The sequence below is a fragment of the Bacillus sp. AP8 genome (genome assembly GCF_000321185.1).
Taxonomy (GTDB): Bacteria; Bacillota; Bacilli; order Bacillales; family DSM-1321; genus Bacillus_AD; species Bacillus_AD massilioanorexius.
On the sequence record NZ_CAPG01000027.1, the window covers coordinates 346,029 to 439,719 of the forward strand.

Genomic DNA, 93,691 nt, shown 5'->3' on the forward strand with positions numbered 1-93,691 from the left:
GTAAGGCAGCATCTACTTCTTTTTTCATCTCAATTCGTTTACCACGGCGATAATAGCCATCCGCTGTAAGTAAGTACTTTGAGCTAGATGCGTTCAATCGAGTTGCAATGGCATCCGCACCGTAGCCGGAAAACACAGGAGAAAAAATGACGCCAATTTTCGCTAGAGCTAACATGGAAATGACTGTTTCAGGTATCATGGGCATGTATATAGTAGCAACATCACCTTGTTTCATTCCATTTTTTAGAAATCCTACTGCGGCAGCATGAACTTCTTTTTGTAGAGATAGATACGTATAGGTTTTGCTCTTTCCATTATCACTCTCCCATATTAATGCGTTATTATTTTGTGTATGTATATCTGTAGCCCATTTTTCTAATGCATTTTCAACTACGTTCATCTTCCCATTTAAAAACCATTTAGGGTATTTCCAGTCTTCTGAAGTTTGTAATACTTCGTCATATGGATGTAGCCATTTGATATCTATAGATTTAACTGCGTTATCCCAAAACCAGGCAACATCCTCGATCGATTTTTGATAAAAGGTATCATAGTCTTTATAACCAAGATTCATCATCATTTTATATAACCTTGTATTTTTGGATTCTTCCTCATTTGGAAACCAAACTGGCTTATTCTTCATTGAAATCTCCTTTCTATTAAATGCTCTATTAATATTGTAATTATAGCATAAAATATGGATAAATTTTGAAGTTTTATGGTAATGTATAAGTAGATTCATTTTGGCAAAAAAGAAAAGGTTATGTAAAATTAACTAAAAAATCTGAAAAATGTAACTAATTGCTCATGACAATCCATAAACACAATCATGTATTCTATAATAATGAATCTAATGAGTATGTGAGGGGAAGAGTATATTTGGAAAAACAACAATTAGGTAAAATAATTAAAGAATTAAGGCAACAGCTTGGACTGTCACAAGCTGAATTGGCAGAAGGGATTTGCTCCCAAGCCCAAATTAGCAAGCTTGAAACAGGTGATGAATATCCATATAGCAATACGCTATATGAAATATCAAAGAAACTAGGCGTAGATATGAATTATTTCTTTCATAAAATGGATTCACCTAATTTAGATTATGTTGAAGAAGTAAAGAATATCATTAGAAAATTCATACGCAATAGGGATTATGTTTCCATCTCCTACATTATAAAAAAAGAAAAAAGCAGTCAGCTTTTTCAAACGACGTTAAATAAACAGTTTCTTCTATGGCATGAAGCAATTTGTATTTATTATTTAGAAAATAATAAAGATTTAGCTATCCAGCTATTAAAAGAAGCTTTAGAATTAACCAAAATGAAGGACCAATTTTTGAAAGAAAATGAGATTGAAATTTATTTAAGTATGGCCGTTATTCACGATGATGAAAATAAGCTAGACAATGCATTAGACATCTATTATGAGGCTTTGAATAAGATCAATCAGCTCCCTCAAAGAAAAAATTATAAGTTGAAACTTCGTGTGTTTTATGGATTATCAAGAGTGTTAGTACAAATGGAACGTTTTGAAGAAGGTTTGGAGTACGCTAGAAAAGGTGTTAGCTTATGCTTGAATAAGGAAACGCTTTATTTATTAGGAGAGCATTTATTTATGGTCGGTTATTGTTTATCGAAGTTAGACAAAAAACAAGATTCTACACCATACTTCAAAGACTCTATACATATTTTTAATTTGGAGAAAAAAATCCAAATGTCTGACTTAGTAAAAGAAGAAATGAAAGAGCAACAAGTTAAAATATAACTATCATTATATGATTATATGCAAAACGAAGAATACGAGAGAATATCGTATTAAAATATCGAAATTTGCTCGTTTTTGAAGAAAATATGATATTTTGTTTTATTGTATGATATAGAAAATGGAAAGGAGAGATGAAGAATGAAGAAAGTTATTGCCCAAGTATGTGTTGCAGCTGCATTATTTGGTTTTGCGTTTGCAGGAGGAGTAGTTCCTCAAGGCGGCGGAAGTCCAATTATGCCAACTGACTTATTACCGACACAACATTAATCTAAACCAAACTACATAAGAAAACTACTTCAAGAGTAATCATTTTTCCATTCATTATACATGTTCTACCTTAATCTACCATCTTTTAAACCAAAGAGTTTAATCTTTGGTTTTTTTTTAGCTCTTATTAACTGAATTCCGTGAATTTTGAAATTAGTTCCGAAACGACTGTAAAATCTACGCTAATCTAGCGAAAAGTGAGATTCTGAGCGTTAATTAATAAAATACTATTTTGTATAAAAGTTTTTTGAGTATTACTAGATTTGTAAAAATATTAATAAATTAGGTTTAACAAGGTAATCACTTGGGTAAATGAAATATGTGTTCAATAAGGAGGACAAGAAGATGAGAAATAATCCATATTTATTAACGTATTCAAAAGATGGTGTTTCATATTTCAAATGGTTTGCAACAGAAATGGAAATGGATCAGTTTATCGATAACAATGAAGGAATCGAAGTTAATGAGGGCATACATATAAAGGATTCTGAAACAATAAGAGGTTTTAGAAGAAAGGCGTAACATATAGGTTTCCAAAAAGCAGTGCTTATTTTTCGTGAAGCACTGCTTTTTACTGTCTGATTATGATTAAGACATAAAGTATTGTTGAAATTTATGAGATGATATTCAACTTTCGAGGAATGTGGTTCAACTTTCTGGATATATCGTTCAATTTTCAATCAAATTGATTCAACTTTAGGTAGTTTTGGTTCAACTTCCTAACTTAAAGCGTTTTAGACCAGGAATAGAATAGTCGTAAACGAACAAGCAAAGCCTAATTTAGGATCTGTTTGTTTTAGGTAATAATAAGTTCCTATAGTAGTAATTTATGAGGTTCAATTTTCTAGTAAAACAGTTTAACTTCCACCCAATTTGATTCATCTTTTACTAGTTTTGCTTCAACTTTTTGATTTTCAGACATTTAGCCATGTCTATATATCGCTATAAACAAAAAAACGACAAAATATGAATAGGTATTGTGTAAGAAAGAATAGAGTTGGCTAGGCTTCATGTACGATAATCAATGATTTGTCGAATTTTATAGAAAAATACCACAAACACAAGTTATAGTATTATAATCTTGATTATTGATACTATATGTAGTAGTATTTTGATTTGAAGAGAATTATTCAAGTTTTCGATAATACATATATCATAATGCTAGATACCTAGGAAGTAAAGCTTAGATGATTCTGAATACATATTTTATTATGAGATTTTGCTATAATGGAAAATGTGTGTCGAATTGAATTTGAAGTTGAGGTGTGAATGGAAATACTATGTTAATTGTATATGATAGTTTAACAGGTAATGTAAAACGTTTTATTCAAAAAGTAGAATCCAAAGCTCAAAAAATTACGGAGGGCCTGATTGTGAAGGAGCCTTTTATTCTTGTTACGTATACAGTAGGATTTGGTGAAGTTCCAAAGAGTACGATCGATTTTTTATCGAATAATTACCCTTTCCTACAAGGGGTTGCGACAAGTGGTAATAGAGTATGGGGAGCCAATTTTGGTAAAGCGGGTGAGCGAATTTCCAATAAATATCTAGTGCCTCTTCTTTTAAAATTCGAATTAAGTGGAACAAAACAAGATATTGAGGTTTTTAAACAGGGGGTTGCACAGTTAGATGAAAGAACAAATTCCGAAATGGTTAAAGCTTAACAACGAAATAATGATTAAAAAAGATGGTGTTTTTCAATTTGAGAAAGACAGAGAAGCTGCTCACAGTTATTTTGTAGATAACATTAATCAAAACACGGTCTTTTTTCATGATTTAAAAGAAAAATTAGACTATCTAATTAAGAATGATTACTATGAGGAAGAGTTTCTAAATAAATACTCTTATGAGCAAATAAAAGAAATATATGATATCGCTTATGAAAGAAAATTTCGTTTTTCTTCATATATGTCAGCTTTCAAGTTTTATAATGACTATGCTTTAAAAACAAATGATAAAGCGAAAATTCTTGAGAGATACGAAGATCGTATTGCGATTGTGGCTTTATATCTAGCTGATGGCGATTTTGAAAAAGCAAAAAAATTAACAAAGATGTTAATTAACCAAGAGTTTCAGCCTGCTACCCCTACATTCCTTAATGCAGGGCGTAAAAGAAGAGGTGAGCTTGTAAGCTGCTTCCTTTTAGAGATGAATGATTCTTTGAATGATATTTCTATGGGTGAGAACATTGCAATGCAATTGTCAAAAGTAGGTGGAGGCGTTTCAACGAATTTATCAAAAATTCGTGCGAAGGGTGAGCCTATTAAAGATATTGAAAATGCAACAAAAGGTGTAGTTGGCGTTATGAAGCTGTTAGACCATGCATTCCGATATGCTGATCAAATGGGTCAACGTCAAGGCTCTGGAGCAGTTTATCTCAATATTTTTCATAAGGATATTAACGATTTTCTTGAAACGAAAAAGATATCTGCTGATGAAGATGTTCGTGTGAAAACTTTATCAATTGGAGTGGTTATACCGGATAAATTTATCGAGTTAGCAAGAGAAGATAAAGATATGTATGTGTTCTATCCTTATTCGGTTTATAAAGAATATGGACAGCATTTAGATGAATTAAATATAGATGACATGTACGATGAACTAGTGGATAATCCGAATGTTCGTAAGGATAAATTAAATCCAAGAAGATTATTGGAGAAAATTGCCGCGCTTCGATTTGAGTCTGGTTATCCGTACATTATGTTTAAAGATAATGTTAATCATGTTCATACAAATAACCATATTTCAGAAGTGAAATTTAGCAACTTATGTTCAGAAGTGTTACAGGCTTCTATTCCATCTAATTATACGGACTATGGTGAGGAAGATGATATTGGCTTAGATATTTCTTGTAATTTAGCATCTCTTAATATCGTAAATGTGATGGATAATAAAAGTATTAAAGAAACCGTTAAATTAAGTATTGATGCATTAACAATTGTATCGGAAAAAACGAGTATTAAAAATGCTCCAGCTGTACAAAAAGGGAATAAATTAATGAGAAGTGTTGGGCTAGGTGCTATGAATTTGCATGGATACTTAGCTAAAAATAAAATCAATTATGAAAGTGAGGAAGCAAGAGATTTTGCTAACACATTTTTCATGATGATGAATTATTATTCGATCGAGCGATCTATGGAAATTGCGAAAGAAACTGGTATCAAATATTATCGATTTGAAGAGTCAACATATGCAACGGGCGAGTACTTTAATCAATACTTGCGGGAAGATTTTTCACCAAAATCCGATAAAGTGAAATCTTTGTTTGAAGGAATGGATATACCAACTATTGAAGATTGGTGTAAGCTAAAGGACAATGTTATGAAATACGGCTTAACGAATAGTTACCGTCTCTGCATTGCACCTACTGGCTCTATTTCGTATGTTCAATCAGCTACAGCATCCGTTATGCCAATTATGGAACGTATTGAAGAGAGAACGTACGGTAACTCTAAGACCTATTATCCAATGCCGTATTTAAGCAGAGAAAACTGGTTCTTTTTCAAAGAGGCATATGATATGGATATGTTTAGAGTAGTTGATATGATTGCTACTATTCAGCGCCACGTCGATCAAGGAATTTCTTTCACTCTTTTCTTAAAAGATACGATGACAACAAGAGATTTAAATAAGATTGACCTATATGCTCACCATAAAGGAATTAAAACATTATATTACGCTAGAACGAAGGATACAGGTCAAGAAGGATGTCTGTCTTGTACGATTTAAGGAAGGGGAAACTGGATAATGAGCAAAGTTTTTGATGCAGCCAATTGGTCAAAGCATGATGATAATTTTACACAAATGTTTTACAATCAAAATACGAAACAGTTTTGGCTACCAGAGGAGATCAGTTTAAATGGAGATTTACTTACTTGGAAATTTTTAAATGATCAAGAAAAAGATACGTATAAAAAAGTGTTAGCGGGGTTAACACTTTTAGACACTGAGCAAGGTAATACTGGAATGCCAAGAATTGCAGAGAGAGTAGAAGGTCATCAACGAAAAGCAGTTCTCAATTTTATGGCTATGATGGAAAACGCCGTACACGCGAAATCATATTCAAATATATTTCTAACTCTTGCTTCTACAGAGGAAATTAATGATGTGTTTGAATGGGTAAAAGAAAATAAATATTTACAAAATAAAGCAAAGATGATTGTCGGTATTTACGATCAAATTAAAGAAGATGATTCAATAAGCTTATATAAAGCTATGGTTGCTTCCGTTTATTTAGAAAGCTTTCTTTTTTATAGTGGTTTTTATTATCCTTTATATTTTTATGGTCAAGGGAAGCTTATGCAAGCTGGAGAAATCATCAACTTAATCATTCGTGATGAAGCCATTCATGGTGTATACATTGGTTTATTAGCACAAGAAATTTATAATAATCAAGATGAACAAACAAAGGTAGAATTGAAGAAATTTGCTCTTGATTTACTTCATCAATTGTATGAGAATGAAATGCTGTACACAGCTGATGTTTACGACCAGGTTAACTTAACATCAGATGTTAAGAAATTTGTTCGCTACAATGCAAATAAGGCACTTCAAAATTTAGGATTTGAGCCGGAATTTGAAGAGGAAGATGTAAATCCAATTGTGTTAAATGGTCTTGATACGAAAACGAAATCACACGATTTCTTCTCCATGAAAGGTAATGGTTATAAAAAAGCTTTAGTTGAGCATGTGAAGGACGAAGATTTCTATTTTGATAAGTAAAATAGTTAGGAGCAAAGAAGAACGTGACAAAACAAATTAAAGTAAAGTATTTCGACAAAGAAATAGAAAAAATCAATAAAATTGCCATTGGAGATTGGATTGATTTACGTGCTGCTGCTACTGTGGAATTAAAGCAATTCGATTTTCATTTAATTCCTCTTGGTGTTGGAATGAAGTTACCTGCTGGATATGAGGCAAATGTTGTACCTCGTTCTAGCACATTTAAGAATTTTGGGATTTTACAAACGAACTCATATGCAGTCATTGATGAATCATACTGTGGCAATGACGATCAATGGTTCTTCCCTGCATTAGCCATGCGAGATACAGTAATACAAAAAGGTGATCGTATTTGCCAATTCCGAATTAATAAAAAAATGGAAACAGTAGAAATACTAGAAGTGGAAGAATTAGATCGTGTAAGCAGAGGCGGATTAGGTTCAACAGGAACAAAATAAATGATGAATCAAAGAGGGTGTCCAAAAGTAATAGGCGGTGGACACCCTCTTACATTTTACATTCCATGAAAGAAAGCAAAGCACAGGAATTTCTGTTTTTGGTAGAAAGTAAGAAAATATCTACATAAAAGGTTGTTTCAAAAGTGATAAAACTCACATTTGAAACAACCTTTTATATTTTTAAAAAAACAAGATAAATATTTTGAATTTTTTGTTAACGGGGAGTATAATAAAAAACAATACATTTTACACTATATTTGTTAAAATTAAACAATTTTAAAGTGATGAAATGTAAAATGAATCTATGAGGTGATATGTATGAACGTAATACTTTCTCCGTCTGTTGATCTCATTGTAGTTGGTCTGATGTCAGTCATTTTTCTATTGGCATTAATAAAGGATCAACGAATCCTTTCAATTATCATTTCAAGATTATTTCTGGTAGTAGGTTGTGTAATATTTGTGGAATATTTTTTTGTTGGTAGCTGGAGTAATATAAATGTTCTCGAATCGGGAAGTCTATTTTTTGAATGTGGTTTACTATCATTCATCATTAGTAGTTTTGTTATTTATAAACGACAAGCAAGACACTTATTTCATTCCGAAAATCACTAATTGAGTGAACATCAGGGGTATCTAAAATTTTTAGGTGCCCTTTTTATATGTGATTTTAGAAGTGAAACGAATTAACATGTAAATCGTATAACATATAGAATGCAAAACGCTAGTGGAGGGATAAATGTGAAAAAGCTTGTTTGTGGTACTTTATTATTCTTACTACTTGCTGCTGGCTGTAGTTCAAATAATGATAATAAAAAGCTTACGTTTTCCGAGGTTAAATTAGAAGATACTGATGAAGATATTCAGTCATTTGTAAATGCTTCTACAGATAAAAATGGTATCTATTTGTATCAAGATAAAGGAAAAAGACTTTTTGTTTTCTTTAACGGAAAGAACCAGGAAGTAGAGAATGAGGCTGTTTTCTATAAGAATTTCGATGTGAAAAGTGAAAAACAAACGATAAAATTATTTATTGAACAAGCTGCTACAACTAGTGATGAACAAAAGAATCTACAAAAACAGATGCTATATGAAGTGAAATTTAATAAAAAATACGATACCATTCTGCTTTTTAATAATGGTAAAAATGACTCGTTTACCACTGTGTCAGGTAGGTAATAGCAGGAATTAAGTTTTATTCAGCATAGAGTATAGAAATAACATAGCGATAAGTTTATAATTTATTTGGTATCAAAGTTTTTTATTAGACTATGAAACTATAAAAAAGGGTAGATAAAGAATAGTGTTATTACATATCGAGTATATGTAGAAGGAGGTATTATTATGATGATTGCATTAGTAGCAGTAGTACTGATTTTTTCCATCCCAATTATTGCGATTATAACTAGTCATTCTGAAAAACAAACCAAGCTTAAGCGTGATATATTAAAAGATGAATTAGAATTAGAAAGATTGAAACAAGAAAATTTCTTAATTGAAACAGAAAAGTTAAAATTAGAAATACAAAAAATGGAGACAGATTTAACGAAGGATAATCATAAAATCTTATAAAAGTGTGTGAATTTGCCATTAGGATTTTATTAATAAAAGAACACAACGATTTTGAAAAAAATCGTTGTGTTATCAAAAAGTTTCTGAAAGAATATCATGTATATTTTTTACACAAGCTCGTCTTTATTACATTTATAAGCATCCCACGCAAACATAATACTTAAAACCAATGAAAGAAAGGCAACAAATAAGGATTCTTTAATAGGTAAACCATATCTTATAACAAGAAACGAGATAAAACCAGTAATGCATAAGATTCCTAATACTAAGAAAAAGTTTTCTAAAGCCTTTGTTTTCTTCAAAAAACATCCCCCATTTATAAAAATTTCTTAACGACAGTTACGAGCAGAGTTTACAACTGAAGTTATCCCCGTAGAAATTTATTTTACTATAATATCACAAATTTAATATTTTTACTTGTCTGAAGTTTTAGATGAAAAAACGGTGTTTTATTATTAATAAAATATTCAAAATCTGATGAATGGTGATAGTTGTTTAGGTAACAAACTCTATATCTAAGCTTGAACTCACGCATGTTTCGTTTGTCCTTTTTATATCTATTCATGAGATGATACTTTTTTATTTTTGCAAACTAGTAATGGAGGAAGAAACGATGATTAGTGAAATTGATAGAGCTCTGCAACTAGCATTAGAGAATCATTTAGGGCAAAAAGACAAAGGAGGATCTCCAAATATTTTACATCCCATACGCATTATGCATAATGTTAATAGTAATGAAGAAAAAATTGTCGCTTTGCTGCATGATATTGTTGAGGACACAAATGTAACATTGGAGGATTTACATAATGAAGGATTTTCTAATTATGTTGTTCAAGCTGTTGATTGTTTAACAAAAAGAAAAGGAGAGAAGTATCAACTATACTTGCAAAGAGTTGCCAATAATCCAATTGCCCGAACTGTTAAGATGGAAGATATAAAAGATAATAGTAATTTATCAAGGATTCAAAATCCATCTGAGAAAGATTATGCAAAATTGGAAAAATATAAAAAGAGTTTAGCTTTTCTGCAAAAAAATAAATCTAGTTCACCTCCGATCGTAAAATGAGAATGTAAGAATATACAAATAGAATGCTGAGTAGATAAATTGACCCAAATTAGAATACATTTTATAATTTCATTACATGATCGTATTATGAAGAAATATCAAGTAAACATTGAATTTCATTACACTTATAGCAGATAAAGGCAAATTCATTGAAAGATGAAGACGCAAAACTATAGGGACTAAAGTCATTTGACAATGTCAGCCAGTTACCGAAGTTTATTTCGATTATAGACTAATTGGCAATGAATTAGTCTATTTTTTTATCATTTTTAACAACTAGAATTACTGAAATAAAGATAGGGGATATTAAATGTCATTTATACAAGTATTAATGATCCTATTTGTGATTATAATACTCATTCAAGTTTACAGTAACTATGTCAAATGGCAGCGAAGAAATATTTTTGGAGAAAACATATCACTTATGCAGTTTGCAAAAGATTCAAAAGATGTTATCTATTATTATGAAATAAAACCGAAACCAAGTTTTCGTTATATTAGTCCATCTTTAGAGAATTATTTGGGTAGCGGTGTGATTGAGGAAGCTTATAAAGAGCCCAAGTCCATATATAAGAGAATACATCCGGAGGATTATGATTGTCTTTGCAAAAAAGAAAATAGCAATTTTGATTTTAATCAATTATTAATTCAGCGTTGGAAAGATAATAATGGAGATTATCGTTGGTTTGAAGAACAAGCAACTCCAATCTATAAAAATAATGAATTAATCGCTGTAAAAGGGATTATGCGAAACATCGATGAAAAAATCATCATTCAACAAGAATTAGAATATAAAATTCATCATGATACATTAACGGATTTGTATAATAGAGAATTCTTTAATAGAACTTTTGAAAAGTATAATACAGACATCGATACCTCTATAGGTATTATTTTATGTGATCTGGATGAATTAAAAAACACAAATGACCATTACGGTCATGACCAAGGAGATGTCTTGATAAAGGAAGCGGCCAAGATTTTAAAAAGTTTTTCATCAGATGGTATTATACCAGCAAGATTAGGTGGAGATGAATTTATATTGTTGGTTACTGCTTCGAGTAGTGAAATGATTGCTGAATTGGCCAATCGGATCACTGAGAAACTAGAGATGTATAATGAAAATACTTGTTTATATAAGTTAAAGATGTCAATTGGATATGCATTTATTCCACATTCAAAGGGAAATATGTCGGAACTGTTTACTCAAGCCGATCAGAATATGTACAGAGATAAAATGAGCAATAAGCAGATGAAAGAATCTCATATTAAGAGCCTAATGTAACACTTTTTCCTTAAAACTGTGAAAAAAATGTAGGAATCGTGAGAGAATTATCAAAGGATATGAAATCATTTTGTAGTAATTCGGCCATTTCTTTTACATGTTTTTGAAATGATTGATAGTTGAAACATTATCAAATATACTATCGATACATCATTAGTAATCGAGAGGTGGATGGTTATGAGGATACTACAACAAGAAGTTAGCCATTATTATATGGATAAAAAATCGTATCCAAAGAAAATTAGTATAAATCCCGATTTGCTTTTACAATACAGAAAAAAAGGTTATATTAGTTTATCTCCATTAAACTCCAAATTAGTGATATTAGATATAGAAATTGAAGTGAACGACAAAATAGAAACATTTAAGTTAATTTAAGTGAAACTTTATAGATAACATCTCTTTTAGAGGTGTTTTTTATTAGATTTTTTAAGAGGATGATAAATGACTAATGATACATTTCATGTTGAAATAGCTAAGGTACCTGAAAAATGGGGTTAAATAGAGAAAGTGGGGTATTAATACTATCAAATATGTTTAAGAAGTGTTAAGAAATTAAGCTTTATGAAATACTTTTGAAAATCTTTTAGCATTTTCGGTACATGAAGGAATGAAGAATTGATTGTCGAGTTTTTTCCTTTTATACTAACGGTATTAACGATATTATAGGTGGTTAGTAATGAAAAGTATTGAAAAAGAAGTGTACAACTTTTTTGTAGATAACAAAACATATCCAACAAAAATCTATATTCATCCAGACTATTTAAATAAATTAGAAGATGACGGAGAGATTCATCTATCATCTAACAACACAAATCAAATGCTCTTAGGGATTGAAGTATATGCCAATAAAAACGTACATTCATTCAAGTTAAGTTAAAAGCACCTTTATGAGGTGCTTTTTATGTGATAAAAAAGTTAGTCTTTTAAATAATGATTATGAAACATCTTATCAATATTTATTACTTGAGTCATTAAGATGCGATTGATGCTCTTTCTTAATTCTGGATATACTTGTCCAACATAATCATTAGGTGTATGACAATAATACTTTTCTTCTAAATTCAATTTATAAGAGCATACCAACTCAATAGCAGGACGATTATTCGAGTCTACGACATTTTTTGAGCTCGTGACTATGACGAGCAAGTTTTTGTTATGAATGTAGATATCATTTGGATGATAGTCTCGTTCGTCATTAACCAAAAATACGACATTACCTTCTGCTCGAATCATTTCATTCACCTCGATATCACATTATATCAAGGATTATTAATTTTTGTATATGAAACTTGTAAACTCTTCTTTATTTGGATGTAATCAATCACATTATAAATAAAAACCACCATTTCGAAAGTGCACTACAATATCTAGTACTTACGAGATGGTGATTATGTATGTTTATTCTTAAAAGGTAGATTAATTACGAAAACTGATTATAAAAGGATTATTATTCATTTCATCTTTGATAGATGTAAGAGGTCCGTGACCTGGGAAAACTACCGTATCTACTGGAAGCGTTAATAGCTTATCTTGAATACTTTTTCGTAAATCAATCATATTTCCACCGACAAAGTCTGTACGACCAATGCCTCTTTTAAATAAAACATCTCCTGAAAATACATATCCTTCATCGCGTAAATAAAAAGAAACGCTACCAGGGGAATGTCCAGGTGTTTCAAGAACTTCAAAAGTAAAATCTCCAATTGTAATGGTTGACTCTTCTGTTATAATTTTCTCAGCTTTTCTCTGCACGAATGGTTCTTCCATATCTGAACCGTTTAAAGATGGGGTATACAACCATTCTTCTTCATTTTTATGTACATAGGCAGGAATATGAAAAGCGTCTCGAACGTCATCAGCCGCTCCAATGTGATCGGAATGAGCATGAGTTAACAAAATAGCTAATGGCTGTAATTTCTCATTCTTAATAAATTGAACTAATTTTCTTCCTTCATCGCCTGGATCAATGATAATGCATTGATTCTCTTCATTTTTTAATATGTAACAGTTTGCTGCATAGGATCCTAATGGTAATTGATAATATTTCATTGAAAAAAACCTACTTTCTATGTATTAATCCTAAAAACACCTTACAGAATAATCGAATTTAACCTCGATAAAGATGTATCTTCTTATCTTCCGTACAAATATCAGAAAAAATTTAATAGAGTTACAAAAGATATTCTACTATATTGTATTAGAAGGATAGATAGTGGTAAAGCGAATTGTTTTTGAACATGTATTGAATAGTTTGATTCCAAAGTCTATCTTAGAAACTGCAGCATTTCTAGAAAGCGATGAATTTTATATTAACTCAAACAAGAATGAAATTATTCTTAAATAAGGGAAGAAGCCACTTACGTTGGAAGAAGTTTTTGAAGGTTATGATGGCGACTATGAAGGGAAAGAATATGAGTGGAGTAAACATGTAGGTAAAGAAATTTTATAGATAACATAAGTGTAAAACCCACTAATATCATAGTTAGTGGGTTTTTCATTGTTTCAAGGGTGTGGTGTTTAGTTAGCTTACATTTTCCAATCCTTACTCCGCTGGATTCCTACCTTTAATTCGCTTAATGACAACATCCAACTCATCAGGCTTCAAAAACTCAATCGGACTAGCCGTTTTCTCGAAAATAATCGTATCAGATTCAATAATCGTTACATACTTGCCGTTCAACTTGGCTACGTGTACCGATTCTCCAAAATCCGATAACATGCCGTTTACACCAATATGGTCAAGTTTCATGCGTAGTTCTAAATCAGGTGTAATTTCAACTATAGAGGCAGTAGCTTCAACGATTTGATGAGTCTCTAATTGTTCTTTCAATTCTCGTTTATCACTAACACTCCAAATTTCCATCTCTTGCTCAAATTGCTTGAACTCTTCACTTTCATCTTCTAAGGATTCCATGATGGTTTCTGTCACCATTTCCATGACCTGAGCTTTCATAATTTCCGGCATTGGCTCATTATAATCCACATATTTCAAGAAATCCTCAAAATAACGAGCATGTGAGGATTGATGGATTTTTAGCTCGCCTTCCTCGACCATGCCTTCTTCGGGCATGTGCGTCACTATCCGTTCTAAACACGTTCATATCAACGATTTCTCTATACGAAAAAGTTAACGGTCACATATGCGGTCACAATTTGGCGCATAAAAATGCATTTACTCGAGTATCTCGTCGAGCTTGTCCGATACTGTTCGCTGCATATTAGGCAATACATGACTATACGTATTTAGCGTTGTTTGAATATCGTCGTGACCTAATCTCTCGGCGATCAATTTAACGTTCACGTTCTGTGCAATTAACATAGTTGCGTGTGTATGGCGCGTGTCATGAAATCTTATGCGCGGTAATCCTAATTGATCCGTTAAATTATAGAACTCTTTTCGAAAGTTGCGCGGAATAAGCGGCTGTCCGTCACGAGTAGGAACGACTAAGTCATTATCGTAATAAGTAGTGCGACATTTTGCTTTTTCATCTAGCAACTTTTCTCGATGTTCCAGCAACTCTATAACCAAACGTTCGGGCATCGAAACTGAGCGAATACTTCCTTCTGTCTTGGCGCCTTCTTTAATTTCGCCCTTTTGCGTAAGTGTCTGTTTAACGTAAATTATGCGCTTATCAAAATCGATATCTTGCCAACGCAGTCCAAGTATTTCTCCTTGTCGCAAGCCGGTCAATAGTCCAATTTGAAAGCCGATTAAACAACGCGTAACGCGAGGGATTTTAATAGATTCCCGCAAAAAATAATTTACTTGTTCTAGTGACCAAACTGTCATTTTCCGTTTTGTTCGTTTGGGTAGTGTAATATTTTCGCAAGGATTTTCTTTAATAAGTTTGTGAAAGACTGCATTCTTAAACGAGCTATAAACTATGCGGAAAATTAAGTGAATGGTATGAGACGAATAGGTAGTATCGTTAGCCAAAACGTTAACGAAATTTTGGATTTGGAAATGATTTATCTCACGTAATTTTAAACGACCTAGCGCAGGATTTATTATCGTGCGGAAGTACATAGTATGAATTTCATATGTTGACGCCTGTAATGCGATCTTACGTTCATTCCAATACTCGTTCATATAATTTTCATAGGTCGTATCGCTTAAGCTTAAATAGTTCCCGTCAATAACCTCAGCTTTAATTTTCGCATATGCATTAACTGCCTCGGCTCTAGTTGCAAAACCTCGTCTACGTATCTGTTTACGTCTTCCCGTTTGCGGATGAATGCCCGCATCAAATACGAATTCCCATTTTCCGGTTTGCTTATTATATTTTACTGCCACGTTAATTACCTCCTAAAAAGTAGGCATTGTAGCAGGCTTCCTTGATTTGTATTTTAGCATAGTTCGATAATGTTGCGTAATAGACGTATGTAATTGACACATTTTGCATGGGGTATTGCGCTGGGGGATTCGTACGGTAATGAGTAGGGTCTTGTATACGAAAATATAATGCTTATTAATTAAGGTTTTATTAGTGATTGATTTAATAAATAAAAAAGAGACTAGACGTTATTTGTCCAATCTCTTTTTATCTTCCATATCTTTTCTGATTAATAACTCAATGTAAACACTTGCTGACATTCCGAGTTTAGCGGCCTCTTCCTTAACGTAATCAATCGATTCTTGCTTTAAACCAATCGTCAATCTACTTTTATTTACTAGCGCCATATTAAAACCTCCAAAAAAAGATGATACATTTATGTTGAAAAGTGTCACATCTTTTGATACTATGAATGTGATTAGGGTACGTCACTTTGTGTCCACCTAATTATACCATATTTTAATATCATTTAGTAGAGGAGGTGTGTTAAATGGAAGTAATAAGTAAAGTAGACGAAATATTTGAACACTCAAACGCCCATATGCGAGACAAATTAAGGTATTTTGGCTGTCAATCTGCGAAAGTTATTAAATATATTTGCGCAAAGCTTAGAAAATATCGCGGTGAATTTTTCGAAAGTAATAAGACTATTGCTGAGGCTTGCGAAGTGTCTGTTCGAACTGTTCAAAATGCTATTAAACGCGCCGAAAAGCTTGAAATATTCGTAGTTTCTGAGAGAACTGAACTTACATTTAATGATAAAATGCGTCGTACTTCAAATTTAATACACCTACTACCTTATCAAGCGAAAGAGGTCGTTCGAAAGGTTGTTTCTGTTGCGCGTAAAGTAGGTAGCGTTCTGCGAAATAAGACTACTAAATCAGCAAATCGTCGTTTTGTCCGTACGGAGCCTGTACCGGATTGGTTAGGAAAGGAGCAATCGAATCCGAAGTTGAGTGAAGAAGATAAGGCGCAAATAGCGGATTTGAAAGCATTGTTGCGCGATAGGTACTCGGAGCAAAGTCCGCAGTCTGCTCGGAAGTGTGACCTTATTCGCACAAATCAGCCAAAAGTGTGACCTTATTCGCACAACCAAAAACACCGTTCCGCCTTACTCTCCCAACGGATACAGCGATTTCGGACATCAATTTATATCTTAGTCTTGTAAACAAGATTAGCGCTAAATTAAATAATGTGAAAACATGCGGCTGCGGCTTGCACCTTGCCGAACTATCTAATTAATACCTTTATCGCAAATTATTTAAAAGCCTAGCGATAAAATGATAAGTGCCGCCGAGCTAGTGTTTTTCTAGCGAAGGCGGAATGTTTAAAGTAATTGTGCGACGTAATAACAAGCATAAGATAAGAGGAGCTACCTTTCGAAAAACGCCATTTTCACGTATAAACACCGCATTATCAACGTTTTCCTTCGTTTTACTCCCGTTTTCACCTATGCAATATTTGACCCATTTTTGCGTTTGTTATGCAATATCTGACCCGGTATTTTTTCATATATCGAAAATGTCCGAGCTTTTCATATCCGGATCAATTTCCCGCAACACTTCGATTATTTTCTTCATCGTCACAACTGACGGATTATACTCGTTTTTCCCATTAGCCAGCCTACTGATTGTATTTCGACTTACGCCCGATTTATTGACAAGCCATTCCTGGCTAATGCCTCGTTCATCTAAAAACTCACCTAAGCGAGTCCTATTCGGCTTACCTAGTCCCATTTCAGAACCTCCACTTGCGAAAATTTTTATCATTACTTGCGAATAATGTACGAGCAGCGACTCATAAAGTAGTTCCATAAGTAATTCCATTCGACATGCTACTAGAAATTCCTTCCTAGAATTGTGATTGGAAGAGGCAGATTGGCGCTATGTAAACGTTAAAGCCCGTTTAACTCCCTTCCAATTATGCGCAACTATACTTCGTATATAAAAGGTGGTGGTGTTACGTGTTAGTGGAGGTAGTTACGTCAGCTATTGCGGCTGGTATATCCGGTTGGGCCACGCTCAATGTTCGCGGCAGCACAAACGATTGTAAAAAGATCGCGCAGATATTGTACAACGCGGGGCTTGTCGATAAAGATAGCGGAAAAGCACGCCCGTTGCGACCTTTGCGAAAGTCAAAACGAAATTACGGAACAGAGTACGCGTATAAATTTCCGATGGGTTACTCGTTCAAGGAATTCGAAAAGAAACGCGACGCAATCCAAGACGGCTTAAATAGTCGCTCGTTTATCGACGCTAGGACGTTTCTGCGTGAGTTAGTGAAGCTTAGGCTTAACGGAAAATTCGTGGCTGATTTACGCCAATTATTGAAGCAAAAGGAGGGAGGGCGCAAGACGGTTGAGCTAGATTTTAATGGTGCGCTAGTGGTGCGCGTCTATGAGCAAGACATGCCGATTTTGCTTGAATTTAAGCGGGAGTTTTTCGATAGTTTGCGCGGTTGGGAGGTATTAGTAGGGGCTACGCACAAAAGTGTAATTAAGCACGATTTCGACGCGAATACACACCTTATAGTTGCGGGTACTTCGGGCGGAGGTAAGAGTGTATTTTTAAAGAGTGTTATTACGACGCTTGTTACAAGGAAGCCTAGCGATGCAAACCTTTATTTAATCGACCTCAAAGGCGGTTTAGCATTTAATAGATTTCGTAAGTTGCCAAATGTGCGCGGACTTGCCAAGAATCCGACAGAAGCACTCGAACAACTGGCGATAGTGCAAGCGAAAATGAATGAAAGAATTGATTATTTGCTCGCGCATGGATACGAGGACGTGAAAGAAGCTGGCTTTAGTGAACGTTACTTTGTCATTATCGATGAAGCAGCAGATATTGCGCCATGCGACGAATGTACTTCAATTATTGAGGATATAGCGCGAAGGGGGAGAGCGGCAGGATTTACGCTTATTTATTGCACGCAATACGCAACCAACGCGGTCCTCAGCAGTCAGGTGCGCCAAAATGTATCTGCGCAATTGTGCTTCCGCCTACGTACTGAAATTGCAAGCCGTGCGGTTATTGACGAAGGAGGCGCGGAAAAGCTTCCGTTAGTAAAAGGGCGTGCGATTTATCGGAATGATTTAAAGACAATCGTGCAAACGCCGTATATGAGCAACAAGTTTATTGACGAAACTATTGCGCCATTAATTAATATACGAGCGCGTAAGGAGGAGAAATCGAGTGAAACTAACGAAACAACAACGAGAAGAACAGATTCTCTTATCATTACGGAAACTAGGCTATCTTAGTCGCAGTCAATTGAGCGCTTTACATCGGCTCGGAGGTGTCCGCAATACGAATCGCGTCCTAAAGAATATGGCGCAATACTTAAACGTTATGAGGCTACACGAGAATATTTATTATTTAAACGCAGAAGGACGTTCAATGATCGGGTGTGAGCGCGTATTTAAAAAGACCTTGCAAGTCGAGCACTATTTGCGTCGCAATGCTTTATTCATCGCATATAATCAACCTTCAAGTTGGCGAAATGAAATGAAGCTCGAAGTACCTGGCGAAGTATCAATTGTAGCTGACGCAATATTCAATAAGGACGGCGTAATGTGTATCGTTGAAATAGATCGTACTCAAATGATGACAGAGAATCGAGATAAGATTAAGCGTTATAAACGATTATTAGAGCTTGGCGTATTTAAACAGCCGCCAGCGTTCTTGTGGGTTACTGAGACACATTATCGTAAGCAACAATTAGAAAAGTTGTGCGATGGGATGCAGGCTCGTGTATTTTTATCGAAAGATTTTATCATCTAAGGGGGCGGTCGCATGTTTGGGAGGTATAAAACAGAGGTTATCGATTTTAAGGAGTTTATGGGGCGGAAAGAAGGTAAGGAAAATTTTCCACACCCTTCGACGAAATGTCTTAATGTAACAACGTCGTCGCATTTCCAACTATCGCGAAAACAAGCGACAAAACTAATCATAGTTACTGGCGCAATACTTCTATCAATAGGCTTTGGCGATCCAACTTTCGCAGCAGCTGGCGCAGTTAATGGTGCGATAACTCAAAAGGTTGTAAACGCATTTGATCCGTTAATACAACTTGTGCAAAGTCTCAGCTATCCGATAGGTCTTACGATGATGTTAGGCGGTGGGCTATACGTTATGATTGGGAACAGCGATCGCGGATTAGGAATGATTCAGAAGGCGGGCGTAGGGTATATACTCATACAGATGCTACCTATATTGATGGATTTGCTCGTTGAGATTGCGAAAGCTTTATAATCGTGTGTAACACTACTCGGTTGGGTAGTGTTTATTTTTTTTCTGTAAAAAAGTTTCGCATAAAGTGCGCGACATTATTGTACTAGGCTTATTATCTAGTGTAAGGCGAAAAAAATTTACGAAAAGTTGTGCGAAATTAAAAGCTGGCGCGACGTATATAGTGAGAGGCAACAAAACGCTAAAAATTTTACGCAGAAATCTACACAAACGGATATATTACTTACAGAAATTTAAGGAGAGGTGAACGGATTGGAATTGGTAGAAATGAAGCGAGGTGATTTCGCTCAAGTAATCGAAGTGGCAACAAGTCAATTAACTGTACACAGTAAACAGACGGACTTTTCGCCAATGATGTCTAAGAAGAAATGGTCGGTATTTGTAGCTGGTATAGCAAAAGAAGGTATCTTGCAACCGTTAGTAGTTACGAAAGGTTTTCGAGTTATTGACGGAAAACATCGTCTCAAAGCAGCGAAAGAATTAGGAATTGAAGGTATTCGCGTAATTGTTGAGGATATAGCGGAAGATGAAATTCCAAACTATATTGCAGAAACGAAACTTAGTAGAGATGATTTATCGAAAGGTCAGCGCGCATGTATCGTTCTTAACTTATATGAAGAATGTGAAGCTGCGCAAGCGAAATCGAGGATGTTGCTAGGAAAGACCCTAACACCAAATGGTGATAGGGTTGAGAAAGGTAGTAAGCAGAACATTTTAGCTAAGAAAGCGGGCATCGGCGGAGGTTCTATGGCGCGACTTATGGAAGTAAGACGTAAAAGACCTGATTTATACAGACTTGTTTTTGATGGGGCATATTCCATAGGAAAATCACATGCACAAATGAAAGCAGATGAATCCCCCGAAGAACTTCCATCTGAGCCGGCCGAATCCACAATCGAAAAAGTAAAAGAGGTAATAGAGGAATCTGATCGAGTTGCTAGTCTTATTCCACAAAGTGATGAAGATGAAAAGGGTGTATCTAATGTATACACCGTTGGTGGACTACGGAAAGTAACAATCATCAATGAAGCAGGTCTTTATTCCGCAATCTTACGAAGTCAAAACAAAAAGGCGCCGTATTATTGGTCGCCTTCTTTCTTAATTTCTAACAAATCTTCGATTTTACAATCTAACGCAGTGCATATTTTTTCTAAAGTATCGAACTTTATTCCGTCTGTTTCTTCTTTATATAACTTCGTTATTCCATTTCTATGCAACCCGGTAAGATTAGCAACATCGCTAATTTTAAGCTTTCTTTCGCCCATTATGCGAGATAAATGTACTTTAATCATTGGAATACCTCCTAATAATTTAATTATATGTTTTAATGTAAAAAATATCAACATTAGTGTTGACTTTGCACACTGCAGTGTGTATTATGTAATTAACACCACAGTACATAAAAAGCACACTATAGTATATATTAACGAGGAGGAATTAAAAATGATAATCGAACGTAAAAAGGTTCAGCGCAAAATGGTAACTGTAATTTTCCGATATGAAGGGGTAACATATCCGAGCGACATTGTTGATGGTGTACTTTTAGAAAACGGTAAGGTGTTAGTGTCTCACGAAGGTATTAGCATCTATGACGCGGAGATATTACCGGTCGATGGTTTTGTTCTAGTTGACCTGGATGTAAATAGTAGAGATTACGCCGATGGTGATAGTAAATTGATTTTAGAAATGGTAGCGGGAGGTGGTTTAACATGTTAATTTGGTTTAATGCAAATGGAAGCAAGGTGGATGTACAAGTCAAGGTAACTCGCACAATTGTAGGATGGTTTAATATTCGTATCGCAGGGGGCGACGATAACCATTTCGTTAATGTTTCGCCCGATCGTTTAAAGGAGCTATTTCCAGGTATCAATACTCGTCTGACTGTGGCGTGCCGCGAGCTCAAGGCGGAAGTTGCTGAGCAATTATTCGATAACGTTAAGGCGGTGGCGAGCGCATGAGTCTAGCGCAAGGTTATTTTCAGCGATATAACGAATTGTTCGAGGAAATCAAAACGGCATATGACCGACTTAGCAGTTTACAGTCCGTTTATGATAAAAAGATAAGCGTAATTTACCACGACGTAGAGAAAGCGGAATTGAATGAAGTTGTAGGCTTGGAATTAGCGCAAAGGTTAAAACGCACATTGCAGGAGCGCCGGATCATAAAAGATGAATTTGTGAAGGTGCAAGCGATTTACAATTTATTAAAGCAAGAAACGCCCAAAATAAAAGAGCACTACAACCGCGCTGAGCATAAAGGGTACGAGTTGCGCCAACAACTCAATACGACTCTAACAGCGGAAGAAGTGCTCGCTAGTCTAATAGATAATTAGATAAATATGAAGGTGAAGTAGCGCCAACTGCTTCGCCTTTTGTGTAACTCAACTATAGCATTAGGAACGTGCGTTCGCAACTAATTTATGATAAAATTAGAATTATTAGATAAGTTTTACTATATTTGGGGAGGGGTACTGCTTTTGGATGGGACAAAACCATTACCAAACGATAAATCGGCACTATTAGCCACGAAAAACTATGAAATGTTCAACCTCGACCTTATGCGCAAGGTATTTCCACGGATAATTGCCGAACATGACGCGCAATTTCAACGTAAGCAACGCCGTCCGCAGATTCGTGATATTATCGCACTATACTTTTACATATTATCGTATGTAGACGGCACTCACACGCGTAAAGACGGGACGCCTAACGAGCGTTTTGGCGCCAGCTTCCCATCGGTTGAGAAGATTAGCAGCGATTTAGGTGTTGCGGAAAAAAGGATTAAACATTTGGCGAAAATATTAGAGGCTAACGGATTGATCCGTCAAAAGAGAACATGGAATGGGAAGCGGTATTATCCGTCATTTTGTCCAAAGGTAACGGATGATGGGTATTTAGTAAGTGAGGACGGGGAGAAAGTTGTGCCTGATGTTTCTGTTTATAGCGCGTAAAAGGCATTAGAGGTCGGTTAGCAAACGGGCATTAGAGGCAGGTTAGCTAACAGCCATTAGATGCCGTTCTAAACATACCAAGTTAAACATACCAACGTAAAGATACCAACAAAAGATTACGAGAGTACAAGGTCAAAACCTTCCAACTTCGCACATTCGTGCTTGTTGGTATCTCTATAATACTTGGCGCAAATGTCTTTATATAAAAGATATAGCGATAATATAGACAAGGATAAGGTGGTTGTGGACGCCGGAGACAGTCGATACAAAATCCTTAATTTTTGCAAGGTTTTAGGCGTCCTGGCTGATTCGATTATAAAGTATAGGCAACGCTGTTTAGGAGGCTATTCGTGCGAGATTCTGACGTAATTTGCTAGGTTCATAGCGAACCTTACCTATAGTAGATGTAGAGCGTCGTGGACAAGCTGAAACTGATCCGATTAAGAAAGCAAGGATAGCGCAATTTCTAAAGGAATATTGGGGTGTTAAACAAGGAAATGGAAGTAATCAACATGACCAAAAAGGACAAAATGGAACTAATGCAAAATCTGTTTCCGACATTGCAGAAACAATTAGAGAAACTGAAAAGAGTTAGGACAAAATGGCATAACTGAATTAGCTGAAACTACATTGCAGAAACAAAACTTAGTCGCGACGATTTAAAACCGGGACAGAAAGCGGCGATTGTCATTCGATTGTATTACGAGGAAGAAAAGCGTATGGCTAGACAGCGTATGGTAGATGGAGGTAAGGGCGGTATTGAAAAAGGGGTTCCAGATTTGGAACACCTTAGAGATAGAGGAAGAATACATGAAATCCTCGCGAAACAAGCTGGAATAGGTACAGTCGATATTAAGGTACATCACGGGCTTACCGAAGAAGAAAAGCTAGAATTTGCACATAAGAATAACGTGATAACTCGTGAGATTAGTCGCGAAGAAAAGATCGCTAAGGCGATTGAATTGCGGAAGGAAGGGCGCTCACAAAGGCAAATTTCCGATTGGTTAGGGGTAAGTCACATGACTGTCAAGAGGTGGTGTGAGGAATATTCAACCGTAACAAATGTTACGGTTGAAAAAATTGAAGGGGACGACGGTAAAGAGTATTCTTCGAAGCAACCCTCATCCGCCGAAGTTGCTAAGCGCCGTGAACAAGTAAAAGAGTTACGTGAGAAGGGCGTCAAGCCTGCGGACATTGCTCTTGCGGATTCCGCAAGACCGCAACCGATTTTGTAGCGATTGGATTGCCTAATTAAACGGAGAGGTGAACGAAATGGAAATCGAAGCAAAGCGAGGTGGTGTTCTATCATCGGATTTAAATGTACTAACAGCGGAAATTAACGCTTATCAACGAGTAGCAGGCGAAGCAATTTTTGAGATAGGTCGTAGATTGAAACACGTAAAGGAAAACGACTTGGCGCACGGTGAGTGGTCGAAGTGGTGTGAGAGTATTGGGATGACCCAGGATTATGCTAGAAGATACGTCCGAGTTTTTGAAGAATTCGGAACAAAACGCGTCTCGGGACGTGATTTAGGACTGAAAGCATTGTATGAGATTGCACAACTACCGCCCGAGCAACGCGAGCAACCGCACACAATTCCGTCAACTGGCGCAACAAAGACGGTCGATGAAATGACAGTTAGGGAGAGCTTGGAGAAAAACGGACGATGTCGTCCGAAGAACTCGGTGCCTCGGGGCATCGGAAGCTCGGAATAAAAGCACTCTACCAAATCGCAACCATGTCCGAAGCTGTACTAATGATTATTTTTATTTGACTGGTACAGTAAGCTTCCGCAACGCTGGATTTGAACCGCGGTCTAACCCCTTGAAATAGCCGCCACGTAAATTCTTGTAAAATCACGGGGATTTAGGCGTTTTAATCGTTTGGGCGGTGTTACCATTCGAAGTGGTTTATCGTCGCTGATTTTACGTAATTTTACGCTTAAAACGTATCTATATACGTAGATCGTCCATACGAGCATTACTGAGTTAAATATGCGTCTTACAAAACCCCATCAAAATTCCATAGTTTTAGACGTTTTAAGTGCTTTCGGCGGTCTTTACCCTCGGAAGGACTTAAAAACGCTAAAATCAAGCGAAATCCAAGGAAAAACCATACGAGATATCCTCCGGTTGGTGGCGGAGTGTGTAAAAGCGTTAAGGTCTTGTTATAAAGTGCTCGGTTAGGGGTTGTTCTCTACGGCTTACGCCTACGTTCCAAGCCCCTTTATTAAAGTGCAAAGGCTTTTCCGCATACGTTCGCACCTTTTTTGTTCCCCAGCTTAAGGTGAGGAAACGAAAAAAGCTACTCCCGTACGCGGAAAAGCTTTGCGTTATCCAGATTTAACCCTGTAAGAGTAGTTTAAAACGGTTGGAAAGGCATTTTGACGCTTATAAAGTCCCCCTAAAATAAAAATATTTTTAAATGACAAAATAGTTCTTGACATAGTTTGTTAGTTCTGTTATTTTTAAAGATTTTAAGTTCTTTAAAAGATTTAAGATCTTAAGTACTTAAAAGATTACGTGAAAATCTTAAATTCAAGACATTCCAACTTCGGGAAAATCACCCTTGTTGGTACTATTTTAAATAAAATAACTTAATATCTTTTAAAAGCATTGCGATAATAGGGGATTAAATATAGGCTGTAAGATTTTAATAGTTTATTGGCGCAAGAAGTGGTTTGAATATATTTGTGTAATATTTAAGAGATACCGACACGATAGGAGTCGGAATGTGTTGTTATATTGTATTTTGATTTATTTAGAATCAGAGTAATACAGATTGTTTAAAAGTACTAATACAGTTTTAATTGAGGGTTAACCATACCTTTTTTTTGCTTTTACACACACAAGAACTGAGAAAGACGTATTATGCCTGAGTTAAGCTTACTTTCAGTAGTTAGTACGGCTTACTTTATATACGGCAGTCGCGTATAAAGTAGGGAGAAGGCTTGTTATTTTACGCTTAGTACGGTTTATATAATGAGGAAATAATTTAATTTGGTGGGCGTTTTATCTGCGAAATTATAATAGGAAGGTTAAGAAATAGTTGCTTACTTTTGCGCGAAACGTTACGTATTAACTTATGGAAGGGGCTTATTTTCGTAAATTTTAATTTATAGTGGTACAAAATGCCGAAATGTCCGCCTTATATATGTAGAGTATTTTTTCAGAGTTTCCGATTATACGGGAGCTCTTTTTTTATTGCCTAAATTTAATTGAAATGGAGCGATGTAAATGAACGAAATCACTGCGTTATTAACCGAGGTACTATTCGAAAATCAAAACGGCAACTATATTCCGAAGCATCCGAAAATCAAGCGCACGGTACTCGGACTTGTTTCTTCACTTGCGCAATACGATTCATTCGACGAAGGTGAGCTAATTGGCTCGTCTTTTTCTATTTCGTGGGAAGCGCTAAACAGCTTTAAATTGGCGGAAGGTGCTACATGGTCCGAAGTTATCGACGGCACTGACACGCTCAACCTAAATCGCGCAGTCTTAACGATATGTAAGCGCCTGGAACACGAACTACCAGCGTTAGCTAATCCGTACACTAAACGCCTCTATGATCCGGCAACCGGCGGCAAAACGCTAGTAACAATTAACTTCGAGTCTATCGACCGTCCAATCTACGACGAAAATGGCGAAATTAGTGGCACGATAGGCGACGATGCAACCGAGTCATTTTTCGCAAGCAAGTCAGGCTATGAGCCGACGCCGTTTCTCGCCTGGTTTCGCGCTGAGAGGCATAATTTTCTGACCGCGCGCCAAAACGAGTTCCTCGACGATATGACGAGCGTGTTGTTCGCAAAGGATAGCGATTATGTAGAAGAGCGCGACTTCGCTGAAATAGTCGGAATGCAGCCACGCGACCTTGACCGCATGAAGAAGCGAATCAAAGAGCGCACATTGAAAGCGTGGGGAGAGCGTCCAGAGTCGAAGTTGAGCAGACGTACCTTCACGTTGAAGGAGAGTTTAACTAGTTTACGAGAGTTTGTGGCTATCGCAGAATCAGACGAAAACCTGGCGGAACAGAACGCGCAATTATCGGAATGGATTCGTAGGCAGGAACGCTGGCATGGCGAAGATATTACCGACCGTATCTATGACGTTTTTGCCGGTGATTCGAAGGCTACGAGAGGTTTTAGTGCGTTCCTCGGCGGTAAGGTTGCGGTACTAGAATCGAGCGTATTATATAAGGTTTACGACGTGATTTTGACGGAGATTGAGCGAATAGAGGATGAGATTGAGCGCGATAGAAAAACCGAGCCAAAGTCGTTACGTTCAACGGAGATGACGCCGGAGTTAATGGCGCGAATGGAAGCGCACAAGGAGTTTAAGAGAACGCAGCCTTGCCTAGTTTATGGCGTGAAAGGAGAGGTTCAGCGTGAACTTCAGTATGAGCCGAAGGAATACAAGGTAATGTCGCTTAATGCTAACGGGATGGCGTATGATTTGCGAGAAAGTTAAAATGTAATTACTTCTAAAAGTTCGCGTTTTGTATCTATGTATTATGAAGGGGAATTTACACGAATATTTAACGAAAAGTTAGCGTTAATAGCCGAACTTTTGTGTGTTTAGTTACCTATATAGACGCCGAAAGAGGTAATTATATTTTATCTTATAGTGGATGGTCACAAATGAGCGTTTAGTCTGCTATATAGACGCCGAAAGAAGTTTTTTTATCACGTACTACCCAAAAGGCTAATTAGTCCGTTATATAAGCGCCGAGAATGCTTTTTTTATTTTTTTGTCCATCTGATTTTCGAGTACAAACTTATCCAATATCTAATATATCATACCGCAATTCAATAGTAAATACGCAGAGTCACGGAATTTTTTTTTCGTGGCTTTTTTTGCGTTGTCCAAAATTTAGGAGGTAATTTAAATGAATCTAATTCAAAGTAGAGACGGTAACTGGTACGACGAAATGGGAACGGAGCTTATTCACATTCCAAAAACGCGTAAATGTGAGCACTTATTGGACGAGGCTGGCGAAGTTGTGGCGAAACGTTGCGGAGGGCTGTGCGGTGAAATGTTGCCGATAGATAGTTTTAATAGATGTTCGAAGGGGTTCGCAAAGAAACGATCATACTGCAAGGCATGTGAGCGCAACAGAAAGGCAGCTAATAGTAGGGGCGAGAATGTGTACGGCGAACAAAAACGTCCAATCAAACCGAAAGCTGAGCGTGAGTACGATGAGCACGGCGTTTGCATACGGAAGGTCTGTCCAAGCTGCGAACAATGGCGCGATCGTGCTGATTATTACGAGCAATCCGGAGCTGCTGACGGTCTAGGAACGGAATGTCGTAGCTGTGTAAGAGTAACTATGCACATAGCTGTCGCAAAAGACCCGGAAAGGTATAAAACTTACGGTCACAATAGACGCGCAAAAGAGGCGGCTTTGCCTGGCGATTTATCGGACGAGCAGTGGAAGTCAGCGCTTGGTTACTTTGACGATGCTTGCGCGTTAACGGGTGAAACAGAGGACTTGCATCTGGAACATGCGATACCAATTGCGATAGGTCACGCAGGGACCGTGGAATGGAATTGTTATCCGATGGATGGATCGTTAAATTGCTCAAAATCAGCGTCAAACTTGTTCGAATGGGCGAAGGGACGCAAAGACATCGATAAGCCGAAGTTTAATAGATTAATAACGTTCTTGGCGGACCGATGCGGCTTAACAGTCGACGAATATCGAGCCTTCTACTACTGGTGCTTCGCCAACCCACGACTAACAGTTTCCGAAATTGAGGCGGACGGAGCAGACGATTCATTGACGATGTGGAAACGCAAAAATACCGAATGTATGGCATAAGAGGAAGTAAGGAAGCACGGCGCGTCAAACTACGCGATTTTAGGCGGTGTGTGTATGGCGCGCAGTTAATTTAAAACAAGGGAGCGACGCGGAATGAATGAATTTTATTATTGCTACTCTATTAAACTTCAAACCTTTATAAAAGCGAAGGGATTTCGATATATTTGCGCCGGACTTAACGAGAATACAATGCGCAAGTTTTGGCTGTACAAGCGAACTGATGAATTGCATGCGGTGTTAGATGAATGGGCAAAAAGTAAGCCCGATTAATTTAAGTAGATTGACGTTAATTTAAACCCTTATAAATGGAGGAATATGAATGAATAACGAAAGATACCCTTTTCAAATAACCGAATACTACTCGCCAGGACTAAACAGTCTTAAGCGTGTTTATACGCAACACCCGAAATTTAGTGGAAATGAACGCTTGATTTACGAGCTTCTATTCGACTACTGGAATCCGGATCAAGGCTACGCATTTCCAACGATTAGTCAACTTGCGATTGAGTCAGGACTCGGTGAGTCGACGGTTAAGAGAAGCATCGCGAAATTGAAGGAGCTGGACCTATTAGACGTGCGCGGGTCTGACGTAGCTAGTAACAATGTTTACATCGTAAAGAAGCCCGTAACAACAATCGAGGAGCTTGTCGCAAAGTTTCCTGAAGTAGTGGCGCATATGGAACAGCGTGTAGCTAGTATAAAAGGTCGTGAAGCTAGCGATAGGCAACGATTAAAGGACAGCGCCAAAAAGCCGAAAGAGGTTGCGCAAGTGGCCGTTGATGACTTCGATTGGTAGAGGTCAGTTCATTTTGATACGTAGGGTGAGGTCAAATTGATACGTAGGGGTAGGTCATTTTGATACGTTAAATAAATATACGTAAATAAACTTACTTAAATAAATATACAATTACAACTTCGCTCGTAAACTCGCTCGTTGTATCTATGTTATATTATCGCAAATGATTATGAGATAAAAGATATGAAATATACACCTACGGGTCATTTTGATACGTAGGGTTAGGAGGAATGAACGATGGCACTTAAAACACTTGGCACCGAACATTGGATCGCTATTAAATACTTAGCGCAACCTAAGAAAGGCGGTCTTACGTTTAAGCAAATCGCAGACGAATGCGGCGTCCACGTTAATACTATTGATAATTGGCGCAAAGACCCATTGTTCGAACGAGAGCTGAAGCGTGAAATCATGCGTAAAACAGTCGATAGGTTGCCGGAGATAATGGAATCAATTCCGAATCACATTATCAAGGACGGTAACGCAGCGCTATTTAAAACGTTGTTGCAGGCTAACGACATGCTGACGGATAGAGTCGAGGTTAGCAGCGGGAATAGTGACGGACAGTCGATCGAGGATATTAAGGCGAAGATTGCACGTTATAAGGGCGATTCCACAAGCGAGTAAAGTTGCGCACATATAATATGAAGGAAATAGGTGCAGCGGAATGTGAAACGTTGTGAATGACGACTATTACATCGGTTGCGCCTGCCTGGCGCGTGACCCCTCGAACTTTTCAGACGGGTAGTTATCGTTATGCATTATCTTATACATTATCGCTAATCATTGGCGGACATGCAAACGTTGATATGACGGCATCTATAACGATGTATAATTGCGCTAGTCATTCGATAATATGCCGAGGTAGCTTGAGCGTTGTAACAGCGCTGTTCGTGGCGAATGGTGAACTTAACACAATGTGATACTGTTAAATTCGTTATGCAGTCGATAGAATAGCGTATACATCGCGAACCCCGGCAAAGGGGGGCGCCCCATCAAAAACGCTACATCTAGTGCGTTTTAAATCCGCGAATCAAATTTAACTTTCGAAAAGGGAGCGATATTGATGATTGGTATAATTATAGCAGTAATCTTAACGTTTATTTTATATTTAGCAATTTACGAAGGTATTGCGTTAGGTATCGTTTGGGTCATAAATACGGTAGCCGACACGTCAATTAGTTACGGAATTGTGGGAGGTATTATATTCGCTCTATGGTTCGCGGTACTCCTAATTAATGCACTCGCTACTTACGGAGCTTATTCGCAAACTAAACGTAGGTTTTAGGCGGGAAATTAAAGGCTGAGAGACGTTTTAATCAACTCCGAGTGTATTCGTATTAGCAACGCCAATAAGCGCTATTTCAACGCAAAAAATAAGCGCCACATAAAGGGCGCCTTAAAGGTTAATATTCGCATATACTTCGTCGATACTATCTTGGTTAATACCGATGTATTTAAGCGTAATAGATTGCGCAGAATGGTTGAAAATCGACTGCAGCAGCGCAATATCAACGCCTTTTTTATACGCGTGATAGCCGAATGTTTTGCGGAGCGTATGAGTACCAATTGCGCCAATTTTGTCGGCAATGCCAGCGCGTTCGGCTGCGGCGTTAAGTACTTGGTAGGCTGCGACACGGCTGATCGGCTTGTTGTTGCCTTTACGCGACTTAAATACGTACTCATCGTCGCTAGCAGTTGCCGGTATTAAATCCGCAACGGCTTTTTTAATAGTGTCGTTGAATATAAAGCGTTTAGGCTTGCGAGTTTTTGTTTCTTGTACGACGATTGAGTCTTTGTTGCGAATGTCGCCGACTTTTAACGTCAGGATATCGCTAATACGCAAGCCGGAATTAATTCCGTAAGTGAAAAGCAGTAAATCGCGCCCGTGAAGGGCTTTTTTCATTGCGCTAATATGACGTGTGTCGCGGATTGGTTCAACGGTATTCATACGAACAACTCCTATAACGAATTTATCTTAATTTTCAATATGTTAAATTAATAATAACGCTATTGGAAACGATTGTCAAACGTAAAATACATAAAATTGGAAAGGGGGAGGTCACTATCGCATGGGTTAACAGTAGATGGCTCGGACGAGCAGAGCGTGGCGAGCTTATTGACACACTTACGGAATTAGTTGACGAGATGGTAAAACAAGAACAAGCCGGATCATTGGCGCCCGAAGAGTACGAAGAACTTGCGCTAAATATCGACGAGCTCGAACGCTTAAGACGAATTCACCGCGCGGAAGTTGACCTACTCTATTTCTCGCATGAATATTTTTCAGAAGTAAGAAACGAAGGCAACGCAGGAAATTGGGACGGTTTCGACTTAGCAGATGTAAGCGACGCAGCACAGTTCCACCGAGAGATATGTTCAGATATTGACGAAGTATCAAACGTAAATACTAACGAAAAACTAGTTGAAGCTGCGCCACGTTCACACGGAAAAAGTTCGTATCTAAGTAAAGCAACTCCACTGCGTGAGGTAGTTTATCGCAAACGTAAATACATTATCATCATATCTGAAACGCCCTCAGTTTCGGTACCAAACTTGGAATGGATTGCGGGGCAGTTGAAGACGAACACGAAGCTCCGAGAAGATTTCGGGCCATTACTTTCGCCAAAACAACAGATTAATCCGAAAGATAATAGCTCCGAGTTTATCGCCTGGGAAGATCAGGGCGCCGACTTACCGCCGAAGCTGTTAACACTCGTTCAAGCGGCATCGACAGGTCAAGCGCTACGTGGTCGAAATTGGAACGGTACGCGACCGGACTTAATTATCGGTGATGACTTAGAGGATATAAAAACGAACGCAGCTACGAAAGAGTTGCGAGAGAAATTGCGCGATTGGTTCAGTCAAACAGTAATGCCACTCGGCGACCCAAAAGGTAAACGTACGGCATTTATCATAATGGGAACGGTAGTGCATGAAGATAGTTTACTAAACGATTTGCTTCATAATCGTGCGGACTTTAAGTCGAAGAAATATCGAGCTATCATCGAAGACCCTTTACGCATGGACTTATGGGACGAATGTAAGTCGATTTACCAAAGCGACCAAATAGCTGTCAACGAGCGCGAAGCCAAAGCGCGTGAATTTTACGAAGCGAATCGCGAGCTTATGGACGAAGGTGCAATCGTACTATGGGAAGAGGTGCAGCCAATTTGGCGCTTAATGACTTGGAAGTGGGCCAACGGTTCGAAGGCGTTTAACACCGAGTACCAAAACGAGCCGAGAGACGAAGAGTCGCAAATATTCAATCCTAATACATTTCAATACTTCAGCGAATCTGATTTGTTGGATGAGTACGGTCGACAAATGCCATTGGATTTTTACGCGTTTTGGGACGTAGCAATGGGCAAAAGTTCGCGCTCAGATTATAACGCTATAGTAACTATCGCTAGAAACCGAATGACTGGCGTAATTTATATTATAGACGCATGGGCGAAGAAATGTCCGGCACACGAAGCGCTTAATGTCGCAGTAGATAAAATTAAAGAGTATGAGCATAAAATTTTCGCTGTTGAAACGATTGGCGCAGGTCATGACTTCTACAGACAATTGCGCGACAGATTAGCTAAAGAAAAAGTTTATAGTACGAAATTAAAGCCGATTGCACATCACGGAGCAAATAAAGAAAAGCGTATTGAAGCGCTAGAGCCGATGTGTGAAAACGGCTTTTTGCGTTTCCAAAAACGACAAGGTTTATTAATCGAACAGCTCGAACAATTTCCTGGCGGAAGGCATGACGATTTAGCTGACGCAACTGCCGGAGTTGTCAGCGTTATTGGTGGCGGAGGTAGACCACGTAAAACATTTAGATATAAGCCACGCGGCTTGTAATAACGGAGGTGTAGCACTTGAGTTTATTTAACGTAGGCGATTATTTTCCGCCTGAGGAACATCGTGAACGCGTTGAGAGATACAGAAAGAATAAACTTATCGCAATGGGGAAACATTGGACGGTTTTTCCTACAGATAATTTATCGGATCCACATAAAAAGATTGTATTAATAGCTTCGAACTTGCCCGGTATTATATGCAAAAAATCTGCGGACTTCTTATTTGGTGAGACACCCGTTTATAGCGCAGGTAAAGACGACGCTTCAACTGAACAAAAAGCGATAGAAAGACTAGTCGAAGAGAATGATTTACACATTACGAATTACGAATCGTCATTTTCAAACGCTTATAGGGGCGATTCTTTCTTTAAAATTCGGTGGGGGCAGAAATTCGGAGGATTAGAGCCTGAAGAAGTTGATCCGTACCGTGTTTTTATTGAGTCGCAAAAAGCAGAGTATGTTTTCCCGGAAACTTTACCGGGCGATAGTACTACAATTTATGCGTATCACATTGCTGTGCCGGTGGTTGTTGAAGGTACCGGCGATGAGAAATGGGTGTTAAATGTAGAATCGCATTATCCAGGACGCATTGAGTATTCAAGTTACGAGATAGAGCCGTTTCATCATTCATCATTTGAGAATGCAGTAACTGATTGGAAGATTATTAGAAAATTACAGACTGAGAAAGAAACAGTACTTACGGGAATAAACGAGCCATTAATTGTCCACGTTCCAAACTTTTCTACAGACGATGATTGGCAAGGAATTGATGATATTAGCGAGAATGAAACAATTTTCGCTGAGATAGATAACCGTTTAGCAAAAATAGCTGAGATTCTTGATAAACATAGTGACCCAGCGATGGCTGTACCTCAAGGCTCATTAATAGAGGACGAACGAGGCGAACCGATATTCCACGTTGGACGTGACAAGATATTTGAAGTAGAAAGTAAAAATGAAGTTATTCCTCAATACATTACATGGAACGGTCAGCTAGACGCGGCTTTCCGTGAATTAGACGTATTGCTCGATCATCTACTTATCGTGTCTGAGTTACCGCCAGTAGCTCTAGGTAAAACCGATAGTGGTACGTCCGGCTCATCAGGATTTGCTATTAAGTGGCGTATGAACTCGCTATTAGCAAAGATTAATAGAAAGCGTCAGTATTACGACAAAGCATTGAAATACGTATTAACCATTGCGCAAAAGTTAGAGCATGTGAATGCTGAAACAAAGCCTAACTATGAAGTAACAATTCCGAAAATCAAGTTCCAAGATGGTTTACCTAATGACGAGTTAGAAACTGCTAACATCACGTCTATTAGAACGGGCGGAAAGGCTACTCAATCACAGTTAAGCGCAATAATGGAAGTTCACGGCTATACAGAAGAGCAGGCGCGCATTGAATTGGCTCGTATTGAAGCAGAAGAAAAGGCGCAAGGATTCGTTGATTCTAACGTATTTAATACAGAAAACGGTGGCGATGATGAATGACGCAGCCACCTACACCAAACTATGACTATGACGTTGCTCAGCTTGTGAAATTGTACGAAAAAGCTATCGATAAAATAATGCGTGAACTAGAACGAGTTGACCTAGATAATTTCACACGCGCAAATCAATTAGCAACCTTAAAATCTATCGCTGAAATTCTAGAAGGTTTAGACTCTACCGCAAGTGTTTGGGCTTCCGAATGTATAGAAAAAGCCGTAAAGGACGGAATTATCAGCACCATTATTTCATTAGGTGTCGTTAAAACTGTCGCAGAAGCGGAGGACATCTTTAAGTTTAACCGCATTAATAAGGAGTTCGTGAAGGCAGCCGTTGCCGACACGCAGGCAGATTTATTAGCAGTTACACAAAACGTGGACAAGAAAGTCCGAGCCACAGTACGTAAAGTTAGCGCAGAGGTTTTACGTTCGAATTTAACGCAAGGCATAAACGGTACTCAGACGTTAAAGCGCGATATTACGGCGGAGTTAAGAAAACAACTAGGCGACTCACTGAATAGCGCAATTATTGACGCAGCGGGCAGAAGATGGCGACCTTCGAAATACGTAGAAGTATTAGTCAGAACGAAAATGATGGAAGCACATCGAGAATCGACTATTAACGAAGGAGTTTCACGCGGTGCACTTTACGGAGTTGTATCGAAACATGGCGCGAAGGATGCTTGCGGTAAATGGGAAGGTAAAGTATTGAAACTAACGCCCGACGCACCTGGCGACTATACGTATGTAGGCGACATACCACGCAATGAGTTATGGCACCCTTGTTGTAAACACCAACTTACAGCCGTGCGAAAGCCGGAAAGGTACGTGTAATCATTCGACCTGGCGAACGTCAATAAAAGTCGCAAAATTCGAGGCGTAGCTCGTAAAACACGAAGGAGGAACAATAGTGAATAAAAACAATCTATTAAAATTAAATTTACAATATTTTGCCGAAGGTGATGGCGCTGATAATTCGTCAGACGTGACGGAAAACACGGATAACGCGGCGCAAGGTGATAACGAGAACACACAATCGGAACATATGATTCCGAAAAGTAGATTCGACGAGATTAACACGCGATATAAAGAAGTGCAAGCGAAACTCGATGAATTTACGCAAGCTCAAAAGGCGGCAGAAACAAAAGCGCAAGAAGAAGCGGGTGAGTTTAAGGGGTTATATGAAACAATGAAACTAACTCATGATTCACTCGAATTACGCAATAAGGAGCTTGAGGCTGTTGTTGGTGATATGTTGTCAACGAAATTAGCGGGTATTCCGAAAGAACTTCATGAATTAATCCCTGACAATCTTTCAACTGAAGGTAAACTGAGTTGGATTACGAAAGCTGAAACAAAAGGATTATTTGGGAAGAAAGAACAAAAGCCCGTCGGTTCGCAGACTAATGGAAATCCAACTATAGGTATTACAAAAGAACAATTCCAAGCTATGACTTACCGAGAAAGAGATGAAATATTTAGAACTAACCTCGAACTATATAAAAGATTAAGCAAATAGGTATTGTCCTACTTGCTTTTTTTAATTTCTAAAACTATTAAAAACAAGGAGTGTTTATATTTATGGCACAAACAAAATTAGCGAACTTAGTAAACCCACAAGTAATGGCGGACATGATTTCTGCTGGATTACCAAGCAAGATTAAATTCTCACCTATCGCGCGTATCGATACTACTTTATCAGGTCAAGCGGGTGACACAATCACAATCCCTAAATATGCATACATTGGAGACGCTGAAGATTTAACAGAAGGTGTTGCTATGGGCACTGTTGTTCTATCTACTTCTACACAAACAGCTACAATCAAACAAGCTGGTAAAGCTGTTGAGGTTACAGATAAAGCGGCTTTAGCAGGGTATGGCGATCCTATCGGAGAAGCAAAACGTCAATTAGAAGATTCAATCGCGTCAAAAGTAGATGCGGATTGTGTAACAGCTTTAAAAGCAGCAACATTATCACATGATGCTTCAAGCGCTGTAATTTCGTATAACTCAATTGTCGACGCAGTTGATAAGTTTGAAGAAGAGGACGATGAGCAAAAAATCCTATTTATTCACCCACTACAAAAAGGCACACTTCGCAAAGATCCTAACTTTATCGATAATGTACCGAATGCGTATATGACGGGCGTTGTTGGTGAAATCGCTGGATGTCAGGTATTTGCTTCTAAAAAAGTACCTAAAGAGGATGTAGGAGGAACTTACACAAACTTTATTGTTAAACCTGGTGCTCTAGCAATCTATCTTAAACGTGATGTTGAGGTAGAATCTGACCGAGATATTCTAGCTAAATCAACTGTAATCTCAGCAGATGAGTTTTACGTTGCAGCGATCGAAGACGATTCAAAAGTAGTTAAATTTACTACTAAAGCCTAATATGTGAGGTGATAAATATGCTACTTAGACGACACAGAAAGCCTAATGAAAAAGTAGTTTCAGAGAAAGTTCAGAAAGCGGAGGTAAAGCCGAAAAGGGTGCCGGCTAAGAAAACCTCCACGAAATAAGGAGGAAATTTTATGGCGGTAACTATTTCGGATGCAGACGTATATATTGCGCAAAATGTCATTGATATTGACGATTGGGCGGACGCTGAAGAAGCGAAGAAGCAACGAATTTTAACAGCAGCAAGCACGACACTTTCACGCAAATATAAAGATTACGAGATACCGGACGCAGCCGTGTACGAGTTTGCGCCGGTGCTCGCTATTGTATTCAGCGATACTTATAAGATGCAACGTTATGGCGTTAATAGTTTTTCTGTTAAAGGGATTTCGTTCTCATTCGCAGGTGATAGCGCTGAATTAGAACAACTCATTCCGAAAACTGCCGTCGATTTAATCAGCGAGCTAAACGGAATAGACTTGACGCCTAAACGACGCGTCGGAAGGTCGGTGAGATAATGGCGCTCTTACCTTTAAAACAAACGATAACAATTAAGCGTGAAGGCGAGTTAGACGAGTGGGGCGAAAGTACAGGCAGCAGTACCTCTACGCTAAAATGTCGTGTCGACGAATCGTCTAAAGTCGTTCAAAATTCTCTCGGCAATGAGGTAGTTGCGGGCATGGAAATAACGCTTAATAAACTCGCTGACATTAAATACGGCGACCAAATCGAATATACAAACGAGCTCGGCGTCACTATTTTGCGCGAGCCTATTCGTATTGAAGTTGTTCGCATGATTAATGGTAAGCCCGTTTTGACGACGGTTTATGCGTGAGGGGGACTAAGCAGTGGCGAAATCATTCGAATTAGATATGAGTCGTTTTGAGTCAGCGTTAAGGCAAACGCCAGAAGCTATGTCAAAAGGCGTTAGGCAGGCGATGGACGACATTAAAGACGATTGGGTTAAAGAAGCACGCGATTTAGCTCCTTTGAAAAGTAGAAATTTACGCGACCAAATTAGCGGTGATGTAGAAGGCAATGGCTCAGAAACTAAGGTTATCGTGACAGCTAATGCAAGACAAGGCGGGTTTAACTACGGTTATTATATACATGAGTTAGACGCAGGCGGTAATCAGTTGCGGTTAAAAGGCGCAGAAAAGAAATTCTTAGATAAGGCGGCGGATAATTCCGAACAAAAGTGGCAGCAATGGTTGGATGAAGAAGTCGAAGAAGCGTTAAAGAAAGCGGGGTGGTAGTTTGGCGGATATTAAGAATGAAATTGAAAGCGTGCGTGAATTTCTTCACGCCATTTTTCCCACCGTTTCTTTCAAGCTTCAAAACATACCTGAGCAATACGCAAAGAACACGCTAACCATAGATTTTGTTACAAGTAAGAGCGCTACTGAAACAAACGCAAGTTATCGACTTGACCACACGATTCAACTCGTTTATTTCAGCGATAGTTCTCTCGATTGTATAACGAAGATGGCGCAAATAGAACACAAGATAAATGATGAGCAACTAATACAGATTAGAGGAACGAGTCGGTACTTACGTATCGGCTCTTTTTCATGGTCTAAACCATTCAAGACTGATACAACGGGCGTTTTCGCAGTCATCGGAATGTTAGAAGTCTCGTTACGTGAAATGCGGACACAAGAAGTTTACGAAAAAATACAAGCCGTTAATACGGATTTGAAATAGGAAGGGTGATGAATGAATGGCGATCAACCAATGGGACCCAACTAGCTTACCAGACCGACCGGGTTTATACACGAACTTTACTAGAGCAGCCATTACGCAGATTAGCGGCGGAGCTCGCGGTGTAGTTGCTATTCCGTTGAAAACATATACAAGCGGTACAGCAGAAGCTAAAAAGTTTTATACCGTTGAAAAGGAAGGCGAAGCTATAGAGCTTTTCGGCTCAGCTAATATTACATCAATTAAATTAGCGTTGGCAGGGGGCGCAAAAGAAGTGCTCGTTTATACGTTGCCTAGCACACCGGCGGTAGATGATTATGTGGAAATGCGCGAATCTTTTGAAACGCGCCCGTTCAACGTATTTGTCTACGACGGCGAAATTAGTACAACAGAGCAAGATAATACATTAACGTGGGTGACTAGCAATAGAGCTGAGAAAAAACATTTCTTATTTGTAACCGGCGGTTCTGCGGCAAATGATGCGGATGTTACAGCGGGTAATGCTCGTTCTACTTCGCTAAAGGACGATTACGTTGTAAATCTTATCGTCGGCGGAGAGCGTAATGGGGTTACGTATTCAAGCGGTCAGTATGCGGCATATATCGCAGGATTAATCGCAGCAACTCCTATTAATAAGTCCGTTACTTACACGTCGGTACAACTCGACGATGTGAATAAAAGACTTAGAAATAGTGAAGTTACTTCGGCGCTAAAAGCCGGATCATTAGTGCTTGTGAATGATGGCGAGAAAGTAATCATCGAGCAAGGATTGACAACATCGGGCGATAAGATTCGAAAAGTTCGCGCAAGACAAGCGGTTGCTACGGATATTGAAAAAACAGCACGCACACACTACATCGGCAAAATTGACAACAGTGAAGACGGACGAATTGCTCTAATGAGCGCAATCAAAGTGTACTTAGAGACACTCGAAGATAACAACGTGCTTACAGACATATTTGTTGCGCTCGATTCTGAAAATGCATCGACTGGCGATAAAGTATTTCTATCGATTGCGTATACCGAGATTGATAGTATGGAACGTATTTTCTTAACAATTTATGTTTAATAGGACGGTGAAATAAAGATGGCATTAGATGCAACTCGCGTTATTAATGGAACGTATGGGACAGTGTGGCATGAAGGAAATTGGATTATGAATGTTAAGTCAGCAGAGGCGATAGTCGAGATTAATAAAGAAGAAATACAACGCTCAGGCACACGTTGGGTAGGACATAAGGTTACTAGTCTAACCGGAACGGGTTCAATTTCGATGTATAAAGTTACTTCGGAATTTGTTCAGTTAATCGGCTCAATCGCTGACGATGACGGCAAGCCATATGTAACAGAGTTAATATTTAAACTCGCAGACCCCGAGTCGTTCGGAGCAGAGCGCATTCGTTTGAAGGGCGTACAATTTGATCAGATTCCGTTAGGGAAGTTCGAAATCAACTCTATTGTTGAAGACGAGCTTCCTTTTACATTTAGCGGATATGAATTACTAGACAAGATTGAACGAGCTTAATAATAGCGGGCGCCTTCGGGTTGCTCGCTTTTAAATTTGAAAATTAACCGAGAGGATGATTATAGATGGACGCATTACAAGCCTTTTTAACAGCAGAAATATCAGTTACGAAAGAGGTTCCAATTGATCGTTTAGGCGTTTCATTAGTTATTAAAGCGCTAGACGGTGAAGAGATTGAGCAGTTATCGAAACAAGCATCATTCGGTAACACGCTGGATGAGCATAAATTTAGCGCAATGGCTATCGCTAAAGCTTGCGAAAATCTTGATTTCAACAATCCGGAACTATTGAAAAAGCACGGAGTATCTACGGTTGAGGATTGCGTAAACAAAGCGTTGCTTGCCGGCGAGATAGCGCAATTACAAAAGACAATCATGGATATTAGCGGATTTAAAGACATTAACAAGCAAGTTCTAGAAGCAAAAAACTAATTAAGGCGGGCGGTGAAGCTTCGATATTACACGCAATATTTCAGCGCCACCACATACCGCCAGATGAGATATATCAAAAAGAACTACGACACCGTGCTTTTATGTACGCGTCAATGGAGTACCAAATGGAACTCGAAGAGAAAGAACGTAAAAAGCAAGAGAGGAGGTAGGTGTGATTGGCTTACAATTTAGCGGCAGAATTACGAATCAATACGAGCAACTTTGTTAAAGGTATGCGAAGCGCTGCGAATCAAACAAAGGCTATGACAGATGATATAAAAACCGCAGATAAACAAACGTCAAGTCTTGCATCTTCACTAAAAACACTTGGTGGCGCAGTTGTTGGTTATTTTACATTTGACGCAATTAAAAACTTAAGCGTCAGCATGGTAGAGTCTGCGGCAACAGCTCAAGCGGTAAGCGCGCAATTCAACCAGGTATTTGGTTCGATGGAAAGTGATGCGCAGAAACTCGTTGATTCACTCGGAAAAGATTTCGGAATGGTGCCAAATCGTATTAAACCTTCTGTTGCGCAAATGACATCCATGTTTAAAGGGCTCGGCATGGACACTAAGACCGCAATGTCGAAGGCGAAAGAAGCTGTTACTTTAACAGCAGACGCAGCGGCATTCTACGATAAAAGCTATGAAGATGCCAGCAGCTCCTTAAATTCCTTTATTAAAGGTAACTATGAAGGCGGCGAGTCAATCGGCTTATTCGCTAACGAAACACAATTAGCGTCCTGGGCTTCTAAAAACTTAGGCGCAGATTGGAAGAAGCTTGACGAGGCAGGCAAGCAAGTGGCTCGTTTAGAGTACGCTAAGGCTATGCAGAAAATGGCAGGAGCAACCGGGCAAGCAAAGCGAGAATCGAATTCGTACGAGAATCAACTCGGCAACTTAAAGCAATCTTGGACTGATTTAAAAGCAAAGTTAGCGACGCCTATTTTGACGCCGGTAATTAACGGTTTAAAATCGATGGCTGATTGGCTAAGTAAAATAGATACAGATGCGGTTATCGCTAAAGTATCAGCTTTTGGTTCGTACATGCGAGATACATTTGCGCCGGTATTCAACGATTCAAAAATCGCTGTTGAAGGTATTTGGACGGCATTCCAAAACGTCGGGGGAGTCGCGCTAGCTAAGGATCTATTTGACGGAGTGAAAACGGGATTAGCTTGGATTAAAGACAATTCTTCTCTTGTTGTCGCAGGTGTGGTAGGTATTACAGGAGCATTAGTGGCATTTAAGATAATTTCAAGCGTAAGTGCGGCGATAAGTTTCTTTAACGGTCTTATGGTTGCATACCGAACTGGAACATTATTAGCGAAGTTAGCTACTTATGGGTTAAACACGGCTTTGTTAGCTAATCCATTTACATGGGTTGCGGTGGCAATCGGATTACTAATTGCTGCAGGCGTTCTATTGTATAAGAATTGGGACAAAGTGAAAGTGAAAGCGGGCGAATTGTGGAGTAAGGTGAAAGAAGTATTCGGCGGTATATATGATTGGGCTGTACAGAAAATTCAACCCGTCACTGACTATTTTAAAGGATTGTACGATAAATTCGTAGCATTCAAAAACGCCATTACTAGCTTTAAGCCGCCTGCATGGGTATCTAAAATCGGGGGCGCTATTAGCGGTGCTGTTAGTAAAGTAAGCGGATTTATTGACGGATCACATGCTGGCGGACTGTCTCACGTTCCAAAGAACAATTACGTAGCTCGTTTGCATAAAGGTGAACGCGTACTTACACCCGAGGAAAACAAAGAATACCGCCAAGGAAACGCCGGAGGCAACTCGTATCAATTCGGCAATATTATCATTCAAGGCACCGGCTACACGGAACAAGACGCGGATAGATTACTAGATGCAATCGCAAGAAGAATCGAATTAGCCGGAGGTGCAGGCGCATAATGTCAACAGTCGAATATTGGCTTACTAGAGGCGATGAAAAATTGCGCTTGCCCGTTAATCCTGAGGCGAACGCATATGAGTCGCCTTTTTCTTATGAGGATTTTGAAGTCGAGGGCTTAGGCGAAGTAACGAATATTAAGCGACGAGGCTTGCGCGAGTTTACGATAGAATCTTTTTTCCCTGCGACATATAATCCGGTCTATTGCGAATATAGCGACTTTCCTAGTCCGCAAGAGTGCGTTGATTTGCTCGAAAGTTGGCGAGATCGTCGAGTACCTTTCCGTTACATCGTTACGGGAGCGGGCGGAGTTAATCTGCGTGTAACCATTCGCGATATCAGTATCGAAGCTGAAAAGTTCGGAGAGATAGGCGACATTTATTACACGTTGTCACTTAAAGAATATCGCGATGTTGAAATCAAAACGGTTCAGACGGGCGCAAAGCCCAATACTAGTGGCGCAAAACGACCTTTGGCAAGCACGGGCACTAGTTCGGCGCAAAAGTCGTCTACTTATACGGTTAAGAAAGGCGATAGTTTATGGCTTATTGCGAAGAGATTCTATAGTAACGGCAGTAGTTGGCGCAAGATTTACGACGCGAATAAAAAGGTTGTAGGTAGCAATCCGAACAAGATTTATCCGGGACAAAAGCTGGTGATACCGAAATGAGCCTTAAAATTACGTTACATGCCGGTAATAAGACAACCGATATAACGCCGATTACAAGTAGTGTTTTATGGCGCGGTAATGTCGCTGAGTGCGGTAGGACTTGCGAGATTAGTCTGAAAAATACAATCAATAGCGAAACAAAACTAGTTAGCGGAATTGAAAACGGGCTAGAAATTCGTTGCCACAAGAACAGCAAGGAGTTTTTTAGAGGCGTTATCTTTACTTACGACATCGCAAATGACGGCTCGATGAAACTGTCTGTCCGAGACTATAACGCTTATCTAACTAAGAATAGCGATTCGAAAGTATTTCGCAAAAAGAAAGCATCACAGATTGTGCAGGAATTATGTAAACAGTACGGAATTGCAGTCGGAAAAATTGACGATACGGGCTACGTTTTACCTAAGTTAATTTTACGTGACAAAACTCTATACGACATGATAACCATTGCGCTTACAGAGACTCGAAAGAAAACCGGCAAGATATTTCTATTAGACAACGAACTAGGCAAGCTAACTTTGCGAGAATATAAGAAACAAGCTGTCGAACTTATTATCGCTGATAAATACAACTTGCTTAGCGCCAATTATTCGGAGTCAATCGAAGATTTGCGAAATAGTATTCGAATCACGGGAAAAAGTGGAGAAGATGCGAAGGGTGTAACGGTATCTGATTCAGCAACAATTAAAAAATACGGACGTATGCAAGAAAAACAACATGAAAGCGAGAAGTCAGACGCAGAGCTAAAACCGATTGCACAAGCGCTGCTTAAAGAACTTAATAGCGTTAAAAAGGAATCGAATGTGGACGCGATTGGCGATACTTCGGTTCGCTCAGGTCGTGTAGTGAGAGTATACGAAGCTATGACGGGGCTTAAGGCGGGCTATTACGTGTCAGCTGACGATCATAGTTTTGAAGTTAATGGTACGCATAGAATGTCGCTTACATTGTCGCGTTCACTCGACGTTGCCGAAATGAAGTACGAAGAGCCTAGCGAAAATAGTTCCGGCAGTAATAGTAGTGGTAGTAAATCGGCATCCGGTAATAGTAAAGCGGACAAGGTAGTTAGCCTAGCACGTTCTTATAAAGGTAAGCTTACGTACAGCTTCGGCAACACGAACATTCCGAAAGGAGTGGGCGATTGCTCAGGCTTCACGAAATTTATCTATCAGCAAGCAGCCGGCATTAATATCGGAAGCGGAACTATATCGCAAGTAACAAAAGGAACGAAAGTGTCTACGGCTGATGCGCAAGCCGGCGACCTTGTACTTTTTCAAGGAACCTATCGTAAAGGTGTTTCGCATGTTGGCATAGTTACTCGTAAAGGCTACTGCGTAAGTCTAGCGAATAGTGGCTGTAAAGAGCACAGCTATACAAGCGGATATTGGGGCGGTCATTTTATGCAAGTAAGGAGGGTGTTATAACGTGCAAAAACGTTTAGAAATCGAAGGTTCCGGCGCTGCGAAAATGATTCAACTATTTCGTATTCACGGTCACAATCGCGACATAACTATCGAAACTGCAACCGTGGTAACGCCACTTCCTAAATTATCGCTGAGGTTGTCTGACGGAGTTGTATTAGAACGTGACGATCTTATTGTTGCCGAACGACTAACAAAAGATGTGACGCTAAAAGCTGGCGACAAAGTTATTCTAATTGGCAACGAAATTACTCAGTTCTATTACGCAATAGATAAGGCGGTGATTTAATGGCGCTAACGCCCGAGAATACTAGCTTAATAGACGAAGAGTCCGTTAACGCGGAAGATACAATTCAGCCGTCGAAAACGTGGTTGATTGATTTCGAAAATAAGCGCATTGGCAGTTTTATCGATAATGAGCGAGCCGTGCGTCAGTATATACAAAAGGCGCTATTAACGGCACGTAACAAGTTTGCAGTTTATACAGAAGATTACGGGAATGAATTGTACGATTTAATAGGCGCCGATGTGACGGACGCCTTTTTGAATGCAGAAATACCGCGAATGGTTTACGAAGCAATAGCGTATGACGACCGAATAGAAGACGCAAAAGTCACCTATGAACGCAAAAATGACAAGCTGTTCATTACGGTCAATGTAACGCTAGTGAGCGGAGGAACCTTAACGGAGGGGGTGGAGCTAAATGGCGTATGAATCTAAAACGCCGGACGCATTGCACGAAGATATGTTGGCGAGCATTAACGATACTATTGATAAGCGCGAAGGTTCGGTGGCGCATGACTTAACATACCCGACAGCAATCGAGCTCGGCAACGCATACGTTGAGTTAGACGTGGCGCTGAGTATGGGATTCGTCGATACGAGCGAGGGCGTGTATTTAGAGCGAATATGCTTACCGTTCGGTGTTACGCGCAAGCAAGCGCTAAAGGCAAAGGGTAACGTTACACTGACGGGACCAGCCGGAACAATTGTGCCGATTAATACGCGATTGCAAACGACAGCTAATGAGGCTGTCTTTTTTATTACGCCGGAAGCTGTCACTTTGACGGACGGCACGGCGACTGTTAGCGCGGAAGCTGAGCTAGGTGGCGCTCAAGGTAACGTCGGTATTGGCGAAATTAATGCACTAGCGCCAGGTGATTTATACGGAATTGTGTCCGTAACAAATGCGACTGCTTTCGATGGCGGTGTTGACGTCGAGGACGATGAATCTTTACGAAAACGGCTTATTGATCGCGCGCAAAATCCTGCTACTTCGGGCAACGCAAATCATTATCGCCAATGGGCGCTTGAGATTGCCGGAGTTGGCGACGCTAAGGTTAAGCCGATTTGGAACGGCGCTGGAACGGTTAAAGTAATTCTACTAGACACGGAAAAGACAGCGCCAACGCAACCGATTATTGACAGCGTTACGGCGCACATAACCGAGCAAAAGCCTATCGGCGCTAATGTTACAGTGGTTGGCGCAAGCGAGGTCGGTATTAACGTAACCGCAACACTTACGCTAGAAGAAGGAGCGCAAACGGAGTCAATTACTTCGGAGTTCAAAGTAGCGCTGACGGGCTATTTAAAGAATATAGCTTTCGCCGACTCTACCGTTCGGTATGCGAAAATTGCTAGTTTACTAATCGACGTTGCCGGGGTGCTTGATTACGCAAACTTAAAAGTAAATGGCGCTACAAATAACGTACCTATTACCGATGAGCAAGTGGCTATTGCCGGGACGGTGACATTTACATGAGCGAATATAAACGCGACATAAGAACATCTATGCGATATTATGTGCCTCGTTATTATGACGATGTGCGCGAAGTTGAAGGAATGTTTGACGCTGAGGCGAAGGCTATTAAGCAATTAAACGATGATATTGCGGATATGTTGGCGCAATACTCAATCGAAACGGCAACGTGGGGTTTGGCGTATTGGGAACGATTGGTTGGCATGCCGACTGACGTTAGTAAGCCGGTTGACCAACGTCGCTCGGTTGTTCGGTCAAAGCTACGCGGAGTTGGTACGGTAACAGTCGGGCTTATTAAAAACGTAGCTGAGTCGTATAACAATGGCGAAGTTGAGGTCATCGAGCAGAGCGCGGACTATACGATAATGATTAAATTCGTTAGTAATTACGGAGTACCTCCTAATTTAGCGGACATTCAGAACGCGTTGCGCGAGATTATACCGGCACACTTAGCGTTAAATTTCGAATTCAAGTTCGTTTTATACTCGAAAATAAAGCAAGATTACGCAAGCTATGGAGCGCTTAAAGCTACTAATAAAACTTATTCGCAAATACTTAACGAAGTGTAGGAGGCGAGAGAATGGCGACAACAAAACTAGGATTGCCGACAATTAGCGATAATATGAGCGCTGACGTTGTGCGTGACATGAATGCACTGGCTGAGGCGGTTGATAGTAAAGTAGCATCTAGCGCTGAGTTACAGTCGGCAGGCAATGCAATTCAAGGTCAAATCACTACATTATCGCAAGAAGTTACGACACATAAGGCTGATTATCTGTCGCACACAGGTTACGCAAATGTTACAGGTTCAGCAAACGCGTATATCGCTACATTATCACCAGCACTCTCAGCATATGCCGAAGGTGTTTCTTTACGTGTGAAAATAAACGTTGATAATACAGGAGCAGCAACCCTTAACGTTAATGGATTAGGTGTTAAAGCAATTAAGAAGGCGAATGGATCAGACGTCAATGCAGGACAGCTTAAAGCTAATGGAGTTTACACTCTTTCATACAACGGAACGGCTTTTATCTTACAGGGTGAAGGGAGTGAGTTAAGTGATGCGGAAATGACAAACATAATTAACGCAGTCAACGGCATTTTAGGAGCTTAGAAAGGACGGTGAAATAAATGCCTGTAATAAATGATGCAACAGTAATCAATAGCCCATATCAAACACTAGCGAGCGCTAGACCGCAACTATTGAGTAATGGATGGATAATCATACCCTTGATAGATACAGCAAATAACGCAATTAAAATTTATGTAACTAAGGATAATTTTGCTACAACACCGACATTATTAACACAGTATGCTGTTGGTTCTGGTGGTGTTTCTGGACTATCTGTAGCTAGTAAAGGAACAAAGGTATACCTTCTTTACGGATATGCAACAGCAAGTATTTACACTTCGTGGTTTGATGTGACAACGGTAGGTGCAACATTTGGGGTAAATAAGGACATGGAAGCGTCGGCTCAAATGGGATTAAGCGGAGTTTCCATAGCCATCAATGAAACTGGTACAGAATTACACGCAGCGTGGAGTAGTAAAAACAGCACATATCCAAACAGTTTCAATATTCGCTATGCTAAAGGAATAATTAATAGTGATGGTACGGTTGTTTGGGGTACTGTTGAACAAGTGACTAAGATAAATAACACAACTTTTCAATTCGTTAATCCATCTATTATTCTTGATAAGAATGGGATACCCGTCACTTTCTACGAGAGTCAAGGTGGAGGATTGTCTGGGACATCAACGAATGGATATTTAGGAATTTTCGCTATAAAACGAAACACTGAATTAACTAATGGTAATACAAATGTAGATGTGAATTGGTCATATAGTCGAGTATCGCCAGCCGACACATATGCTCAAAATTCACCTTCAGCAATATTCGTTCCAAAAAACATTAACGGGCTAGCTAATGGGCGAATTTGGGTGGCGTGGCATGGTTTTGATGCTGAAGCTCAAACAACCACGAATATTAGATATTCTTATTCAGATGATGGCGGTATGAGTTGGGTAACAGCGATAAAGATGACAACAGGTGTAACTCCTTATCATTCACAATTCGTGAGTATCACAGCTAATAAAAATAATAAAATATTCTTCGTGTTTAATTACGGTAATAACGTGATTACTTATGATGTTTGTATGATAACGATAGATGGAAGTACAACAAGTAGTATGTCCGTTTTAAAAGACACTACGTCAACATCTATCTTTACGTACCCTTCTACATTATTCGATTTATCCGTAAATTTCTCAAGTCCGTTATTTATCTACAAAGACACAGCAAAAGTCGGCTTCTACGGTTCGTGGACGGTAACGAATATTACACCAGCTCAAGGAGCAATTGGCGCGAAAACTGACCGTACTAATCTACTAAACTATGCGATTACGACGGATGGAACAATGTCGACGATTACTGAAAAAGTAAACGGTGTAGTAATCGGAACGAAAACTGCAACAAGTGGTCAGTCGTTAACATTATCGCTAACACAGGCACAATGGGACGTGGTTAAATACGGTAAATATGCTGATGCAGCAGGCGGATTGAATACGATTGAAATATCGATGGGTAGCGACAAATGGACGTATACCTTTGATAAGAGGCTGGCAAGTGACGCGAAGTTACCCGAAATTGTTAAGGCTGATGTAGATTCTAACGATACTTATTTACCTAGTGTTAAAAGCAAATTGATAACATCTGCAAATAGTAAAGGTGCTAATATTACTGCTGGATCGAGTTTCGATGCGATTGAACAAGGTATTAAAAATATTCCTTTAGGTAAGAAGTGGGCTAGTGGTAAATACAAACCGAATACAGGAGACCAATTCATAAGAGTAAGTGGTTTATCATTTAAACCAAGCGTAATAATTTGGTTTAATGGCACTTATGCCGGCATTTGGACAACATCAAGTAATTTTAATCAAAATAGATATTTAGCTTATGCTTACTATTCTGATCCTAACGGAAGCGTAAGTGGAGTAGGTACGTCTAAAAATAATGCTACTGTAACTAATGAAAATTTCACCGTTTATGTAGGTGTTACTGACGAATTAAATTGGATAGCTTATGAATAGGAGGAAAAATAATGACTAAAACATTGATTGTTCACGATAATGCAGGCTTTATTTTATCTGTACGCAGCGGAGAACCAGCACCAAAAGAACCGATTGGAGTACCTTTTTTATGGGCTGACATTCCAGAAGGCAAGCAATTGAAAATTACGGATGGTATTGGTGTAGATGTTTCGGTTACGCCACACCAAGCTATTTTAGAAGTTATACCACCTTCAGAAATCGAACAATTACGTTTAGATATAGCTCAATCTAATATAGAGTTATTTGAAATGATGGCGGCTATGAATGGAGGTGGTGTATAGTGTTCAATCAAGATAGTAGGCTTGTGCAAGATTACGTATTACTTATTCAAAAAGGGTTAAAAACAATCGATGATGTCCTTGATTTCAGCAATTTAAAGGAAGTTGTTTCTAGTGTTCTCACTAACTAAATTATTATTAATAATAACAAAGGAGATGTTTTTTATGACATTTACTACAAATTCAAAAATCGCTCAATCGTATGCAATTTTAATTCTAGCAGGACAAATAGAATTTGAAAGAGTTCCAGACGTAGGAAATTTACGTGAAATCGTACAACAACTTATTACGGCTTAGGATTAGTAAACGCCACCCACGGCGTATTTTTTATGTCTTAAAATCGGAGGCGAAAGATGAATGAGGAGTTAATTCGCGACATTTACGAGCGAATGGGGCGCATGGAAGCGAAGCTTGACGACGTTCGGCAGATACGTGTTACCGCCGACAATGCTCAACGACTAGCCGAGCGTGCCATTCAGCTCACGGAAACGAACGCGCGCGACATTGAGCGCTTAGTTGAGCTCGACAGCGAACGCCAATCGCAAGCGCAAACGCATAAGCGATGGCTAGTAGGACTCGCGGTTTCAAGCGCACTATCAGCGCTTGGCATCGCGCTAACAATCTATAAAATAATCGGAGGTTGATGCGGAATGAAAATTAACTGGAAAGTTCGCGCAAATAACGTGCAATTCTTGGCGCAAGTATTCCTAGCAATCGCAGTGCCAATCGGAGCTTACTTCGGCATTAGTGGCGCCGACATGACGACTTGGGGCACGCTGTACGGCGTTGTACTCAGCGCGCTAAAAAATCCTTACGTAGTTGCGATGATTGCAGTCAGCGTCTACAATGCGCTTATTGACCCGACGACTCCGGGCATTGGCGACAGTAAGAAGTCACTAAGTTACCGCAAGCCTGGCGGTGATGCCTAATGGCGCAACTTTGGGCTGACAAATATGTTCGAGTTAACAAGTATACGCGACCTGGCACTAAGCTAGGCGCGGTCAAGAAAATCGTCTTACATTGGACGGCTAATCCTGGCGCAAGTGCTTATAACCATTTTCGCTATTTTGACGGCACGGCAATCGAACAAAAACGCTCAGCCTCGGCGCACATCTTCGTTGATCGCGCGGAGGCTTACTGCATTGTGCCGTTAAATGAAGTAGCTTACCACGCCAACGACGGTTCATATCGCGGAGTGCCAGCGCTTAAGCCAAACGCTAACTTGTGCTCGCTTGGAGTGGAAATGTGCGTGGAAAAGGACGGCACCATTCACGTTGATACAATCGCACGTACAGCGAAAATAGTGGCGGAACTTTGCCGTAAATATAAGCTTGATGCCGACGACATTGTGCGCCATTACGACATAACGCATAAGTCGTGCCCGACGCCGTGGGTGCGCAAGCCTGCGGACTTTGAGGCGTTCAAAAAGCTAGTTGGCGCATTATTGAAGGGCGGAACTATTTCGTCTAAAGAAGAGGAGGAGAAAACACACATGTTCAATCCGAGTTCGAATACCTTAAAAAACGAAGTTGTTACTTTAATAGAAGAAGCGCATAAAAAAGGCATTATTTCCAGCAACGATTGGGTGTCGAAAGCTAAGAGCGGTAAGTTGCCGTTAGATGATGCGGTGGCACTCGTCGCTGCAGTTTATAATCGCAGTAAATAATTTTCACGAAGGGCGTGCAGAATTATGAAACCTTTTGCGCGTCCTTGCGTACATATAAACGAAACCTTATTGGAAATGATACGTATAAATGGTATAATTATCATAAAAAGGTCGGTGTTGTTTAGATGGGATTCTTTAAGAGTATTTTCGCCAAAGGTGAATGGACTAGAACTCGAATCAACGTAGAAGTAATCGCAGGACATCCGCAAGGGGCTCGCTATGTGAATATTTGCAACGGCGACAATAGTGGAGAGGTCTTGATTGAAGTTGCGCCTGGTAATAGATTAGCGTACATTCTTGACGATATCGAATGGGAAGAACAATCAACTCGTAGTGGTGGTAAAGCCGCAATAGGTGCTATTGCAGGAACCGTCGTTGCTGGTCCGTTAGGAACTATCGCAGGTGCTGCGGTTGGCGGACGGAAAAGAGATAAATCAAAGGCTTTTGTCTACTTAATCAATCCGGAAAATAATGAAGAGGTTACTTTACATATACGTTGCGATGAAACTACATATCGCCAAATAACCTTATTAAAGTAACTTTGGTATGCCGCGATCCTAACCGGTCGTGGCTTTTTTTTTGCGCAAAATAAAAAGCGGTCACGAAGACCGCAAGGAAGCCTACTATAATACCAATAATTCGTGCGGTCACGCGGTCACGTTCCGGTCACAAGCGGTCACATTCGCGGTCACAAAATCGTGTGACTTTCGCCGTTTTTGCCGTGACTACACCAAATTATTTTCGTAAATTGTTAGATATTTTTATTTTGTATTCTTTTAATTACTTCGTCCAACTCATCAGGCTTCAAAAACTCAATCGGACTAGCCGTTTTCTCAAACATAATCGTATCAGATTCAATAATCGTTACATACTTGCCGTTCAACTTGGCTACGTGTACCGATTCTCCAAAATCCGATAACATGCCGTTTACACCAATATGGTCAAGTTTCATGCGTAGTTCTAAATCAGGTGTAATTTCAACCATAGAGGCAGTAGCTTCAACGATTTGATGAGTCTCTAATTGTTCTTTCAATTCTCGTTTATCACTAACACTCCAAATTTCCATCTCTTGCTCAAATTGCTTGAACTCTTCACTTTCATCTTCTAAGGATTCCATGATGGTTTCTGTCACCATTTCCATGACCTGAGCTTTCATAATTTCCGGCATTGGCTCATTATAATCCACATATTTCAAGAAATCCTCAAAATAACGAGCATGTGAGGATTGATGGATTTTTAGCTCGCCTTCCTCGACCATGCCTTCTTCGGGCATGTGAGGGTACATGATTGATTTCATGTTTTTCGTTGTTATGGCCATTTCTACAGTACGAATCATTGTTTTTTCATCTGAAATGGAGGCAACTTTTGGTTCGAAATCACATTTCAAAATAAAAAGAAATGGTTCATCAAAGTATTTATTTAGTTTTGCTGATGCTACAATAAATACACCCCCGCGAACACTGCTCGTATCTGCGTACAATTGTACAAATTTTTCTGCGTGTTCATGGAAGTCTTCCTTTGTCTCAGAAAAACATGCTTTATTAAATAATACAAAGTTTGGATTAGAAGAAAGTTCATGACCTTCTTCAACTACGAAGTAGCCTAACTTAGTTGGCACGTTTTCTGCTTTAGGATGACGTTCAACATTTCTTTTAGCAATCTTTTTTAGTTCTCCCCCTAAGAAGTCATGTAACGTACTTTGTTCGAATTCTTCTTTATCTAATGTTTGATAATGTCTAATCATTTTGTTACCATCGTCACCCTCGACCTGGATCACGTAAAATGAAAGAAATAGTATTCCAAAATCCATCTGTATTCACCTATATTCTTTAATATCCTTATTGAAGTATAGTAAGAAAGCGAGATATTAGTCAATAAAGTGTTCATAAATAAGAAATATATTATAATTGAATAAGAAAGAAATATTTTAGAAAGTGGTGATTGTTATGAAAAAATATGATCAAGCACTTGCATTTGCAACGAAGGCTCATAATGGACAAACCCGAAAAAATTCTTCGCAACCATATATTGAACATCCCATTCGAGTAGCAGGGATCTTAAAGGATGCTCATTTTCGCGAAGAAGTGGTAATCGCTGCTCTTCTTCATGATGTGGTAGAGGATTGCCCAGTAACGATTGAAGAAATTAAAGAGACGTTTGGAAAAGATGTTGCAACCATTGTTGCATATCATACAGAAAATAAAGCCTTATCTTGGGAAGAACGTAAGCAACATACCATTGAAGTTGTTCAAACTGCTCCATTGGAAGTAAAAGCATTAATCGTTGCTGATAAATTAGATAATTTGCAATCTTTAATACAGCAATATGATAAGTTAGGAGAGAAGGTTTGGACTGCATTTAAACGTGGTAAAAAAGAACAAGCTTGGTATAATAAGTCTGTAGTTGAAGCGATAAAGGATATCGAAGATGCACCTGAATTTTTTAAGGTCTATCAAAAGCTAGTAGAACAATTTTTTAATTAGAAAAGGAATTGAATAAATGAAAAGTATTATTAAGTTTTCACAAAATGAACGTAATCAAATGCCAATGTTTTATGATTATGCTAGTGCAATTCATTCAGTAAAAAGTTATTTATCAGAGGAAACAGGAGAAGATTTTCGTATATATTCAGACTATGAAACAACCAATGAGATTTGGGAAGTGTTAGAAGAAGATTTGGAGTTTAAAAGTAAATCGGTTCAATTATTAACACCAATCTATGATTGCGTAGAAACCTCTCTTATTTCCTCAAATCATAATGATAAAATGCTAGAATTTATCATTAAACCAAGTATTTTAAATAATCTATTCTACTATCCAGAATTTAAAGTTGGATTGGCGAAAATGCCTATTTATAAAAGTCATGATGATTTGGATAAAGAATGTATTTTTGCGCCGAGCGATGAGCATATGGAATCTTTTTTGCAATATATTTTGAAAAGAAAAAGAGAATATATAAAAGATTATGTAACTGTTTTTGTTGATCAAGATGGTGACGTACAAACAGAAAAAGAAAAAATTACGAATCTAGTAAATCGTGAGGATGTTTTTTTAGAAGAAGATATGAAGAAGCAAATCTATCGCTCTATTGATGAGTTTTTTAATCATAATGGAAATTTCTTCAAAAAATATAATATTCCTTATAAGCGTGGAATTTTATTATATGGTGATCCTGGAAATGGAAAAACAACTTTGGTAAAATCTATTGCCAATAGTATTTCCGCACCTGTCGCTTATTGGCAAATTACAGAATATACATCTAGCTATTCTATTAATGAAGTTTTTTCTTCGGTAGCAAAGATGGCTCCTATGGTATTAATTATCGAGGATATTGATTCAATGCCTGAGGAAGTCCGATCCTTTTTCTTGAACACATTAGATGGTGCGACTTCTAAAGAAGGAATTTTCTTAATTGGAACAACCAATTACCCTGAAAGAATTGATCCAGCATTAATTAATCGATCAGGTCGTTTTGATCGTGCTTATGAAATACCAATGCCGACAAATGAAATGCGTTTCAATTATCTTGTTAGAAAAAAATTGGATGACATTCTTAATCTTGATGAGATTCAATTAGTTGCTAATCATACAGATGGCTTTTCATTTGCAGATTTAAATGAGGTATACAATTCTTTAGCTTTACAATGGCATTACGAGAAAGCCGTTGATGTTCAGAAAATTTGTAAGGAATTAAAAAGTGATAATGAAAAAGCAAACTCTCACTCTTGGAAATCAGAAAAAAAACGAATGGGTTTTAATTTTTAAGTAAAAGGCTGTTTTCATTTTAAAGCAGTTTTTTCTTTTGGCTCTATTTGCTTATAGGCTGAGTTGAGTACCGCTCCAGGATGCTCGCTTTCCGCGGGGCGGTCGGGTCTCCTCGGCACATAGTGCCTGTGGGGTCTCACCTGTACCGCTACTCCCGCAGGAGTCTCGCACCTTACGCTCCAATCGATCTTTTTATACGGATTTTATTTAGTGAAAGTATTACATAACAACAATCTTTTAGAAAATGTCCTTTCTTTTACTATAAATAGCAAGTTGAACGGAAAACGATAAAAGTTAAATCAATTCATAGAAAAGTTGAACGATAAATCACTAAACTTGAATCGATTATACATAAATTAGCAGAAATAAAGTTTTTTAGTAGAAAAATTGCGCTCATAATTGTTAAAATATTCAATAAAAAGGGGTTGTGGTGAAATGACGTTTAAAACGGCGGATTTATGTGATGATTATAGTAAGGATTTAAAGATATGCGAAATGATATTTCAATCATATGGTGGAAGAAGAAGCTTTTCTGGACCAATAGCAACAGTTCGGGTATTTGAAGATAATGTGCTCGTGAAAGAAGCCTTGCAAACTGTTCCAGAAGGAAGTGTCCTTGTAGTAGATGGCGCAGGTTCTAGAAAATGTGCGTTAATGGGAGATATGCTTGGAGAAATTGCCGTTGAACGAAAGCTCTCTGGAATAATTATTCATGGCTGTGTAAGGGATAGTGCAGAGCTATCCAAAATGAATATCGGGGTTTTAGCTATTGGAACGAATCCTTTAAAAAGTATAAAAAGGGGACAAGGGGATCGACACGTAGTCTTGACATTCGGTGGAATGGAATGGCGTCCTGGACATTTTGTCTATTGTGATGAAGATGGTGTCATTATATCTGAGAAGAGCCTGCTTTAGTTTTTTTAAGGCCGAATAAGAGGGTTATGCATTTGGGTTTTCTTGTGAATAATGAGTGTACACATTAAATGAATTCTAGCAAAGATTTTTCAAGGAGAATGAATATGCGAATTCCAGACTATTTAGCGGAAATAGGGAAAGAAAGAATGGAAGGATTCTCAGTAGAAGGCTTCGTTTTTGGTACAGGCCCAACATTTCCAAAGCTTATGTTAGTTGGAGAAGCTCCAGGAGAAACAGAAATTAATAATGGTATTCCATTTTCGGGCCGGGCTGGGAAAAAGCTAATGGAATTTCTAGAGAAAATAGGACTATCGAGAGAGGAAGTTTATATTACTAGCACAGTTCGAAGTCGTCCTTATATATGGAAAGAAAAAAAGGATAGACAAGGAAATGTTATTAGAAAAAAATATAATCGTCCACCAACAGTTGGTGAAATTATCGCACATGCTCCATTACTGGATTATGAATTACAGCATGTTCATGCACCTCTCATTGTTACATTAGGAAATGTTGGATTACGTAGAATCTTAGGAAGAAACATGAAAATAACAGAAGTTCATGGTCAATTGATCAACAGCCCGGTACTACACATCAATGAAGAAAATCATTTTATACAATCTAAGAAAGTATATACTGTTTTTCCAACCTTTCATCCAGCATCTGTTTTTTATAATCCGAAGCTTAGAGAAGCGATAGAGGAAGATCAAGAACGGTTACATAAATTCTTAAAACAAATAACAAATTAAAGTGTTTTCATTGCAAGCATTCGAAGTTTTGAGTCATTCACTAATTGGATAGACTAGCAATAGCTAAACTATAGCGGATGTTACCGTATTGAACTGGGTATATAAATGTAAAATAAAAAAAGGGTTCAACTATAAGTGTAGCTTAGTTGATACCCTTTTTTATAGGAATAAAAGTTTATTTATAGCTTAGAATTGCTCAGCAGCTAATTTAGCTTGAGAAATAGCTTCTGTAACAATTTCTTCTGCGCGGTCTGGATATTGATTGTGACCTTCTGCGATTACCATGATTTGATCAGTTATCCCAAATGAAAGCATTGTTTTTGAAACAAAATTTACTGCCATTTCTTCGCTAGCCATTTCATCAGTAGAGAAATCTCCACCTCTTGCATTTAAAATAGCTACTTTTTTACCTACTGCCAGACCAACAGGACCCTCTGCTGTATATTTGAAAGTTTTACCAGCTACATTTAAATAATCAAAATAAGTGTGTAATGGAGCAGGGACCGTTTTGTTCCATAATGGGAATCCAAATACGATTTTATCTGCTTCTAAAAACTGATCTAAATATTTATGTTGATTGTCATATGCTTGTTGTTCATCTTTTGTTAATTCCATTTTATTATTGTGTTTGAAATTACCCATGATGTTATTGTTATCATAGTATGGTAATGCTTCAGCATATAAATCTAGTTCTATGATTTCGTCGCTTGGATGGGTCTCTTTATAACGATCAATGAAAGCGTGATATAATTTAACGCTTACGGATTGTTCAATTGGACGATTGTTTGCTTTGATGAATAGTGTTTTTGCCATTAGTGCAAATCTCCTTTGTTGTATATATATTTTAATGTTAAAAGTTGTAATAGCAACAAAAAAATTATTGTCATTAATAGATAATGAATCCATACAAAATATTATTGTTGTTAATGCAACAAAATTAATCTTAATCTGAAAAGAATATAATTTCAAGAAATATGATTTATCCAATTTTATTGTGATAAATGCAAAAGATTGGTACGCTTATAAAAAGACTACAATGATATGACATTAAATCTCGATAGAAGGTGTAATTTTGCAACAGTGTAATGAGGAATCAATTGGACGATGGATTTCATTACTAAATAGATATAGTCATGTATATATGACTGAACAGTTAAAGCAATATGATATTGGGGCCGGCCAATATCAGTTTTTGATGGTGCTATTTAATAATGAAGGAGTATCACAAGATGATTTGTCTTGTCTTTTGAAAATGGACAAAGGAACAACTGCTAGAGCTATATCAAAACTAGAGGAAAACGGTTATATCGAAAGAAAAACTTTTAGTGTGAACAAACGCGTTAAGAAAATTTATTTAACGGAGAAAGCACATGCTTTTGAGCCTAAATTAAGAGAAATTACATTAAGTTGGTCAAATATTCTAACAAAAGATCTTACATGTGAGCAACAAAAATTAGCACTGAAACTTTTGACAAAGATGGCGTACAATGCTGAATGCTATATCGAAGACAATACTTAAGTTTTTATAATTAAAAAAGACAAGAAGTAAGGTTTTTGCCATAGATTTTTCATGATTTTCAATGTTATGAGAGGAGTTTTTCTTAACATGATGGAAATATTGTCAATTAATATTGGTCGACCTATGAAATTGGGCTACAGAGGCAAGGAGCTATATACCAGTCTCTTTAAATCGAGAGTCAATCGAGACATCTATTTAGGGAAAACAAATTTTGAAGGTGATTCACAGGCTGATTTAGTTCATCACGGTGGGGAAGATAAAGCTGTTTGTGTCTATAGCAATGAACACTATCCATATTGGGAGGAAAAGTTAAATAGACAATTAACTTATGGTGCCTTTGGAGAAAATTTAACTGTTAATGGAATGCTAGAAACAGATATTTGTATAGGGGATATAATGAGAGTTGGGGAAGCTATCGTTCAAGTAAGCCAACCTAGGCAACCTTGCTATAAGCTTGCTAGAAGATATAATATAGATGATTTGCCTGTTAAAATTCAGGAAACAGGCTATACTGGCTTCTATATGAGAGTGCTCCAGGAAGGGATTGTAACAACTTCTCCTGTCATTGAGATAATGGAAAAAGATCAAAATGGTATTACAATTGATTTTGCGAATCAAGTGATGCATCATGATAAAACGAATTTGAAAAAGATTGAAATGATTCTTAAGATAGATGCTCTTTCAAAAAGCTGGAGAGCAACATTTACAAAGCGACTAAATGGTATTGAAACGGATACGAAGGAAAGATTGCTTGGTAAGGATTCATTATAAAATCATGATTAAACAAATGATGTAATGGGTGAAAATATGATGAGAAAAAAATATACAAATTATGATAATGAAACGGCAGTTAGTTCCTTTTCAGATCTCAAGAAATGGCAGAATGAACGGAAATACAAGAAAAAAGATTTAACTGTTCAAATATCGCAAGCAGAAAAGAAAGAAGTCAAACGATTAATCGAAAACCGGAAAGAGTTTTCAATTACTTGGATTGGTCATTCGACATTTCTGATTCAAATGAATGGTATGAATATATTAACTGATCCAGTGTGGGCAAGAAGAATGGGCTTTGAAATAAGAGTGACTGAGCCAGGGATTTCACTAGATGATCTACCGGAAATTGATTATGTATTAATCTCGCATGGGCATTATGACCATTTAGATTTTGCGACGATACGGAAATTGAAAGGGGATATTACATTTTTAATTCCCGTTGGGCTGAAATCACTATTCAAAAGAAGAGGATATAAAAATGTAATTGAAGCAAATTGGTGGGAAAGCTTTTGTTGTGAAAAGGCAGTATTTACTTTTGTTCCAGCTAAACATTGGACTAGACGAACACTCATCGATACCAATCTTTCTCATTGGGGAGGATGGGTCATTGAATCAGCTGAACAAACGGTATATTTTGCTGGTGATTCGGGGTATTTCAGAGGATTTAAAGAAATTGGTGAGAGATTTGATATAACGCATACCCTGATGCCGATAGGAGCATACGAACCAGAATGGTTTATGAAAAATGCTCATATCAATCCAGAGGACGCCATTACAGCCTTTTTAGAAAGTAACGGACAAATCATGATTCCCATGCATTATGGGGCTTATCGTTTAGCAGATGACACGGGACCAGAAGCTCTTCAACGATTGCTAGTAGAATGGGAAAAAAGAAAGCTTCCGAATGAACAACTAATGGTGTTACAACTCGGTGAATCATTGTGGAGTTAAGAATTTCAGCGTGATAATATATTTAAAAGTAGAAGTAAAGCAGGTGTACCAGAATGTTACAAAAGGCTAAAGAAATATTGTCCACTTTCTTTGGATATGAATCATTTCGAGAAGGTCAAGGCTTGGTTATTGAACAAGTATTAAATCAAAAAGATACATTATGTATTATGCCAACTGGTGGGGGTAAATCTCTTTGTTACCAAATACCGGCTTTAGTTATGGAAGGTACAACGATTGTGATAACTCCACTTATTTCTTTAATGAAAGACCAAGTGGATACACTAAAGCAGCTAGGAATTTCAGCCACCTTTATTAATAGCACACTATCTACCACGGAAATAAATCAAATCATGGAGGAAATTAGCTATGGAGAGTATAAACTTGTCTATATTTCCCCAGAGCGGCTACAATCAGAAGACTTTTTACGTGTCATTCAACACATTGACATTCCCCTCGTTGCGATTGATGAAGCCCACTGTATTTCACAATGGGGACATGATTTTAGACCAAGTTATAAGCTAATATCTCCGTTTATTAAGGAAATGCCGAAAAAGCCAATCGTATTAGCGTTAACTGCGACCGCAACTCCTCAAGTTCAGGAAGATATTTATTGTTTTTTAAGAATTCCTGAAAGCAATAGAATAATGACTACCTTCAAGAGATCGAATCTTGCTTTCTCTATTGTGAAAGGTCAAGATCGAGATCAATATTTACTAGATTTTATCAATAATAATTTAGAAGAAACAGGTATTGTCTATGTGGCAACAAGAAAAAATGCAGAAAAGCTTCATCAGTTGTTGCAAAAACGAGGAATTAATGCTTCTCTCTATCATGGAGGCCTGAGCCCTGATGAAAGGGAGAAGGCACAAGAGTCCTTTTTACATGATGAAGTGAATGTAATGATAGCTACTAATGCTTTTGGAATGGGTATCGACAAATCAAATGTGAGATATGTCATTCATTATCAATTACCGAAAAATCTAGAAAGTTACTATCAAGAGGCAGGTCGTGCTGGTCGTGATGGTTTAGATAGTGAGTGCATTCTCTTATATAGTGCACAAGATATACAAGTGCAGAAATTTCTTATACAGCAAGGTACTTTGGATGATGAACGTATTCAAAATGACTATGAAAAGCTTCAGTATATGGTGGATTATTGTCATACAGAGCATTGTTTACAAACATTCATAGTTGAGTATTTTGGTGAAATAGTAAATGTTGATTGTGAAAGATGTAGCAATTGTTTGGATCAAAGAAGCAGTGTGGATGTAACGAGAGAAACCCAAATGGTTTTATCTTGTATGATACGTACAGGACAGAGATTTGGAAAAGTAATGATTGCTCAAGTATTAACAGGCTCACGTAACAAAAAGGTGCTGCAACTCGGTTTTGATCGTATTCCAACATATAATCTTATGTCGAAGAAAAGCAGTAAAGAAGTAAATCAATTTATAGATTATTTGATAGCTAATGACTATATAACGATTAAACAAGGTGAGTATCCTTATTTAATTGTCTCTCCAAAAGGTGTAGATGTATTGAAAAATGGTGAAAAGGTTTGGAAGAAAGAAGAGATGGTAGTGAAAACCGTTTCCAAACAGCATCCATTGTTTGAAAAGTTAAGGGCTGTACGTAAAGAAATTGCTGTTCAAGAAGGAGTACCTCCTTTCGTTATTTTCTCTGATGAAACATTGAAGGACATGTGTGTTAAAATGCCACAAACTATTGATTCGATGTTAGAGGTTAAAGGAATTGGAAAACTAAAACAAGAAAAGTTTGGAGATGCTTTCTTAAAGGTTATTCTAGAGTTAACAGAAGACAATCCGAATGAAAATCCGAATATGCATTCGGAGGATAACATTCTAGGAGATGCAAAAGCGGCGAAAGAAAAATCACATATGATTACCTATAAACTTTACGAAACAGGAAAATCATTGGAAGAAATTGCTGATATCCGTGAACTAGCATTAGCAACAGTAGAAAATCATTTTATTGCTTGCCATAATGAGGGATTAAAAGTGAACTGGATGGACTTTATACCGGCAGAGTATTATTCAATGATAGAGAATACAGTGAATCAAACAAATGTGGCAGAAATGGGATTGAAAGCGGTAAAAGAACAGTTACCAAATGAAATCACATATTTTATGATTCGATCATTTTTATTATCTAAATTTGATACCTAAGTCCATTTAATGTTTATCCATTGGTTGATATGTTAATATACTAATATGTTCACATATTTCAGACAAGTGGGGAATACATATGAAAAAATTTACTATTAATCAATGGCTTACCGTTCTTCTACCAGCGATAATAATGATAGTGGTAACGGCTTTTTGCACGCATCAAATGGATGGAGATCAAAATCTAACATGGAAAAATATATTTATTGTATTCATTTTCTTAATCTTTCCGATAATCTACGCCATACAGGGGATACTGGCTGTTATAAATAAAGTGAATGTTCTTTTAGCATTTATGGTATCTACTTTAGGATACATATTCTTAATGTTCACATTCCTAAATTTTTCGGCAGTTGGATATATTTTCATCTATTTATTATCTGGATTTATTGGGTATTATATAATGAAGGTCTTTATTTGGGGTTTCAATTTTAAAAGAAAGTAACAGAGAATAATAAATAGCAGGCTCAAAAGCTTTCTTAGAGCGCTTTTGGGTCTGTTTTTTTGGTGATATGATAGTATAAAAATAAATTATGACTATGGGTTTTAAAATCTTCCTCCTATAAAGGGAGAGGTCAAAAAAAGATATTCTTTTGTGAATGATTGTACAATTTATTGTAATGAGGTTATCAAAACAACAATAAAGACAATGTTTTTTAATTGAAAGGAGTTTTTAAATGTTCACAATTGGTTCGCGGACTATTAAAACCGCGATTGGCATGATGGTATCATTAGTCATTGCACAATTGTTATCATTAGATAATGCAAGCACTGCTGCAGTAATTACTTTATTAAGTGTGCAAAGCACGAAGCTTCAATCCGTCGTCGTCGCATTTAAACGATTTGGAGCTGGAATAGCTGGAATTATCATGGCGATTTTAGTTTTCGAGGGAGCAGCATATACGCCTTTAGCAATTGGATTATTGACGATAATTTATATTCCGTTGATGGCTAAGTTACGTTTTCAGGAAGGGATTGTTCCTGGATTTGTCATTATCATGCAGCTTTATGTAGAAAAAAATATCACTACACATTTAATACTAAATGAGATATATATTATTGTTATTGGTATTACAGTCGCATTGTTGGTGAATCTTTATATGCCAAGTACAGAAAATACCTTAAAGCAACTTGCCAAGGAAACAGATGAAAATTTAAAGCTATTATTATTGCAATTATCTCGTTTTATTCGAAAAAAAGAACCCATTTGGAATGACGAATTTCAAATCAAGACGGCAAGCTGTATTAAAAATGGACAATTAGTAGCGAAAAGAAGTGTAGAAAATAGTTTTACTCGAAAAGAAAACTATTATGTTTTGTATTTCAAAATGAGAGATCAGCAGCTTAAACTAATACGGAGAGTTATTCCATCCATTCTTCATTTACCTTCAACGTTTGAACAAAGTGAAATGGTAGCTCATTTTATAGAAAATGTAGGAATTTCTTTATCTGAGGATAACCCTGCATCGGATCTTTTAGATGAATTACGAATGTTAAAAGCGACATTTGCCGAAATGGCACTTCCTCAAACAAGAGAAGAATTTGAGGCAAGAGCGGCCCTTTTAATATTAATTAATGAAATTGAGCGATTTATTCAGTTGAAAACGAATTTCTATGAAGAAGTAACAGAAAGAATGACAAAAGAATCATAAGCACATTTAAATAATAGATAAAAGGTATTGTATGAGTTGTGAACATACGATGCCTTTTTCTTTTTGGCTTTGTTTAAATGAGGGGGTGTTTAAGTTTGTTAAACCAGTGAATGAAAAGCTCGATAGATTGAAGCATAAAGTTCAAGACTATTGTGCGAGCAGCCCCAGCAGAAACTATGTATTATGGAAGTTGGCTTCCCTCCTTGTGGAAGGCGAGAAACTAGGTATGTGAAAATAGCCTTCATTTATATCGACAGCACCCACATTAAGGAGTATTTTGCTATATTTTTAAAGCTGTTTTTGAAAAATATAGGTCTATTATTTCATATTTTTTCTGAAAATGTAGAAAAATAGCACTTTTGTTATGAGTTAAATGGTATATTTGATATATCTTACATCGAAAGGATATGTAATATGAAAAATTTCGTGAAATTAACTATGTCTTTGCTGGCTATTATATTGATTATTACTAGTTTAGAAGTAACGAAACCAAAAGCGTCTTCTTTCTTTAAAGATATAGATGCACGTCATAAGGCATATGAAGAAATACTATTTTTAGCACAAGGAAAAATGGTTAACGGTGATAAAAATGGGTATTTTAACCCGAAAAATAAAGTGACAAGAGCTGAATTTAGTGCATTATTAGGAAGAGCATTAAATCTAGATGGAACGAAAAGAAAAACATCTTTCAAGGATGTAGGCGCTAGTAATTTTGCCTCAGGATATATTCAATCTGCGGTAAAGAAAAATATTATTAGTGGCTATAAGAATGGCACATTCAAGCCAGATGGTTATGTTACCCGCGGAGAAATGGCCATAATGACTTGCAGAGCATTTGGCTATGAATATAAAAATACAACCGCAAGTGCAGCCCAAGTAATTTTAGCAAAAGGAATAGATACGAATGTGGAAGATGGCACATTTGGATTAAACCGTAGTGCATTACGAGAAGAAACGGCCATATACATAGCAAGAGCAATGGATTATAGATTACGCTTAAAATCAAATGAGTCATTTAATGGAGAAGGGGTGGTTAATGCATCCTCATTAAATGTTAGAAAAGGTCCTTCCACAGTATATAGTGTAGCAACATCAGTAAAGAATAATGAAACAGTGTTAATTGGTTATGATGTTGGGGATTGGAAACTCATTAAAACAAAGAAAAATATTGTTGGTTTTGTATACTCAGAATATGTGTCAGCGGGCTCAGCAACACAACCGCCAAGTAATGGTGGAAATTCAGGAAACACTGGGGGCACAATTTCTTCAGAAACACTTGTCATAGATCCAGGACATGGAGGAAAAGATCCTGGGGTTGTTGGATTTGGTTTGAAAGAGAAGGATGTGGTACTCGATACTGGTCTTCGTTTAAAAAAATTATTAATAAAAACACCATTTGGTGTCAAATATACGAGAGAAACAGATGTCTATATAGCGCCTGAAAAACGGCCTGGTATCGCGAAAAGTTTAAAAGGTACAACATTCGTTAGTATTCATGCGAATGGCTTTAATGGTTCAGCCAATGGCACAGAAACATTCTATTGGGGAAAAAGCGCTACAAATCCTCATGTTAATGATAGTAAACTGCTTGCAGAATCTATCCAAAAAAGAATGCTAGATGCAATGGGAACAAAAGATCGAGGAGTAAAACACGGAAATTATGTTGTTTTAAGAGAAAATACAATGCCTTCTACGTTAGTTGAACTAGCATTTATTGATCAAAAAGAAGATAATAATAAGCTAAAAAGTCCACAATACCGTCAGAAAGCAGCTGAAGCCATTTATTTAGGAATATTAGATTATTATCAAGCCAAAGGATATAATGTTTCAGCGTATTATAAATATGTTTAATGATTAGAGTAGGCTATCAAATAAAAGCAGTGTGATTTAAAATAAATCACACTGCTTTTTCGTATATTATAATTTTATAATTCCAGTAGAATTTATTCTTTGTTATTTAGAAATATATTACATTTGGCAATTCGGTCCACAGCTTCTAATAGTCGTTCTTTGCTTTCTACTAATCCTACTCGAATATAGCCTTCACCATGTTCCCCAAAACCAATACCTGGTGCGACTGCAACATCAGCATGCTGCAATAAATATGTTGCGAATTCTTCAGAAGTAAATCCGTCAGCAACCGGTAGCCATGCAAAGAAAGAACCTTCAGGTGCCGTCACATCCCAACCAATAGATTGACATTTTTCTATAAATGCATTCCTTCTTGATTGGTAAAGAGAAACTAAATTTTTGACGCTTTCATCGCCATTTAGTAAAGCTTCGGTCGCAGCATCTTGAATAGCTGGGAATAAACTTACATACATATGATCTTGAATGAGATTGATTGCTTCAATGATTTCAGGATTACCAACAGCAAATGCTACACGCCAACCAGCCATATTATATGTTTTCGATAATGTGTAAATTTCTACTCCTACATCTTTTGCGCCTTCTGTTTGTAAGAAACTTATTGGTTTTTCACCATTAAAACCTATAGCTCCATAAGCAAAATCACTGCATATAATAATATTATGTTCTTTTGCGAAGGCAACGGTATCCTCATAAAATTCTTTTGTCGCACAAGCACCAGTTGGATTATTTGGATAGTTTAAAAACATTAGTTTGGCCTTCTCTGCTATTTCAACAGGGATTGAATCAAGAACAGGGAGAAAGTTATTTTTCGCTTCTAACGGCATAAAATATGCGCTAGATCTGGCTAGGCTGATTCCGGATAAATAATCTGGGTATCCTGGATCTGGTGCAAGGATTATATCTCCTTCGTCACAGAAACAGAGTGGCAATTCAACTAAACCACTTTTTCCACCGAATAGTATAGCTACTTCATTATTATATTGGAGTGAAACCCCATACTCTTTTTGATAAAACTGACATATCGCTTTTTTTAGACTATCTTTTCCACTAAAAGGTGAATAGCGATGGGAAGCTGGATTACTAGCTGATAGCTGCAATGCTTCAATGATATGAGTGGGAGTTGGTTGGTCAGGATTTCCTTGCCCTAAATTAATAATATCCCTTCCTTCAGACACAGCTTTTCCAACCTGTTGTACCAACTTCGAGAAAAATTGAGTTGGTAATTGTTGTAGTAATTGACTTTGTTGCAACTTGCTCACCTCTAATAAAAATAAAATGTTATAATAATCTATAAAAATCTATAAAAACAGAAAATTTAGACTGATTGAATTTAAGCATATAGTTTATAATCAAAAATGTCTACATAAAAGTTGAGGAGAATGAGTTTATGCAAATAACTTGTGTTCAATTAGATATAGAATTAGGAGATATTCAACGTAATAGTCAAAAGGTGAAAGAGTATATCATTGAAGCAGCAGAAAAAGGCAGCCAGATTGTTGTATTGCCAGAACTATGGACTACAGGGTATTGCTTACCTAAAATTGCAGATTTAATAGATGACCATCAACAAATAGTAAATGACCTTCAGGATTTGGCGAAAAAATACGCGATAACTATTGTAGCAGGTTCTATTCCAACTAAAGAAAATGAGAAGATTTTCAACACATTATTTGTTATTTCCAAAGAGGGAGAGACGATAAAAGAATATAGTAAAGTTCACTTATTCAAGTTAATGAATGAGCATCATTATTTAGCATCAGGAAATGAAGATGGTATGTTTGAATTGGGTAATACAAAAGCCACAGGTGTCATATGCTATGATTTACGTTTCCCGGAATGGTTTAGATTACATGCGGTAAATGGTGCTGAAATCTTTTTTGTTGTAGCTGAATGGCCCTTATCTCGAATTGAACAATGGAAGGTCATGCTACAAAGTAGGGCAATAGAAAATCAAAGTTTTGTAATTGGCTGTAATCGTGTAGGAAAAGACGAGAGTACAACATTTGGTGGTCATTCCCTTATAGTTGATCCATATGGAAATATTCTTGCTGAAGGTGGAGAAAATGAAGAACTGATTACAGCGGCAGTATCAATGCCATTGGTGTCAAAAGCTAGAGGATTTATTCCGATATTAACGGATCGTCAACCAGAGGTCTATGAGCTATTCCAATCACAGATGACAAAATAATAAACTAAATGAAGCATCGAATAGTCATTCGATGCTTCATTTAGTATGAAAAATTTATTGTTCACTTCCTTGTTTTACATCTAGATTTACTTCTTCATTAGGTTTTCTATGCTCGAGAAAATCTGTAAAGATATGTTTGGCTAAAAAGCCAATAAAAGCAAAAATTAAGCCAATACCTACACATGCATAAATCATAGTGAATATTTTCCCCATAGTTGTAATAGGAGCTAAAGTTGGATGTCCTATTGTTGTAATAGTCATCACACTAAAGTAGAGAGCATCAACTTTTGACATGCTTTCTACACCACTATAGAATAGCGTCCCTGACAGCAAGACCAACACCAGTGTATAGAATAACCGACGAAATGAGCGATATTTTAAAGATTTAAAGAATGAAACTAAAAATCGTTTGGCAGTTAAGATGAATGAAATCAAATAATCATACGCATCCTTTCTCTAGCTGTATTAAAGTTGTTTTTGATAAACTTGTACGAATTGTAATAATTGCATAAGCTGTGTCGAGACTTCAGGTGGTAAGTTTATATTAGATGAAAGCATGCGAGTAATATGGGATACCACGTGCAAACGAGGTTTTTCTTCGTTCATTTCCGTTTCAAGAAAATGTAGCATTTCACAAATTTCTTCATTTTCTTCAGCCATATCACATTTTAGCTTCTTTAATATAGATTGAATTTTTTCTTTCATTTTAGTTGGATTGTCGACATAGCAAGGATTAACGATTTCAATCGCTGCCTCTTTAAATAAGACTGTCTTATTTTTTAAAACAATGGGAATAGCGGATTCTAAAAAGTCTATATTATAATCAATGAATTTCTCAAGTGAATTCATTTCATTATTAATCATAGTCGCTACTCTTAGCTGATGATGGAGCGAGCCGATAAATGCAGCCGCTAAATCAAAGGCATACGGCTGTAATTCTTCTCCAAAAACGTGAATTAGCCGATGAGAAAGCCAGCGAACTTCCGAAACTAAATCATCAAAAATAAATTTCTTTAATTCTTTGTTGTTCTCCATAATTAATGCTTCGTACAAAGAGAAGACGCGATTTTTTAAATTAAGTGTCTTTTTAACACCTATTTGTTTCTTTAGAATGTTTTTGTCATTTAAACTACCTTCTTGGAGAATTAGCTGTCGCTGTAAAGTAATCTGACTTTTAATATGATGAAGTAGTGATAAAACTAAGTCATTTTTTGAATGAAAATAATTATAAAACGTTCCTTTAGAGATCCCTGAAGCATCGATAATATCCTGTACCGATACTTGATAGTATCCTTTGTCTATAATTAATTGATGGGCACATCTAATTATATGTTCCTGTTTTTTGTGCATGAAACGGGCTCCTTTTCATAGCCTAATAAAAAAATGAATTGCTAGTTTATTTAGTAGATTTACATGGATAGTTTTTTTTAGATAAAAAATCAATAAATTCTCTCATTATATTAATATCATATGTTTTTATAACGTTCATTTCAACTCGGAAAATTCAGATAAAACAATTGACATTCCAAATTCGTGTAGTAAAATCAGTTATTATACTCAGAGTATAAAGTTTATACGAGTAGTTCTGTTAGAGAGGGTGAGTGTTTTGAGTAAAGCAACTGAACATGATTTTGAGAGACCAAAAGATATTAACGGTAAAGCATATAATCGAACAATTTTAGTGGCCGTTATGTTAATTGGTGCGTTTGTCACAATTTTCAATCAAACTTTACTGACAACTGCTTTACCAAAAGTAATGGCAGATTTGAATATTGAACCTGCAACAGGTCAGTGGTTAACGACTGCATTTATGTTAACAAATGGAATTATGATTCCTTTAACAGCATTATTAATATCTAGAATTCATTCTAGAACGCTTTTTTTAATTGCAATGGTTTCTTTTGCAATCGGAACATTAGTTTGTAGTTTTGCAGAGACCTTTGAATTATTATTAACAGGTCGTATTATCCAAGCGATTGGCGCAGGAATTATGATGCCACTTATGCAAACGATTTTTCTTTTAATATTCCCTATTGAAAAAAGGGGAGCAGCTATGGGAATGGTTGGTCTTGTTATTGGGTTTGGACCAGCAATTGGACCAACTTTATCTGGCTGGATTGTTGATTCATGGGATTGGCATTATTTATTTTATATTGTATTACCTATTGCTATTCTAGATATAATCTTTGCTTTTTTTGCAATGAAAAACGTTGTTCATCTTACAAAGCCCAAAATTGATGTGTTGTCTATCATTTTATCAACAATCGGTTTTGGATCATTATTATATGGATTTAGTAGTGCAGGAAATGACGGATGGGGAGACGTAACTGTTGTTTCAACCATTATTCTAGGGATAGTTGGTATCGTACTATTTTCATGGCGTCAACTTACTATGAAGAATCCAATGCTTGAATTAAGAGTATTTAAATCAAAAATATTTATTTTTACAACCATAATTGGTTGCATATTATTTATGGCGATGATTGGATCAACAATGATTTTACCATTGTATATCCAAAATATTCATGGTAAAAGTGCTTTATTCTCAGGTTTGGTATCCTTACCAGGTGCATTAGTAATGGGAATCATGGGTCCAATAACAGGACGCATTTTCGATAGATATGGTGCTAAATGGCTCGCTTTTATTGGAACGTCGATATTAGTAGTAGCAACCATACCGTTTTTGTTCTTAACGGAGAATACATCTATGTGGACGATTGCTATTGTATCAGCATTACGATTTTTAGGCATTGGGATGGTCATGATGCCATTAACAACTGCAGGAATCAATTCATTATCTAGAAATATGCTGAGCCATGGTACTGCTGTAAATAATACGTTACGACAGGTTGCTGGTTCAATAGGTACAGCGATATTAATCACTATTATGACGAATGTTATGACTTCAAATATGCCAGCAAAAGCGTTAGCAGCAACTAATCCTGAAGGTTATATGTCAAAGGTGATTGATGCGTCTTTAAAAGGGATTAATGCCTCATTTTTAGCTACATTAATCTTTGCTATTTTTGCTTTTTTATTAACTTTCTTTGTCAAAGAGAAAAAAGTATCCATAAAACAAGGAAAAATGTCGGCTTAATGATGTAATTAATTGCTAGTTCAATTTTTTGGTCGTATGACAGATAATTGAACTAGCTTTTTTATTATTTGGCTACAAAACAGTCTACTCTTTCCACAAACGATAAGGTTTTTTTCTGGAGTTGATATGAAATTTTTACATATAAGGCTGTTTTCTAAAAAAAATATTGTTTTTAAATACGTTCAGTGGAAGAATTAGTATGAAAAGGCTAATTGGAGCCTAAGATCCGAGACTCTTGAGGGAAGCAAACATCTTGAGTAGAAGTTAAAGTTGCCTATTTTCGCTGCTTCTTCATAGAAAATGATTCATACGAAAAGAGCCGAATATAATCAATTCGTTAATGAGGGAAAAGGATTTTTTAGAATCATGTCGAATAACCAATTAAAGCGTCTAGGGAGTTGAATTTATGAATAAACAATATCCTATCGGGCAATACCGTTTTCCTGAGGATTATCAAGAAAGCAATAAAATTGGATGGATTAATGAAATAGCCAATTTACCAGCTATACTGAAAGAAACGCTGAATGATTTATCAAGAGAACAAATTCAACAGTCATACCGAGAAAATGGATGGACTGTACAACAACTAGTACATCATATTGCTGATAGTCATATGAATGCTTTTATTCGGTTTAAACTTGCATTAACGGAAGAAAATCCAACGATCAAACCTTATGATGAAGGAAGTTGGGCCTTATTAAGTGATACATATGCAATGGATATTGAGTCATCTCTTCATATCATAGAAGGTTTACATAGAAGATGGGTTCATCTTTTACGAAATATGACAACAGATGATTATAAAAGGAAATTTGTACATCCTGAATTAAATCAAACTTTTACTTTATTAGAAGTTTTGGGTCTTTATGCTTGGCACGGAAAGCACCATGTTGCTCATATCAAATTGGTGAATAGCAAAAATCCGGAAAATATGAACGTGCAGCAATAGGGGATATTTTCCGAAGTCTCGATGATTGAAGTAAGTGAAAATAATATTGTACAATTAATGTACTACGATCACGAGAATGATAGTATAAGCTAAGATATGGGTAATTAGAAAGGGAGTAAATACATTAATGAAGAATGAGACATCTAGTCAAACTCTAGAACCAAAAAGAGTAAGTGAGTCATTTGCTAAATTAGAGAATTTAGTATTGCCACCTGATACAAACTATCATAATACCATTTTCGGTGGAAATGTCATGGCTTACGCTGATAAAATAGCCTCCATTTCAGCTATGAGACATTGTCGTCAAGCGGTGGTAACTGTAAGAAGTGACTCGTTTGAATTTCATGCTCCAATCAGAGTCGGAAGTGCAATTATTGTTGAATCAAGAGTAGTTTGTGCTCACCGTACTTCAATGGAGGTATTTGTGAAAATAGAATCAGAGGACTTAATGACAGGTGAAAAGACCGTTACATCGAAGGCTTACTTAACGATGATAGCGATTGATGAAAATGGAAAACCTACACCTGTGCCACCAGTTATTCCCGAAACAGAAGATGATAAGAAGCATTATCATTTAGCGATGGAACGATACAACGCTCGTAAGAGAAATAAGAAACATGATAATTTTTGATGTGTTAAAAGTAAGGTAAAACATTTTTCAAACGATATAGCTAGCATAGACCATGATGGATGGTAAAAAGGCTATTACTTTAGTGTGTGAATAACACTTTAGTAATAGCCTTTTGTTTTTATGAATTTCTAGTTTTGAATATCCTTGATTCTTCATCTTTAAAATAAGCTCCTTATTTATTCCTAGAAAAATGAGAATTAATATATAAAAGGATATTTCTTACATCCTATACAAATCACAAAAAAGAGTACCTAAAGGTTCATTTTACTATAGAAAAGTTGAAATGAAAGGAATTAATTCGGGCTTACCGAATACACATAGTGAATAGATGAATAAAAAAATCTTTTAGATTAATAGAGTGTCATTTTATAGAAAAGGAAAATCCATAATGATATCCATTTTTATTCTATTATTTCTTTATATTGTATTATTTTTGTTTACTTTCTCTATTTTTTTATTAGCAAATTTACAAACAGCAGAATTATTGGTTGAAATCATCTTCATTACTGCAATTATCATTAATACAATAGGAATATATACGATTATTTCTGGAAAAAGATTATTATTTACGAAGCGATTATACGCTTCTATGAATTTTCTAATTAGCTCTTTGTTTTTAATCTCCTTAGGATTTCTCTTTATTATTCACATCTCATTTTATCAATCAGAAGAGCAAACAACTTTGAATACAGCAACTAAAATTCAAAAATATAGTTCGTTACTCTTCCCAAAGGTTATTAATACGGATGGAATGGATCAATATACAAAAGGGAATCTTACCATTTATCATGATCAACTATCGATTTCGAAAATTAAACTAATCGAAAATATTATTGATGAAACAAATCAGCAATTGCAAACGATCTTTCCAATTCATTCGAATGAGCCTGTTACTGTCATTATTTTTGACAATCGGCAAAAATTTGAGAGAGATGCTCAATTAAAAGGTGTGGATGGTTTTTATGATTTACGAACAAAAATCCTTCATGTTTTGCATCCGGACGAAGAGGATGTGAGCTCCCTTAAAGAATTACAAAATATAACCGCTCATGAATATACTCATTATTATATGGATGCTTATACTAAACAGAAACATATAGAGTTAAGCTCTTTTCCGTTATGGTTTCAGGAAGGGTTCTCTGAGTATATTGCACGTGAATTTTCAGAGGCCGTAATTGAAGAAGTTCCTGATAATATACCGCTTAACCAACTACAAAAGTCGAGAGGATGGGGAAAGGTTACGGCAAAATATAGTGCTTATACACCTTATGCTATAAGTCATAAAGCGATATTTTTATTAATGAAGGAAGATCCTAAAAGCGTTAAAAAAATCGTCAATTCCATGAAAAAAACTACGTTTGAAAAGGCTTTCAAAGAAGTAACTGGTATGTCTATTGAACAATTCGATGAAAAGTATAAAAATAGGATGTAAAAACGGACTTTCTAGTAGAAAGTCTTTTTTTATGTCTTTTGTTATGTATTTCTATTCAAACTTTCATACAACATCCTTTAGAAATCAATCAATAAAAAATAATTATATAAAAAAATTTCTTAATTCTCTTTAATGTTACATAATGTAGTGTTATAATAGTGTTAAGTAACATCGATAAAGGAGAATTCCAATGGAATATGTTGAAGCACTGAGAGATATTAAAGACATAAATGCTATGAAGAAAACATTAAAAAAGCATTCAGAAAGAGATTATGTGTTATTTGTACTAGGAATCAACACAGGCTTGAAATTAACCGAAATGCTCCCATTGCAAATTAAGGATTTTTTAAATGAAAAAGGGGAATTCAAAACGTTTCTTCATTTAGACTTTAAAGAAGGAATAAACAAAGAAGTGTATTTGAATAAGCAGGTTAGAATAGCTTTTCAACATTTTGTAAAAGAAAAACAATTAGAGAGTGAAGATTATTTATTTGCCTCAAACAAAACTCGTTTACCGATTAGTCGCCAACAAGCTTATCGAATTATACATGATGCAGCTGTCCAAGTTGGACTCAAAGGAAAATTTGGTACGAATTCCATGAGGAAAACATTCGGTTTTCATGCTTATAAAAGAGGCGTAGCTATATCGCTTTTACAAAAGTATTTTCACCATAGCAGTCGTGCTGAAACATTGAAATACATTGGGATTAGTAAAGATGAGATTTTGAAAACAGAAATCGATGTTAACTTATAGTTATTAATTTTATAATTTAATAAAGGGGAGGATAAGTATGAATATACGGGAAAGTGAACTACCAGGTATCGGTTGTAAATTTGAAGTGATAACGAAGGAAAATGAAAAAATGGTCATAGTTATACACGATGATGGTCGAAGAGAGATGTACCATTTTGATACTGATCACGAAGAAAGCATTTCAAGTGTTGCATTAACTGATAGTGAAGCTCGTAAGATCGCTGCAATATTAGGAGGGATGGTGTATAAGCCACAGGCATTAGAAACGATTGAGATGGCTTTAGATGGTTTAATGATCGAATGGTTTAAAGTATCACAAAATGCACCAATTATCAGTAGGACTATTGGTGAAATTGATATTAGGAATTCTTATAATGTCACAATTATTGCTGTATTAAAAAATACGATGAAGAAGTTATATTCACCAGGCCCAGACAGTGTAATCGACGCAGGAGATACATTAGTGATCTCTGGAGAGAGGCAGGAAGTAAAGAAGTTTATTGCTGAACTTTTGACAAAGCAAGGTGATTCTGCATGACAAATGACCTTATTTTAGAAGTTGGTACAGCATTAATTTTAGTTGCAATTGCGGCTATTCTGGCAGGTAGATTGAAATTCTCCATTATCCCATTTCTCATTATTATGGGAATGATTGTGGGACCTCACGCACCTCAAATCGGTGTCATTGATCTTAGATTTATTGAAAGCTTTGAAATAATTGAATTTCTAGGACGTATAGGCGTATTATTTTTACTCTTCTATTTAGGATTAGAATTCTCGATAAAAAAACTAGAACGCTCAGGGAAGAATATTGTTATTGGTGGAAGCATCTATATTGCCATAAATTTTACATTAGGGTTATTGTATGGATGGGTCACTGGATTTCCCTTCTTAGAGACGTTAATCATCGCTGGGATTACAACGTTTTCATCTAGCGCTATCGTTGCTAAGGTTCTGGTTGATTTAAGAAGAACAGGAAATAAAGAAACAGAACTAATATTAGGAATCATCATGTTTGAAGATATTATATTAGCTGTTTATTTATCCATTGTATCAAGCCTCGTTCGAGGACATTCCTCTTCATTACTAGAAACATTTATGACTATAGGTATCTCGTTAGGCTACATTTTATTATTCTTTGTGATCGCAAGGAAAACAACCCATTTACTCAATAAATTACTGAATATTACATCGAATGAAATATTCATTATCGTTATTTTTTCCACATTATTTTTTATAGCTGGAATTTCAGAAACGATTCACGTAGCAGAAGCAATAGGAGCATTGCTATTAGGACTTGTATTCTCGGAGACCGAACATAGTGAACGTATTGAAAAACTAGTTATTCCATTTCGTGATTTCTTTGGAGCAATCTTCTTCTTTAGCTTCGGGCTAAGCATAGATCCTTTTACCTTAGGGGATGCCGTTTGGTTAGTTTTAGGAGCTGTTATTCTAACAATATTCGGAAATTTCATTGCTGGGTTAATTGCCGGCAGAAGAGCTAAACTATCACATAAAGCTTCTTCTAACATTGGATTAACAATAGTTTCAAGAGGCGAATTTTCCATTATACTTGCAAACCTTGCAATCGCTGGAAGCTTAATGTCGATTATAAAACCATTCGCCGCTCTTTATGTGTTAATTCTCGCAATACTAGGACCATTTTTAACGAAAGAATCAAAACGAATTTATAAGCTGTTAGATTTTATTTTTAAATGGAGTGTTAAATCAGAAAAACAAAATAAAAAGCAAATAAGTAGCTAAAGGAATCCTGCTTAAACAAAGCGCTATGCTCAAAGCACATTGTTTAAGCAGGATTTTTGCTTTTATATTTTAGAAAATTTTGGTTTTTATTGCAACATATTGTCTATCTGATTCGTTTTTATTTTATAAGAATGGTTTTGTTATACGTTGATATTGATATTGACGGGATTGCTTCCACTATCAGCAATGAAATATAACACACAGCCATAAGAAAAATTAGAGAAAAGAGGTTTTCGAGATGAACGATCGTGACATTGAGAAAAAAATACACAATCTTGAGTTAGCGATATCAACAATGAACGATTTGTTAGTGGAGTTAAGGCAACAAAAAATTGAAATGAAAAAGAAAGAAATTCATGACGAGAAACCGATAAATCTGCAATCGGCACCTATAAAACCGCCTCCTGTGATCATAGAGCAACCTAAAAACGCTGATATGAAAAACACGAAATTGAAGCATGAACGTAAAGAGCAAGGGTTTGATTTATTAAAGCTATGTCAAATTTGGTTGCCGCGGATTTTCGTTGGAATTATGTTATTAGGTGTCGTTTGGCTATTTAAAGCAGGAATTGATTCAGGAATCTTAACTCCTCCTTTGAGATTGCTTTTTGGCGGATTGTTAGCTGTAATTCTTTATGTAATTGGTGAAAGACAAATAAGAGCTAAGCGACATGCGTTAGGATTGGTATTACTTGGTGGCAGTGTAGCAACAGTTGTATTAACTACCTTTGCAGCACATTACTTATATGCTTACTTACCAGCGCCAATAGCATTTATTTTAAATATCATGTGGGTTGTTTCTGGAATTTTCATTGCCAATCGTCATAAATCTGAATATCTAGCTATTTTTGTAGCAGTAGGTGGCTTTTTTGTCCCGTTTTTAATTAACAGTCAAGAACCGAATTTATATGTGTTTTTAGGTTATGAAACGTTTTTAACCATTTGTTTACTATTATATGCTTGGAAGAAAATCTATCATATTCTGTATGTATCCTCTTATGGTGTTGCACAAATCATCTTTTTTATCTTTTTAGCTTTTGTACAAAATCAAGAAGTAAGTATAGAAATCAGTATTGTATATACACTTTTACAACTAGTGCTATTTTTACAATTATGGTTAGATAGAACGTTTATCTATATCCCACGATTAGGAATTTGGGCATTTAACGGGATACTATTATTTATGAGCTTCTCCGCTCTTCATTCCGGATCAACATTAAGTCTCTTTATAACAAGTATCGTTTATCTTTTGATTTCATATTTTGAGATTAAGAAAGATCGTCAATCGTTATTATCTGCTATTGCATTCACTTTGGGTATGGTACATTTGTCAATTGTCATCTCACAACAATTCAGTGGGGATATTCAAATTATTTTATTCTTGATTCAAGGGTTTTTAGCACTTTATGTTGGCTACTTATTGAAAAATATGACGAAATTAATAGTTGGTGGTTTAGTTTATATTTTCGCCATTTTATTGACTTTGGTAACACCGATTTACGATCTGCTGTCAACAGCGTTTTTGGCTCATATTTTAATCATTGTAACTTTTGCTTACGGTATTTATAAAGCTGGTAGTGTTGTGGTTAAGCAAAGTAAATTAGGTTATCAACTATGGTTCTATGTCTTTATGCTTTTAGTATTTATAGTTCTTACTAAATCTGGTGGTGTTATTTCCGACGATAGTGATATAAATAGTTTTACGATATCGTTTCTTTGGATGATTTATGCTTCAATGGCCGTTTGGTATGGAAGAATGAAGAAAACGATGGCGATTTTTACTAAAAATGAGATTATATATATTGGACTTATCGTACTATCGATTACAGTAGGAAAGCTGTTCTTATTAGATTTAGTTGTAGTTAGTATGACCATTCGAGCGACTCTTTTCTTAGTTATAGGTGCAATAGGGGTAGGTATCTCACGAATGTTTTTTATCAAAAAATAATTTGTAGGCAGTTCCTATATTATGGGGACTGCTTTTTATATGATAAGAATCTGGTATATAAATGGACGCAAATACGTAGGACTCTTACAGAAGAAGTGAAAAATAAAAAAGCCCACAGTGAGGAACGAGCAAGAAGGGTTGTAACTATTTAACAACAATGACATCTACCATAACCTATTAGTAAAATAACAAGTTGGATCAGATTTCTGAGAAGTTGAACCAAAAAGGACTGAAGTTGAATGGTATTATAGGAAAGTTGAATGAAGAATAGTATAGAGAAAACAAGAAGACGCTCTAATTGACCATCTTCTTGTTACAGTTTTAAACTTTTATTCTTTTCGTAAATAAAGCAATAATTAAACCAATAATGGATGCCACTAACGAGAATAAGAAGGCGTTTTGAACTCCAGCAGTTAATGCCTCTGCTGCAACAGCAGGATTAGTCATGTCAGCTGTCGTTAAGAACTTCTCAGTTCCTGCAGCCATTATGCTGATTGCAATAGCCGTTCCAATTGCACCAGCAACTTGTTGTAACGTATTCATTACGGCCGCTCCATCTGGATAAAAATGCTTTGGTAATTGATTCAAACCATTTGTTTGTGCAGGCATCATAATCATAGCAACACCAATGAACAAGCAGCTGTGTAAAATGATAATCGTAGCTTGAGTAGCAGTTGTTGTTACATTAGAGAAAAGATATGTGAAAATAGTCGTAATAACAAAACCAGGAATTATAAGATATTTTGGTCCGTATTTATCAAATAAGCGACCGATAACCGGTGACATGAATCCATTTATAATACCACCTGGTAATAATACTAAACCAGCGGCGAAAGCTGTTAATAATAATCCTTCTTTTAATAGCATTGGTAAAAGAATGGATGTAGACAAAATGATCATCATACATAAAAAGACCATAATTAAACCAAGCGTAAACATAGAAAATTTAAAAACTCTTAAATTAAGCATTGGTTGTTCCATCTTGAATTGACGAATCGAAAATAGAGCTAGACCAATTATACCCACTATAATTGGAACAATAACAGTTGTCTCACCCCAAGAACTAGCACCTTCTCCAGCGTTGCTAAATCCGATTACAATTCCACCAAAACCAATTGTTGAAAGAATGATTGAAAGAAGATCAATCTTTGGTTTAGTAATTGTTGAGACATTTTGCATATAAATTAATCCGAATAACAATACAAAAACTAAAAGAGGGAGACAGATCCAAAAAATAGACTGCCATCCTAAACTATCAACAATAAGACCAGATAATGTTGGTCCAAGAGCAGGGGCAAACATAATAACTAGACCCATTGTACCCATTACGGTACCACGTTTATGTGGTGGGAAAATAACTAAAATAACGTTTGTCATTAAAGGTAACAAAAGGGCAGTACCGATTGCTTGGATAACTCTAGCAACTAGTAATATTTCAAAGTTTGGAGCGATAGCTGCAACGAATGTTCCTAGTATAGAGAACACTAATGAAGCAGTAAATAATTTCTTTGTTGAAAACCATTGGATTAACAAACCTGATACAGGAACCAAAATTCCCATTACAAGTAAATATCCTGTAGTTAACCATTGTACGTCAGATGGTTCAATTTTAAAATCAACCATAATATTCGTAAAAGCCATATTTAATGCCGTTTCACTAAAAAGACCAATAAATGCACCTAGCATAATTGCTACAACGATTGGTATTGGCCTTATTTGTTTCTGTTCTTTCTTAGCTGATTGATTTATATTTTCCAAACAAATTCTCCTCTCAAATTCTGCTTATAATTAGACCAGTCTATATAAAATAGATAAACAAAAGAAATAGTATGTATATATTAGCTATTTCTTTAGAAGTGTTGGAATAAATTCGGCAACATAAAGTAGCGGTAATCCATTTTTATTCGTTAATGAACGAGTTATAGCACCTTCGATCATTGCATTCAAAATGATTGCCGTTTTGTTCGCTTGTTCCTTTTCAAATCCGAAATTTTCGAGCTTATCACTATATAAGGCTTCCCATCTTTCGAAAGCTGATTGACAAGCTTTTCGTAATGGTTCGCTTTTTAAAGAGGTTTCAGCTGCTAGTAGCCCAATCGGAAGTCCTTCCAATTGTTCTATATTGTCAAAATGCTTAGCAATATTTCTAATTAAAGATTGAAATGCTACTACAGGATCTGTATATTCGTCAAGCTGTTTTTTTGAATCATTTGCAATAATCGTACTCATTAATTGAACAGCTTCAATGGCTAACTGTTCTTTTCCATTCGGAAAGTGATAGTAAAGAGATCCTTTTGGTGCACCGCTTTCTTTTAGTATTTGATTCAATCCAGTTGCATGGTAACCTTGTAAATGAAAAAGACGTGTAGCAGCTTCAAGTAGATTTTCTCTGGAATCACCTTTATTACTCATGGATTATTCACCTCAAATGTTATTATAACGACTGGTCTAGATATTTTAGACACTAGGTTATCATATTCGTTTAGCCTGATAGAGTCAAGGGTAATAAATGATTGAGATATGTCAGTTAAATCAAGCATATCAGAAACATGCTGAATACTACTATTCTGGTAAAAAACAATAAAATTTGAAAGATGTAATAATTTATTATATTTTTCTAGTTCTTTTAAAGGTTTGTTAATAATTTATTCATATCTTAGGATTAGAATGGAATTAAGTTAAAGATCAATCATCATTCTTAACTTTTAGGAGGAAAACATTATGAGTACAAATGAAAATAACAATCAATTTCCTGGTCAAGAGCCAAATGATCATCCAAATAATTCATTAGAAAATCAAAATATTGAACAAAATGCAAATAACGAAAAGGAGGAAGCAATACAAAGTTATGATTCGGAGGTTGCTAGTGATAAATCCGACCAAGTAGAGGAAATGTCAGGTAGCTCTACTGAAAACCATATTTTTCAAGCAACAGCTCATACTAGTGACGAACAGAATAATAGCCAATCAATCAAACAAGAACAATCTTCAAGAAATCAAAAGAAAAAAGGTAAAAATTTCGGTTTTGTGAAAACAGTAGCTGCAGGTGTGATTGGTTCAGTTATCACTTTATCTGTCATTCCATTTACGGATTATCCGGATATGTTTAATTCAAACAACAATACGACTCAGCAAGAAAGTAAAAGTGAATATTCTAGTACAGGATCAAAAAATGTTGTGAATGTAAAAAATTCAGCTTCTTCTGAATCTAATACAGCGGATGTTATAGAGAAGGCACTACCAGCTATTGTAGGTATTGTTAATATTCAAAAACAAAATCAAAACAACTTCTTTTTTCCACAAGATGGACAACAAAGTCAACAACAATCGGGAGAAGGGGTTGAAACAGGTTCAGGTTCAGGTGTTATCTTCAAAAAAGATAGTAAAAATGCTTATATCGTAACGAATAATCACGTAATTGAAGATGCAGATGAGATCGAAATCTCTTTAGCAAATGGTGAAAAAACGAAAGCTCAATTAGTTGGTACAGATGCCTTGAGTGATTTAGCGGTTCTTACAATTGATGCGAAATATGCTGAAAGTACATTAGATTTCGGCGATTCTAGTGTTTTACGTGCTGGTGAACAAGTTGTAGCCATCGGGAATCCATTAGGGCTTGATTTTTCTAGAACAGTTACACAAGGTATTGTGAGTGCAACGGATCGTGCAGTGGCAGTGTCAACTTCAGCAGGTGAATGGGAAATGAACGTTATCCAAACGGATGCTGCAATCAATGCTGGTAATAGCGGTGGGGCTTTAATAAATACATCTGGTCAAGTCATCGGTATTAATAGTATGAAAATTTCAGAAAGCGGAGTTGAAGGCTTAGGATTTGCTATACCTAGTAATGATGTTGTGCCAATTATCAATGAAATTATTGATAAAGGTAAAGTAGAACGTGTATATGTTGGAGTTGGTTTAGCTAGTTTAGAAGAGATTCCACAATATTACTTACAAAATGTTCCTGAAAAAGCGAAAAGTGGGGTAATGGTTACAAGTGTTGACCCTAATTCGGCAGCTGCAAAAGCAGGAATTCAAGTACAAGATATAATCGTTTCTATAAACAATACAGAAGTGAAAAGCTCTACAGAGTTTAGAAAGTATTTATACGGCAAATTAAAAGTGGGCGATAAAGCAACTATTAAATTATATCGTCAAGGTCAGCTAAAAACAGTAGAAGTTACTTTAACTGCTAATACTGGTGTAACAAGCTGATGAAATGATGAAAAGGAAGCAAAAAAAGAATAGTCTTCAAAAGAGAAGTTTAACTATTCGATTAAATCTATTATTTTTCTTTACTTTTCTATTGTTTTTAGCATTAATTTTCCGGCTTGGAATCGTTCAAATTGTACATGGTCAAGAATATAAGGAAGCTAGTGAAGCTACAACAACAACAAAATATACTTGGAATGCCCCGCGTGGTGTTATGTACGATCGTAATGGTAAGGTGCTTGTAAGTAATGAGCCGATATATACAGTCACATATACAAAAACAGATGCTGATTCAAATAGTAACACCTTGGATATAGCTAAAAGACTATCTAAGCTCATTACTGTTAGTACCGATAAAGTAAAAGATCGTGACAAAAAGGATTATTGGATTCAAATAAATAAAGATAAAGCTTATGACAAGCTTTCTGATGAAGAACAAAAAAAACTAGATGATAAAGAAGAATATCAATTGCTTTTAGAACGTATCACAGATCGTGAACTTGCTTCAATTACGGAGGAAGAAATGCAAATCTACACGATTAAGAGCAAGATGGATCAAGATACAGCCTCGGTTAATCGAATTAAGGAAGGTCTGAATACAAAGGAAGTAGCTATGATTAATGAACACCTGGATGAACTTCCAGGTGTTGATATTAAACTTGATTCAAAAAGAAAGTATACGTATGGGGATACTTTTAAACAGATATTCGGAAAAGTTGCACAAATACCAGCAGAAAGTGCTGATTTATACAAAGCCAATGGATATGAGTTAGACGATTTAGTCGGTAAGAGTTATTTAGAATTACAATATGAAAAACTTCTACAAGGTAAAAAAGAAGAACAATCTTTCGTATCGAATAGGAAGGGAAGCGTAACCGATCAATCCATTACAAAGGAGGGAGAAAAGGGAAAGGATGTCATACTAACCATCGATATGGAACTTCAACAAAAAGTAGAACAAATTATCGAGGATGAATTGAAAAAAGAGTCTAGTGCCGACGGTGCTTATGTTGTAATGATGAATCCGAAAACGGGAGAAATATATTCTTTAGCGGGAAAAAGTAGAAAAAACGGAAAAATTGAAGATGAAGCTTATGGAACGATCCAAAATGCATATGCCATGGGTTCAACGGTAAAAGGAGCAACTGTTCTAACGGGATATCAGACAGGTGCTATTAAACCAGGGCAAACTTTTTTAGATGCTCCTATTAAGCTTAATGGTACTCCAGTAAAAAAATCTTATAAAAACTTAGGAATACTGAATGATATTAAAGCGCTTGAGAGATCTTCAAATGTTTATATGTTCCACATTGCTATGAATATAGGAAACTTTGATTATTCAACAAAAACTGGATTTAAGGATCCACAAAAAGCATATGACACTATGCGAAGTTCTTTCGCTCAATTTGGCCTTGGAATAAAAACAGGTATCGATTTACCAAATGAAGCGACGGGATATAACGGTGGTGTACAAAAACTGGGGAACTTAATGGATTTTGCAATTGGACAATTTGATACTTATACGCCTATTCAATTAGCTCAATATGTATCTACCATTGCGAATGATGGTTATCGAATGCAACCTCATTTATTAAAAGAGGTGCGTTCTCCAGATCATTCTGAAGGAGAGACGGGAGAGTTATTAGATACGTTCGAACCTAATGTTTTAAATCGCATTGATATGAAGCAAGAATATATTGATAGAGTTCAAACAGGATTTCGTCAAGTTATGAGTGGTAGCCAAGGTACAGCTACATCGTATTTCAAGGATGCCAGCTATAATCCAGCAGGAAAAACAGGAACAGCTCAAGTCTCTAACGGCAAAGGTGGTTATCATTATAATTTAACATTAGTTGGATACACTCCATATGAAAATCCGGAAGTTGCTATGGCTGTAGTTGTTCCAAATGTAAGAAGTGATTCTAGCTCGATTAATAAAAATATTGGTAGACGAGTCCTTGATGCGTATTTTTTAAAAGATGAAGCTATGCAAAAAGGAGTGGAATCATAATGGAAAGGATTAAAATTTGGTTAGTAAAAAGCTGTGAAAAAACAGTAGATGGCGAGTTACTTCAAGTGCTAAATGTCTTTCCAGAAGAGAGTAAACCAGAAAATGTAGAAACAAATACGGAGATTCTGCACAAATGGATTTGTTTAAGCTAGAATAAGAAAAGTATGATAAATATACGACAAGCGGCTGTATGATACATGTAGATTTTACACATATATTATACAGTCCTTTTCGTACATTTAACGGTTTTTAGTTTAAGGTTGTTATTTTCGATAACTTTAGAAAATGAAAAAGGTTGATTCGTGCTTATAGTGTGAGATTTTTGTGGAGAAGTGAGTGTTCTTGTGTGTAATTCAATTCAGACTAATCACTTCATAACACTAGATCACAACGTTCGCAAAAACAGCCTTACTCAAATAGAAACGAACAAATCTATTGTATGGAGCGCCAGCATGAAGAGACTACTTTCTATGTTCAATAGAAATGTGTAAGATATAGTTAAGGAAAGTTTTAAGCTGCTTAAGGAGTTGTGGACATGAGAATTTTAGTAATTGAAGATAATGAAAGTGTTTCTTCTATGATTGAAATGTTTTTTGCAAAAGAGAACATAGAGGGAGTATTTATAAATAACGGTATTGAGGGTTACAAAAAATATCAAGAGGGAAATTGGGATGCCTTAATCATTGATTGGATGCTTCCAGGTATGGATGGAGTGACCATTTGTAGGAAAATACGAGAAGATAAGAGTACCGTTCCTATCATCATGCTTACTGCAAAAGATAGTGAATCAGATCAAGTTCTCGGCCTTGAAATGGGGGCGGATGATTATGTAACAAAACCATTTAGCCCATTAGCTTTAATGGCAAGAATAAAAGCTGTAACGAGACGTTATAATTCGACACAACCAGTAAAGCGGGTAGATGGCATACTGCAAACTCAACATTTCAAAATCAATAAACTTACTCGAGAAGTCTTTTTAAATGGTCAGCCGATTACTAATTTAACACCGAAAGAATTTGATTTATTATATTATTTCGTTCAAAATCCGAAGCAGGTTTTTTCTAGAGAACAACTGTTGGAAAGAGTATGGAGTTACAATTTTTATGGAGATGAAAGAACCGTAGATGTTCACATAAAAAGATTACGAAAAAAAGTAGGGACACAATCACAGCCATTCTTTCATACGGTTTGGGGGGTTGGCTATAAGTTTGATGAGACATTGGTAGAATCCCATGAAGATTAAATATATTTATCAACAAATTATCAGTCATCTCAGTGTAATTGTTGTTGCATTTCTTGTTTTAAGCTTAATGTTTTCATATTATATGGAGAATTTGGTGTATACGAATAAAGCAGAAGAACTTATATCATTTGGTAATAATATTTTGCAGGACTTTCAATATTCTCAGAACAACGGTAATCAAGTGTTAAACAGCTATCGAAATGTTTTAGTTGGGCGCAATATTCAATATAGTCTTTTTGATGAAAATAGGGAAATTATATATCCAACCGGCGGACTTATCACTTTAAGAGATAAAGATTGGAATAAGATAAGAAATGGTCAAACAGTAATCGTTAAGCAAGATTACAAACGATTTGATCAAGGTGTAACCTTCGTACTATTACCTTTCATTCAAAATGACACATTTATTGGAGGTATTTTATTAACTTCACCAATTAGTGGTTCTAGAGAAATGATTTCAGAAATCAATCACTATTTATTTTATACCGTACTAGTAGCTTTAGCGATTTCTGTTTTGTTAAGTTGGTATCTTTCAAAATTCCATGTTAAACGAATTAAGCGTATTCAAGAAGCGACGTCACTAGTATCGAACGGTGATTATTCTGTTCGAATTCCTGATTCGAATTTTGATGAAATAGGTGAACTAGCTGGTGATTTTAATAAAATGGTAGAAAAGCTTGATCGCTCAATGGAGGAAATTGAGACATTAGAAAATAGAAGACGACAGTTTATGGCTGATGTTTCACATGAACTTCGTACGCCGTTAACAACCATTAGTGGTGTTATTGAAGGTATTAAGACAGATATGATTCCAGAAGTAGAAAAAGAAAAAGGGATTAATTTAGTTAGTAAAGAAACAAAGCGTTTAATTCGTCTTGTAAATGAAAATCTTGACTATGAAAAAATACGTTCAAATCAAGTTACCCTTATTATAGAAGATATTCCATTATTTGAGGTACTTGAAGTGATTAAAGAACAATTAGATCTGTTAGCTGAAGAGAAGGATAATCAAATCATTGTTGAAGTAGATGAAACAGTCAATGTATACGCAGACTATGATCGATTAACACAAATCCTGATAAATATTACGAAAAATAGCATACAATTCACTGAGAACGGTACAATTTGGTTAAGAGGTAGAGCCGAGAAAGATGAAACAGTTATTGAAATAGAAGATACTGGGATTGGCATAGAGCCACATGAGATTGAAAAGATATGGCGTAGATTTTATAAGGCGGATTTATCTCGAACGACTAATCCTTATGGAGAGTTCGGATTAGGTTTGTCTATCGTAGAAAAGTTAGTTAAGCTTCATGATGGAAAAATAGAGGTTACTAGCAATCATGGCAAAGGTACAAAATTTGTAATTCGGATCCCGTATAAGATTGAAGAATTAAATTGAATGATTGATTATGAAATAGTACATGGAATTTCTAGGTAGTCATACTTAGAAATTTCGTGTACTATTATTTTGGAGAAGTAAAAGTATAAAAAGAAAAGATTTGTATATATATTTTTCGGAAATTTTACTTTTTTCTTAATAATTTCAAGTTTGGTAATAGTTTGTTCATATTTTTTCGATAAAATATGAACAAGCTGTTAAAAGGAAGTCTAGTTGGAGGGAAATCAATGAAGGAAAAATTAAAAAATAATAAACTGCTAGTTGTAGTTGTTATTATCTGTGTTATTGCATTAGCAGTTATTATTGGAAAAAGCTTAAAAAATGAAGATGATGTTTTAGCGACAATTGGAAATGAAAAGATTACGAAAGATGACCTGTATGAGGTTCTTGAAAAGCAATATGGTAGTACTGCTTTAGATACTTTAATTAATAATAAAATTGTTGAGTTGGAAGCAGAGAAAGAAAAAATCACTGTATCGGATAAAGAGGTTAAAGAAGAGTTAAATAACTTTATTGCCGATTATGGCGGCGAAGATAAATTTAATGCTGCGTTAGAATCTAGTAATGTTTCGTTATCTGATTTCAAGAAAGATGTAGAAAATTTTAAAAAGATTGAAAAGCTACTCGAACCGTCAATCAAAATTACCGATGATGAAATGAAAACATATTTTGAACAAAATAAAGAAAACTTTAATCAAGCGGCTCAAGTAGAAGCTAGTCATATTTTGGTTGAAGATGAAGCTACGGTAAATGAAGTTGAAAAGAAACTAGCTGCAGGTGAGGATTTTGCTGAGTTAGCAAAAACTTATTCAAAAGATACATCAAATGCTGAGAATGGTGGGCAATTAGGTTACTTTGGAGCTGGTGAAATGCTTGAGCCATTTGAAAAAGCGGCTTTTGCAATGAAGGTTGGAGAAATTAGTAAACCTGTAAAAACTGATTATGGTTATCACATTATTAAGGTAACAGGTAAGAAAGAAGCTAAGACAGCTGTTTATGAAGATCATAAAGATGAAATCAAAAAAGCTTTATTTGATGAAAAAGTAAATAGTGAATATCCTACATGGTTAGCTGAGAAAAAAGAGAAGTATAAAATCAAAAATAATCTTGAAAAATAATGTATTTATATTTTTCATGAATTATTAATGGTTTATTCATAATTTATTCATATATTTGGACATCCTATCATTTGAATACCTACTAGAAAAAGGAGGAAATTATAATGAAAAGGATGTCCATTTTTGTATTTACACTGTTAGTAGTTATGTCACAGTTCGGTGCCAATTCCATTAACGCTGAAGAAAAACAGCATGTTCATAAGGATCATTTTATACACGATGAAGAATTTTTAAAGCAAAGAGCACAGGAACTGGGGATTAGTATTAAGGATAAAGATAATCGAACTTTGATGAAAGAAATTAGAGAAACCTCTATTTTAAAGGAAGCGAAGGCATTAGGAATACAAACAAAAGGAAAACAAATGGAGGAGATAGCGAAGCAAGTTTATCTAACTCATTTAAAAACGAGGGCTAAGGAATTAGGAATTAGTAGTGAAGGGAAAAGTATTCAAGAGCTCGCAAAAGAAGTTCGTCAAGCGAGAATGAAACAACTTGCGACAGAATTTAAAATGGATACAAAAGGAAAAAGTTCAAGAGAAATAGCGCATGAAGTTAGAGAAAAATTAGTATTTCAATCTGCTGAAAAGTTAGGCATTAATACCAAAAATAGAGATGCTCGAGAGTTAATGCAGGAAATTATGACAAATCATAGAGAAAAAGCTAGAGAGTTAAAGCTATTTCCTTTCACTGAGGAACATATGTATATGATTGGTGACCACCATAAGAGACATCCTATAAAAGCGGAATAAGAGTCTAAAGACTTTTTATCTCTAGGATTTTTCATCAATTTTATTGTCTATTAACAAGTAGTGAGTATAGAGACAATCGTAGCAATTTTCATTTTATGAAAGTTGCTATTATTTTTATTTTAGTTATTCGTCATTTTTTTCTGATACTATTAATAGTAATTCGGTAATATTGCTGGATTTATATAAAAATGATTTTGCAAATATGTTAGCAAGTATTACTTATTTGTCAAAAAGGAGAGAACGATGAAATATAGTTGCGTGATTTTTGATTTAGATGGGACGATACTAAATACGGAAAGAATGAATATCATTCCTTTACAAAAGCTTTTGTTAGAAGATCAAGGAAAAGAAATCGCTTATGAAGAATTAGTAAAATATATGGCCTATCCTGGAAGAAAAACGATTGAATTATTGGAATTTGAAGATGTTGATCTTGCATATAAAAAATGGGTAGATTTCATTCATAGGAGTGGTGAAAAAGCTAGCTTATTTGAGGATTTTGATAAAATTCTTCATATCATTAACAGCAAAGGGGTATTGTGTGGTATTGCTAGTTCTAAAACAAAACATCAATACGAAATTGATTTTATATCTACTGGTTTGCACGGATATATGAAGAGTGTTGTATTAGCAGAGGATACTGATAATCATAAACCTCATCCAGATCCATTAATAAAGGCGATTGAGTTTTTGAATATTAACCCTAGAGAAGCGATCTATGTAGGAGATACAGTTGCAGATTCACAAGCAGCTAGAGCAGCTGGTATGGATTTCGCCCTAGCTTCATGGGGAGCGAGGGATTTAACTATTCCAGCAGATTACATTCTTCAAACACCACATGACTTGCTTGCTGTTTTAGGAATTCATTAGGAGTAAAAAGAAGAATAAGAGATTTACACCTATTAATAACGAGGTGATAGAGATTTGGAAAAACTAGTACAAGGAAAAAGTATTCAGCAGTGGGTGAAGGAATTTCCTCTTTTACAGTCTATTATTCAAGCAGATGAGGTCTTTTGGATAAATGATAATTCACACAATAAGCAACATCAGATTATTAATGCAAAGCAAATGAAGGATGCTGAAAAAAGGTTAGAACGTTTTGCGTCATATATTGAACAGGTTTTTCCGGAGACAGCTATTTCAAAAGGTATAATAGAATCTCCCCTAAAAATGATTCCCACAATGAAACAATGTATGGAGGAAAACTATAATTGTAAAATGGAAGGCTCGTTATGGATGAAATGTGATCATGAGCTACCTATTTCAGGATCCATTAAAGCAAGAGGAGGAATTTATGAAGTTCTAAAGCATGCAGAGGATTTAGCGATTGAACACGGAATCTTTAATGGAAAATTAGACTATAAAATTCTCGATAGTGATTCTGGAAGAGATTTTTTCAAAAACTTCCGTATTGCTGTTGGTTCGACAGGTAATTTAGGATTGAGCATTGGACTCATCGGCAGAAAGCTTGGCTTTCATGTCACGGTGCACATGTCCGCTGATGCTAAACAATGGAAAAAAGATTTGCTTAAATCAATAGGTGTAGATGTGATTGAATATATGTCAGACTATAGTAAAGCAGTAGAAGAGGGTAGGAAACAAGCTGCAGAAGATCCGCTATGTTATTTTATTGATGATGAAAATTCTAACAATCTTTTCTTGGGATATGCAGTTGCTGCATCACGTTTAAAGGCGCAATTGAATGAAATGAGTTTGACGATAGATGATGATCATCCATTATTTGTTTATCTCCCATGTGGTGTCGGAGGTGGTCCAGGAGGAGTTACTTTTGGGCTTAAAGTTGAATTCGGGGAGAATGTTCATTGCTTCTTCGCTGAGCCAACCCATTCACCTTGTTTTCTCATTGGACAATTAACAAGGCTGCAAGATCAAGTATCAGTCCAAGATTTTGGCTTGGATAATAAAACAGCTGCTGACGGTCTTGCTGTTGGAAGGGCTTCTAGCTTCGTAGGAAATGTAATCGGTCATCAGATTTCTGGTCACTACACAATAGAGGATAAAAGATTATTCTCATTTCTGCCTCAGCTAGTCCATTCAGAAAACATCTATGTTGAGCCATCAGCTCTTGCTGGTTTTTATGGACCAATACAATTGTTTAAGCAAAAGGCAGGCGAAGAATACATACACCAGAAAGGTCTTAAAGAAAAAATGAAAAATGCGATTCATATTGTATGGTCTACCGGAGGAAATATGGTGCCGAGTGAAGTGATGAAGGAATATTATCAAAAAGCTTTACAATACCCTTACGATTTGGAAGAATGAGTACACTTGGAACCAAGTTGATTTTTGAAAAAACAATAAAAAGCGGTTGGATGTCCCAAATGTTTAAGCATCACATTTGGAGCAGCCCTTTAGTTAGGTCATTAACAATATTACGACTTATATCATGATCATCTGATTTAGTCGATGGATTCTTCACATACGATAGTTGATAGCTAGTAATACTTTAACTTAGTATGTAGAAAAAGGCTTATTCATCGGAAAATCTTCTATTTAAAATCTAGAAGTATACAAAAATGAAAAAATAATTTTTTTGTGAAATTTTGTTGACATTTGTCCTATTCTTTATTTATTATGAAACTACTTATGTAGAATCATTTTCCTTCAACTATTTAACTCTTTTCTATTTTTTTGATGATTTATGTGAATTGTTTCACAATTTTAAAAATGAAGGAAAAAAATATTATTAAAAAGGGATGGATTGAACATCATGAAAAAAACAAGAATCGTCATTCTAGGTGCAGGTTACGGTGGTTTAATCACTAGTAAAACACTAGAAAAAGCTTTAAAAAACGATGAAGCAGAAGTTACTTTAATTAACAAACATAACTATCACTACATTTCAACACAGTTACACAAAACTGGTGCTGGTACAGCTTCTGATGAAAAAATTATTCTATCTATTCCTGAATTACTGAATGCGAATAAAATTAATTTTAAACAAGCAACCGTTACTTCTGTAGATAAAGAGGCACAGAAGGTACAATTAAGTAATGGTGAAGAGGTTGAATACGATACATTACTTATTTCATTAGGTTTTGATGTTGATACATTCGGAATTCCAGGTGTTGAGGAAAATGCATTTAAAATCCGTAGCTTTAGAAGTACTAAAGCAATCTTCCACCATATCCATAATGAGTTTGAAGGATATCAAAAAGATAAAGATCCTTCACGTTTAACATTTGTTGTTGCTGGTGCTGGATTTACGGGTATTGAAATGGTTGGGGAATTAATTGAAGTGTTGCCTAAACTTTGCAAGCAATACAATGTTCCTGTAGAAGCAGCTAAAATAGTAAATGTTGAAGCATCAAACTCAATCCTACCAGGATTTGATCAAGCGGCAATTGAATATTCAACAAACTATATTAAAAAGAATGGTGTTGAATTATTAACTTCAAGCAAAATTGTGAAGTGTACAAGCGACACAATTACATTAGATAATGGTAAAGAGCTTGCTTCAAGAACTTTAATTTGGTCTGGTGGAGTTCGTGGAAATCGCTTATTAGAAAAAATGGATTTACCAACTACTAGAGGACGTATTGAAGTTGATGAGTTTTTACGTGTAAAAGGATATGAAAATATCTTCTGTCTTGGCGATGCTTCAGCTTTTATTACAAAAGAGAATAAACAATTGTTACCAACTGCACAAGTTGCTATCCAACAAGCTCAGCATTGTGGAAAAAACATTGCTAAGCATATTCGAAAAGAAAGCTTAACAGCATTTGAATATCACCACAAAGGTACTGTAGCATCAATTGGTACAAAAACAGCGGTTGGTAAAGTAGGACCAATGAGTATGAAAGGATTATTTGCAGCATTTATGAAGCAAGTAATCGAAATTCGTTATTTATTTGTTCTTGGTGGACCGAGCCTAGTTGTTAAACAAATGTTCAAAGGCAATAAAGTAGAAAAAACAGAAACTGTAACAAATAAATAATTCATTAGGGAGCCTTTCAAAAGTGATTCTCATCACTTTTGAAAGGCTCTTATGCTTTATCTAGCATTTTTGGGTTCTATACTAAATGTTGGGGTGTCCACTAAAAAAGGACAAAAAAAAGAGCACACATGCTCAACTTTTCTTATACTTGAATTGTCGAGAAACAAGAAAGAAAAGGAGATGTGTGCTCTTGCATTTTAACATGATTTTGCCAGGACTTGAAGAGGTAACCGTCATTCGTGCTGAAACAAACAAAGGAATCTATGAAATATGTATCGAGATGCCTATTAAAGCACATCTTTGTCCATCTTGTTCGAAAGAAACAACACGTATTCATGACTACCGAATGCAAA

Annotated in this window: 101 protein-coding genes, 3 pseudogenes and 1 riboswitch (1 of these 105 running past the window's edge); of the genes and pseudogenes, 87 read left to right on the forward strand and 17 right to left on the reverse strand. The window is 36.6% G+C overall.

All coding sequences use genetic code 11. The annotated features are described in order from the left end of the window. Positions 1-643, reverse strand: partial view of an AMP-binding protein gene (locus tag BN349_RS06430; protein ID WP_019241461.1) — the beginning only. It extends 1,301 nt beyond the left edge of the window; the window shows 643 of its 1,944 coding nt (coding positions 1-643); its start codon is at positions 641-643; the stop codon falls past the left edge of the window. 236 nt (positions 644-879) lie between these two features. On the opposite strand from BN349_RS06430, the gene BN349_RS06435 reads away from it, so the two are divergent. The 10 genes from BN349_RS06435 to BN349_RS06480 all read left to right on the forward strand — a co-directional run bounded on the left by BN349_RS06435 (position 880) and on the right by BN349_RS06480 (position 8,780). Next, a complete protein-coding gene (locus tag BN349_RS06435; protein ID WP_019241462.1) occupies positions 880-1,761 on the forward strand; it encodes a helix-turn-helix domain-containing protein in 882 nt (293 codons plus the stop codon). Positions 1,762-1,899: 138 nt separating this feature from the next. After that, positions 1,900-2,028, forward strand: a complete 129-nt coding sequence (locus BN349_RS26610; RefSeq protein WP_019241463.1) for a hypothetical protein — start codon at positions 1,900-1,902, stop codon at positions 2,026-2,028. A gap of 345 nt (positions 2,029-2,373) precedes the next feature. Beyond that, positions 2,374-2,550, forward strand: a complete 177-nt coding sequence (locus tag BN349_RS25840; protein ID WP_019241464.1) for a hypothetical protein — start codon at positions 2,374-2,376, stop codon at positions 2,548-2,550. Positions 2,551-3,308: 758 nt separating this feature from the next. Beyond that, a complete protein-coding gene (gene nrdI / locus BN349_RS06450; RefSeq protein WP_019241465.1) occupies positions 3,309-3,692 on the forward strand; it encodes a class Ib ribonucleoside-diphosphate reductase assembly flavoprotein NrdI in 384 nt (127 codons plus the stop codon). Further along, on the forward strand, positions 3,658-5,757 hold the full coding sequence (nrdE, locus tag BN349_RS06455) for a class 1b ribonucleoside-diphosphate reductase subunit alpha (RefSeq protein WP_019241466.1): 2,100 nt from the start codon (positions 3,658-3,660) through the stop codon (positions 5,755-5,757). Before nrdI ends, nrdE begins: the two co-directional genes overlap by 35 nt. An 18-nt stretch (positions 5,758-5,775) precedes the next feature. Beyond that, on the forward strand, positions 5,776-6,750 hold the full coding sequence (nrdF, locus tag BN349_RS06460) for a class 1b ribonucleoside-diphosphate reductase subunit beta (RefSeq protein WP_019241467.1): 975 nt from the start codon (positions 5,776-5,778) through the stop codon (positions 6,748-6,750). A gap of 23 nt (positions 6,751-6,773) precedes the next feature. Beyond that, the gene (locus BN349_RS06465; RefSeq protein WP_019241468.1) at positions 6,774-7,208 is read left to right on the forward strand and encodes a dUTP diphosphatase; all 435 of its coding nucleotides are present in this window, start codon (positions 6,774-6,776) and stop codon (positions 7,206-7,208) included. A gap of 318 nt (positions 7,209-7,526) precedes the next feature. Further along, entirely contained in the window at positions 7,527-7,823 is a 297-nt protein-coding gene (locus BN349_RS06470; protein WP_019241469.1) for a hypothetical protein, read from the forward strand. Positions 7,824-7,949: 126 nt separating this feature from the next. Continuing rightward, positions 7,950-8,387, forward strand: coding sequence for a hypothetical protein (locus tag BN349_RS06475; protein WP_019241470.1), 438 nt, complete (start codon positions 7,950-7,952; stop codon positions 8,385-8,387). A 165-nt stretch (positions 8,388-8,552) separates the two neighbouring features. Further along, positions 8,553-8,780 carry a hypothetical protein gene (locus tag BN349_RS06480; RefSeq protein WP_019241471.1) on the forward strand — a complete coding sequence of 76 codons (228 nt, stop codon included), beginning with the start codon at positions 8,553-8,555 and terminating at the stop codon, positions 8,778-8,780. A 107-nt stretch (positions 8,781-8,887) separates the two neighbouring features. Here the strand turns inward: BN349_RS06480 and BN349_RS06485 are convergent, their stop codons facing one another. Then, on the reverse strand, positions 8,888-9,082 hold the full coding sequence (locus BN349_RS06485; RefSeq protein ID WP_019241472.1) for a hypothetical protein: 195 nt from the start codon (positions 9,080-9,082) through the stop codon (positions 8,888-8,890). A 311-nt stretch (positions 9,083-9,393) separates the two neighbouring features. Between BN349_RS06485 and BN349_RS06490 the strand changes: the two genes are divergently transcribed. The 4 genes from BN349_RS06490 to BN349_RS06505 all read left to right on the forward strand — a co-directional run bounded on the left by BN349_RS06490 (position 9,394) and on the right by BN349_RS06505 (position 12,011). Then, a complete protein-coding gene (locus BN349_RS06490) occupies positions 9,394-9,846 on the forward strand; it encodes a guanosine-3',5'-bis(diphosphate) 3'-pyrophosphohydrolase (protein ID WP_019241473.1) in 453 nt (150 codons plus the stop codon). Between the two features lie 129 nt (positions 9,847-9,975). Continuing rightward, positions 9,976-10,060, forward strand: a riboswitch (cyclic di-GMP riboswitch). Positions 10,061-10,156: 96 nt separating this feature from the next. Then, positions 10,157-11,131, forward strand: coding sequence for a sensor domain-containing diguanylate cyclase (locus BN349_RS06495; protein WP_019241474.1), 975 nt, complete (start codon positions 10,157-10,159; stop codon positions 11,129-11,131). A 177-nt stretch (positions 11,132-11,308) separates the two neighbouring features. After that, positions 11,309-11,509: a hypothetical protein gene (locus BN349_RS06500; protein ID WP_019241475.1), complete on the forward strand. Its 201-nt coding sequence runs from the start codon at positions 11,309-11,311 to the stop codon at positions 11,507-11,509. Between the two features lie 301 nt (positions 11,510-11,810). Next, the gene (locus tag BN349_RS06505; protein ID WP_019241476.1) at positions 11,811-12,011 is read left to right on the forward strand and encodes a hypothetical protein; all 201 of its coding nucleotides are present in this window, start codon (positions 11,811-11,813) and stop codon (positions 12,009-12,011) included. Positions 12,012-12,049: 38 nt separating this feature from the next. Here the strand turns inward: BN349_RS06505 and BN349_RS24800 are convergent, their stop codons facing one another. From BN349_RS24800 to BN349_RS25845, 5 genes and pseudogenes are all read right to left on the reverse strand, one after another. After that, positions 12,050-12,367: a hypothetical protein gene (locus BN349_RS24800; protein WP_019241477.1), complete on the reverse strand. Its 318-nt coding sequence runs from the start codon at positions 12,365-12,367 to the stop codon at positions 12,050-12,052. A 183-nt stretch (positions 12,368-12,550) separates the two neighbouring features. After that, a complete protein-coding gene (locus BN349_RS06515) occupies positions 12,551-13,183 on the reverse strand; it encodes an MBL fold metallo-hydrolase (protein WP_019241478.1) in 633 nt (210 codons plus the stop codon). Positions 13,184-13,676: 493 nt separating this feature from the next. Then, positions 13,677-14,207 (reverse strand): annotated as a pseudogene (locus BN349_RS23510) (DUF3898 domain-containing protein); the annotation flags it as partial. A 99-nt stretch (positions 14,208-14,306) separates the two neighbouring features. Next, positions 14,307-15,434: a tyrosine-type recombinase/integrase gene (locus tag BN349_RS06535; protein WP_026089204.1), complete on the reverse strand. Its 1,128-nt coding sequence runs from the start codon at positions 15,432-15,434 to the stop codon at positions 14,307-14,309. 222 nt (positions 15,435-15,656) lie between these two features. Then, a complete protein-coding gene (locus BN349_RS25845) occupies positions 15,657-15,815 on the reverse strand; it encodes a hypothetical protein (protein WP_019241482.1) in 159 nt (52 codons plus the stop codon). Between the two features lie 194 nt (positions 15,816-16,009). On the opposite strand from BN349_RS25845, the gene BN349_RS06545 reads away from it, so the two are divergent. After that, complete coding sequence (locus tag BN349_RS06545) at positions 16,010-16,546, forward strand: helix-turn-helix domain-containing protein (protein ID WP_198286492.1); 537 nt, start codon at positions 16,010-16,012, stop codon at positions 16,544-16,546. A gap of 430 nt (positions 16,547-16,976) precedes the next feature. Here BN349_RS06545 and BN349_RS06550 read toward each other — a convergent pair whose 3' ends face one another. After that, positions 16,977-17,204: a helix-turn-helix transcriptional regulator gene (locus BN349_RS06550; RefSeq protein WP_026089205.1), complete on the reverse strand. Its 228-nt coding sequence runs from the start codon at positions 17,202-17,204 to the stop codon at positions 16,977-16,979. Between the two features lie 227 nt (positions 17,205-17,431). On the opposite strand from BN349_RS06550, the gene BN349_RS06555 reads away from it, so the two are divergent. The 4 genes and pseudogenes from BN349_RS06555 to BN349_RS26290 all read left to right on the forward strand — a co-directional run. Then, entirely contained in the window at positions 17,432-18,727 is a 1,296-nt protein-coding gene (locus BN349_RS06555) for an FtsK/SpoIIIE domain-containing protein (protein WP_019241485.1), read from the forward strand. Beyond that, positions 18,660-19,247: a replication-relaxation family protein gene (locus BN349_RS06560; protein WP_051024203.1), complete on the forward strand. Its 588-nt coding sequence runs from the start codon at positions 18,660-18,662 to the stop codon at positions 19,245-19,247. The genes BN349_RS06555 and BN349_RS06560 overlap by 68 nt, the downstream gene beginning before the upstream one ends. Positions 19,248-19,259: 12 nt before the next feature. Then, on the forward strand, positions 19,260-19,718 hold the full coding sequence (locus BN349_RS23515; protein WP_019241487.1) for a hypothetical protein: 459 nt from the start codon (positions 19,260-19,262) through the stop codon (positions 19,716-19,718). A gap of 351 nt (positions 19,719-20,069) precedes the next feature. Next, a pseudogene (locus BN349_RS26290) lies at positions 20,070-20,237 on the forward strand (ParB N-terminal domain-containing protein); the annotation flags it as partial. 557 nt (positions 20,238-20,794) lie between these two features. Here the strand turns inward: BN349_RS26290 and BN349_RS26105 are convergent. Continuing rightward, complete coding sequence (locus BN349_RS26105; RefSeq protein ID WP_019241488.1) at positions 20,795-21,007, reverse strand: helix-turn-helix domain-containing protein; 213 nt, start codon at positions 21,005-21,007, stop codon at positions 20,795-20,797. Positions 21,008-21,424: 417 nt separating this feature from the next. On the opposite strand from BN349_RS26105, the gene BN349_RS06575 reads away from it, so the two are divergent. The 11 genes and pseudogenes from BN349_RS06575 to BN349_RS06630 all read left to right on the forward strand — a co-directional run bounded on the left by BN349_RS06575 (position 21,425) and on the right by BN349_RS06630 (position 30,573). After that, positions 21,425-21,673, forward strand: coding sequence for a hypothetical protein (locus BN349_RS06575; protein WP_019241490.1), 249 nt, complete (start codon positions 21,425-21,427; stop codon positions 21,671-21,673). After that, on the forward strand, positions 21,670-22,047 hold the full coding sequence (locus BN349_RS06580; protein WP_019241491.1) for a hypothetical protein: 378 nt from the start codon (positions 21,670-21,672) through the stop codon (positions 22,045-22,047). Before BN349_RS06575 ends, BN349_RS06580 begins: the two co-directional genes overlap by 4 nt. A 144-nt stretch (positions 22,048-22,191) precedes the next feature. After that, positions 22,192-22,665: a hypothetical protein gene (locus BN349_RS06585; RefSeq protein ID WP_019241492.1), complete on the forward strand. Its 474-nt coding sequence runs from the start codon at positions 22,192-22,194 to the stop codon at positions 22,663-22,665. A 719-nt stretch (positions 22,666-23,384) separates the two neighbouring features. Continuing rightward, a complete protein-coding gene (locus BN349_RS06595; RefSeq protein WP_019241494.1) occupies positions 23,385-23,900 on the forward strand; it encodes a helix-turn-helix domain-containing protein in 516 nt (171 codons plus the stop codon). 37 nt (positions 23,901-23,937) lie between these two features. After that, positions 23,938-24,381, forward strand: a complete 444-nt coding sequence (locus BN349_RS06600; RefSeq protein ID WP_019241495.1) for a DUF3102 domain-containing protein — start codon at positions 23,938-23,940, stop codon at positions 24,379-24,381. A gap of 1,521 nt (positions 24,382-25,902) precedes the next feature. Further along, the gene (locus tag BN349_RS06605; protein WP_019241496.1) at positions 25,903-27,138 is read left to right on the forward strand and encodes a hypothetical protein; all 1,236 of its coding nucleotides are present in this window, start codon (positions 25,903-25,905) and stop codon (positions 27,136-27,138) included. A 418-nt stretch (positions 27,139-27,556) separates the two neighbouring features. Then, positions 27,557-28,489 carry a hypothetical protein gene (locus BN349_RS06610; protein WP_019241497.1) on the forward strand — a complete coding sequence of 311 codons (933 nt, stop codon included), beginning with the start codon at positions 27,557-27,559 and terminating at the stop codon, positions 28,487-28,489. A 319-nt stretch (positions 28,490-28,808) separates the two neighbouring features. Continuing rightward, positions 28,809-29,048, forward strand: a pseudogene (locus BN349_RS26850) (helix-turn-helix domain-containing protein); the annotation flags it as partial. A gap of 15 nt (positions 29,049-29,063) precedes the next feature. Continuing rightward, positions 29,064-29,285 (forward strand): hypothetical protein, encoded by a 222-nt coding sequence (locus BN349_RS26295; protein ID WP_232423522.1) that lies wholly within the window; start codon positions 29,064-29,066, stop codon positions 29,283-29,285. Between the two features lie 237 nt (positions 29,286-29,522). After that, positions 29,523-29,912: a helix-turn-helix domain-containing protein gene (locus tag BN349_RS06625; protein WP_019241500.1), complete on the forward strand. Its 390-nt coding sequence runs from the start codon at positions 29,523-29,525 to the stop codon at positions 29,910-29,912. A 439-nt stretch (positions 29,913-30,351) separates the two neighbouring features. Beyond that, positions 30,352-30,573, forward strand: coding sequence for a hypothetical protein (locus tag BN349_RS06630; protein ID WP_019241501.1), 222 nt, complete (start codon positions 30,352-30,354; stop codon positions 30,571-30,573). A 111-nt stretch (positions 30,574-30,684) separates the two neighbouring features. Here the strand turns inward: BN349_RS06630 and BN349_RS06635 are convergent, their stop codons facing one another. Beyond that, positions 30,685-31,236 (reverse strand): tyrosine-type recombinase/integrase, encoded by a 552-nt coding sequence (locus BN349_RS06635; protein ID WP_019241502.1) that lies wholly within the window; start codon positions 31,234-31,236, stop codon positions 30,685-30,687. Positions 31,237-31,433: 197 nt separating this feature from the next. Between BN349_RS06635 and terL the strand changes: the two genes are divergently transcribed. The 27 genes from terL to BN349_RS24810 all read left to right on the forward strand — a co-directional run bounded on the left by terL (position 31,434) and on the right by BN349_RS24810 (position 52,041). Then, positions 31,434-33,137: a phage terminase large subunit gene (gene terL, locus BN349_RS06640; protein ID WP_148335308.1), complete on the forward strand. Its 1,704-nt coding sequence runs from the start codon at positions 31,434-31,436 to the stop codon at positions 33,135-33,137. A 17-nt stretch (positions 33,138-33,154) separates the two neighbouring features. Continuing rightward, on the forward strand, positions 33,155-34,630 hold the full coding sequence (locus tag BN349_RS06645) for a phage portal protein (RefSeq protein WP_019241504.1): 1,476 nt from the start codon (positions 33,155-33,157) through the stop codon (positions 34,628-34,630). Next, positions 34,627-35,460, forward strand: coding sequence for a phage minor capsid protein (locus tag BN349_RS06650; protein ID WP_019241505.1), 834 nt, complete (start codon positions 34,627-34,629; stop codon positions 35,458-35,460). Before BN349_RS06645 ends, BN349_RS06650 begins: the two co-directional genes overlap by 4 nt. Before the next feature lie 76 nt (positions 35,461-35,536). Further along, on the forward strand, positions 35,537-36,145 hold the full coding sequence (locus BN349_RS06655) for a hypothetical protein (protein WP_019241506.1): 609 nt from the start codon (positions 35,537-35,539) through the stop codon (positions 36,143-36,145). 62 nt (positions 36,146-36,207) lie between these two features. Continuing rightward, positions 36,208-37,020, forward strand: coding sequence for a N4-gp56 family major capsid protein (locus BN349_RS06660; RefSeq protein ID WP_019241507.1), 813 nt, complete (start codon positions 36,208-36,210; stop codon positions 37,018-37,020). A 140-nt stretch (positions 37,021-37,160) separates the two neighbouring features. Next, positions 37,161-37,544, forward strand: coding sequence for a hypothetical protein (locus BN349_RS06670; protein ID WP_019241509.1), 384 nt, complete (start codon positions 37,161-37,163; stop codon positions 37,542-37,544). Then, on the forward strand, positions 37,544-37,861 hold the full coding sequence (locus BN349_RS06675; protein ID WP_019241510.1) for a hypothetical protein: 318 nt from the start codon (positions 37,544-37,546) through the stop codon (positions 37,859-37,861). The genes BN349_RS06670 and BN349_RS06675 overlap by 1 nt, the downstream gene beginning before the upstream one ends. A 13-nt stretch (positions 37,862-37,874) precedes the next feature. Beyond that, positions 37,875-38,282 carry a hypothetical protein gene (locus BN349_RS06680; RefSeq protein WP_019241511.1) on the forward strand — a complete coding sequence of 136 codons (408 nt, stop codon included), beginning with the start codon at positions 37,875-37,877 and terminating at the stop codon, positions 38,280-38,282. 1 nt (position 38,283) lies between these two features. Next, positions 38,284-38,730, forward strand: a complete 447-nt coding sequence (locus BN349_RS06685) for a hypothetical protein (protein WP_019241512.1) — start codon at positions 38,284-38,286, stop codon at positions 38,728-38,730. A 16-nt stretch (positions 38,731-38,746) separates the two neighbouring features. Beyond that, on the forward strand, positions 38,747-39,796 hold the full coding sequence (locus BN349_RS06690) for a phage tail sheath subtilisin-like domain-containing protein (RefSeq protein ID WP_019241513.1): 1,050 nt from the start codon (positions 38,747-38,749) through the stop codon (positions 39,794-39,796). 18 nt (positions 39,797-39,814) lie between these two features. Further along, positions 39,815-40,252 carry a phage tail tube protein gene (locus BN349_RS06695; protein ID WP_019241514.1) on the forward strand — a complete coding sequence of 146 codons (438 nt, stop codon included), beginning with the start codon at positions 39,815-39,817 and terminating at the stop codon, positions 40,250-40,252. 65 nt (positions 40,253-40,317) lie between these two features. Continuing rightward, positions 40,318-40,683 (forward strand): phage tail assembly chaperone, encoded by a 366-nt coding sequence (locus BN349_RS06700; RefSeq protein ID WP_019241515.1) that lies wholly within the window; start codon positions 40,318-40,320, stop codon positions 40,681-40,683. A 563-nt stretch (positions 40,684-41,246) separates the two neighbouring features. Next, complete coding sequence (locus BN349_RS06705; protein ID WP_232423523.1) at positions 41,247-42,599, forward strand: hypothetical protein; 1,353 nt, start codon at positions 41,247-41,249, stop codon at positions 42,597-42,599. Then, positions 42,599-43,267 carry a LysM peptidoglycan-binding domain-containing protein gene (locus BN349_RS06710; protein WP_019241517.1) on the forward strand — a complete coding sequence of 223 codons (669 nt, stop codon included), beginning with the start codon at positions 42,599-42,601 and terminating at the stop codon, positions 43,265-43,267. The genes BN349_RS06705 and BN349_RS06710 overlap by 1 nt, the downstream gene beginning before the upstream one ends. Continuing rightward, positions 43,264-44,691: a C40 family peptidase gene (locus BN349_RS23520; protein WP_019241518.1), complete on the forward strand. Its 1,428-nt coding sequence runs from the start codon at positions 43,264-43,266 to the stop codon at positions 44,689-44,691. Before BN349_RS06710 ends, BN349_RS23520 begins: the two co-directional genes overlap by 4 nt. Before the next feature lies 1 nt (position 44,692). Further along, on the forward strand, positions 44,693-44,977 hold the full coding sequence (locus BN349_RS06720; protein ID WP_019241519.1) for a DUF2577 family protein: 285 nt from the start codon (positions 44,693-44,695) through the stop codon (positions 44,975-44,977). Next, on the forward strand, positions 44,977-45,402 hold the full coding sequence (locus BN349_RS06725) for a DUF2634 domain-containing protein (protein WP_019241520.1): 426 nt from the start codon (positions 44,977-44,979) through the stop codon (positions 45,400-45,402). Before BN349_RS06720 ends, BN349_RS06725 begins: the two co-directional genes overlap by 1 nt. Continuing rightward, a complete protein-coding gene (locus tag BN349_RS06730) occupies positions 45,392-46,450 on the forward strand; it encodes a baseplate J/gp47 family protein (RefSeq protein ID WP_019241521.1) in 1,059 nt (352 codons plus the stop codon). The genes BN349_RS06725 and BN349_RS06730 overlap by 11 nt, the downstream gene beginning before the upstream one ends. Then, positions 46,447-47,016 carry a putative phage tail protein gene (locus tag BN349_RS06735; RefSeq protein ID WP_019241522.1) on the forward strand — a complete coding sequence of 190 codons (570 nt, stop codon included), beginning with the start codon at positions 46,447-46,449 and terminating at the stop codon, positions 47,014-47,016. The genes BN349_RS06730 and BN349_RS06735 overlap by 4 nt, the downstream gene beginning before the upstream one ends. Positions 47,017-47,084: 68 nt before the next feature. Further along, positions 47,085-47,561 carry a hypothetical protein gene (locus BN349_RS24805; protein ID WP_157381021.1) on the forward strand — a complete coding sequence of 159 codons (477 nt, stop codon included), beginning with the start codon at positions 47,085-47,087 and terminating at the stop codon, positions 47,559-47,561. Positions 47,562-47,578: 17 nt separating this feature from the next. Next, a complete protein-coding gene (locus BN349_RS06745; RefSeq protein ID WP_019241524.1) occupies positions 47,579-49,537 on the forward strand; it encodes a hypothetical protein in 1,959 nt (652 codons plus the stop codon). 11 nt (positions 49,538-49,548) lie between these two features. Beyond that, entirely contained in the window at positions 49,549-49,839 is a 291-nt protein-coding gene (locus BN349_RS06750; RefSeq protein ID WP_019241525.1) for a hypothetical protein, read from the forward strand. A 162-nt stretch (positions 49,840-50,001) separates the two neighbouring features. Then, a complete protein-coding gene (locus BN349_RS26615) occupies positions 50,002-50,133 on the forward strand; it encodes a hypothetical protein (RefSeq protein ID WP_019241527.1) in 132 nt (43 codons plus the stop codon). Between the two features lie 56 nt (positions 50,134-50,189). Beyond that, positions 50,190-50,480, forward strand: coding sequence for a hypothetical protein (locus tag BN349_RS23530; RefSeq protein ID WP_019241528.1), 291 nt, complete (start codon positions 50,190-50,192; stop codon positions 50,478-50,480). 6 nt (positions 50,481-50,486) lie between these two features. Then, complete coding sequence (locus BN349_RS06770; RefSeq protein ID WP_019241529.1) at positions 50,487-50,765, forward strand: phage holin; 279 nt, start codon at positions 50,487-50,489, stop codon at positions 50,763-50,765. Then, positions 50,765-51,502 (forward strand): peptidoglycan recognition protein family protein, encoded by a 738-nt coding sequence (locus BN349_RS23535; protein ID WP_019241530.1) that lies wholly within the window; start codon positions 50,765-50,767, stop codon positions 51,500-51,502. Before BN349_RS06770 ends, BN349_RS23535 begins: the two co-directional genes overlap by 1 nt. Positions 51,503-51,627: 125 nt before the next feature. Next, positions 51,628-52,041, forward strand: a complete 414-nt coding sequence (locus BN349_RS24810) for a hypothetical protein (RefSeq protein ID WP_019241531.1) — start codon at positions 51,628-51,630, stop codon at positions 52,039-52,041. A gap of 212 nt (positions 52,042-52,253) precedes the next feature. Here the strand turns inward: BN349_RS24810 and BN349_RS06785 are convergent, their stop codons facing one another. Further along, a complete protein-coding gene (locus tag BN349_RS06785; protein ID WP_019241532.1) occupies positions 52,254-53,312 on the reverse strand; it encodes a DUF3900 domain-containing protein in 1,059 nt (352 codons plus the stop codon). Positions 53,313-53,448: 136 nt separating this feature from the next. On the opposite strand from BN349_RS06785, the gene BN349_RS06790 reads away from it, so the two are divergent. The 4 genes from BN349_RS06790 to BN349_RS06805 all read left to right on the forward strand — a co-directional run bounded on the left by BN349_RS06790 (position 53,449) and on the right by BN349_RS06805 (position 56,928). After that, the gene (locus BN349_RS06790) at positions 53,449-53,985 is read left to right on the forward strand and encodes an HD domain-containing protein (RefSeq protein WP_019241533.1); all 537 of its coding nucleotides are present in this window, start codon (positions 53,449-53,451) and stop codon (positions 53,983-53,985) included. A gap of 16 nt (positions 53,986-54,001) precedes the next feature. Beyond that, positions 54,002-55,267: an AAA family ATPase gene (locus BN349_RS06795; RefSeq protein WP_019241534.1), complete on the forward strand. Its 1,266-nt coding sequence runs from the start codon at positions 54,002-54,004 to the stop codon at positions 55,265-55,267. 435 nt (positions 55,268-55,702) lie between these two features. After that, positions 55,703-56,182 (forward strand): ribonuclease E activity regulator RraA, encoded by a 480-nt coding sequence (rraA, locus tag BN349_RS06800; RefSeq protein WP_019241535.1) that lies wholly within the window; start codon positions 55,703-55,705, stop codon positions 56,180-56,182. Positions 56,183-56,286: 104 nt separating this feature from the next. Beyond that, positions 56,287-56,928: a uracil-DNA glycosylase gene (locus tag BN349_RS06805; protein WP_019241536.1), complete on the forward strand. Its 642-nt coding sequence runs from the start codon at positions 56,287-56,289 to the stop codon at positions 56,926-56,928. Between the two features lie 186 nt (positions 56,929-57,114). Here the strand turns inward: BN349_RS06805 and BN349_RS06810 are convergent, their stop codons facing one another. Further along, a complete protein-coding gene (locus tag BN349_RS06810) occupies positions 57,115-57,741 on the reverse strand; it encodes an FMN-dependent NADH-azoreductase (RefSeq protein WP_019241537.1) in 627 nt (208 codons plus the stop codon). 259 nt (positions 57,742-58,000) lie between these two features. On the opposite strand from BN349_RS06810, the gene BN349_RS06815 reads away from it, so the two are divergent. The 7 genes from BN349_RS06815 to BN349_RS06850 all read left to right on the forward strand — a co-directional run bounded on the left by BN349_RS06815 (position 58,001) and on the right by BN349_RS06850 (position 65,861). Continuing rightward, positions 58,001-58,447, forward strand: coding sequence for a MarR family winged helix-turn-helix transcriptional regulator (locus BN349_RS06815; RefSeq protein WP_019241538.1), 447 nt, complete (start codon positions 58,001-58,003; stop codon positions 58,445-58,447). 87 nt (positions 58,448-58,534) lie between these two features. Then, positions 58,535-59,218: an MOSC domain-containing protein gene (locus tag BN349_RS06820; protein ID WP_019241539.1), complete on the forward strand. Its 684-nt coding sequence runs from the start codon at positions 58,535-58,537 to the stop codon at positions 59,216-59,218. Between the two features lie 36 nt (positions 59,219-59,254). Then, on the forward strand, positions 59,255-60,172 hold the full coding sequence (locus tag BN349_RS06825) for an MBL fold metallo-hydrolase (protein ID WP_026089210.1): 918 nt from the start codon (positions 59,255-59,257) through the stop codon (positions 60,170-60,172). Positions 60,173-60,225: 53 nt separating this feature from the next. Further along, a complete protein-coding gene (recQ, locus tag BN349_RS06830; RefSeq protein WP_019241541.1) occupies positions 60,226-62,358 on the forward strand; it encodes a DNA helicase RecQ in 2,133 nt (710 codons plus the stop codon). A 79-nt stretch (positions 62,359-62,437) separates the two neighbouring features. Beyond that, entirely contained in the window at positions 62,438-62,803 is a 366-nt protein-coding gene (locus BN349_RS23545) for a hypothetical protein (RefSeq protein ID WP_019241542.1), read from the forward strand. 232 nt (positions 62,804-63,035) lie between these two features. Further along, positions 63,036-64,010 (forward strand): aromatic acid exporter family protein, encoded by a 975-nt coding sequence (locus BN349_RS06840; protein ID WP_019241543.1) that lies wholly within the window; start codon positions 63,036-63,038, stop codon positions 64,008-64,010. A 414-nt stretch (positions 64,011-64,424) separates the two neighbouring features. After that, positions 64,425-65,861: an N-acetylmuramoyl-L-alanine amidase gene (locus BN349_RS06850; protein ID WP_019241545.1), complete on the forward strand. Its 1,437-nt coding sequence runs from the start codon at positions 64,425-64,427 to the stop codon at positions 65,859-65,861. 92 nt (positions 65,862-65,953) lie between these two features. On the opposite strand, the gene BN349_RS06855 is transcribed toward BN349_RS06850, so the two are convergent. Further along, complete coding sequence (locus tag BN349_RS06855) at positions 65,954-67,141, reverse strand: pyridoxal phosphate-dependent aminotransferase (protein ID WP_148335309.1); 1,188 nt, start codon at positions 67,139-67,141, stop codon at positions 65,954-65,956. A 128-nt stretch (positions 67,142-67,269) separates the two neighbouring features. Between BN349_RS06855 and BN349_RS06860 the strand changes: the two genes are divergently transcribed. Further along, positions 67,270-68,070, forward strand: a complete 801-nt coding sequence (locus BN349_RS06860; protein WP_019241547.1) for a carbon-nitrogen family hydrolase — start codon at positions 67,270-67,272, stop codon at positions 68,068-68,070. A 54-nt stretch (positions 68,071-68,124) separates the two neighbouring features. On the opposite strand, the gene BN349_RS26300 is transcribed toward BN349_RS06860, so the two are convergent. Both BN349_RS26300 and BN349_RS06870 read right to left on the reverse strand, forming a co-directional pair. Further along, positions 68,125-68,412, reverse strand: coding sequence for a potassium channel family protein (locus tag BN349_RS26300; protein ID WP_269719693.1), 288 nt, complete (start codon positions 68,410-68,412; stop codon positions 68,125-68,127). 123 nt (positions 68,413-68,535) lie between these two features. After that, entirely contained in the window at positions 68,536-69,420 is an 885-nt protein-coding gene (locus BN349_RS06870; RefSeq protein WP_019241549.1) for a TetR/AcrR family transcriptional regulator, read from the reverse strand. Positions 69,421-69,676: 256 nt separating this feature from the next. On the opposite strand from BN349_RS06870, the gene BN349_RS06875 reads away from it, so the two are divergent. From BN349_RS06875 to BN349_RS06910, 8 genes are all read left to right on the forward strand, one after another. Next, positions 69,677-71,167 (forward strand): DHA2 family efflux MFS transporter permease subunit, encoded by a 1,491-nt coding sequence (locus tag BN349_RS06875; protein ID WP_019241550.1) that lies wholly within the window; start codon positions 69,677-69,679, stop codon positions 71,165-71,167. Positions 71,168-71,573: 406 nt separating this feature from the next. Continuing rightward, a complete protein-coding gene (locus BN349_RS06880; RefSeq protein WP_019241551.1) occupies positions 71,574-72,116 on the forward strand; it encodes a YfiT family bacillithiol transferase in 543 nt (180 codons plus the stop codon). Between the two features lie 127 nt (positions 72,117-72,243). Then, a complete protein-coding gene (locus tag BN349_RS06885) occupies positions 72,244-72,747 on the forward strand; it encodes an acyl-CoA thioesterase (RefSeq protein ID WP_019241552.1) in 504 nt (167 codons plus the stop codon). A gap of 388 nt (positions 72,748-73,135) precedes the next feature. Next, positions 73,136-74,179, forward strand: coding sequence for a collagenase (locus tag BN349_RS06890; RefSeq protein ID WP_019241553.1), 1,044 nt, complete (start codon positions 73,136-73,138; stop codon positions 74,177-74,179). Positions 74,180-74,369: 190 nt separating this feature from the next. Beyond that, a complete protein-coding gene (locus BN349_RS06895; protein WP_019241554.1) occupies positions 74,370-74,933 on the forward strand; it encodes a tyrosine-type recombinase/integrase in 564 nt (187 codons plus the stop codon). A gap of 37 nt (positions 74,934-74,970) precedes the next feature. Continuing rightward, entirely contained in the window at positions 74,971-75,471 is a 501-nt protein-coding gene (locus BN349_RS06900) for a cation:proton antiporter regulatory subunit (protein WP_019241555.1), read from the forward strand. Further along, positions 75,468-76,697, forward strand: coding sequence for a cation:proton antiporter (locus BN349_RS06905; protein ID WP_019241556.1), 1,230 nt, complete (start codon positions 75,468-75,470; stop codon positions 76,695-76,697). The genes BN349_RS06900 and BN349_RS06905 overlap by 4 nt, the downstream gene beginning before the upstream one ends. A 238-nt stretch (positions 76,698-76,935) precedes the next feature. Next, on the forward strand, positions 76,936-78,645 hold the full coding sequence (locus BN349_RS06910; protein WP_019241557.1) for a DUF2339 domain-containing protein: 1,710 nt from the start codon (positions 76,936-76,938) through the stop codon (positions 78,643-78,645). Between the two features lie 321 nt (positions 78,646-78,966). Here BN349_RS06910 and BN349_RS06915 read toward each other — a convergent pair whose 3' ends face one another. Further along, positions 78,967-80,361, reverse strand: a complete 1,395-nt coding sequence (locus BN349_RS06915; protein WP_425457745.1) for a DHA2 family efflux MFS transporter permease subunit — start codon at positions 80,359-80,361, stop codon at positions 78,967-78,969. A gap of 126 nt (positions 80,362-80,487) precedes the next feature. Further along, positions 80,488-81,057, reverse strand: a complete 570-nt coding sequence (locus tag BN349_RS06920) for a TetR/AcrR family transcriptional regulator (RefSeq protein ID WP_019241559.1) — start codon at positions 81,055-81,057, stop codon at positions 80,488-80,490. A gap of 309 nt (positions 81,058-81,366) precedes the next feature. Here BN349_RS06920 and BN349_RS06925 point away from each other — a divergent pair, with 309 nt between their 5' ends. The 10 genes from BN349_RS06925 (at position 81,367) to BN349_RS23550 (ending at position 93,338) form a co-directional block, all read left to right on the forward strand. Further along, positions 81,367-82,860 (forward strand): S1C family serine protease, encoded by a 1,494-nt coding sequence (locus tag BN349_RS06925; protein WP_019241560.1) that lies wholly within the window; start codon positions 81,367-81,369, stop codon positions 82,858-82,860. Between the two features lie 7 nt (positions 82,861-82,867). Continuing rightward, positions 82,868-84,868: a peptidoglycan D,D-transpeptidase FtsI family protein gene (locus BN349_RS06930; RefSeq protein WP_026089214.1), complete on the forward strand. Its 2,001-nt coding sequence runs from the start codon at positions 82,868-82,870 to the stop codon at positions 84,866-84,868. Further along, positions 84,868-85,020 (forward strand): hypothetical protein, encoded by a 153-nt coding sequence (locus BN349_RS25850; protein WP_019241562.1) that lies wholly within the window; start codon positions 84,868-84,870, stop codon positions 85,018-85,020. The genes BN349_RS06930 and BN349_RS25850 overlap by 1 nt, the downstream gene beginning before the upstream one ends. Before the next feature lie 383 nt (positions 85,021-85,403). After that, positions 85,404-86,111 (forward strand): response regulator transcription factor, encoded by a 708-nt coding sequence (locus BN349_RS06940; RefSeq protein ID WP_019241563.1) that lies wholly within the window; start codon positions 85,404-85,406, stop codon positions 86,109-86,111. Further along, positions 86,101-87,513: a sensor histidine kinase gene (locus tag BN349_RS06945; protein ID WP_019241564.1), complete on the forward strand. Its 1,413-nt coding sequence runs from the start codon at positions 86,101-86,103 to the stop codon at positions 87,511-87,513. Before BN349_RS06940 ends, BN349_RS06945 begins: the two co-directional genes overlap by 11 nt. Positions 87,514-87,740: 227 nt before the next feature. Then, positions 87,741-88,631, forward strand: coding sequence for a peptidylprolyl isomerase (locus BN349_RS06950; protein ID WP_019241565.1), 891 nt, complete (start codon positions 87,741-87,743; stop codon positions 88,629-88,631). A 104-nt stretch (positions 88,632-88,735) separates the two neighbouring features. Then, positions 88,736-89,380 carry a hypothetical protein gene (locus tag BN349_RS06955; protein WP_019241566.1) on the forward strand — a complete coding sequence of 215 codons (645 nt, stop codon included), beginning with the start codon at positions 88,736-88,738 and terminating at the stop codon, positions 89,378-89,380. A 243-nt stretch (positions 89,381-89,623) separates the two neighbouring features. Next, positions 89,624-90,250, forward strand: a complete 627-nt coding sequence (locus BN349_RS06960) for an HAD family hydrolase (protein WP_019241567.1) — start codon at positions 89,624-89,626, stop codon at positions 90,248-90,250. A 54-nt stretch (positions 90,251-90,304) separates the two neighbouring features. Continuing rightward, positions 90,305-91,663 carry a D-serine ammonia-lyase gene (locus BN349_RS06965; RefSeq protein WP_019241568.1) on the forward strand — a complete coding sequence of 453 codons (1,359 nt, stop codon included), beginning with the start codon at positions 90,305-90,307 and terminating at the stop codon, positions 91,661-91,663. Positions 91,664-92,111: 448 nt separating this feature from the next. Beyond that, positions 92,112-93,338 (forward strand): NAD(P)/FAD-dependent oxidoreductase, encoded by a 1,227-nt coding sequence (locus BN349_RS23550; protein ID WP_019241569.1) that lies wholly within the window; start codon positions 92,112-92,114, stop codon positions 93,336-93,338. Positions 93,339-93,691 lie beyond the last annotated feature (353 nt).

What these genes read in the sequence shown, in the direction of transcription:
- BN349_RS06840 (WP_019241543.1), top strand. Translation starts at nt 63,036, where the DNA reads ATGTTCACAATTGGTTCGCGGACTATTAAAACCGCGATTGGCATGATG.
- BN349_RS24800 (WP_019241477.1), bottom strand. Translation starts at nt 12,367, where the DNA reads ATGATTCGAGCAGAAGGTAATGTCGTATTTTTGGTTAATGACGAACGA.
- BN349_RS06695 (WP_019241514.1), top strand. Translation starts at nt 39,815, where the DNA reads ATGGCATTAGATGCAACTCGCGTTATTAATGGAACGTATGGGACAGTG.
- BN349_RS06630 (WP_019241501.1), top strand. Translation starts at nt 30,352, where the DNA reads ATGATTGGTATAATTATAGCAGTAATCTTAACGTTTATTTTATATTTA.
- BN349_RS06895 (WP_019241554.1), top strand. Translation starts at nt 74,370, where the DNA reads ATGGAATATGTTGAAGCACTGAGAGATATTAAAGACATAAATGCTATG.
- BN349_RS06745 (WP_019241524.1), top strand. Translation starts at nt 47,579, where the DNA reads ATGCCTGTAATAAATGATGCAACAGTAATCAATAGCCCATATCAAACA.
- BN349_RS23550 (WP_019241569.1), top strand. Translation starts at nt 92,112, where the DNA reads ATGAAAAAAACAAGAATCGTCATTCTAGGTGCAGGTTACGGTGGTTTA.
- BN349_RS06890 (WP_019241553.1), top strand. Translation starts at nt 73,136, where the DNA reads ATGATATCCATTTTTATTCTATTATTTCTTTATATTGTATTATTTTTG.
- BN349_RS06625 (WP_019241500.1), top strand. Translation starts at nt 29,523, where the DNA reads ATGGCACTTAAAACACTTGGCACCGAACATTGGATCGCTATTAAATAC.
- BN349_RS06675 (WP_019241510.1), top strand. Translation starts at nt 37,544, where the DNA reads ATGGCGCTCTTACCTTTAAAACAAACGATAACAATTAAGCGTGAAGGC.
- BN349_RS06930 (WP_026089214.1), top strand. Translation starts at nt 82,868, where the DNA reads ATGAAAAGGAAGCAAAAAAAGAATAGTCTTCAAAAGAGAAGTTTAACT.
- BN349_RS06880 (WP_019241551.1), top strand. Translation starts at nt 71,574, where the DNA reads ATGAATAAACAATATCCTATCGGGCAATACCGTTTTCCTGAGGATTAT.
- BN349_RS06635 (WP_019241502.1), bottom strand. Translation starts at nt 31,236, where the DNA reads ATGAATACCGTTGAACCAATCCGCGACACACGTCATATTAGCGCAATG.
- BN349_RS06550 (WP_026089205.1), bottom strand. Translation starts at nt 17,204, where the DNA reads ATGGGACTAGGTAAGCCGAATAGGACTCGCTTAGGTGAGTTTTTAGAT.
- BN349_RS23535 (WP_019241530.1), top strand. Translation starts at nt 50,765, where the DNA reads ATGGCGCAACTTTGGGCTGACAAATATGTTCGAGTTAACAAGTATACG.
- BN349_RS06885 (WP_019241552.1), top strand. Translation starts at nt 72,244, where the DNA reads ATGAAGAATGAGACATCTAGTCAAACTCTAGAACCAAAAAGAGTAAGT.
- BN349_RS23515 (WP_019241487.1), top strand. Translation starts at nt 19,260, where the DNA reads ATGTTTGGGAGGTATAAAACAGAGGTTATCGATTTTAAGGAGTTTATG.
- BN349_RS06700 (WP_019241515.1), top strand. Translation starts at nt 40,318, where the DNA reads ATGGACGCATTACAAGCCTTTTTAACAGCAGAAATATCAGTTACGAAA.
- BN349_RS06495 (WP_019241474.1), top strand. Translation starts at nt 10,157, where the DNA reads ATGTCATTTATACAAGTATTAATGATCCTATTTGTGATTATAATACTC.
- BN349_RS06785 (WP_019241532.1), bottom strand. Translation starts at nt 53,312, where the DNA reads ATGGATTTTGGAATACTATTTCTTTCATTTTACGTGATCCAGGTCGAG.
- BN349_RS06955 (WP_019241566.1), top strand. Translation starts at nt 88,736, where the DNA reads ATGAAAAGGATGTCCATTTTTGTATTTACACTGTTAGTAGTTATGTCA.
- BN349_RS06735 (WP_019241522.1), top strand. Translation starts at nt 46,447, where the DNA reads ATGAGCGAATATAAACGCGACATAAGAACATCTATGCGATATTATGTG.
- BN349_RS06725 (WP_019241520.1), top strand. Translation starts at nt 44,977, where the DNA reads ATGGCGCTAACGCCCGAGAATACTAGCTTAATAGACGAAGAGTCCGTT.
- BN349_RS06810 (WP_019241537.1), bottom strand. Translation starts at nt 57,741, where the DNA reads ATGGCAAAAACACTATTCATCAAAGCAAACAATCGTCCAATTGAACAA.
- BN349_RS06670 (WP_019241509.1), top strand. Translation starts at nt 37,161, where the DNA reads ATGGCGGTAACTATTTCGGATGCAGACGTATATATTGCGCAAAATGTC.
- BN349_RS06515 (WP_019241478.1), bottom strand. Translation starts at nt 13,183, where the DNA reads ATGAAATATTATCAATTACCATTAGGATCCTATGCAGCAAACTGTTAC.
- BN349_RS06490 (WP_019241473.1), top strand. Translation starts at nt 9,394, where the DNA reads ATGATTAGTGAAATTGATAGAGCTCTGCAACTAGCATTAGAGAATCAT.
- BN349_RS24810 (WP_019241531.1), top strand. Translation starts at nt 51,628, where the DNA reads ATGGGATTCTTTAAGAGTATTTTCGCCAAAGGTGAATGGACTAGAACT.
- BN349_RS06925 (WP_019241560.1), top strand. Translation starts at nt 81,367, where the DNA reads ATGAGTACAAATGAAAATAACAATCAATTTCCTGGTCAAGAGCCAAAT.
- BN349_RS06905 (WP_019241556.1), top strand. Translation starts at nt 75,468, where the DNA reads ATGACAAATGACCTTATTTTAGAAGTTGGTACAGCATTAATTTTAGTT.
- BN349_RS06505 (WP_019241476.1), top strand. Translation starts at nt 11,811, where the DNA reads ATGAAAAGTATTGAAAAAGAAGTGTACAACTTTTTTGTAGATAACAAA.
- BN349_RS06470 (WP_019241469.1), top strand. Translation starts at nt 7,527, where the DNA reads ATGAACGTAATACTTTCTCCGTCTGTTGATCTCATTGTAGTTGGTCTG.
- BN349_RS06945 (WP_019241564.1), top strand. Translation starts at nt 86,101, where the DNA reads ATGAAGATTAAATATATTTATCAACAAATTATCAGTCATCTCAGTGTA.
- BN349_RS06850 (WP_019241545.1), top strand. Translation starts at nt 64,425, where the DNA reads ATGAAAAATTTCGTGAAATTAACTATGTCTTTGCTGGCTATTATATTG.
- BN349_RS06950 (WP_019241565.1), top strand. Translation starts at nt 87,741, where the DNA reads ATGAAGGAAAAATTAAAAAATAATAAACTGCTAGTTGTAGTTGTTATT.
- BN349_RS26105 (WP_019241488.1), bottom strand. Translation starts at nt 21,007, where the DNA reads ATGATTAAAGTACATTTATCTCGCATAATGGGCGAAAGAAAGCTTAAA.
- BN349_RS06660 (WP_019241507.1), top strand. Translation starts at nt 36,208, where the DNA reads ATGGCACAAACAAAATTAGCGAACTTAGTAAACCCACAAGTAATGGCG.
- BN349_RS06595 (WP_019241494.1), top strand. Translation starts at nt 23,385, where the DNA reads ATGGCTAGACAGCGTATGGTAGATGGAGGTAAGGGCGGTATTGAAAAA.
- BN349_RS26615 (WP_019241527.1), top strand. Translation starts at nt 50,002, where the DNA reads ATGACATTTACTACAAATTCAAAAATCGCTCAATCGTATGCAATTTTA.
- nrdI (WP_019241465.1), top strand. Translation starts at nt 3,309, where the DNA reads ATGTTAATTGTATATGATAGTTTAACAGGTAATGTAAAACGTTTTATT.
- BN349_RS06545 (WP_198286492.1), top strand. Translation starts at nt 16,010, where the DNA reads ATGCGAGACAAATTAAGGTATTTTGGCTGTCAATCTGCGAAAGTTATT.
- BN349_RS06790 (WP_019241533.1), top strand. Translation starts at nt 53,449, where the DNA reads ATGAAAAAATATGATCAAGCACTTGCATTTGCAACGAAGGCTCATAAT.
- BN349_RS06960 (WP_019241567.1), top strand. Translation starts at nt 89,624, where the DNA reads ATGAAATATAGTTGCGTGATTTTTGATTTAGATGGGACGATACTAAAT.
- BN349_RS06500 (WP_019241475.1), top strand. Translation starts at nt 11,309, where the DNA reads ATGAGGATACTACAACAAGAAGTTAGCCATTATTATATGGATAAAAAA.
- BN349_RS06910 (WP_019241557.1), top strand. Translation starts at nt 76,936, where the DNA reads ATGAACGATCGTGACATTGAGAAAAAAATACACAATCTTGAGTTAGCG.
- rraA (WP_019241535.1), top strand. Translation starts at nt 55,703, where the DNA reads ATGACGTTTAAAACGGCGGATTTATGTGATGATTATAGTAAGGATTTA.
- BN349_RS23530 (WP_019241528.1), top strand. Translation starts at nt 50,190, where the DNA reads ATGAATGAGGAGTTAATTCGCGACATTTACGAGCGAATGGGGCGCATG.
- BN349_RS23545 (WP_019241542.1), top strand. Translation starts at nt 62,438, where the DNA reads ATGAAAAAATTTACTATTAATCAATGGCTTACCGTTCTTCTACCAGCG.
- BN349_RS06705 (WP_232423523.1), top strand. Translation starts at nt 41,247, where the DNA reads ATGGACACTAAGACCGCAATGTCGAAGGCGAAAGAAGCTGTTACTTTA.
- BN349_RS06580 (WP_019241491.1), top strand. Translation starts at nt 21,670, where the DNA reads ATGAGTCTAGCGCAAGGTTATTTTCAGCGATATAACGAATTGTTCGAG.
- BN349_RS06795 (WP_019241534.1), top strand. Translation starts at nt 54,002, where the DNA reads ATGAAAAGTATTATTAAGTTTTCACAAAATGAACGTAATCAAATGCCA.
- BN349_RS06805 (WP_019241536.1), top strand. Translation starts at nt 56,287, where the DNA reads ATGCGAATTCCAGACTATTTAGCGGAAATAGGGAAAGAAAGAATGGAA.
- nrdE (WP_019241466.1), top strand. Translation starts at nt 3,658, where the DNA reads ATGAAAGAACAAATTCCGAAATGGTTAAAGCTTAACAACGAAATAATG.
- BN349_RS06650 (WP_019241505.1), top strand. Translation starts at nt 34,627, where the DNA reads ATGACGCAGCCACCTACACCAAACTATGACTATGACGTTGCTCAGCTT.
- BN349_RS25845 (WP_019241482.1), bottom strand. Translation starts at nt 15,815, where the DNA reads ATGGCGCTAGTAAATAAAAGTAGATTGACGATTGGTTTAAAGCAAGAA.
- BN349_RS23520 (WP_019241518.1), top strand. Translation starts at nt 43,264, where the DNA reads ATGAGCCTTAAAATTACGTTACATGCCGGTAATAAGACAACCGATATA.
- BN349_RS06870 (WP_019241549.1), bottom strand. Translation starts at nt 69,420, where the DNA reads ATGCACAAAAAACAGGAACATATAATTAGATGTGCCCATCAATTAATT.
- BN349_RS06690 (WP_019241513.1), top strand. Translation starts at nt 38,747, where the DNA reads ATGGCGATCAACCAATGGGACCCAACTAGCTTACCAGACCGACCGGGT.
- BN349_RS06940 (WP_019241563.1), top strand. Translation starts at nt 85,404, where the DNA reads ATGAGAATTTTAGTAATTGAAGATAATGAAAGTGTTTCTTCTATGATT.
- BN349_RS06920 (WP_019241559.1), bottom strand. Translation starts at nt 81,057, where the DNA reads ATGAGTAATAAAGGTGATTCCAGAGAAAATCTACTTGAAGCTGCTACA.
- nrdF (WP_019241467.1), top strand. Translation starts at nt 5,776, where the DNA reads ATGAGCAAAGTTTTTGATGCAGCCAATTGGTCAAAGCATGATGATAAT.
- BN349_RS26610 (WP_019241463.1), top strand. Translation starts at nt 1,900, where the DNA reads ATGAAGAAAGTTATTGCCCAAGTATGTGTTGCAGCTGCATTATTTGGT.
- BN349_RS06480 (WP_019241471.1), top strand. Translation starts at nt 8,553, where the DNA reads ATGATGATTGCATTAGTAGCAGTAGTACTGATTTTTTCCATCCCAATT.
- recQ (WP_019241541.1), top strand. Translation starts at nt 60,226, where the DNA reads ATGTTACAAAAGGCTAAAGAAATATTGTCCACTTTCTTTGGATATGAA.
- BN349_RS06730 (WP_019241521.1), top strand. Translation starts at nt 45,392, where the DNA reads ATGGCGTATGAATCTAAAACGCCGGACGCATTGCACGAAGATATGTTG.
- BN349_RS06750 (WP_019241525.1), top strand. Translation starts at nt 49,549, where the DNA reads ATGACTAAAACATTGATTGTTCACGATAATGCAGGCTTTATTTTATCT.
- BN349_RS06575 (WP_019241490.1), top strand. Translation starts at nt 21,425, where the DNA reads ATGTTAATTTGGTTTAATGCAAATGGAAGCAAGGTGGATGTACAAGTC.
- BN349_RS06825 (WP_026089210.1), top strand. Translation starts at nt 59,255, where the DNA reads ATGATGAGAAAAAAATATACAAATTATGATAATGAAACGGCAGTTAGT.
- BN349_RS25840 (WP_019241464.1), top strand. Translation starts at nt 2,374, where the DNA reads ATGAGAAATAATCCATATTTATTAACGTATTCAAAAGATGGTGTTTCA.
- BN349_RS06710 (WP_019241517.1), top strand. Translation starts at nt 42,599, where the DNA reads ATGTCAACAGTCGAATATTGGCTTACTAGAGGCGATGAAAAATTGCGC.
- BN349_RS06770 (WP_019241529.1), top strand. Translation starts at nt 50,487, where the DNA reads ATGAAAATTAACTGGAAAGTTCGCGCAAATAACGTGCAATTCTTGGCG.
- BN349_RS06860 (WP_019241547.1), top strand. Translation starts at nt 67,270, where the DNA reads ATGCAAATAACTTGTGTTCAATTAGATATAGAATTAGGAGATATTCAA.
- BN349_RS06610 (WP_019241497.1), top strand. Translation starts at nt 27,557, where the DNA reads ATGAATCTAATTCAAAGTAGAGACGGTAACTGGTACGACGAAATGGGA.
- BN349_RS06600 (WP_019241495.1), top strand. Translation starts at nt 23,938, where the DNA reads ATGGAAATCGAAGCAAAGCGAGGTGGTGTTCTATCATCGGATTTAAAT.
- BN349_RS25850 (WP_019241562.1), top strand. Translation starts at nt 84,868, where the DNA reads ATGGAAAGGATTAAAATTTGGTTAGTAAAAAGCTGTGAAAAAACAGTA.
- BN349_RS06900 (WP_019241555.1), top strand. Translation starts at nt 74,971, where the DNA reads ATGAATATACGGGAAAGTGAACTACCAGGTATCGGTTGTAAATTTGAA.
- terL (WP_148335308.1), top strand. Translation starts at nt 31,434, where the DNA reads ATGGTAAAACAAGAACAAGCCGGATCATTGGCGCCCGAAGAGTACGAA.
- BN349_RS06820 (WP_019241539.1), top strand. Translation starts at nt 58,535, where the DNA reads ATGATGGAAATATTGTCAATTAATATTGGTCGACCTATGAAATTGGGC.
- BN349_RS06605 (WP_019241496.1), top strand. Translation starts at nt 25,903, where the DNA reads ATGAACGAAATCACTGCGTTATTAACCGAGGTACTATTCGAAAATCAA.